This window comes from Polaromonas sp. P1_E12 (assembly GCF_056405975.1).
Genome location: NZ_JBFUBB010000008.1, coordinates 110138 through 199767, shown reverse-complemented (window position 1 = coordinate 199767; position 89630 = coordinate 110138). Strand labels below are relative to the sequence as shown.

Genomic DNA, 89630 nt, shown 5'->3' with positions numbered 1-89630 from the left:
ATGTTGGCGCAACCATCTTCAAGTGGGTGTGTGGCCCCGGATCGACGGGTACCGCAATGCCTACGAAATACCTCCCAGGTTCTTGCCGGGGCTAAAACCTGATTGCTGCGTAACGCAGCAATTCATGGGTTAACAAGCGGCGCGTCTTTGACGCGCCGCTTTTATTTGGGCAAAAGTTGTCCGATGGAGTCCGACAGTTGATTTCTGAAACTTCAGTGCGAGTCAGGCTATTTGCATGGTTGTCTGTGTTGGCATTCCTTGCGTATCTGTTGCCGAATCATTACTCTCCCTGGCTCTCTGCGCATCAGGAATCGGCGATGGCGGTGGCTTTTTTGCCTCTGGTTATGTGGGTGGCCTTTTACAGAACAGTGAATGTGCCAATACTGGCGGTGGCCGCTTGGGCCCTGGCAGTAGTTCCATTTTTTCAATTGGGTACGGGGCTGATTGTTTATCGCAGTGATGCCCTGATGGCGTTCCTCTACCTGTCTGGGTTCGGGCTGGTCGTTTTGACGGGTTTTCGCTACGCAAGGTCGAGCGATAAAGATTTAATCGACCTCACCCGCATTACGGCGTTGTGGGTCGCCATTCTGCTGGCTGGAATTGTTTCCATGGGAATTGCATTTCACCAGTGGCTGGACCTTCGGTTGCTGGGACTCTTTTTGATCGAACTCCCCCCGAATGCCCGTGTTTACGCGAATTTGGCGCAACCTAACCATTTCGCAACGCTCCTGCTCCTCAGCCTTACAGGGCTTCTGTTTCTATTCGAAGCCGGGAAAATTCGCCCATCTATAGGTCTGATAGCTGCTTTCCTGCTGGCATTTGGGCTTGTCATGACTGGCTCTCGCTCCGTGTTATTGGCGTGGTGCTGGTTTCTGCTTCTGTTCATAACGCTACGACGACGATGTCAATTGCGCGTCAAGTGGGAGGGCATTGCTGCGGTCGCTTCGTTTTACCTGGTTATCTCTTTGATGTGGTCTTCGATTAACGAATGGCTACTGCTAGGCGATGGAGTGACCAGTGCGGTGGATCGGCTTAACCCCGGCGTAAGAACCATTTACTGGGAGTCCATGCTGAAAGCAATTTCTCTGGCGCCATGGCAGGGGTATGGTTGGGGGCAGATACCTGCGGCGCAACAAGCTACCGCATTGGCCTATCCGCCAACACACACCTTTTTTGAGAGCTCTCACAATCTTTTTCTTGACTTGATATTGTGGAATGGACTACCTATAGGGCTCGCTGTTGTGCTGTTGCTCTCGGGCTGGTTTTTTTTGCAATATCGCAAAGTTCATGACGCCTTGTCTTGGTGTCTTTTGCTCGGTGTGGGTTTTGTGTTCAGTCACGCCATGGTTGAATTGCCCTTGAACTACGCTTACTTTCTGTTTCCTGTCGGCTTTTGGATGGGAGTTTTGAATGCTAACTCCGGTTGGGTCCTGCGTGATTGGCGCCCGTGGGCTGCCAAGCGGATAGTACGTCCGGCATTGATTTCTATCGTTATCGCGACGGCGGTCCTCTTTATTCTTGTTTTAAGGGAATATCCGGCATTTGAAGAGGACTGGCAAAACATGCGCTATGAGGAAGCGCGCATTGGGAACAATGTATCCCCGCCGGCACGGGCGCTATTGTTAAACCAACTGGAGGAATTACTCCGCTTTACGCGAACCCAGGCTAGCCCCGGTATGACAGCAGAGCAGTTGAACTGGATGCGAGAAGTATCAAGGCGATATGCATATTCCTCCGCATTGTTTCGCTATGCTACGGCTGCGGGTTTGAATGGAGATAAAGTGGAAGCAAAACGTGCGCTGCAACTTCTTTGCAGCCTGCATCCGGTTGCAACATGTTCTGAGGCAAGAATGTCGTGGACGGAGCTATCCAAAAGTAAATGGCCACAACTTTCGGATATCCAGTTTCCTGCGATGCCCCCGGAAAAATGAATTTACCATCAGCTGTACCAGTTAAAAAAACAACGAGATATGCCAGAGAAGCTGACCTATCCAGTGCAAGTGAACGCGTGCTATAGAGCTAAATCGCCTGTGATGGATTGCGACAGGTGATGGTGACAGGAAAAGGGAAGCTTCTTGCTGGCACATGGAAGGGGCTCGTTACCTTACTCATCACGTTGCCCTGGCTTAATCCAATCGCGGGAGGGCCCTCCCCCAATGTTGTTCCGTTGCTGATGAGTCTCGCCGCTGGTGCTGGCCTGATGTTTCTTCACTCCTTCTTGCCGAATATATATAAGGATAAGGCGACGAGCGAGGCTCCGTTTTGCGGGTACTGGACAGCCCCGGTTTCCCTGGCATGGCTTCTGGCGGGGACGATCAGCAGCATCTTTGCCTTGTTGCAATACTCCGGGCATGCCGATGCCCTCGCCCCCTGGGTGGCCAATGCCGGACTGGGTGAGGCCTTCGCAAACTTGCGCCAGCGCAATCAATTTGCCACCCTTAGCAATATTTCCCTGGCTGCCGTGATTTGGTGGGTGACGAAGGATACGGGGCCCCGTGGCCCCGCTGTGAAGGCCTACAGCTGGCGGTTACTTGCACTTGTCTCGGCTGCGGGAGTACTTGCGTTGGGAAATGCCGCTTCTTCCTCCCGCACGGGAATGGTTCAGCTATTTTTCGTAGCTGGATTGTGGTGGTACTGGGGGGCGATGCGACTACCCCGCGTTCGCCGGCTGCTATGGGTATCAGTGGCTGTGTACGTGTTGGGCATACTCTTCCTCCCATGGATGGCCGGGCTGGATCCCTTGTTGTACGGGGCGGCAGCCCGATTTCTGGCCGGCGATGAACTCTGCGTTAGCCGCTGGACGCTCTGGTCGAACGTGTTGAATCTGATTGCCCAAAAACCGTGGTTTGGCTGGGGATGGGGTGAACTGGATTACGCGCATTACATCACCCTTTACAACGGTCCCCGGTTCTGTCAAATACTCGACAACGCGCACAACTTACCTCTGCAACTGGCTGTTGAGCTAGGGCTTCCCGCGTCGCTATTCGTTTGCGGTGCCTTTGCGTATTGGACAATCCGCCGTGCACCATGGCGCGAAACTAATCCGACACGCCAGCTCGCATGGACCGTGCTTCTAGTGATTCTGCTCCACAGCATGCTCGAATATCCGCTATGGTATGGCCCATTTCAGATGGCTTTCTGTCTTTGCATCGCAATGCTCTGGAGGCGGGAGAATGCGGCCCCGATGGCGGCGAATCTGCCAAAACCTGTATTAGCCCGCCGTGTATCGGTCATAGGCATGCCTTTGCTGGGAGGTGCTCTGGCAATAGCCGTTGTCTATGCTGCGTGGGACTATCGCCGCGTCAGCCAGATCTATCTTCCCGTGGACGAACGATCTGCCGTCTATCGCAGCGACACGCTTGCCAAAATTGAGGGCTCGTGGCTATTCGCCGATCAAGTGCGCTTTGCCCAGATATCTCTCACGCCTCTGACTCCGGCAAACGCCCAATGGACATTTAATACCGCAAGCGCATTGCTGCATTATTCGCCGGAGCCACGAGTTATCGAAAAGCTCATTGAAAGTGCAGTGATGCTCGGCTCTGATGATGTAGCTGTCGAGCATCTGGCGCGTTACAAGGCCGCTTTCCCGACGGAATACGCACAATGGACGCGGCAAAACAGCAAATTTGTACCGGGGCAGGCGCCACCGACGGGAGCGGCGGCCGCCAGATGAGGACGGTACTACAAGGGCTCGTGGACGAAACTGCCTGATTTACCGCCGTGTTTCTCAAGCACATGCACGTCGGTGATGGTCATGCTTCGATCTACGGCCTTGCACATGTCATAGATCGTCAAGAGAGAAATTTGCACCGCAGTCAGTGCTTCCATTTCGACGCCCGTTGGACCAACGGTCTCTACTGTTGCGGAACAGGCGATGCAGGAGACTTTCTCATCCGGGGTGAATTTGATGGTTACCCGTGTCAGAGCCAAAGGATGACATAGCGGTATCAGGTCGCTGGTTCTTTTGGCCGCCATGATCCCGGCGACGCGAGCAATGCCCAGCACATCCCCTTTTTTTGCGCTACCGGCAAGGATGATGGACAGCGTCGCTGAATTCATTACTATACGGCCCTGCGCGATGGCCACACGGTGCGTGGCAGTTTTGCCGGATACATCCACCATATGGGCCTGGCCCTGAGCGTCAAAATGAGTGAGTGTTGGGTCGGACATCTTGCGGCAAGAACCTTTACATGTATCCATCATCATAAGACCATGTTCAAAAATCCAAAGTTTTGGAGGAGCCGGCTTAAGGCTTCCGGTATTCATCTAGGTGTTAGCCTGGCAATAGCCTTGTGCGCGGCTTTGCTGGTTTTTATCATTTGGTATCCCTATCCCTATCGCGAGATATCCGGGGGGCGCGAGCTCTTCCTGTTGGTCATTGTGGTGGATGTGATCATGGGCCCGCTGATGACCCTTGCCGTGTTCAACACCGCCAAGCCGCGTAAGGAGTTGTGTCTGGATTTGTGTGTGATCGGGCTGTTGCAGTTGGCCGCGCTTGCTTACGGTCTCTGGACGGTTGCAGTGGCCCGTCCTGTGCATCTGGTTTTTGAATTCGACCGTTTTCGGGTGGTTCATGCCATTGAAGTTGACCCGGGGCTTCTTTCTCTTGCGCCTGAAGGGCTGCGGCAACTGCCGTTGACCGGGCCGACACTGTTGTCAGTGCGGGAGTTCAAGGACGCCAAGGAAAGTTTCGACGCAACCATGGCGGCGCTGGACGGCGCGCCTCTGGGTGCTCGTCCCGATCTATGGCAAAACTATGAAATGGCCAAGCCCCAGATCCTGAGACAGGCCAAGCCTCTTGCAGAACTCAAAACCCGTTTTCCTGCGGACATTGTTGGTATCGATAACGCATTGGCATCAGCGTTGGCATCGGGTCGCAAGATTAGCGATATTGGCTATATTCCAATGATCGGGCGCAAGACTTTTTGGACTGTCCTCATCGATACCAAAACCGCAGAGGTAATTGCATTTGTACCCATTGACTCCTTCTAGGCGAACTGTGTCCGTGAAGCCGCGTCCGGCCCTGAACCGCCTTGCTCTGGCCTGCATTGTTTTCATGGCTTTGGGCGGTTCCTCGCTGGCTCAGGCGCCCGTCGGTACGACCGGAGGCTCAACGGGTTCATTGCCATCGCTGGGTGAAACTTCCGACCTCGCAGCGGCAGCAGAGCGCCGTATTGGAGACCGCATCGCCGTCAGCATCTACCGCGACCCTGACTACATTGATGATCCGGTGCTCGGCGATTACCTCCAGAGTATCTGGTTGCCGCTGGTAGCCGCCGCAAGGACCCGGGGCGAGCTCAATGCCGAACTTGAAGAGCGTTTTGCCTGGCAGGTTTTTCTGATCCGGGACCGCAGCATCAATGCCTTTGCATTGCCCGGGGGCTACTTTGGCGTACACCTGGGCCTGCTGGCCGCGGTGAGCAGTTCCGATGAGGTGGCCGCAGTGATGGGCCATGAACTCAGCCATGTGACCCAGCGGCACATTGCGCGCATGCTGACGCAACAGTCGCGCCAGACCCCCTGGATGATTGCCGCCATGATTCTTGGCGTGCTGGCTGCCGGGAAGAGCAGCAATGCCGGCAGCGCCGCCGTGGTCGGCGGGCAGGCGGTCGCGATGCAGAACCAGCTCAACTTTTCCAGGGACATGGAGCGGGAGGCCGACCGCGTGGGTTTCGGGGTCATGACCGATGCGGGTTTTGAAAGCCGCGGTGTTTCGGCCATGTTCGAAAAGCTGCAGCAGGCCTCGCGCCTGAACGACAACGGCTCCTTTCCCTATTTGAGATCCCATCCGTTGACGACCGAGCGAATTGCCGAAGCGCGGGCGCGCGTGCAACTGTCTTCAACGGACGCGGCAAAACCCTCGCGCGAAAAAGAAACCGAGGCCGGCAGAGCCCGCGTGTTACACGCCATGATGGCATCGCGGGCGCGTATCCTGGCAGCCCCGGGGGTTGATGTTCTGCGCTCCATGGTGGCGGAGGCCCAGCGCCAGACAGGCCCTGTTGCCGCACTGCAACCGCTTCCCACGGCCGACAATGTGCGTGATGCTGGAGTTGTGTATGGTGGCGCTTTTGCGGCGGCCCGGCTGCGCGATTTCACCACGGCGAAAAGCTTGCTGGAACGGTTGAAACCGCTTGCTGTGGGTGCGCCGCATGCCGCCAATGCGGTGGATCTGCTGGCCGTTGAAATTGACTTGATGGCCGGCTTGGTTCCCCCGACAGCGGCATCTGCCGACATTTCCAGGGCGACATCTCGCGCTGAGGTACTGCTGCAGTCCCAGTCGTTGATGGCCGCGAACCGTGCGCAGGACGTTTCGGGCCGGCTACAAAGCTGGGTGACGCTGCATCCCAAGGACGCGATGGCCTGGCAGCTGCTTGCGGTCGCGTACGGCAAGCAAAACAAGCAGGTTCAGGCGATTCGCGCTGATGCGGAAAGCCGCGCCGCCCAGCTGGACTACCCGGCGGCGCTGGACCGCTTCAAGGCGGCGCAGGGCTTGATGCGCAGCAACCCCGGCAACGCAGATTACGTGGAGGGTTCGATCATCGACACACGAACCCGTCAGACCGAACTACTTGTTAAAGAGCAGGCGCTCCAGGACAAAGTCGATCGCTAGCTGCAGCACCGAATAAATCAGTGAGCCTATCAGCGCTGCGGCAAAACCCGTGACGTTCAGACTGCTGATCAGGCTGGCCGCGGCCCAGAACATCAGCGCGTTGATGACAAACAGGAACAAGCCCAGCGTCACCAGCGTGACGGGCAGCGTCAGCAGAACCAGGATCGGGCGCACCACCATGTTGAGCGCACCGAGCACCGCCGCGGCAATCAGCGCGCCGGTGAAGCTGGTCACCACGACCCCGGGGTAGAGATAGGCAACGGCCAGCAAGGCCGCTGCGCTTAAAAGCCATTTGAGGATAAGTTTCATGGGCAAAGAATACCACCGGCCTGCCCGATTCGGCCCCCATCCCTCTGGCAAGCAGAAGCCGCGTGCCCGGGGTTGTACACGGTCTTTTGTGTCCGTGTGCAACCCGATTCAGCGGATCAAGCCGGGGAGGTGGCCCTCCCGACTTCAGCACGAAGTGAAAGCCGTCAGTCGCTTGCGACCAGCAGCCCGGCACCTGCCAGTGCCGTGGCATAACCCAGGATGCCGTGGCTTTCCTGGGCCTGCGTTGCCGTGACCGGTTGCATGTCCTGGCCGAATTTCGGCCGCCGGGCATCCAGCACGCGTGCAACGCCATACTGCTTGATGAGGCCCTCGGTCTGGGTGATCAGGGTGGCCTGCGCCAGCTGGGTCAACACGGTGTTGCCTTCTTTTTGAAGAAGAGGCGTCAACTGTGCGAACACCTTTTCGGCCCACTTGCCGCGCCAGCTTTCCCGCGCACTGTGTGTTACCCATTTGCTGACGCGGTGCGTCACGCGGGGTGCGCAGCCGACCACGATCCAGCGAGTAGGGCTGTGGGCCTCGCCGGCCGGCAGCATGGGTTGCAGCATCTGCAGGGCATATGCGGCATCGTCAATGTACACAATGATGTTGTCCATAAAGTTCTCCTTGAGTTGTCGTCGTTTTAGAAGCTTGCTGGCTGAAAGAGGGGCATACGCCCCCCACGGGTTGCTGGTTTCAATGTGGAATCAGGTCGGCATCCTGCGCGGACCGTGAGCGTCGTGTGGCCCACCACCCTGCGCCCAGCACGCCCGCCACCGCAAGGGCGTAGGTTGCCCACTGCGCTGCAAGGTGCAGGGTTTCAGCCGAAGGCATGGTGCCCGGGCCGCCGTAGATCGGGTCGAGCAGCTGCTCGCTCACAATCATCTTCGCGGCGGTAAAGGCCAGAACGGCGGCGCCGATATTGATGATCATGGGGAAACGCTCCACCAGCTTGAGCACCATGGTGCTGCCAAACACCACGATCGGGATGCTGACCAGCAGGCCGATGACCACCAGGTCAAACGAGCCGTGCGCAGCACCGGCCACGCCCAGCACGTTGTCGATGCCCATCAGGGCGTCGGCCACCACGATGGTTTTCATGGCGCCCCAGAAGGTGTGGGCAACCGGGCCGTCGTGCTCCTTGTCGCCCTGGTCGGCCAGCAGCTTGTAGGCAATCCACAGCAGCCCCAGGCCGCCCACCAGCATCAGGCCGGGAATTTTCAGCAGCCACACTACGCCAACCGTCATGGCAGAGCGGACCACAATGGCGCCGACCGTACCCCAGACGATGGCTTTTTTCTGCAGGTGGGATGGCAGGTTGCGCGCGGCCAGTGCGATCACGATGGCGTTGTCGCCGGCGAGCACCAGGTCAATGAGGATGATCGCCAGCAGGGCGGACCACCAGGGGGTAGTAAATAGTTCCACGTCACACTCCATGTCAAGTTTCGACTTGGAAATCCGCGCGACGGCGCACGACGGATTCCCGGCTTCGTGAAACCGGAACGGGTGTGATGGGTGGCTGGGGTCGGCGCCAATGGACGCCGCAGATACCTCGATCAAACCTGTTCAGGTTTCAATCGAAGGTCTGGCTCGACATGCAGTGTCGCTGCATGCCCAACAAGCCGGAAGTGTCAACTTCGTAATGACGACTTGTTGTTAGCGATTTTGCTGTGGTGTCTGTTTTCGTATATTGCAGCAAAACGAGGGAGTTACTCCCCTTCGTCTGGGTATTTGACAATAAAAAAAGATTTTTTGCAACCCGGTCTTTGCCGCGCAGCGGCGCGATGCGGGGACATGCCCCAATTTCCCCCATAGGCGGCTGGCCCGCCCGTCTGGCCGATAATGAACGGCCCGGCGCTGCCTCTTTGCTTCCTCGCCTTGCTTCGCCTCCTTGCGCTCGCTCCATCCGCTCAGCGGCAGCCCCTTAGACCCACCGTTCCATGCCCGGCATCCACATCACCGATATTGAAGCCGCCATCAATTACTGGCGTGACAAAAAACCTTCGCCCGACGGGGTGACGCTGGCGCCCGAGTTGCGTGCGCTCGCCGAGGTCTACGCGCTCCTGGTTTTTTACCATGAGGACGAGGCCGACGAAAAAAGCTTTCCGCCCAAGGCACTGGCGGCGTGGCGGACCTGGTATGACACAACCGCCGACACGCCCTGCATTGCCATTTGTTCAACCAGCCAGGGAGATGCCCTGTGCAAGGGTTGCGGCCGCACGTTTGACGAAGTACAGCACTGGCCCGAGATGACGCCCGCCGAGAAACGCGGTACCTGGCGGCGCATCACGCAGGAAGCAACTGCCTGGCGGTTTGGCCGCTACGCTGACCGCGCCCTTGAAAACAAGGACAAGGACGCACAGAAAGATGCCACCGCGGAGGCGCCGGCTGCCGCGCCAAAAAAATAAGCCTTTTTGGCTCCTGGCCCATACACGGCAAGCGCAAGCAGCTATGAATTTGATAGTGATCCCGCTACACTGACGGCATGCTCCGACTGACGCGCGCCCCTAATATCGCCATCGCCGCGCTGTGGGTCGACGTGTTGCAGCAGGCCGGTATTGCCGCCAGTGTGCAGCGCTATTTTTTGGGCAGCGTCGCCGGGGAGCTTCCACCCGACCAATGCCAGCCCGAAGTCTGGCTCACCCACCACGAAGAAGAACCCCGCGCGCGCGAGTTGCTCGACCACCTGCAAAATATGCCGCAGCGGCGCTGGCTGTGCGTCTGCGGTGAAGTCGTTGAAGGTGGCTTTGAGCAGTGCTGGAATTGTGGATTAGCCCCCACGGTGGGGTAAGCACCCCCACGCTCCCCCACTTCGTGTGGGTCGCTGCCCCCGGAGGGGGCCGCCCGCCTGTGGCCCGGCAAAGCCGAACAATGGGCGCACCCCTATCGGGCTCACTGCGTGTAGCCCTTTTCCCCTTGCAGGGGACGGCGCCTGCGGCCCGGCAAAGCCGGTTCCGCGGCCCCTGCTTGCTCGAAGAGTTCTGGGGGCACAACCAGAGGTGCCGCGGGACTGGCTTTGCCAGACCGCAGGCACCGCCCCCTTGCAAGGGGGGAACAGGCTACACGCAGTGAGCCTGGACGGGGGTTAGACCCTCTTGGCCAGTTCGGCAGCCATGCCGACATAGCTGCCGGGCGTCATCTTCAGCAGGCGTTCCTTCTCCGCTGCAGGAATTTCCAGCGAACGGATCAACGCGTGCAGGTCTTCGGCCTTCACGGTTTTGCCGCGCGTGACTTCCTTCAACTTCTCGTAAGCGCCCTGCACGCCGTAACGGCGCATCACCGTCTGGATCGGTTCGGCCAGCACTTCCCAGGAGGCGTTCAGGTCGTCGCCCAGCGCTTCGCGGTTGAGTTCGAGCTTGTTCAGCCCCACACCCATTGAGTTGTAGGCCAGCACGGCGTAGCCCAGCGCCACGCCCATGTTGCGCAGCACGGTCGAGTCGGTCAGGTCGCGCTGCCAGCGGGAAATCGGCAGCTTTTCGCTCAGGTGGCGCAGCAACGCGTTGGCCAGGCCCAGGTTGCCCTCGGCGTTTTCGAAGTCAATCGGGTTGACCTTGTGCGGCATGGTCGAGGAACCGATCTCGCCGTCTTTCAGGCGCTGCTTGAAGTAGCCCACGCTCACGTAGCCCCAGATGTCGCGGGCCAGGTCGATCAGGATGGTGTTGGTGCGGGCTACCGCGTCAAACAGCTCGGCCATGTAGTCGTGCGGCTCGATCTGGATGCTGTAGGGCTGGAAGGTCAGGCCCAGGCCCAGTGGTTCCGGCGTTTCGATCACGTTGCGGCTGAAGGCCTCCCAGTCGAAGTCGGGCCAGGCCGAGAGATGCGCGTTGTAGTTGCCCACCGCGCCGTTCATCTTGGCCATCAGCTTGATGCCGGCGATCTTGTCACGCGCATTGGCCAGGCGCACCACCACGTTGGCGATTTCCTTGCCGACCGTGGTCGGGCTGGCCGTCTGGCCGTGCGTGCGGCTCAGCATGGGTTCTTCGGCATAGATGTGGGCCATTTCGCGCAGCTGCGCAATGACCTTGTCCAGCGCCGGCAACACCACCAGGTCGCGGCTGCTTTTAAGCTGCAGCGCGTGGCTGGTGTTGTTGATGTCTTCGCTGGTGCAGGCAAAGTGCACAAATTCGCTGGCGCCCTGCAGCTCCGGCCGGGCTTCGAATTTCGACTTGATCCAGTACTCGACGGCTTTCACGTCATGGTTGGTGGTTTTTTCGATTTCCTTGATGGCCGACGCATCGGCCTCCGAGAAGTTTTTGACCAGACCCAGCAAATAAGTGCGGGCGCCCGGGCTCAGCGGCTTGAATTCGGCGAATTTGGCATCGGAAAGCGCGATGAACCACGCCACTTCGACCTGAACGCGGCGGTGCATATAGCCCTGTTCGGACATCAGGGGACGTAACTGGTTCAGTTTGTTCGCATAGCGGCCGTCCAGCGGGGACAGGGCGTTGATCGTGGAAAAGGGGGGGGAAGAGCTCATGGCCCAATTGTAGGCCGGGTGCCTGCCGCGCCAGCCGTGCCGGGAGCCGCTGCCGCGAGCCCGAAAAGATGTGCATATTTGCGAATCTTCTTGCCCGGCGCGTTACACCCCCGTCAGCCCGGCTGCCGGCTTACTCGATAGAATGCTCTTCCCCCGGACCACGATCTCACACCATCATGAAACTCATCGGATCCGCTACCAGCCCCTATGTGCGCAAAGTGCGCATAGTGATGGCCGAGAAAAAGCTCGACTACCAGTTTGTCCTGGAAGATGTCTGGGCAGCCAACACCACCATCCAGGCCTCCAACCCGCTCGGCAAGGTGCCCTGCCTGGTCATGGAAGGCGGCGAAGCCGTATTTGATTCCCGCGTGATCGTCGAATACCTCGACACCCTGTCACCTGTCGGCAAGCTCATCCCCAGCCAGGGCCGCGAGCGCGCTGAAGTCAAAACCTGGGAAGCCCTGGCCGACGGCCTGATCGACGCCGCCATCCTGGCGCGCCTCGAAGCCACCTGGGCCGGCCGCAGCGTCAAGCAACGCAGCGACGCCTGGATCGACCGCCAGATGGGCAAGATCGAAGCCACCCTCAAGGCCATGAGCACCGGCCTGGGCGACAAGTCGTTCTGCAGCGGCATTCACTTCAGCCTGTCCGACGTCGCGGTCGGCTGCGCGCTCGGCTACCTCGACCTGCGGTTTGCGCAAATCAACTGGCGTGAGATGTATCCGAACCTGACCAAGCTGCAGGACAAGCTGATGCAACGGCCCAGCTTTGCGGAAAGCATTCCGCCGGGCTGATGCGGTGCTGAATGGTGGAGGCGACAACATTTCTCGCTGACGCCAAATCACCAAATCGCATACAAACTCCAGACGCCGCCGGATATTGCTATGTATTTAATAGCTGCTTGCGCCCATCTTTATTGGGCTCTGGCTACTATTGGCGTTTGAAAGCAGTTCAAAAACAGGCTCAAGGCCTCTTTCAACGCCTCTTTGGGCGGTCCTTTTCAGGTGTTTTGAGGTCGAGACAGCCTGATTTCAGGCATCAAAATGGCTCCTGACCCAATCAGAACAAGCGCAAGCAGCTATCAAAATAATAGCTCTTGCGGGGGCTTCACGGGTTTCACGCTCATCACGGTGAAAGTCCACCAGGCCATCGGCGGTGAACTTCAGGCGGGCGCAACGCATGCGTTGGCCCTGGCCCGGCAAGGGGGCCGGAATATAAAAATGCTGCGAAGCGCCCCGGCGCGAACGAGGGAGGGAGGGAGGAGGAGGAGCGCCCCGGGATTGCAGCTGAACCTGGACGGCTCAGAAGGCTTCGCAACAATGAAACTGTTCTCTTGCCAGCGCTACCGGTGAAGGCAAATCGCGCTTGCAGAAGTATGAGAGCACAAGTGCGGGGTAGTTCCCGCAAATAAAAGATCCCTCAGGTAAATTTTTGTTAACGGGCCGCGGGCTTGATGGCCAGCTGTTTTTCGATTTCTTTGACCAGCGCGCCGCCGGCCGGGTCAGCCATGGAGTTGAAGCTGGTGACGCCGACACCATCGCGTGCAATGACGTATTTGTAAAAATTCCAGCGCGGTGTGGTGCCTGTTGTGGCCGCCAGCTTCTGGAACAGGGGGTTGGCGTCCTTCCCGGTCACGCTGGTCTTGGTGAACATGGGGAACTTCACGCCGAAGGTGTTTTCGCAGAAGTCCGCGATCTCCTTGTTGCTGCCCGTTTCCTGCGAAAAATCATTGGACGGAAAACCCAGCACCACCAGGCCCTGGTCCTTGTATTTGGCATAGAGCGCTTCAAGCCCCTGGTACTGCGGGGTAAAGCCGCAAAAGCTGGCGGTGTTGACCACGACCACCACTTTTCCACTGTATTGGCAAAGCGTCTGGGGCTTTTCATCCTGCAGCCGAAAAAACGTCTGCTGCAGCAGCGCGGGGCAGGTTGCCGGTGCGGAGCCGGCGGGCGCTACGGCAGGTGCCGGTGGCGCTGCCAGCGCGCCGCGGGAGGCCAGCAGCGCAGGGGCAGCCAGCATGATCAGCAAAAGGAACTGGGCCGCCTGACGAGGGGCGCAAAAAGAGGCAGTGGCAGTCATTGGCTAAACTCGCGGGCTGGTGATCGGGCCGATTCAGGTTTATTTGGCGCTGTCATACATGTTTCACAACATGCCCTGACGATACGCCCGTATCGCGGTGAATGGATTCAGCGGGAATTCAGCCCCGGACTATCCGGGGTCTGCATGGCTTTATTTGGCACAATGCAGTCCGAAAAAGAGCACTTGTGTGGTCCAACACGCCGGAATGGGGTCCGAATTACCCTGATTTGCCGGTAAATAGCGCATAAGTCGCCCGTTGTCACATTAGCCGCCTAAAATCGTTACAAGTACCCAGGATGCTCCCGCAGGACATCCGAGGCAGATATATCTGCATATCCCTTGCGAAGGAGTTCTCATGCTTTATCCCGAACTGTTCAAACAACTTGAATCCGTCCGCTGGGACATGGACAAGGACATTCCATGGGCAAGTTTTGACGCGTCCAAGCTGACCGACGAGCAGGCCCAGACCATCAAGATGAATGCCATCACGGAATGGTCTGCGCTGCCCGCCACGGAAATGTTCCTGCGCGACAACAAGGACGACAGCGATTTCTCGGCCTTCATGTCCATCTGGTTCTTTGAAGAGCAAAAACACTCGCTGGTGTTGATGGAATACCTCAAGCGCTTCCGCCCGGACCTCGCTCCCACGGAAAAAGAATTGCACGAAGTGCGTTTCGAGTTCGAACCCGCACCCGCGCTGGAAACGCTGATGCTGCATTTCTGCGGCGAGATCCGCCTGAACCACTGGTACCGCCGCGCCAGCGAATGGCATACCGAACCCGTCATCAAGCAGATCTATACCCAGCTGAGCCAGGACGAAGCCCGCCATGGTGGCGCTTACCTGCGCTACATGAAGCGCGCCATCAACAACTTCGGCAATGAAGCCAAGTCCGCCTTCACCAAGGTGGGCGTGCTGATGGCCAGCGCACGGCGTACCGCCCAGGCGCTGCACCCGACCAACCTGCATGTGAACAAAAGCCTTTTTCCGCGCGACACCATCCAGAGCCGCCTGCCCAACCCCGAGTGGCTGGAGCACTGGCTCGACACGCAGATCAAGTTTGACGCGGTGTGGGAGGGCAAGGTGGTCGAACGCATCCTGCACAACCTGAGCCTGCTGTTGAACCAGAGCTTCAAGACCGTGCAGGAACTGAACCGCTACCGCAAGGAAGTCGCCAAGGAACTGGCGGAGTCCATCGCCGCCAAGCCGGCACCTGCCGGCGCCTGATGCACGACGTCCGCTGGCCGGGTGCCTCGGGCGGCAGAAGCCGGGTGGTGGTCCAGGCCTTCCGTTAAAGTGGCGGGATGCCCAGCGAGCCCCCTACCCCCTCCTCTATCCACTTCCTGCAAAAAATAGTCCCCCGCGAAGAAGCGCGGCAGCGGCTTGCTTTAATGCCGCATCCCATTGTCTTTACCAATGGGGTGTTTGATGTCTTGCACCGCGGGCATGTCACCTACCTGGCCGACGCACGCGCGCTGGGCGCAAGCCTGGTGGTGGCGCTGAACACCGATGCCTCGGCGCGGCGGCTGGGCAAGGGCCCTGACCGGCCGCTCAACAACGAACACGACCGCGCCGCCATGATGGCTGCGCTGGAGTCGGTGAGCCTGGTCACCTGGTTTGACGAAGACACGCCGCTTGAACTGATCCGTGAGCTCCAGCCGGATCTGCTGGTGAAGGGCGGAGACTACGACATGGACAAACTGGCAGAGACCGCGGTGGTCAAGGCGTATGGCGGCAGCGCCCGGGCGATCCCGTTTGTGGATGGCTATTCGACGACGGCCCTGGTGAAAAAAATCCGCGCCACGCGCTGATCCGCTGATATCAGCCGGTATCTGGGAGAGCCCGGCCGGCTCTTCTTCGGAGGGTGATGATCGCCCTCAGGCGGACTTCGCCACCAGCACGGCGTTGGAGCCGCCAAAGGCAAACGAGTTGGACATCACCGCGCGCAGGCCGTTCGCATCGCGCGCTTCCAGCGGTATGTAGTCCAGGTCACAACGCGGATCGGGGTTCACCAGGAATGCTGTTGGCGGCAGCTGCCCCGCGCGCAGTGCCATCACACTCGCAATGAATTCCATGGCGCCCGCAGCGCCCATGGCGTGGCCGTGCACCCCTTTGCTGGAGCTGATGGGCAGGCGCCCGGCCAGGTCCTTGAAGGCCAGCTTGATGGCGCTGGTTTCGATGACATCACCGACATCGGTGGCGGTTCCGTGGGCATTGAGGTAACCGATGTCGGCGGCCTGCAGTCCCGCGTCTTTCAGCGCCAGCGTCATGGCGAGTGATTGCCCCTGGGCGTCGGGCTGCGTCAGGTGATGGGCGTCGGTGGTGGATGCGTAGCCGCAAAGTTCGGCCAGGATATTGGCGCCGCGCCGTTTGGCGCTTTCCCATTCTTCCAGGACCAGCATGGCGGCGCCTTCGGCCAGCACCAGACCGGAGCGGTCAACCGAAAATGGACGGCACGAGGTTTCGGCGCCTTCGGCATGGGGCTTGGCCAGCGTGTGCATGGCTTGCCAGGCCTTGATGGTGCCGCGGTTCAGCAATGCCTCGGAACCTCCGGCCAGCATGGCGTCGGCATAACCGTGGCGGATCTGCCGGAAAGCTTCGCCAATGGAGGTGGCCGACGATGCGCAGGCATTGGAAACTGTGCTGCTGGGGCCCTTCAACCCGAACTCCATGGACACATGGGCGGCAATGGCGTTGTGCATGGCCAGCACGACCGTCATGGGGCGCAGCCGCGCCACTTTTTGCTCCAGCAATGCCGTGTAAGCCACATCCGTCGATCCTGCGCCGCCGCTGCCTGTGCCCAGCGAGACGCCGAAACGCTCGGGTGCGAAGCCGCCCTCAGGGCCCCATCCAGCCTGCGCCATGGCTTCGCGGCCAGCCACCACTGCGAGCTGGCTGACCCGGTCCATGGTCAGAAGACGGGCGCGAGGGAAATGCTGGTCCGGGTCGAACTGGACGGCGCCGGCCAGCACGCTTTCGCTGCCGGTGGGAAAGCCAATGTCAATGCCCCGGATGCCGGAGCGGGCGGAAAGCAGGGACTCGAAGAATGCGGGAGTGCCGGTTCCAACGGCGGAAACAACGCCAAGACCCGTGATGGCTACGCGACGCATGGGCGGTCTGGCGGGCCCGGCAGGGCTCAGGCGGCAGGCTTGCCTGATGGCAGCAGGGGCTCAATCAGCTGGACCATTTCGGCGAGGGTGCGCGGCGGGCTGGCCTGGTCCGGAATCTGGATGCCAAACTGGTCTTCAATCTGGAACAGAAATTCGATGACGGCGAGGGAGTCAAGGCCCAGGCTCTCCAGCGTGGCATCCGGCAGCAGTTTTTCTTCGCTGATGCCAAATGTCTCGGCAAAAAGATTAATCAAATCAGAATTCATCACGAACCAGTAAATATGTAATGCGAACCGCCATTGTCCCACCATCGATATGACGGTCGGCCTCTTCGGGCCTGTAGGGGCATTTTACAAAAGCAGCCGCGTTGTTTTCGTACCTCAGGGCGTGTACATCTGCCTGACGGCGTCCGACAGGCTGAAGGTCCCCAACAATTCACCCAGATAACTAATGGGCGCAGGCGCGACAGCTGCCGCGCCAATTTCCGCCCGCAGGCGCGCATTGCTGAACACCGCATCTGCCGTAAGGAAAGGCAAATACGGCTGCAATGCTTCAAACATCCAGCGTTGGCGGGCAAACTTCGGCGTGGGCACGAAATCCCTGCCGCGCATCACCATCTTGCCGATGCCGGGCATGCTGGCTTTCAATTCTTCGGCCAGCGCTGCGAAGGTCATGGAGTCTTCGCCCGTGGACACGTGGTAGCAATCGTGCCGGAGCTCGTCCTTGAGCAGCATTTCGGCAAAGGCGCCCGCGATGAAATCCACCGGCGCGAAATCGAGTTTGCCCAGGGAATCCAGCGGCACATCACCGAGTTCGGCCATGACCGGGATGGACCACAACATGTTGCGGGCCAGTTTGGCGTCGTCAATCCCGCGCGACAGCACAATGCCCGGGCGCAAACTTACAAAAGGATGGCCTTTGCCGCGCAGCAGTGTTTCGGCATCGCGTTTGGAGCGGATGTAGTCGTTGGCATAGCCGGCAAACGGCATGTCTTCGGTAATGACGCCGCGCGGCTCGGTGGTCACTGCCGCCGTCCCGACAAAAAAACCGCGTTGTGAGGGCCGCAGGTCTTTCAGGATGCCGGAAAAATGCTCGGCGGCCCTGAGATTGATGGGATAAACCCCGGCACCGGGCTTGAACGAGGTACTGGCCGCCGAATGCAGGATGACATCGGCCGATTGGAGAACTGCCGCGCTGAGGCCAAAACCGGGCTCGACCACATCGCCGGCCTCGGCAGACACCATGTCGGCAAATTCGGGCTTCCAGAGGATGCTCTTTTTCAGGCGATCCAGCAGACGGTCACGGGCCTGGTTCGAATCGGCAGCGCGCACCACAGCAGTGCTGTAAACGCCGCGCGCAGCCAAAAGAAGCATTAATTCGCCGCCAATCAGGCCTGTTGCGCCCGAAAGCAGTACGCGTTTTGACATGTTAAGAAATGTAAAGCTGAACCTGCAAGTATAAGCGAGGGGTATTGGACGGTCAGCCCTAATTCACTCGGACGGACCTGTCCAAATCAGCAAAATTACACGTCTGATCCGCCTTTTACAAAGCGGTACGCGGCTGTATGTGCATTACTTTGCAGCTTATGGGGCGCCTGATTCAGCGGCGGGCTGGCCGTTTTCAGGCTTTTCACTGCCGTGGCCGCGCAATCTTGCCGCCATGCGCTTGATCAGCCGCTCCAGGTCGTCGATATAGGTAAACACGGCAGGCACCACCAGCAGGCTGAGCACGGTGGAGGTGATCAGGCCGCCGATCACCGCGATCGACATCGGTGAGCGAAAGCTGGAGTCGGCCGCGCCGAAGCCCAGGGCAATCGGCATCATGCCCGCCCCCATGGCCAGCGTGGTCATGATGATGGGCCGCGCCCGCTTGTGGCAGGCGTCCAGCAGGGCGTCCCAGCGCGACAGGTTGTGGTCGCGCCGCGCGACGATGGCGTATTCCACCAGCAGGATGGAATTCTTGGTCGCGATCCCCATCAGCATGATCAGCCCGATCAGCGAGGGCATGGAAAAACTCTTCTGCGCGATCAGCAGGCCGACAAAGGCGCCGCCCAGGGAAAGGGGTAGAGCGGCAAGAATGGTCACCGGGTGCAGGAAATCCTTGAACAGCAGCACCAGCACGATGTAAATGCAGAGCACGCCTGTCAGCATGGCCAGGCCGAAGCTGGCAAACAGCTCGCCCATGACCTCGGCATCGCCGACCTCCACCACCTTGACGCCGGCCGGCAGGTTCTTGACGGACGGCAGCAGTTTCACGGCTTCGGTGATGTCCCCCAGCGCCCGGCCCGACAGCTCGATCTCGAACTTGACATTTCGGGAACGGTCGTAGCGGTCAATCACGGCCGGGCCGGCTGTGATTTCCAGGCTCGCCACCTGACCCAGCATGACGGGCCCGACACCCGGCTTGACGCTTGGAACCGCGAGGCGCTCCAGCACGCTGAGGTCCTTGCGTGCTGCTTCGTCCAGCTTGACGACGATAGGCACCTGTCGCTGCGAAAGGTTGAGCTTGGGAAGCGACTCTTCGTAGTCGCCTACCGTGGCGATGCGCAGGGTTTCACCCATGGCTGAACTGGTGACACCCAGGTCTGCTGCCCGGGCGAAATCCGGCTTGATGGCAATCTCGGGGCGCACCAGGCTGGCGCTGGACGAGATATTGCCCAGGCCGGGAATGGTTCGCAGGTCTTTTTCAATCGCGAGCGCCGCAGTTTGCAGGGCATTGGAGTCTTCGGCGGTCAGCATGAGGATGTAGGCCTCTCCCGAGCCGCCCAGCCCCACCTTGCTGCGCACGCCCGGAAGGGTTTCCAGCGCTGTCCGCATCTTGCTTTCAATGCCCTGCTTGCGCGGCCGTTCGCTGCGCTCGTCCAGCAGCACCGTGAGCGTGGCTTTGCGGGTTTCTGCCGCCCCCTGCATGGCAAACGGGTCTGTACCAGCTGAGCCGCCACCGATGGTGGTGTACACGCTCTTGACGTGCTTTACCTTGCTGATCAGCAGGCGCGCATGTTCAGCCGAGGCCTTGGTCTGCGCCAGCGAAGCGCCCGGGGGAAGCTCGAGATAAACCTGGGTTTGCGAATTGTCATCGGGCGGGATGAAGCCGGTCGGCAGCAACGGGATCAGCATGACCGAACCGAAGAAAAAGACCGTAGCCGCCGCCATGGTCACTACCCGGTGTTTCATGCACCAGGCCGCTGCGCGCATATAGGTGTTCATCCACTTTGGGTCGGAATGGGCTCCTACCATGGGCTTGAGGATGTAGGCTGCCATCATGGGGGTCAGCACGCGTGCCACCACCAGTGAGGCAAACACCGCCAGCGAGGCCGTCCAGCCGAACTGCTTGAAGAATTTTCCCGCTACGCCGCTCATGAAGGCGGTGGGCAGGAACACGGCGATCAGCGTGAACGTGGTGGCCACCACGGCCAGGCCGATTTCGTCGGCCGCCTCCATGGCGGCTTCGTACGGCGACTTGCCCATGCGCAGGTGCCGCACGATGTTTTCGACCTCCACAATGGCATCGTCGACCAGGATACCGATCACCAGCGACAGCGCGAGCAGGGTGATGACGTTGATCGAAAAGCCGAGCAGGTGCATGCCGATGAAAGCCGGGATCACCGACAGCGGCAACGCAACGGCTGACACAAAGGTGGCGCGCCAGTCCCGCAGGAACAGCCACACCACCAGCACCGCCAGAATGCCGCCTTCGTACAGCAGGTGCATGGAGCCGTCATATTCCTCCTGCACTGGCGTGACGAAATTGAAGGCTTCGTGGACTTCCACTTCAGGGTACTGCTGCTTCAGTTCGGCCAGCGCCGCCTGCACGGCCGCGCCGACCGCCACTTCGCTTTCGCCCCGGCTGCGGGACACCTCAAAGCCAACGACAGGCTTGCCGTCGAGCAGCGCGGCGGCGCGCGGTTCGGCGGTCGTGTCGCTCACGGTGGCGACCTCGCTGAGGCGGATACGCCGTCCGTCGCTGAGCGCCAGCTCAAGCTGGGCCAGCTCCTGCGCGGACTTGACCGTCGCCAGCGTGCGCATGGGTTGTTCGCTGCCGCCCAGGTCGGCGCGCCCACCTGCGCTTTCGGTTTGCACCTGCCGCAACTGGCGGGAAATGTCGGAAGCTGTCGCGCCCAAGGCCTGCAGCTTGGAGGGATCCAGCGCGATGCGGACTTCGCGTGAGACGCCGCCCACGCGGTTCACCGCACCGACGCCGCGCACCGCCAGCAGCTTGCGCGAGATGTCGTTGTCGACAAACCACGACAGCGCCTCCTCGTCCATGCGCGGTGAGCGGATGGTGAAAGCCAGCACCGGCTGGCTGGCCAGGTCCATCTTGCTGACCACCGGATCGCGCACGTCGCCGGGCAATTCGCTGCGCACTTTCGACACGGCCGCGCGCACATCGTCCACGGCTTCCTGTACCGGCTTTTCAAGCCGGAATTCGGCGGTCACGGTCACGCCGCCGTCCTGCACCTTGGTGTAGATGTGCTTGAGGCCCTGCACGGTGGCAATGGAATTTTCAAGCTTGCGGGCCACTTCCGTCTCGAGCTGGGCGGGGGCGGCGCCCGGCAGCGATGCCGCAACCGTCACCGTCGGCAGGTCGATGTCGGGAAAGTTCTGCACCTTCATCGCCTTGAACGACAGCATGCCGGCGAATGTCAGCAGCACAAACAGCATGACGGCGGGTATCGGGTTCTTGATTGACCAGGAGGAGACGTTCATCGAGTCGCTCCTTATTTGATAGCTGCTTGCGCACGACTGGCGGGCGCTACGGCTGGATTTACCGTAATTCCAGGGGTGGCGTCGCTGACCCGGACCAGGTCGCCGTCATTGAGGAAGCCCGCCCCGCTGACGATCACCCTTGTATCGGCGGTGAGGCCGGAGGTAATTTCGACCCGGTCGCCCGCAAGCCGGCCGGTCTGCACCTTGAGCTGGCTGATGCGGTTGTCCGGGTTGAGGCGAAAGACGTAGTTGAACCCGTCGCGCACGACCAGCGCAGGTTGCGGGATGGTCAGCGCGGAGGTGCTGCCCAGATCGAATTCGCCGCGGGCAAACATGCCGGCCTTGGCCGGAGAGGCCATGCCTGCCGAAACCGGAAGGTCCACATAGACCAGTGCCGCGCGGGTCTGCGGGTCCACGCTCGGGGCGATCATGCGCACCCGGCCTTTGAGTTCGGCGCCGCTGGCCGCCACCACGCTGGCAACCGTGCCGGCCTTGATCCTGCCCAGCTCGGCCGAGGTGACTTCCGCGCGCCATTCGAGGCGGCCGCCCCGGATCAGGCGGAACAGCTCGGTGCCTGCCGGCACCACCGAGCCTACCGTTGCGGTGCGTGCGGAGATCACGCCGTTGTCGGGCGCCAGCACCTGCGTGTTTTTACCGCGTACCTGCTGCACCTCAAGGAGTGCCCTGGCTGCCTCGACACGTGCCTTGGCGGTTTGCTCGGCGGTGTTGTACTGGTTGATCTGCTGCTCGCTTAAAGCGCCCGAACTCGCCAGCGTGCGCGCACGCGCGGCGTTGTCCGCCGCATCGGCCGCGTTGGCCTGGGCCTCGATCAGGCTGGCTCTGGCTTGGGCCGTGTCCGCCTGCACGCTGTCGCCCGAGAACACCGCCAGCACTTGCCCGGCCTTGACCTGGTCGCCCACATTGGCCTGCACCTGCACCAGCCGCAAGCCGTTCGATTCGGAGCCGATCACGGCCTCCTGCCAGGCGGTGATATTGCCGTTGGCGCTGAGTTTCACCGGCAAGGTCACTTGAGACGGCAGCGCGGTGGCGACAGTCAGTGCCGGCTTTGCGGTGACTGCCTTGTCTTCTTTTGCGTTGGCCTTCAGAAGAAAAAAAGCTGCGGCCCCGGCAACGAGCACGGCACCGGCGATCACAGCGAGAGCGACGGGTTTTAGTTTGAAGTTTGGCATGGTGTTCAAAGGATCTGTCAATAGGTGTGGCAGGGTCGGCAAACCGCGCCTCAGGGGGCAGTGAGGGCAGCAGGGGTGAAAGGTGCCGGCACATCGGAGACCAGCGGCGGCACAGGGGGCTCGGCGGTGGTCCAGCCGCCGCCGAGCGCCCGGTACAGCGCAACCCAGGCGCTGCGCCGGTCACGTTGCAGCGTGACCAGGGCGCTTTGTGCGGCCAGCAGGGTGCGACGGGCGTCTTCAAGTTCGACCAGGCTCGCCAGCCCGCTCTTGTAACGGGCTTCGGTGCCGACGAATGACGCGCGGTAGCCTTGTGTGGCGACCAATGCATCCTGGCTGCGCTCGGCCGTGCTTTGCAGATTGACCAGCGCTTCCTCGACTTCCCGCACGGCCTTTCGCACGCTGCCGCGGTATTGGGCGGCGGCGTCCTCGTAGCGCGCCTTGGCGGCTTCTACGTTGGCCTCGCTGGCGCCGCCGTCAAAGATCGGGATGGTCAGCTGCAGTGGCCCGACGGTCCAGGTGTCAAAGCGTTGCGTGGTGCTGGCCGTGTATGACTTGTTGGCCGCAACCGAGCCGCTCAGGTTGAGCCTTGGAAAGCGCTGCGCGCGTGCACTGCCGACTTCCAGGTGGGCGGCGTCCACTTCGCGTGCCGCATTGAAGATATCGGGCCGCTGGGCCAGCACTTCCGCCGGCACGCTGATGACAGGCGCTACCGATTCCAGTGTCAGGTCGACCGGTGTGCTGGCCAGTTTTTGCCGCAGTGCGGGTTCATCGATGGCAGTCAGGGCCACCAGTGCCTTGACATCCAGGTCGCACAGTGCGCGCTGCTGGATGGCGTTGCTGTTGCCTTCGGCCGCGCTGGCCCTGGCCAATGCCGCGGTGGCGGGCGCCTGAAAACCTGCCTTGGTGCTGAGTTCCGCCAAACGCGCAGTTTCACCCCGGGATGTGGCATCGGAGCGCGCTACCTCGAGCAGCTTTTCGCAAGCGCGCAGGCTGTAGTACTGGGTGGCGACCTCGGCGGCGACCGATACGCGTGCCGAATGCCACAGCGCCTGGGAGCCTTCCAGCCGCTGCTGATCGGCATCCCGGCTCGCGGCGTACTGACCGAAGAGATCGATTTCCCAGGAGGTCTGCAAACCCGCCTGGGCGGTTGTGGAAATAGGTGGCGCTGCACGGTTCACGGGCGCCGAGCGTCCGCGGCTGACGCTGGCGGTGCCATCGAGTGTGGGCAGCATGGCCGCGCCCGAGGCCACGCGTGAAGCCCGCGCCTGTTCGATGTTGGAGCGTGCGGTGGAAACAGTCGGACTGACCGATTCCGCCGCCATGATCAGTTCCACCAGCAAGGGATCATTTTGCTGCTGCCACCATTGCGACAGCCCTTTCAGGCTGCCGCCGTGGGGCAATGCGGCTGTGGTGCCCGCCGCCGGCAAGGGTGTTTGCCAATGCGCGGGAATCGAGACAGAAGGTGGCGTGTGCGGATTGTCGGAAGCGCAGCCGCCCAGCAACAGCGCGCATGCGCCGAACAGCGGCGCCGCTGTCAGCAAGCGCAAGCGTTCGCGTCCGGAGTCAGTTTTTTTCATGGTGTGCTGTTTTCAATCGCGGCGTGGCGGCCACGGGGTAATCGGAAAGGTGATTTCGGCGTGCCATTTCGACGCCCACCATGGCTTCGGCATACGCCACCAGGCTGACAGCCCACTGCTCCAGGGCTTCAGGTGTTCCGAACAGCTGGGGCCGGATCGCTTCCACGACCTCGCGGCTGAGGAACATCTGAAGTGCCAGACCGGTGATGGAAAACGCCAGCCTGTGCACCTCGTCGTCGGCTTTTGTGACGTCTAAATGGCGGCACAGCACAATAACCAGCGCGGTATGCGCCGGCTTGATGCCCTGGTCGATTTCTTCGGCCCACAGGCCTGTGGGTTCCAGCATCTCGCGAAAGTGGAGCTTCATGCACAACTGCACCAGTTCACCCTGGCGCAAAGGTTCGAGGAAGCTCGAAAAAAAGCCTTCAAGGGACTGCCGCAAGGTGAAATGGGGCTGGTTGTACAGCGCAATGTCATCGCGCGCGCTGCCCAGCGGTTCGGTGAAAACGGCCCGGTACAAGCCGGCCTTGTCGCCAAAGTAATAGCTGATCGCCGCCACGTTGGCCCCCGCAGCATGGGCGATATCGCGAATCGAGGTTTTGGCAAATCCTTTTTCGGAAAACAGCCTGAGTGCCGCGAGCAACAGGTGCGCCCTGGCGTGCGCGCCGTCGGAGCGCTGTTTTCGGCTTTCGCCTTCAGGCTTGGCTGAGCGCGAAGGTGTTTGAGAGGGCAGGTCGGGTGTCATGTGCCCGGATTAGAGCACATTAATCAAACAGTCGATTGAATTAAATCAATTGTTTGATTTGAAGGTGGCGACCCACAGTTGCTGGATCGCGCCGCGCTCTGCCTCAAGCGCAGGCGGGTTGACCTGGGTGGGTTCTTCGTTGAGGCGTGCGCGGTGCTGCACACGCCGCAGTTCGCGGTAGGCGCTTGCCGCCCGCTGGCCGACGCCGGTCGGCAGCAGGCCGGCCGTTTCTGCGCGTTGCAGGAGCGAGATGTTGCCGACGTTGTCCCTCAGTTCCGGGTGCCGGGCTGATTGGGAAAGCACCAGGAACTGCACGGCGAACTCGGCGTCCACCATGCCGCCCGCACTGTGCTTGACGTCAAATTTTTCAGCCTTGAGCGGAGGCGGGCCTGAGACGGATCCGCCTGTGGGGCTTGGCGTTGCGTGGAGGCTTTTGACCGGATGGGCGTCGCGAACCTTTTCGCGCATGGCCACAATTTCGTTGCGCAGCGCAACGATGTCGCGCGGGGCGGTGATGACGGTCTGCCGGACTTCGTCAAACCGCTGGCGCAGCGACTCGTCACCCAACACGAAGCGCGCACGTGTCATGGCCTGGTGTTCCCAGGTCCAGGCGGTATTGCTGCCGCGCTGCTGCTGGTAGCGGGTATAGGCCTCAAAACTGGTGACCAGCAAGCCTGAATTGCCGTTGGGGCGCAAAGCGGTATCGATTTCAAACAGGTCGCCTTCGCCGGTCTTGATGGTCAACCAGTTGATCAGCTTGCGCACAAATGCCGCATAGACTTCGGGGGCCCGCTCGTCGTCGTCCTCATAGACGAACACGATGTCGAGATCGCTGCCGTAACCCAGTTCTTTGCCGCCCAGCTTGCCGTAGGCAATGATGGCGAACTGCGGTGTTTCACGGTGCCGGTTCTTCAGGCGCTGCCAGCACCAGTCGGTGGTGATGCTCAGCACCGCTTCGGCGAGAGCCGTCAGATCATCGGCCACCTGCTCGACGGTGAGTACATCTTCCAGGTCGCGCGCCAGGGTGCGGAACACTTCCGCATGGTGGGCGCGGCGCAGCAGGTTCAGGCAGGTTTCCTCGTCGTCCTCGCCGGTGCTCCTGAGTGCGGCCAGGCGCTGTTGCAGGTCACGCGCGAAGGCTGTGCCGTCAAAGCGTTCCCTGAGCAGCTCGTCGCTGGCCAGTTCATCAATGACGCCGGGGTGCTGCAGCAGGTAGCGTGCAGGCCATTTGGCGGCCCCCAGCAGGCGCAGCAGGCGCTCATGCACCGCAGGCCGTTCCAGCAGCAGCGCCAGGTAGCTCTCCCGCCTCAGGAGCGGCTCTATCCAGTCGATGATGCGCACCGCCGCTTCCTCGGTGACCGTGCCTTCCGCCAGCCAGGCGGCGGTGCGCTGCACCAGCCGCGCCAGGCGGGCGCGGGAATCTTCGCGCAAGGCCAGCACCCGCGGATGCTGGCGCCACAGCGCCAGGCGCGCGCGAAACTGTTCCGGCCATTGTTCCGACAATTGCTCCAGCAAGTCTTCGAGCTGCTGCGGCGCTGCCTTGGCCGTTTTTCCGCAGCCTTTGCAGTCGGGCTTGCCGCCCAGCAATTTGTCGAATTCCCCGGCCACCAGCTCCCGGTGGGTGTCCAGTTCGCTGAGGAAAAGGCAGCAATTGCTGTAGCCCAGCGTTTCTGCGATCCACGCCAGGTCGTCATCACGCGTGGGCAGGACATGGGTCTGCTGGTCATCGAGGTACTGGATGCGATGCTCCACGCGGCGAAGAAAATCATAGGCCCGTGCCAGCGCATCGGCGGTTTCCTGCAGCATCAGGCCCGCGCGCGCCACACGCTGCAAGGCGTCGACCGTGGGGCGGGTGCGCAGCTCGGGAAACTGCCCGCCGCGCACCACCTGGAGCAATTGCACGGTGAATTCAATTTCGCGAATGCCGCCGCGCGACATCTTCACGTCGTTGGCCCGCTCCGGGTGGCCGGCGCAGCGCTTGGCGGCATGCTCGCGGATTTGCCGGTGCAAGGTGCGCAGCGCATCGAAGACGTTGTAGTCAAGGTAGCGCCTGAAGACGAAGGGCAGCACGGAGCCGCGCAGGGCCTGCGCCGAGCCGTCCTGCACGCATTCAAGCGGCGCCACCACCCGGCTCTTGAGCCAGGCAAAGCGTTCCCATTCACGACCCTGTGCCTGGAAATACTCCTCAAGCGCGCTCAGCGAAATGGCCGCCGGCCCGGAGCTTCCGTTGGGCCGGAGCGCCAGGTCCACCCGAAACACAAAACCATGCTCCGTGGCATCACCAATCAGGCTGAAGACGGCCTTGACCTGGTGCGCGAAGTACTCGTGGTTGGATATCTGCCCGCGGCCATCGCTGCGCCCCCGGGTTTCGCCGTCGTGGTCGTAGACATAAATGAGGTCGATGTCGCTGGAAACGTTGAGTTCGCGCGCACCCAGCTTGCCCATGCCTACGACCCACATGCGGGCACGCTCCCCGTCGGGGCCTTGCGGTGCGCCATGCAGCCCGTCAAGTTCGGCGCCCGACTCGCGCATGGCGACATCCAGGGCCAGCTCGGCCAGCTCGGTCATGGCGCAGGTCACCACGGCAAGCGGGGCCTGGCTTTCGAGGGCACCGTCACAGTCGAGCACCACCAGCCTTTCCATGACCAGCTGGCGAAGCACCCGCAGCGCCGCGCCTGTCGCCATGCCCTGCGCCAGCAGCGCGTCCAGCGCGACCTGCATGGCGGCGCGCACGGGGGCGCCCGCAGGCAGGAGGAAAAGTTGATCGGCGTAGCGGCGGCGGATGCGCTGAACGAACCGTGAATAGTCCGACGCGGCCGGCCCGGCGGCGAGTAAGGTATCAGGGCAGGCGGTTTGGGCGACGGTCATCACACTACTTCACAAAACTTCATGGTTCACCGCCGGGCGAACACTGGCCCCGGCGGTCATAATTCTCATGTCAATGGAGCCAACGATCCCCAGCCTGCCTACCCCGCCGCCGCAACGACTGCGATGGCTTGCTCTTACCCTGCGCGTGTTGCTGTGGCTTGTTGCCACGGCCTGGGTGCTCTTTGGCCTGACCTGGTTCGTGCTGCATGGCTGGATTGTGCCGCGAATCGGGGAGTTTCGTCCGCGCCTGGAAATAGAGGCCAGCAAGGCTTTGGGGGTGCCTGTTCGCATTGGCGGAATCACCGCATATTCCCAGGGGATGATTCCGTCGTTCGAGTTGCGCGACGTGACCCTGCTCGACGCCCAAGGGCGCGAGGCCCTGCGGCTGCCGGTGATTCTCGGCGCCCTGTCTGCCTCTTCGATCTGGGGGTTGGGCTTTGAGCAGCTTTACATCGACAAGCCCGAGCTGGACATACGCCGAACCGCTGACGGGAAGATCTATGTCGGCGGCCTCGATGTTTCGCAGGACCGGGCGGCCGGCGAGAGCGCCGCTGCCGACTGGTTCTTCTCGCAGACCGAGTTTGTCATGCGAGGCGGCACCGTGCGCTGGACAGATGAAATGAATCCGGCCCCCCCCCTGGCGTTGACGCAGGTTGACTGGGTGATGCGCAATACGCGGCGGCGCCACCTCATGCGCCTGGATGCCACACCCCCTGCAGAATGGGGTGACCGCTTCACTGTCAGGGGCATATTCCGCCAATCGCTGCTATCAAGCAGCGCCGGTGATTTTGATGCCTGGACAGGCCAGCTATTTGCCGGGTTCGACCGGGTGGATGCGTCCCGCATCAGGCCGTACCTCAATCTGGACGCACTGGGCATTGAGCTGACCCGCGGGAATGGCGCGCTCCGCGCATGGGCAGATATTTCCCAGGGCCGGGTGACCGGCGGCACGGCCGATGTGGCACTGCAGGATGTAGATGCTCGCCTGGGTGCCAAGCTGCAGCCTTTGGCCTTTGATTTTGTCGCCGGGCGTGTGGGCGGCGGCCAGCGTACCAATGGGTTTGATTTCAATACCGAAGGCCTGCGCTTTCGCACCCGCGATGGCCTGCAGTGGCCGGGCGGCAATGTGGCGCTGGTGCATACGGGGGACGAGGCCGGCGTTGCGCAGCACACTGAACTCAAGGCAGACAAGCTCGATCTTGCAGCGCTCGCGCAGATTGCCAATCGCCTGCCGCTCGATGCTCCCGTCCATGGGCTGATCACTTCTTTTGCCCCGAAGGGACTGGTCGAAAGCGTAGAGGCCCGCTGGCAGGGACCGCTGGATGCCCCCACCACCTATGCCGCAAAGGGACGCGTTGCCGGGCTGAGTATTGCTGCCCTGCCCGCGCCGCCCAGTCCGGCGTCAGCGCATCCCAAGCCCGGCAGGCCGGGAATCAGCGGCGCCACCATTGACTTTGACCTGACGCAAGCGGGTGGACGGGCCGGCGTCAAGATACTCAACGGCTCGCTCGACCTGCCGGGGGTGTTTGAGGATTCGCTGGTGCCGTTTGACCAGCTTTCCGCCGAGACGCAATGGAAGTTTGCGGGCCGGAAAATCGAAGCGCAGCTGAACAACCTGCGATTTGCCAATGCCGACGCGCAGGGAGAAGCGCAAGCCGCATGGCATACCGACGACGTGGTTTCCAGCAAGCCGCATGCTGCAGATGCAGCAGACCCCAGATTCCCGGGTGTGCTGGATCTGCAGGGCGTTTTGAGCCGCGGTGATGGCGAGCGGGTACACCGTTATTTGCCGCTGGTATTGCCGGACCGGGTGCGCCACTATGTGCGTGACGCGGTCGTGCAAGGCCAGGTCAGCGACGTGAAGTTCAAGGTCAAGGGGCCGCTGGCGCAATTGCCTTTCACCAACCCGGCACAAGGGGACTTCCGGGTGACCGCCAAGGTGCGGAACGGGCACTATGCCTATGTGCCCAAATCCATACAGCCGGCCGGAGCCGCGGGGTGGCCGGCCTTGACTGAACTCAACGGCGAACTGGTGTTTAACCATGCGGCACTTGAGGTCAACGACGTCACCGGCAAGGTCAATGGCCTGCCGGGTTTGCAGCTGGTCAAGGGTAATGCGCGCATCCCTGACCTGACCCATGACACCACTGTCGAGGTGAACACACACCTCAAGGGGCCGCTTGCTGATGCGCTGGGGTTCGTCAACCAGTCCCCGGTTGCCGGCATGACGAACCATGTGCTGGCCAAGGCGGTTGCGGCCGGGCCGGGCGAATACCGGTTCCGGCTGGACTTGCCTATCCACACCATCGATAAATCCCGGGTGGACGGAACCGTCACGCTGCCCGGCAATGACGTGCAGTTTGGTGCGGATACTCCAGCGTTGACAAAACTCAAGGGTGTAGTGACCGTGAACGAGCGCGGCTTCACCGTGGCAGGTGCCCAGGCGCGGCTGCTCGGCGGTGACGTCCGTTTTGACGGTGGCACGCGGGTGCAGGCGCGATCATCCGGCAATGCTGAACAGGAAAGCCAGGTAGCGTTCAAAGCGCAAGGCGTCGTCACCGCGGAAGGGCTGCGCCAGGCCAGGGAGCTCGGCGCGCTTTCGCGCATGGCCCAAAATGCCACGGGCAGCGCGGCTTACACCGCCTCGTTGGGTTTTCGCCGTGGCGTGCCTGAGCTGGTTGTCGCCAGCAGCCTGCAAGGCATGGCGCTCAACCTCCCCGCGCCCCTGAGCAAGACCGCAGAAGCGGCATTACCACTGCGGTTTGAGAATTCGCTTTTGCCGGCGTCCATGGGGCCAGGGCAAAAACTGGAGGACCAGTTATCGGTAACCATTGGCCGTGTGGCGTCCATCATGTATGTGCGGGACGTCAGCGGCAGCGAACCTCGTGTGATACGGGGCGGAATCGGCGTCGGGCTTGAGCCCGGGGAGACGGTGCCTGTGCAGGAAGCCGGTGTGGCGGCCAATATCAACCTGGCCCACGTGGACCTCGATGCCTGGCAAAAAATACTGGCGGATTCTTCTTCCGGCAGCGCGCTCCAGACACCTCCGCCGGTGGCTGCCACTGCGGCGACCAATCGGGCGGCCGCGAACGCGTCCCTGACTTATCTGCCGACCTCCATGGCCATTCGCGCAAAGGAGCTGGTGGTTGAAGGGCGCAAGCTGAACAACGTGGTGGTGGGCGGCTCCCGTGAAGGCCTGACATGGCGTGCGAATATCGACGCCTCGGAGCTCAACGGATACGTCGAATTCCGGCAGCCTGGCGGCATAGGCGCGGGGCGGGTCTATGCGCGGCTTTCCCGTTTGAGTCTGGCCCCAGGTACGGCCAGTGACGTGGAAGCGATCCTGAACGAGCAGCCCGCCAGCATCCCTGCCCTGGACATCGTGGTGGAAGACCTGGAACTGCGCGGCAAAAAACTGGGGCGGGTCGAGATCGACGCCGTCAACCGCGGAGCGTCTGCCGCGGCCCGCGAGGGCGTGCGCGAATGGCGCCTGAACAAGTTCAATGTGATCCTTCCCGAGGCGGTGCTGACGGCAACGGGCAACTGGGTGGCGATCAATGCCCAGAGCGTTGCGGCAAATGCGCCGCGTGCCGCGCGCGCGGTTGCCGAGCGCCGCCGCACCGTGATGAATTTCAAGCTGGACATCGCCGACTCGGGTGAGCTGCTCAAGCGCTTTGGCATGGGTGAGGTCATTCGCCGCGGCAAGGGCAAACTGGAGGGGCAGGTCGCGTGGATGGGGTCACCTCTCAGCCTGGACTATCCCAGCATGAGCGGACAGTTCAATGTCAATGTGGAGTCGGGGCAGTTTGTCAAGGCTGACCCGGGCATCACAAAACTGCTGGGCGTGCTGAGCCTGCAGTCTTTGCCCAGGCGGCTGACCCTGGATTTCCGGGACGTTTTTTCCGAAGGCTTTGCCTTTGACTTTGTCCGCGGCGACATCAATATCAACCAGGGCGTTGCCTATACCAACAACCTGCAGATGAAGGGCGTGAATGCGGCCGTGCTGATGGAAGGCAGTGCCGATATTGCCAAGGAGACGCAGAACATCAAGGCGGTCGTGGTGCCGGAAATCAATGCCGGTACGGCTTCCCTGATTGCCACAGTCATCAATCCGGCCATCGGCCTGGGCAGCTTCCTTGCCCAGATGTTCCTGCGCAGGCCTTTGATGCAGGCGGCGACCCAGGAATTCCACATTGAAGGAACCTGGTCTGACCCGAAAATCATCAAGGTGGATCGCAAGGCACAGGCTGCAGCAGAGCCTGTTCAGGAGGTTCGGTAACCATGAAGATAGCTGCCATCCAGATGGTCTCAGGTGCGCGCGTGCAGGACAACCTTGCCGCAGCCCGCAGCCTGCTTGAGCAGGCTGCGGCGCAGGGCGCCGAACTGGCCGTGCTGCCGGAGTATTTCTGCATCATGGGCTTCAAGGACACCGACAAGCTGAAAGTCCAGGAGAGCGCCGGGACGGGCTTGATACAGGACTTCCTGGGCCGGTCGGCGCGTGAGCTCGGCTTGTGGATCGTGGGCGGCACGCTGCCCATGGCCACGTCTGATCCGGCGCGCGCGCGCAACTGTTCGCTGGCCTTTGCGCCGACGGGTCAATGCATCGCGCGGTACGACAAGATCCATCTTTTTCGCTTTGCGCAGGGAAAGGAAGACTATGACGAGACGCGTGTGCTGGAGCCCGGCGCGCAGCCCGTCCGGTTTGATCTGGCTTCCCGCGATGGCCATGTCTACGCTGTCGGCATGAGCATTTGTTATGACCTGCGTTTCCCGGAGCTTTACCGCGCGCTGAAGGCCGATGTGCTGCTGGTGCCCAGCGCGTTTACCTACACCACCGGGCAGGCGCATTGGGAAGTGCTGCTGCGTGCACGCGCCATTGAAAACCAGGCCTATGTCATTGCGGCGGCGCAGGGCGGCACGCATGAAAACGGCCGCCGTACCTGGGGCCAAAGCATGCTGGTGGATCCCTGGGGTGAGGTGATGGCTCAGCAGGCTGAAGGCGCAGGCGTTGTTCTGGGTGAAATCTCCAGCACTCGCACGGAAGGTGTGCGAAGCCGTTTGCCTGCATTGAACCATCGTTTCCTATGAGGCCGGCCGCGTGAGGCTTCCGTTTGCAAACGGCGTCAGCCGCGCCAGCAAGCGCTGGTCCCTGTGGGCGCTGCTGGTGGCGCTGCTGGTGGCGCTGCTGGGCATTCTGGTGTGGCTGGCGGGACGTTATGAGTCCAGCATGGTGCAAAGCCGGCTGGAGCATGACGCAGCGGAAGCCGTAACAGACATCCGCTCGGGGCTGACGCGCAATATCCAGACCTTGCAGGCGCTGCAGTCCAGCGACCGCACGCCGGAGCCGTGGCATTCATCCGCCGCCGAGCTGCTTCGCGAGCGCCGTGAAATCATGCGGCTTGAATGGCGCAACGAAGCGCTCGATGTGCTCGGGTTTGTTGAGACGCCCTATCGCACCTCGGTGTTCGAGCGGCTCGGGCGGGGCAGTTTGCAAACCGACGTGGGCCTGACCTGCACCACGGCCCGGCGCCTGAGCGGTGCGGCTTACTCCATCAGTTATTTCATGCCGCAGCGCGATGGCCTGGGCCTGGAAGTGCTCGACATGTGCCTGCCCGTCGTGGTGGCGGGGCGACTCACGGGGTATAGCGTGGTCACCTATTCGCTGCAGGACATTCTGGGGGAACTGGTTGGCCGCCAGCTCGCCCGGGGCATCGGCCTGTCTTTTACCGAAGCTGACGGCACGCGCCTGGCCCTGCAAGGCGTGCCTTCGCGCGGCAGCCGTATCTATATTGCGCAACAGCTGCTGGACCTGCCCGGCAATACGCTGGTGGTCAGGATGGAAAGCCGGCTGGGCACGCCGGCCCTTTTCCCCAATGTGCTCACCGCGCTGGTCACGGCCATGTCACTGGCGCTGCTTGCCGTGCTGTACCTCCTCGCCAGGGATATGCGCCGCAGGCTGAAAGTCGAGCATGACCTCGGCGAGGCCCTGGCTTTTCGCAAGGCCATGGAGGACTCCGTGCTGACCGGCCTGCGCGCGCGCGACCTGCAAGGGCGCATCACTTACGTGAACCCGGCGTTTTGCAAGATGGTTGGCGTGGACGCCAAGGACCTGCTCAACCAGAGCTTTCCCTCACCCTACTGGCCACCCGAACTGGCCGGCGTGTACCAGCAGCGCCAGGAAATCCGGCTGGCAGGTAACAGCCTGCCCAGGGAGGGCCACGAGTCGGTGTTCATGCGGCGCGATGGCACGCGGTTCCCGGTGCTGATCATGGAGGCCCCGCTGATCAATGCCGTGGGCAAGCACACCGGCTGGATGAGCGCGATTCTGGACGTCAGTGAACAGCGCCGGGTGGAAGAGCTTTCCCGTGCCAGCCAGGACCGCCTGCAGGCCACCGCACGGCTGGCGATGGTTGGCGAGATGGCCTCGCTGCTCAGCCACGAACTCAACCAGCCGCTGGCCGCCATTTCAAGCTACGCCACCGGCTCGCTCAACCTGCTGCAGGATGGCATGGACCATGACAAGCCGCTGGCAGCGAACGCCAGCTCAGCGGTGGCGCCGTTGTCGGAAGATTTGCAGCTGGCCATGCGCCGCATTGCGGAGCAGGCCGAACGCGCGGGAAAGGTCATCAAGAGCGTGCATGACTTCGTGAGGCGCCGCGATCAGGTGCGCGAAGCCGTGCAGCCTCGCGCCCTGCTGGACGCCATCATGCCGCTGGTGACCCTTCAGGCACGCAAGCTCGGCGTGCGCGTGGTGATCGAGGTCGACGAGACCTGCACGCCCGTGCTGTGTGACCGCACCATGGTTGAGCAAGTGCTTCTCAACCTCTCGCGCAACGGCATGCAGGCCATGCAGGCTGTGACCCATGAAGGCGGGGCGGCGGAGGCGGCTTCGCGGGAAAAAGTGCTGACGCTGCGTATCCGTCCGGCCGCATCGAACGCGCAGAGCCGCTGGGTGGAATTTTCGGTGACGGATTGCGGTGAAGGCATTCCCAGTGAAGTGGCCGAGCAGCTCTTCACGCCATTTTTCACCACCAAGGAAGAGGGCATGGGGCTGGGCCTGAGCCTGTGCCGCACGGTGATTGAGCAGCACGGCGGCTTCCTGGGGTTTGAGCCCGGCCAGCCGCGGGGTACGATTTTCAGTTTCACCTTGCCGGCGGCCCTGCCGCATGATGCAGGTGCGGATACAGCCTGAAGGACACAGCATGGAACCCATTCAAAATGCCACGGTATATATCGTCGACGACGATGCCAGCGTGCGCGACGCGCTGGCCTGGCTGCTGCGCTCGCGCCGCCTGTTGAGCGAAACCTTCGACAGTGCAGAGGCGTTCGATGCGCGCGTATCCCAGCAATTCGCGGTCAAGTCGCCTTCATGTGTGCTGCTGGATGTACGCATGGCGGGCCTGAGCGGTCTGGCCATGTTTGAGAAGCTGATTGCTTACGGCTTGCTGCCCACGCTGCCGGTGATCTTTTTGACGGGCCATGCGGACGTTCCAACGGCGGTCGACGCGGTCAAGCGCGGTGCTTTTGATTTTTGCGAAAAGCCCTTTTCAGACAACGCATTGGTAGACCGCATTGAACAGGCGCTGAACCATTCCGCCGGGGCCCTGGCGCAGCACAGCGAGTCGACGGGCCTGCAGGCCCGTCTCGACGGCCTGACAGACCGTGAGCGTGACGTGATGAAGCTGGTGGTGGGTGGGTTGCCCAACAAGCTGGTGGCGGACCAGCTTGACATCAGCGTGCGCACGGTGGAGGTCCACCGTGCCCGGGTTTTTGACAAAATGGGTGTCAAGTCGGCGGTGGAGCTGGCCAATCTGCTGCGTAACCTGTAATTGCAGCGCTGCGCCGGGCTTATTTTTTTTCGGGCTCTGCCGGGGTCTCTGAGTGGACCGATTCCTTCAATTCGCCATTTTTACGGCCCGAAAACATCGTCCACCACACAATGAACACCAGCAGCAGCAATGCCCCCAGGGCTTCGAGCAAAAGTAGGGCCATGACATTTCCTTGGATTTCAAAAGAGGCTTCGATGCCTGTGCTGCCGTCAATGCGTTCCATGCGGCTTGTCCCAATTATCGCCATTGCGGCGCTGCTTGCTTCCTGCGCAAGCCCGCCCCGGCCGCCTTCGACCGTCCCTGCGGGCGAGCCCACAGCCCCGGGTGTGCGCGCCGGCGATACCGGCCCATTGCCTGCGCCCATGGTGCAGGGGAAAAGCCGCTGGGTCGCGGTCCGCTGGGCCGAGTTGCCCGGCTTCGAGGAAGACGCGCTGTTTGAGGCCTGGAACGCCTGGCTCAAAAGCTGCGAGCGTCCCGGCCCAGGTTTTGCGCCGCTATGCGGCGATATCCGGCGCCTCAGCATTGCGTCTGCCGATGAGCAGCGCAACTGGATGGTCAGGCGGCTGCAGCCCTACCGGGTGGAGAGCCTGCAAGGCGTAACCGAGGGGCTGTTGACCAGTTACTACGAGCCTGTGCTCAGGGCCAGCCGGCAGCCCGTTGCGGGTTACGAGGTGCCGCTGTACCGTCCTCCCGCATCGCTGGGCAGCCGCAAACCGTGGTTCTCCCGGCAGGACATCGACACCCTTGCTGAAGCCAAAGCGGCGCTGCGCGGGCGCGAGATCGCCTGGCTGGCCGACCCGGTTGAGGCGATGTCGCTGCACATACAAGGCTCGGGCCGGCTGAACATCACCGAAGCCGACGGCTCGCAGCGTGTCGTGCGCGTGGCCTACGCAGGCACGAACGAGCAGCCGTTTCGCAGCGTGACCCAGTGGCTGCTGGAGCAGGGCGAAGGCCGCATGACGGCGCCCTGGGTGGAGTCCACCAAGGCATGGGTTGCGAAAAATCCGCAGCGCGCCCAGCAAATGCTCTGGAGCAACCCGCGCTACACTTTTTTCCAGGAGCAGCCGCTGAGCGAACTGGATACCGCCTTTGGACCCAAAGGTGCGCAGGGCGTGGCGCTGACACCGGGCCGTTCCATTGCAGTTGACCCGGGAAGCATTCCCTACGGCACGCCGGTGTGGCTGGCGTCCCGCGGCGGCGCGGCCAACCTGCAGAAGCTGGTGCTGGCGCAGGACACCGGCAGCGCCATTGTGGGTGCGGTCAGGGCCGATTACTTTGCCGGAACCGGCCCCGAAGCCGGCCTGCTGGCGGCACGTGTCAACCAGCCGCTGCGGCTCTGGGTGCTCTGGCCGAAGTGAGTGCTCAAAACGTTGGGCAAGCTGAAGGAGATTCCATGAAACAACTGTCGGCCCGAACCGGGATGGCCTTGGTGGGGGTGACCGGAGCGCTTGTGCTGGCAGCCTGCGCGGCGGGTGGCGGGCCTTCGCCTGCCGCGCAGTACCGCTGCGAACACGGCGCTGACTTCAAGGTGAAGTTTGTGGACGACACCGCCGTGCTGGATAGCGCCGGCGGCTCGGACCTGCTGTTTCGTGACGCAGGCGGCCAGGGTGCGCAGCAGACGGTGTACAGCAATCCGCGGATGCGCGCCGAGTTTGGCCTGGGCGCCAGCGGCCGCGAGGCGGTGCTGCGTTATCCGCTGCTGCCGCTGACGGCACACTGCGTGCGCGACTGATTCCCTGTAAAACCTCTTTGCGTTGTTGTGCGGACCTGCCGTGCCAAAACCGCTTCACCGCGATTTGTGGGCGGCTTCTTCTAGCGCACGGAGAGGCGGACTTCCACCCTCATACCGTCCCGACGGGTCGATTGCCGGCTGTCGGCGATGCCGCTGCTGCTGCCGGCGCTCGCATCGTCCGACTCGGCCACGGTGACCCATTCCCCGAGGCGAACGGTCAGCGAGGTGCTGGTGGACGATGAGGACAGGGGAGCCTGCGGCGACGAGCCTGTGCGGCTGGCCTGCCCCGCGGCCAGTTCCAGCTCCACGCTGTCGCCGCCGTACCAGGTGGGCCTGGCTGAAAAGCCGCTGTTAGCCTCGATGAACACGGTGCCGGCCTGGCGCGCCTGTACCAGCCGCAGCGGCTGGCTGTTGCCCAGGTTGATGTTGGCGTTGCGGCCATTGAGTACCAGCACGCGCTGCACCAGGTCGCGTGAATCGCTGCGCTGGCTGTCCTGGGCTGTGATCTGGGCATTGAGGCCCGAGCGGCCCGGTTGCAGCACAACACCGCCCTGCGCGCCCAAGGCACTCTGGGAGCGCAGGCTGCTACCGGCCTGCCGCACTTCGATCTGCAGGTTGCGCATGGGTAGCGCCTCCGGACTTGCTCCTGAATTGATAGCGGGTTGCGCTTGCAGGGCGGGTGCCAGGGCCATAAAAAGCATAAAGGCCAAAGAGGCGGGGCTGGAAGATGGTTTCATGCGGGGCTCCTTGAAGCGTTGTCTTGCAGGTGTTTCATGCGCTGGCTGTTGTGAACAGCGAGCGAATTTGGTGCTATTAAATCAATAGCTGATTGCGCCCGTCAGTAAAGGGTTGCAAGCACTATTTACTTGAATTTTAGACTGTAACCCGCGTCAGGTGCCCGAGCGGCAGTGCGCTGCTCGCCTTGACCTCACCCAGCGAAAAACTGGTGTGCAGGTCTTTCACATTGGGCAGGTTGATCAGGTTTTGCAGCGCAAACTTGCTGAAAGCCTCCAGGTCTTGCGCCACCACCTGCAGCTCGAAAGTGCCGGTGCCGCTGATGTAGTGGCAAGAGACGATCTCCGGCAGCTTCTTGATGGCCTCTTCCAGCTGGCGCGTTGCGTCGCCACTGTTGCGGTCAGCGTCCAGCCGCACAAAGGCCAGAACGCCCAGCCCGATCTTGTGGCGGTTGATCTCGGCACGGTAGCCGGTGATGAAGCCCGATTCTTCCAGCGCCCGCACCCGCCGCCAGCAGGGCGCGGCCGACAGGCCCACACGGGAGGCCAATTCCGTGTTCGTCAACCGGGCGTCGAGTTGCAACTCATTCAGGATCGCGATGTCAAACTTGTCTAATGTTTCCATGTTTGCCACTTTACAGCAATATCCTTTCTGGAAGTGCCATAAATCGGGCAAACAAAGCAAAGACATATCACGGCTGGCGGCATACACTTTGCATGCAACTAGAGGGCGCCCCCTATCCGGGGGTGACCCTTCTGCCGGCCTGCCCACAAGGCGGTACTAAAAAACAGTCCTGGAGACCCACGAACATGAACGCGCCCCTACCTGAACACATCCGCAAAGCGCTAGAGACCGTCACGCTTGACGATAAATATTCTTTAGGCCACGGCCGCGCTTTCATGAGCGGTGTCCAGGCGCTGGTCCGCCTGCCCATGCTGCAGCGCACGCGCGATGCGATCGAGGGGTTGAACACGGCGGGTTTTATCAGTGGCTACCGCGGCTCGCCGCTGGGCGGCTATGACCAGGCCCTGTGGGCCGCCAAAAAGCACCTGGCTGCACAAAACATCGTGTTCCAGCCCGGTGTCAATGAAGAGCTGGGTGCCACGGCCGTCTGGGGCACGCAGCAACTCGACCTGTATCCGCAAAGCAAAAAATTCGACGGCGTATTCGGCATCTGGTACGGCAAGGGCCCAGGCGTGGACCGCTGCTCCGACGTCTTCAAGCATGCCAACATGGCGGGCACGGCCAAACACGGCGGCGTGATCGCCATTGCCGGCGACGACCATGTCTCCAAAAGTTCCACCGCCGCCCACCAGAGCGACCACATCTTCAAGGCCTGCGGCCTGCCGGTGTTCTTTCCTTCCAATGTGCAGGACATCCTCGACATGGGGCTGCATGCGTTTGCCATGAGCCGCTTTTCCGGCGTCTGGTCGGGCATGAAAACCATCCAGGAAGTTGTCGAGTCGTCCAGCTCCATCCTGGTCGATCCGGACCGCGTGAAGATCATCATTCCCGAAGATTTCGAGATGCCGGCCGGCGGCCTGCACATCCGCTGGCCCGACGCGCCGCTGGAGCAGGAAGCGCGGCTGATGGACTACAAGTGGTACGCGGCGCTCGCGTACATTCGCGCCAACAAGCTGAACTACAACGTCATCGCCGGCCCCAAAGACCGGTTCGGCCTGATCGCCAGCGGCAAGGCCTTCAACGACACGCGTCAGGCCCTGGCCGACCTGGGCCTGGACGAAGAGACCTGCCACCAGCTCGGCATTCGCCTGCACAAGGTCAACGTTGTCTGGCCGCTGGAGGCCACCATCACGCGCGACTTCGCCGAAGGCCTGCAGGAAATCCTGGTGGTCGAGGAAAAACGCCAGGTCATCGAATACCAGATCAAGGAAGAGCTCTACAACTGGCGTGCCGATGTGCGCCCCAATGTGCTGGGCAAGTTCGATGAACCTGAAGGCGACCAGTCGGGCGGCGAATGGGGCCGTTCCAACCCGAGCGACAACTGGCTGCTGCGCGCCAAGGCCGACCTGACGCCGGCCATCATCGCCAAGGCGATTGCCAAGCGGTTGAAGAAACTGGGCGTGCCCGCAGACATCATCTCCCGCATGGACGAGCGCCTGGCCGTCATCGAAGGGCGCGAGCGCGCCCTGGCCGCCGGCAAAGCCGACACCGGCGAGCGCGCGCCCTGGTTTTGCAGCGGCTGCCCGCACAACACCAGCACGCGCGTGCCCGAAGGCTCGCGCGCCGTGGCCGGCATCGGCTGCCACTACATGGCAACCTGGATGGACCGCTCCACCTCCACCTTCACCCAGATGGGCGGCGAGGGCGTGACATGGGTGGGCCAGGCGGCTTTTACGACCGACGAACACATCTTTGCCAACCTGGGCGACGGCACCTACTTCCACAGCGGGCTGCTGGCGATCCGCCAGGCCATCGCCTCGGGTGTGAACATCACTTACAAGATCCTCTACAACGACGCGGTCGCCATGACGGGCGGCCAGCAGGTCGGCGAGCGGCCCGAAGGCCATTCGGTGCTGCAGATCATGCAAAGCCTGCGTGCCGAAGGCGTGGCCAAACTGGTCATCGTGACCGATGAGCCGCAGAAATACGACGGCGCGCCGCTGCTCGAAGGCGTGACGGTGCACCACCGCGACGAGCTGGACCGCATCCAGCGCGAGTTCCGCGAGATCAAGGGCACGACCGCGATCATTTACGACCAGACCTGCGCGACCGAAAAGCGCCGCCGCCGCAAACGCGGCACCCTGGTGGACCCTGAAAAGCGCGTGGTGATCAACGAGCTTGTCTGCGAAGGCTGCGGCGATTGCTCAGTGCAGTCCAACTGCCTGTCAGTGGAGCCGCTGGAAACCGAGTTCGGCCGCAAACGCCGCATCAACCAGAACACCTGCAACAAGGATTACTCCTGCGTGAAGGGCTTTTGCCCCAGCTTTGTCACTGTCGAAGGCGGGCAGCTGAAGAAGCCAAAAAAAGACAAGAAAGGCGCACCCAGCAGCCTGTTTGTGGTTCCCGAGCCCGTGTTGCCGGTGGCGGAAAACGCCTGGGGTATCGTGGTAGGCGGCGTGGGAGGCACCGGCGTCATCACCATCGGCCAATTGCTGGGCATGGCAGCCCACATTGAGGGCAAGGGTGTGGTCACGCAGGATGCGGGCGGCCTGGCGCAAAAAGGCGGCGCCACCTGGAGCCACATCCAGATCGCCAACCGGCCGGAAGCCATTTACACGACCAAGGTCGACACCGCCAAGGCCGACCTGGTGATTGGCTGCGACCCGATCGTGGCGGCCAGCAAGTACACGCTCACCGTCATGCAGCCGGGCCGCACCTACGTAGCCATGAACTCGCACGGTGCGCCGACGGCGGCCTTTGTGACCAACCCTGCCTGGCAGTTCCCTGGTGGCAATTGCGAGACGGCCGTGACTGCTGCAGTGGGCGCTGACTTGCTCGGTAGCTTCGATGCAGAGCAGGTGGCGGTGCAATTGGTCGGTGACTCGATCTATACCAACCCGCTCATGCTCGGCTTTGCCTGGCAAAAAGGCCGGGTGCCGCTGTCGCATGCTGCGTTGATGCGGGCCATTGAACTCAATGGCGTGCAAATCGACAACAACAAGGCAGCTTTTGAGTGGGGCCGGCGCTGCGCGCACGACCTGGCTGCTGTGCAGGCCTTGTTCAAGGCAGCCCAGGTGATCGAGTTCGTCAAACGGCCCGCACTGGCCGACATGCTGGCCAAGCGGATTGACTTCCTGACGGCCTACCAGAATGCGGCTTATGCGCAGACCTACCAGGCCTTCGTCGAGAAGGTGCGCGCCGCGGAAGCGCCGCTGGGCAAGACGCTGCTGACCGAGGCGGTGGCTCGCTACCTCTTCAAATTAATGGCTTACAAAGACGAGTATGAAGTGGCGCGCCTGCACACCGACACTGGTTTCCTGAACAAAGTCAACGGCATGTTTGAAGGCGACTTCAAGCTCAATTACCACCTGGCGCCGCCCATGATTGCGTCCAAAAACGACAAGGGCGAGCTGCAGAAGAAGCAGTTCGGCCCCTGGATGCTGGGCGCATTCAAGGTGTTGGCTCGCCTGAAAGGTCTGCGCGGCACGCCGCTGGATGTCTTTGGCCGCACGGAGGAGCGGCGCACCGAGCGGGCCCTGATTGAGGAATACAAGGCGAGCCTGCAGGACGTGATGGCAGGCCTGACGGCCGAAAACCACGCCACGGCGCTGGAAATTGCCCGGATTCCGGAAATGATCAAGGGTTATGGCCATGTCAAGGCACGCCACCTGGCCGCAGCGCGGCCCCAGTGGGCCGCGTTGATGGAGTCCTTTCGTACCCCCGGATCTACCGTTCAGCGGGAAGCGGCTTAAAGCCTGGACCGGCGCCGGCCTCGCCGCCGGTCCGGTGTTTCCTTCATGGGACGGCTTTGCTGCGGAGCTTGCAGCGGCCCTTTGCGCGCAACCCGGCTTGAAAAGCCCCTGGCGCGCGCCAGTTACCCCCTTCTGCGGATGCCCCGCCGCATACAATCGTGAACTCTGTGCGCTGTCCGTGCCGGATGGCGCGCGCCAGTGTGTCTTTTAAATCGTTGTGGAGTTAGCCGTGTTCATTTCTTCTGCCTTTGCCCAAACCGCTCCCGCTGCTGCCGCCGGCGGCGACATGATGTCCTCGCTGACGGGCATGCTGCCTCTGGTGCTGATGTTCGTAGTCCTGTACTTCGTCATGATCCGCCCGCAGATGAAAAAGCAGAAAGAGCATCGCGCCATGATTGAGGCGCTGGCCAAGGGCGATGAAGTCGCCACCGCTGGCGGCCTGCTGGGCAAGGTGACCAAGCTGGGCGACGTGTACCTGACCCTCGAACTGGCGCCAGGCGTCGAAGTCCAGCTGCAGCGCAGCGCGATCATTCAGGTGCTGCCCAAAGGCGCTATCACCCCAGCCAAATAAGGCTTTCGCCGGCCGCACCGGCCGGCAGGCCTGACTTTGTTCATCCGTCCATCAGGAACAGCCCTCTCATGAATCGTTATCCGGCCTGGAAGTACGCCATCATTGTGATCGCGCTCATCGTCGCAGCCCTGTACACGCTGCCCAACTTTTTCGGCGAAGCGCCTGCGGTCCAGGTTTCCAGCGCCAAGTCCACCGTCAAGATCGACAGTACGACGATGGCGAAAGTGGAGCAAATATTGAAGGAAGCCGGCGTTACGGCGGATGTCATCGCCCTGGACGGCAATTCCGTCAAGGCGCGGTTTGGCGATACCGACACGCAACTCAAGGCCAAGGACGCGATTCAGAAAGCGCTGGCCCCTGATGCGGGGGACTCCGGTTATGTGGTGGCGCTTAACCTGTTGTCCCGATCGCCTGCATGGCTGACATCGTTGCATGCAAACCCCATGTATCTGGGGCTGGATTTGCGTGGAGGCGTGCACTTCATGCTGCAGGTAGACATGCAGGCCGCGCTGGCCAAGCGTGCCGAGTCCCTGGCCGGAGATGTCCGGATGTCGTTGCGCGAAAAAAATATCCGGCACGGTGGCATCGCCCGCAACGGCCAGGCTATTGACATCAAGGTGCGTGACTCGGCCACGCTGGCATCTGCAAAAGGCCTGATTCAGGACCAGTTTCCAGACCTGCAGACGGTGGAGGTGCCGGAAGGAACCGAGTACAAACTGACGGCCACGATCAAGCCCGAGGCTGCGCGCCGCATCCAGGACCAGGCCCTCAAGCAGAACATGGTGACGCTGCACAACCGGATCAACGAGCTTGGGGTGGCTGAGCCGGTGATCCAGCAACAGGGCGCAGACCGTATCGTGGTACAGCTGCCGGGCGTGCAGGACACGGCAAAGGCCAAGGATATTCTGGGGCGCACGGCGACCCTGGAAATGCGTCTGGTGGATGACAGCGCTGAGGCCCGTGCAGCCATGACCGGGGGAGGCATGGTTCCCTTCGGCTCGGAAAAATTCCCTGATATCAGCGGCAATCCGGTGATTGTGAAGAAGCAGGTCCTTGTCACCGGCGAGAGCCTGACGGATGCCCAGGCCGGCTTCGATTCGCAAAAGCAGGAACCCAATGTATCCCTGACGCTGGATGCCAAGGGTGGACGGGTGATGCGCGAAACAAGCCGCGAGAACATGGACAAGCCGATGGCCATCCTGCTGTTCGAAAAGGGCAAAGGGCAGGCTATTTCGGTGGCAACCATTCGCGGGGAATTGGGTACACGGTTCAGCATCTCGGGTGCCATGAATATCAACGCAGCCAACGATCTCGCCCTGTTGCTGCGTGCGGGCTCGCTGGCCGCTCCCATGGAAATCATTGAAGAGCGCACCATTGGCCCGACGCTGGGCGCCGATAACATTGCCAAGGGCTTTCACAGCGTGTCGTGGGGCTTTGTCGTGATCGTGGCGTTTATGGCGATCTACTACATGCTTTTTGGCCTGTTTTCCGGCCTGGCGCTTGCCGTCAACCTGCTGTTGCTGGTCGCGGTGCTGTCCATGCTGCAGGCTACCCTGACCTTGCCTGGCATGGCGGCGATGGCGCTTGCGCTGGGCATGGCCATCGACTCCAATGTGCTGATCAATGAGCGTGTGCGCGAAGAATTGCGAAACGGTGCCTCCGCGCAAGCGGCGATTCATGCAGGCTATGAGCGGGCCTGGGCAACCATTCTGGATTCCAACACCTCGACATTGATTGTGGGTCTTGCGTTGCTGGCTTTTGGGTCCGGCCCGGTCCGCGGCTTCGCCGTGGTGCATTGCATCGGTATCCTGACCAGCATGTTCTCGGCGGTGTTTTTCTCGCGCGGCCTGGTCAACCTCTGGTATGGCCGCCAGAAGAAGCTCAAGACGGTTTCCATTGGCACTGTGTGGCGGCCCACCACTTCGGGTGCGGTGGCGAAGTAAGCCCACGCCCGGCCCTTTTCCTGAATTTCCCAAGGACTCCAGATGGAATTTTTCAAAATCCAGCGTGACATTCCGTTTATGCGGCACGCCCTGATCTTCAATGCCATCAGCTTTGCCACGTTCGCCCTGGCCGTATTCTTCCTGTTTTCGCGCGGCTTGCACCTGTCCGTCGAATTCACCGGCGGCACCCTGATGGAGGTGAACTACACCCAGGCTGCCGATGTCGGAAAAATCCGCGATACGGTGGCGGGGTTGGGCTTCGCCGATGTGCAGGTCCAGAACTTCGGCACCTCACGTGACGTGATGATTCGCTTGCCGGCACAAAAGGGCGTAAGCACTGCGCAGCAAAGCGACAAGGTGCTTGCGGCCCTGAAGGCTGCCAGCCCGGATGTGACGCTGCGGCGCACCGAATTCGTCGGCCCACAGGTGGGCGAGGAGCTTGCCCACGACGGGCTGAAGGCGCTCGCCATGGTGGTTTTCGGCATCATGGTCTATCTGGCTTTCCGCTTTGAATGGAAATATGCCGTGGCGGCCATCATCGCCAATTTGCACGACGTCGTGATCATTTTGGGGTTCTTCGCTTTCTTCCAGTGGGAGTTTTCACTGGCTGTGCTGGCTGCTGTGCTGGCGGTGCTGGGCTACTCCGTCAATGAGTCGGTAGTGATCTTTGACCGGATCCGCGAGAACTTTCGACGCTATCGCAAGATGAATACCACCGAGATCATCGACAACGCGATCACGTCCACCATCAGCCGTACCATCATTACCCACGGTTCCACCCAGATCATGGTGCTGTCCATGCTTCTCTTTGGCGGGCCGACCCTGTTTTACTTTGCCCTGGCGTTGACCATCGGCATCCTGTTCGGGATCTATTCGTCGGTGTTTGTTGCCGCTGCAATCGCCATGTGGCTTGGCATTCGGCGTGAGGACCTGATGAAAGGGCCGGCCAAAAAAGACGAGGATCCCAACGACCCCAACGCCGGGGCCACGGTGTAAGCTATGACTTAATCATCCTAGGGCGGCTGTGGCTCCAAGTAACAAAAATAGCAGGGTTCTGGTCGAGCAGGCACGTGCGCTGTTTGCGGAGCGTGCTGTACGCGTACTGCCTGCACTGGCGAAAACCATTCAAGACAGGCTCACTGCCGCAGTTGATCAGCCCGGCGGTGTCCGGGAAATGCAGGACCGGCGTGATGCCTGGATGGCTTTCCAGAAAAGTGGTGCCACCTGGGTTCGTGGCACAACCGCCGCATGGACCACTGCCCAGACGATTCCTGCGCCAAACTCGCCCTCGAGGTTTGCCGACAGCGGCAAATTTGAATTGATGGGTAACGACGTGATGGAGGACAAAATCCTTGCTTCGCGGCTCGCGCTTCGGTTGCTGGACTTCGCAAGCTGGGAGTTGAACGACCTCCGGTTGCGCATCCAAAACCTGGAGGCCGTCACGGAATTGCACAAGCAGGACATTCTTCGCCCCGAGGTGCTTGCCCAGCACATGGTTGAGCAATGGAGTCTTGCATCGCTGCCACGGGATGTCTGGCTCGTTGTCCAGGATGTCATCCAGAAGGACATGGGCACACACCTGCTGGAGACTTACCATGCCACCAACGAGTTTTTGGTGCAGCAGGGGGTGATGGCGGAAATCGACTTACGGCCGCTGGTCAAACGCACTCCCTCCGCTGCGGATGCCGGAGCGTCTGCCAGGAAAGCCTCCACTTCCGAGAAGGAACGCGGCAAATTCGGCGGCGAAACCGGCTCCAGGACCGGCGGGTCTGAAGGCGGTGGCGCACGTGGTTTTGGCGGAGGCCAGGGCGATGGGCCTGATAGCCGGGTTCAGGGTGTGGGTGGCGGGCGATCTTCAGCTTCTGCCGGCCGTCAGGGTGCAGCTTCTCCAGGTGCGGCGTCCGAAGGAGCAGGGTCGCAGCCAGGCGTATCCAGGCAAGGCGGCGCAGTCTACGATGAAACCCGCATGCAAACGGCGACGACGCCGCTCGCCAGGGCACGCATGAGGGCCCAGGGTGTGATGGGGCACCTCAAGCGTTTGCTGTCGAACCAGGTCGCAGGCTTCGACGATACCCACCCCACACAGGCGTCGCCTCAGCTCGCGCAGGCCATGGTGAGTGTGCAGAAGCAGGAAGAAACCGGTGCAGAGCGTACCTTGCTCGCAGATGCGCAAGGGCAGATCTATGGCCAGGTGCATGTCGACAATGCTGCTACTGCCTTGCGGGAACGAACCAATACGCTCAAGCAGGCGGCGTCCACCTCATCCGAGAAGGCGACGATTGAAATCGTCGCCCTGATGTTCCAGAGCATTCTTGCCGAAGACCGCATTCCGCCTGTGATCCGGGTCTGGTTTGCCCGTTTGCAGATGCCGGTATTGCGTGTGGCGATTTCCGAGCCAGAGTTCTTTGAGTCGCTGCAGCATCCTGCACGCCGGTTGATCGACCGCATGGGCTCCTGCGTATTGGGCTTTGACGTCACGGTGGCCGGCGGCGCCATGGAATCTGAAGTCAAGCGCATTGTGCAAGTGATAGAGCAGTATCCCGAAACAGGGCGCCGGGTGTTTCAGCTGGTTTATGACGAGTTCGAAAAGTTTTTATCCAAATTCCTTTCCGAGCATGGCAGCGCCGCCCGTGTTGTGAGCGTCGCGCAACAGGTCGAACAAAAAGAGACCATGACGATCCAGTACACCATTGAGATGCGGAACATGCTCAATGACATGCCGGTTCGAGACGAGATCCGCGAATTCCTCTTCAAGGTATGGGCCGAAGTACTGGCCATCGCCGCGATGAAGAACGGGCCGCAGCACGAGGAAACCATCACGCTCAAGCGGGCTGCCGCTGATCTGGTGTGGGCCGCGAGTGCCAAACCGAACCGCAATGATCGCGCCCGTGTGATTGCAGACCTGCCGAAATTGCTGCAGCTGCTGCGCCTGGGCATGTCCATGCTGGGCTTGGGTGTGTCTGACCAGGACGGGCACCTGAAGACCATCAGCGATACGCTGGCCGATGCATTCATGTCCAAAACCGACACCATTTCCCAGGAGCGGGTGGAGATCATGGCCAAACGGCTGATGAACCTGGAAGACTATCTTTCCGATGAGGACGTCGGCGACCTGCCGCTAGATACTGACAGCCTGGTCACCATGATCGGGATCGATGCTACCGACATTGAAGTGATCGCCGATGGTGGCAGCCAGCCCACGGAAGCCATGCGCGCATGGGCCCGGGAGCTCCAGGTAGGTACATGGTTCAGCCTGGACCACAACGGCAAGATCAGTCATGTGCAGTTTGCCTGGTGCAGTGATCGCAAGCAGTTGCACCTGTTTGCTTCTGCCGATGGCCGGAACTTCCTGATCCAGGCTCGTCGGCTCGCGGCCTACCTGCAGTCGGGTTTGCTGGTGCCTACGGAAGAGGAAGCGCTCACGGTACGTGCCACGCGCGACGCGCTTGCCAAGCTGGATGCAAATCCCGAGCGGTTGCTCGGCTAAGGGCCTCGTTGTCCGGCGTGCCCGGGCAACCGGTTCAAAAATGTCGTTTTTGTGCCGCAGTGCTATTCAGTGAGCAAGGCGACCTTCCGCGTCGTCGCACAATTCGTCCAGAACCAGCGCATCGGGTTCTTCGCCGAAGCTCCAATAGACCATCAATACGATGATTTTCAGGTCATCCAGCGTGACGGGGTCGCCCGGTGCCGCCATGGCACGGTCAATCACAATCTCGCGCATGTGCGGAGGCAATACGCCGGACGACTCAAGGAAGCTCACAAATCCCAGGCTCTGTGCGCCGAGTTGTGTTTGCTCGGCAACCGAATAAACGCGAAGGCTGTCGGGGGATTGGGGCTGAATGACCGGATGCGCACCGGGCTCGGTGAGCTCTGACGGGGCACTGGCCGGCAGACTGATTTGCGTGCCTTGGGCGGCGATATTCAAGCCGTCGAGCCAGACGAGGGCCGCCTGGATTTCTTCCGCCTCAAAACCCGCTGCTGTCAGTTTGCGGCCGAGCCGCTGAAGTTCGGGGCAAGCGTCACCTTGCCAGTAATTTTCGTAGACGTACACGAGTACTTCGAACATGCGTCCAATATAACGCAGTTGGCGGCAGCATTGTCAAGCCGGTGAAAAGAGTGCGGTGTTTATGCGTCAGCGCGTCGCTGGAACAGGCCGCCGGGAAGCCTGAACACCTGTCCGTCGAGTTCCAGCTCAAGTAGCTGTGCCTGCAGCATGGCTGTTTCGATCCCGGTTCGCGCCTGTAGTGTGTCCAGGCTCACCACGTCGAATCCCAGTGCGGCGATCAGGGCGGTAGATGAGGGGGACTCGACCAGGAGACCGGTTTCTTTCTCTGTTGACGTATATGCCGCTGCACCCGGCGCCACACCCCGCGCAGGGAGATTTAATTCCTCCAATATGTCCTGCGCAGTTTCCACCAGCTTGGCTCCCTGCTTGATCAGTGCGTGGCAGCCGCGTGACTGGGGCGAATGGATGGAGCCGGGTATGGCAAACACCTCTTTGCCCTGTTCGGCCGCCAGCCGCGCGGTGATCAGCGAGCCGGATTGCAGAGCCGCCTCGATGACCAGAGTGCCCAGCGACAGGCCGGAAATGATGCGGTTGCGTCTCGGGAAGTTCGCGGTCAGCGGTGGCGTGCCGAGCGGGAATTCGCTGATGATCATGCCTTGCTGCGCAATACGGTGCGCCAGCTCGAGATGTTTTTTGGGATAGACACGGTCTAGTCCGGTACCCACCACGGCAATGGTATCTCCGCCGGCTTGCATGGCGCCGTCGTGCGCCGCACCGTCGATACCCAAGGCCAGGCCTGACACAACGCAGAGTTTGGCACCGGCCAGGGCCTTGGCGAATTGGCGCGCATTAGCTTCGCCCTGCGGCGTCGGGTTGCGGCTGCCTACGATGGCTATATGGGCCACGGGGGATGGCGATAACGCCTGCGGCTGGGGTGCATGCTTGCCGAGCATGTAGAGCATCAGCGGGGGATCGGCGATGTCGAGCAAGGCCGCGGGGTAGGCCGCGTCTCCAATCGCGACCACCCGCCGGTGCTCGCCGGCCTGCAACCAGTCCAGCGTCATTTGCAGCTGGGCTGCCAGATTTGGAGGCTCTGCCCTGAGTGCGCGGGCCAATTTCTCCGAACCCAACTGTTCCAGCGCGGCTGAACTCTGGTCAAAAATCGCCTGCACTGATCCAAAAGCGGCTAGCAGCTTGCGGGAATTCTCATTTCCTACGCCCGTTGAGAGGGTCAGGCGCAACCAGGCCTGGAGCTCATGTTTTTCCACGTGATAGCCAGAGCTGAAAGGAAGAAAGGGTCAACGACTTCGAGAACTTGCCCCGAATGTAGGTGGGCTCGGATTACCGACGCCGGTGCGTTGCTTGTCCGCCGGTTAATTGGGGTTGGCGAAACGGTCCCCTACCTTCACGCCGTCAGTCACCTGAAGGACGAGAGCATAGGAAACGGCATCAAAAGTGCGAAACACCATCAACAGGCCATTTCGTTCGTTGGGCAACTTGATCTGCGTGCGGTTACTGTCGGTTTTGTCTTTCAGTCGTTCCCCGTCCTTGAGAATGGCCATGACATGGCCACGTTCCAGGCCATCCCTGGCGCCACGATTGATGACCACGACCTGGTTCTCCGCAGCATTGGTCACGGCACTTCCATAGATAGACACAATCTGTCCGGCAACGGCAGAAGAAGGCGCGTGCGGTATGTAATTCAGCAACTCGCGTGGCGGTTCAACCAACAGCCGGTCACCCACACGCATCTCTTCTTTGGTAGCAACGATGTCGATCGTCGCCGGCACGATTTCGGATTGCAGCTTGCCGTCTTTACCGGCTATTTCCGCAACCGATTCGCCGCGTGCTATTTCCGCCTTGCCGACGTATTGCGCCTCGTAGCCCAGAATCGCCTGGGTCGTCGGATCTTTCAGCGGCGTTGCGTTGCGAAACACCCGGTAATTGACCGGTTCGCCTTTTTCAATGCTCAGGGGTTTGCCGGTGGTGCTGCCGGTGCCGTATTGGCTACGCGCATAGGCGCGATCTCCGCGGCTAAGCAGAACGCGGCCTTCCTGGGCCGCCACAATGCGGGGCGCATTGGAAAGCATGGCCTCGTCGACGATCAAGGCCTCATTCAGGAAGGGCTCGATCAGGTTGGGCGCGATCGTGGGAATGGAGGTGTCTGCCAGGGTTTCAAAGCGGGTGCGCGGAGAAACTCGTACGGTGTCTGTCGGCGGGCCATCGGTTTGGGCCTGGCGGGTTCGCAAAACGGCACGCCCATCGGATTTCTCCAGATAGAGCTGTTGCCCCGGGTAAATGCGGTGAGGGTTGCGGATGTCCTGGAGGTTCATGCCCCATAGCTCGGGCCAGCGCCAGGCGTTTTTCAGAAATAAACCGGAAATTGCCCACAAGGTGTCGCCGCGCTTCACGGTGTAGGTATCGGGCGCATTGGGAGCCAGATCGCCCAGGGGAACGCCTGTCTGGGCCACTTGGGCTGCCGTGGCTTTTTGGTCGGCCGTGATGGGGAAGTTCTGAGCATGCAAGCCGACCGAAATGCCCAAAAGAGCTGCAGCGGCTATTGAAATTTGACTGAAACGACCAGAAATTGTTTGCATCTTGTAGGCCTTCGGCGCTTTTATGGGGCTAGGACGGCGTTTTCGGGGTGCAACCCCGCGAAAAAAACCGTGTTTATATCTTGATAAATCACTAACGATTTTGTACCTAAGCCCTTGATTAAGCAACGAATACACGATTCTGGGAATATCAGGATGCCGAAAAACAGAGAAAAGTGGCGAAAATAGCGACATCTCACCCATTGCCCAGCCTTCCTCCATGAGCCAGTTAACCATTCTTCGTTACCCCGACCCCCGCCTCCACACCGTTGCCAAGCCTGTGGCGGCCGTTGATGCGCGCCTGCGCAAGCTGGTCGACGACATGCTCGAAACCATGCACGAAGCGGCGGGCATCGGCCTGGCGGCAACCCAGGTGGATGTGCATGAGCGCCTGGTCGTGATTGATGTCAGCGAAGACCGGACCCAGCCCCTGGTGCTGATCAATCCCGAGATTGTCTGGGCCAGCGAAGAAACACGCGTGGGCGACGAAGGCTGCCTGTCGGTGCCTGGTATTTATGACGGCGTGGAACGCTCTACCGCCATCAAGGTACAGGCGCTGGATCTAGACGGGAAGCTGCAGGTGCACGCAGCCGAAGGCATGCTGGCGGTTTGCATCCAGCATGAAATGGATCATCTGATGGGCAAGGTGTTTGTGGAGTACCTGTCCCCGCTGAAACGCAACCGCATCAAAACCAAGATGATCAAGCAGAAAAAGGACGAGGAGCGCGACTCGCCCCGTTAACCTGTCCGTACGTACGGACGTCGGCCGTCAGTACCGCGTGCCGGAACCACGGGATTTCCCTAGGAGTCTTTAGAATCGGACTCCATGCGTGTCATTTTTGCCGGTACCCCTGAGTTCGCCCGTGTGGCCCTTGAAAAGCTGCATGCAGCCGGTTTTGAGATTCCCCTCGTACTGAGCCAGCCTGACCGCCCCGCAGGCCGCGGCATGAAACTGCAGGCTTCGCCCGTCAAGCAATGGGCCGAAACCTCACACACGCCCATCGCCCAACCCAGAAGCTTGCGGCTGGACGGCAAATTCCCTGACGATGCCGCCGCGGCGCGCGAAGCCATCACCGCAGCACGCGCGGACGTCATGGTGGTGGCGGCCTACGGACTCATTCTTCCGCTGTGGGTTCTGGATGTACCGCGGTTGGGCTGCCTCAATATCCACGCGTCGCTGTTGCCGAGATGGCGCGGTGCCGCGCCGATTCACCGGGCCATCGAAGCCGGTGATCCGGAAACCGGCGTCACCATCATGCAAATGGATGCCGGGCTGGACACGGGCGACATGCTCCTGACGGAAAAGCTGCGCATCGCACCCGGCGACACCACGGCTTCGCTGCACGACAGGCTGGCCAATCTGGGCGGGCGGCTCATCGTGGAGGCCCTCGAGATCGCTGCGTGCGGAGGCCTGCAGGCGGTCTCTCAGCCCGCAGAGGGCATCACTTACGCACACAAAATTGAAAAACATGAAGCATTGCTGGATTGGTCGCAAAGCGCTGCCGTACTCGAGCGGCGCATCCGGGCGTTCAACCCGTTTCCCGGCGCGGCCGGTGTTGTAGACGGGCAAACCCTCAAGTTCTGGCGTGCCGAAGTTCTGGCGGATGTGCGCCGGCCGGGTGGGGCCGAGGCCGGTGAAGTCCTTGCCGCAGGGCCACAAGGTGTGGACATTTGTGCCGCCGATGGCGTTCTGCGCATGAGCCGGCTTCAAAAAGCCGGCGGCAAGGCGCTGGATGCATCCGAATTTTTGCGGGGATTTGAGATCCGTCCCGGCATGGTCTTCATTCAACCGGATATCGCCAGACAGGGGTGAAAAAAATGACGGGACAGAAAAGGGTGGGGTTTTTGTGAAGACATTCTTCAAGCATCCGGACTTCCGGCTCGGGGTGAGTGAGCTCGCCACCGTCGCGCCGGGTATCGCCGCCTGGGGCCTGATGACAGGCGTGGCGATGGTCAAGTCGGGCATGAGTCTTATCGAGGTGCTGCTGATGGCGGTGCTGGTTTTTGCCGGCAGTTCCCAACTGGCAGCCTTGCCACTTATCGTGGCTGGCGCACCCATGTGGGTGATTCTGGCCACCTCGTTTTGCGTCAACCTGCGCTTCATGGTCTTCAGCGCCCACCTGCGCCCCTATGTGATGCACCAGAGCTTGTGGCGCCGCATGGCTTTTGGCTACGGCATGGCCGACCTGAACTATGTGCTTTTTACCAAACGCTTCCCGCACCCGGCCGCCGATGCTGCCGGCATTGAAGCCCAGGACGCCTACTGGGTAGGCAGCTGCGGCATGAGCTGGGTCAGCTGGGTGGGCGCCACGCTGGTGGGAATCGCGCTGGCCAATTCCATTCCGCTGTCCTGGGGCCTGGGCTTTGCCGGCATCCTGGCGCTGCTGGGCATCATGTGGTCGCTGGCCACCACCCGACTGCGCGCGGTGTCTGCAGCCATCGCGGGTGCCGCCGCTGTCGCCACCTTCGCCTTGCCGCTCAAGTTCAATATCCTGGTGGGCATTGCCGTGGCCGTCATCGTCTGCCTGGTGCTGGAAAAATCAGCGCCGGCCAAGCCTGCGGTATCCACTCCCGGAACCGGAGACGCAGCATGAACCAGACGGATCTCTGGACGGTGGTGACCATCATCGGCATGACGCTGATGACCGTCCTCACGCGCTCCTTCTTTTTTCTCTCCAGCAAGCCCTGGACGCTGCCCGGCTGGGCGCAGCGCGGCCTGCATTACGCGCCCATTGCTGCGCTGGCCGCAGTGATCGTGCCGGAAATGGTGATGACGCAGGGCCACTTCATCGCAACCTGGAAAGACGCGCGGCTCTTTGCAGTAGTCGCCGGCACCGCCTGGTATTACTGGCGTCACGGCGTGCTGGGCACCATCCTGGCCGGCATGGCGGTGTATTTGCCGTTGCATATGGGGTTGAATTGGTAGCCCCCACGGTCGCTCACTTCGTGTAGCTCCCGAGGCCTTGCAGGCCGCGGCTCGCGAGACGCTGCGCCTCTGTCGCCCGTCCAAGCCTGCGCAGGCAGGCTTGGAGCCGCGGGCTCCAGCCCCTCGGGGGCCGCCCGCCCTTCGGCCCGGCAAAGCCGGTTCCGGGGCTCATGCTGGCCTGGTACGGCTCGCTTCGCATCGCGGTTGATGGTGGGCGCTATCAAATCAGTAGCTGCTTGCGCACGTTTTGCATGGGCGGGAGGCATCATTTGATGCTTCAATTTACGCTTTTCCGGCTTTGTCTGACGGGCCCAGGCACATACAGGCACCTACAATTTAGGGCTTTGGGCGCTGTGGCCCAAAGCATTTTTTATTTTGCGAGACATCCATGAACTTCATCCGTTTCTCCGACCTGTGTGCCAGCGGCAAAGTTGCCGGCAAGCGCGTGTTCATCCGTGCCGACCTCAACGTGCCGCAGGATGACAGCGGCAACATCACCGAAGACACGCGCATCCGCGCCTCGATTCCCTGCATCCAGATGGCGCTGGATGCCGGCGCCGCCGTGATGGTGACTTCCCATCTCGGTCGGCCGGTGGAGGGTGAATTCAAGCCTTCGGATTCGCTGGCGCCTGTGGCCAAACGGTTGGGCGAGCTGATGAAACGCGATGTTCCGCTGGCGTCGGGTTGGGTGGACGGTGTGGATGTCAAACCCGGCCAGCTGGTAATGCTGGAGAACTGCCGGCTGAACAAGGGCGAGAAGAAAAACAGCGAAGAGCTGGCGCGCAAGATGGCTGCGCTCTGCGATATTTTTGTGCACGATGCGTTCGGCACGGCGCACCGCGCTGAAGCCTCCACCTATGGCATTGCGCAGTACGCGCCCGTCGCCAGCGCCGGCCCGCTGCTGGCCGCCGAGATGGACGCCATCTCCAAAGCCCTTTCCAGCCCGCGCAGGCCGCTGGTTGCCATCGTGGCCGGCAGCAAGGTCTCGACCAAGCTCACCATCCTCAAGTCGCTCGCCGCCAATGTTGACCAGCTCATCGTGGGCGGCGGTATTGCCAACACCTTCATGCTGGCCGCCGGTTTGAAAATCGGCAAAAGCCTGGCCGAAGCCGATCTTCTGGCCGAAGCCAAAGCAGTGATCGACGCCATGAAGGCGCGTGGCGCCGAGGTGCCCATCCCGACCGATGTCGTCACCGCCAAAACCTTTGCCGCTGACGCGCCGGCTACCGTCAAGGCGGCCACTGACGTCGCCGATGACGACCTGATTCTTGATATCGGCCCGCAAACCACCGCGAGACTTGCGGCGCAGCTCAAGGCGGCCGGCACCATCGTGTGGAACGGCCCGGTCGGCGTGTTTGAGTTTGACGCGTTCGCCAAAGGCACCGAAGGCATTGCGCGCGCCGTTGCGGACAGCAGCGGGTTCTCTATCGCCGGAGGCGGGGACACGCTGGCCGCCATTGCCAAATACGGCATTGAAAAGCAGGTCGACTACATCTCGACCGGCGGCGGCGCTTTTCTGGAAGTGCTGGAAGGCAAGACGCTTCCGGCCTTTGAAATCCTGCAAAAGCGCGCGGGCCATTGAGGCGCTACTTGCAAAATACGGCAAACCGCGGTTTGCAGGTTCAGGGCGCGACACGTTGCATGCAGCGGGCCACCCTCCGGCTTCTGGCCAATACCCCGGCTGCGGCGATGGCTTGGTAACCGCTACGTAACTCATTCGTGTAAAAATAAGAAACTAAATTACAGGAGACAGACATGAAGATGCAGCGCCGCGGCACCAAAATCGTTGCCACCCTTGGCCCCGCCTCCAGCGATCCGGCCTTGCTGGAGCAGATGATTCGCGCTGGCGTCAACTGCGTGCGGCTGAATTTCAGCCACGGCACGGCGCAAGACCACATCGACCGTGCCAGGCTGGTGCGGGAGGCCGCCACCCGCGCCGGGCGCGAGGTCGCCATCATGGCCGACCTGCAGGGCCCGAAAATCCGTGTCGGTAAATTTGCCGAGGGCAAGGTGCAGCTTGAGCAAGGCATGAAGTTCGTGCTCGACGCGTCCCGCACCGAGCTGGGTGACATCAATGGCGTGGGCCTGGACTACAAGGAACTGCCGCGCGACGTCAAGGCCGGCGACACCCTGCTGCTCAACGACGGCCTGATCGTCATGACCGTGGACAAAGTAAAGGGCGAGCAGGTCCATGCGACGGTCAAGATTGGCGGCGTGTTGTCCAACAACAAGGGCATCAACAAGCAGGGCGGCGGCCTGACGGCGCCGGCGCTGACGGCCAAAGACATGGAAGACATTCGCACTGCGATGAGTTTCCAGGCCGACTATGTCGCAGTGAGCTTTCCGCAGAACGCCAGTGACATGGAAATGGCGCGCCAGCTGTGCAATGTGGCCGGCGCCGAGCACCGCCACAAGCCGGGGTTGATCGCCAAGATCGAGCGTGCCGAAGCGATCCCGAACCTGGAAGCCATCTGCAGGGCCAGCGACGGCATCATGGTCGCGCGCGGCGACCTGGCCATCGAGGTCGGCAATGCCGCTGTGCCGGCGCTGCAAAAACGCATGATCCGCATGGCCCGTGAGCTGGACAAGGTGGTCATCACCGCGACCCACATGATGGAATCCATGATCACCAACCCGGTGCCCACGCGCGCCGAGGTCAGCGACGTGGCCAACGCGGTGCTCGACGGCACCGACGCCGTCATGACCTCGGCCGAGACCGCCGCCGGCCGTTATCCGCTGGAGACCATTGTCGAGATGGCCAATATCTGCGCCGAAGCCGAAAAAGCCGAGGACGTGAAACTGGATGCCGACTTCACCGGCATGACCTTTGACCGCATTGACCAGTCCATCGCCATGGGCGCCCTGTTCACGGCCCACCACCTGGGTTGCAAGGCCATTGTGGCGCTGACCGACTCGGGCTCTACGGCGCTGTGGATGAGCCGCCACCGTATCCATATCCCCATCTACGCACTGACGCCCAAACTGGCGACCCAGCGCAAGATGGCGCTGTACCGCAATGTCAGGCCGCTGCTGATGGACCAGAGTGTCGAGCGCGACACTGCGCTCGGCGATGCCGAGGCTCACCTGAAAAAACGCGGCATCGTCGAAAGCGGTGACATTTATGCCATCACCTGCGGCGAACCCATGGGCGCGCCAGGCGGCACCAATATGCTGAAGATCTGCAGGGTAGCTTGAGCCCCCACGCTTTTCACTTCGTGTAATGCGCTGCCCCCCGAGGGGGCCGCCCGCCCTACGGCCCGGCAAAGCCGAAAAATTGGCACACCCCTATCGGGCTCACTGCGTGTAGCCCTTTTCCCCTTGCAGGGGACCGCGCCTGCGGCCCGGCAAAGCCGGTTCCGCGGCCCATGCTGGCATGAAGAATCAGTAGCGTAACCAGCGGGGGTTTTCACCAGTGGGGGCCAAGGGTCCGGCTTCGCCGGCCCAAGGCGCCGCCCCCTCGAGGGGGGAACAGGCTACACGCAGTGAGCCCGGACGGGGGTGGACGATGCTTACACGCAGTTACGGCATGCATTCAGACACAAGTTCGGTTATCCCACCCTATTCGGGTAAACGTTAGAATCAAGGCTTCGGTTACTTCGTGGTTACGGGCGTTTCCAGGCGGCTTTTACGCCGCACGGCCCTCGCGAGGAACCCGCCTTTTGGCAGTGTTTTTCTAACTTCTGGGGATATCACACATGGCACTCGTTTCTATGCGCGAGCTGCTGGACCATGCGGCAGTCAACGGCTACGGCATTCCGGCTTTTAACGTCAACAACCTTGAGCAGGTGCAAGCCGTGATGGAAGCGGCCAAAGAGACCGGCGCGCCCGTCATCCTGCAGGCCAGCGCAGGCGCCCGCAAATACGCCGGTGAACCCTTCATCAAACACCTGATCGAGGCGGCCATCGAGATGTATCCCAACATCCCGCTGGTCATGCATCAGGACCACGGCCAGAACCCTGCCGTTTGCCAGGGCGCCATCGACCTTGGTTTTTCGTCCGTGATGATGGACGGCTCGCTCGAAGCCGACGGCAAGACCATCGCCAGCTATGAATACAACGTCGAGGTGACGAAGAAGGTCTCGCAGCTGGCCCACAAATACGGAGTTACCGTCGAAGGTGAGCTCGGCTGCCTGGGTTCGCTGGAGACCATGAAGGGCGACAAGGAAGACGGCCACGGCACCGACGCCACCATGACGCGCGAGCAGCTGTTGACCGACCCCGAGCAGGCCGCCGACTTCGTCAAGCGCACGCAAATTGACGCGCTGGCGATTGCCATCGGCACCAGCCACGGCGCCTATAAATTCACCCGCAAGCCCACCGGCGACATCCTGGCGATTGACCGCATCAAGGAAATCCACAAGCGCATCCCGAGCACCCACCTGGTGATGCACGGCTCGTCCTCGGTGCCGCAGGAAATGCTGGCTGTCATTCGCCAGTACGGCGGCCAGATGAAGGAAACCTACGGCGTGCCCGTCGAGGAAATCCAGGAAGCCATCAAGCACGGCGTGCGCAAGATCAACATCGATACCGACATCCGCCTGGCCATGACCGGCGCGGTGCGCAAGTTCCTGGCTGAAAACCCCGAGAAATTCGACGCCCGCGAATGGCTCAAGCCCGCCCGTGAAGCCGCCAAGGCTCTGTGCAAGCAGCGCTACATCGAATTTGGCTGTGAAGGCCAGGGCGCCAAGATCAAGGGTGACGCCCTGCAGGTCGTGGCCGCCAAGTACGCCAAGGGCGAGCTCGCCCAGGTCGTGCATTAAAAAGCACCGAAAATTCCCGCCGCCCGCCCGCGCGGATTGGCGATAATTCAAAGCCCGTGGACTCTTTCGAGTCGCGCGGGCTTTTTACTTTGACTCCCTCTGCCACCCTGTCATCCTGCCTCCCACCATGACCCAAGCACTCCATACCTCCGCCCTGACCTCCCTGCCCCTGCTGGCGCGCGGCAAAGTGCGCGACAACTACGCTGTGGGCAAGAACAGGCTGCTGATGGTGGCCAGCGACCGGCTGAGTGCATTCGATGTCATCCTGGGTGAGCCAATCCCCGGCAAGGGCGCGCTGCTCACGCAGATGGCGCTGTTCTGGTTTGGCAAGCTCGGCCACATTTGCCCCAACCACCTGACCGGCGAGACACCCGAAAGCGTGGTCACCCCGGCCGAGGTGCCGCAGGTCGTCAACCGCTCCATGCTGGTCAAGCGCCTCAAGCCCATCCCGGTCGAGGCCGTGGTGCGCGGTTACCTGGCCGGCAGCGGCTGGAAAGAATACCAGGAGAGCCAGGCCGTCTGCGGCGTACCGCTACCCGCGGGCCTGAAGAACGCAGGCAAACTGCCGGAGCCCATCTTCACACCGGCCGCCAAAGCCGAAGCCGGCGAGCACGACGAAAACATCAGCTACGAGCAGGTGGTGAAAGTAGTTGGCGCCGACATGGCCGCGCAGATCAAAAAGATCAGCATCGAGATCTATAGCACCGCCGCCGCCTTCGCCTTGACCAAGGGCATCATCATTGCCGACACCAAATTCGAATTCGGCCTTGATGAGAATGGCGTGCTTACGCTGATGGACGAGGTGCTGACGCCCGACTCCTCACGCTATTGGCCGATCGAAGGCTATGAAGCGGCGTATGCCGCCGGCCAGAACCCGCCCAGTTACGACAAGCAGTTTGTGCGCGACTGGCTTGAAAGCGTGCGCATCAACGGCAAGCCCTGGGACAAAACCCCGCCTGCGCCGCACCTGCCGGCCGATGTGGTTGCCAAGACTGCTGCCAAGTACCAGGAAGCCTTGGCCCGCCTGACGGCCTGAGGCACGGCAGCAGTCGCCGGCGCCCTCCATGGAGTTCCTGCTCGAGTTGCTGTTCGAATTTTTCGGTGAACTGTTTTTGCAGCTCTTCGGTGAGTTTTTTGGCGGTGTTTTCAAGGCGGCCTGGTACAAGCTGCACGGACGCGACCATGAGCTCACTCCCGTGCAGGAAGCTGCCTGGTCTGTGGCTACAGGTGTTGGCGCCGGCCTCCTCACCGTGCTGGTGGTGCCTCATCTGGCGATTCGCCTGCACTGGCTGCAAATTCTCAATCTGCTGCTTGCCCCTTTGCTGGCGGGGCTGCTGGTCGAAAGGGCTCGTGCGTGGCGCGAATCGCGCCGTGAATTCAGCGTTGAGGTGGCAGGCTATGCCGCGCTGTTCGGGTTTGCTTTTGCCTTGACGCGCTGGCTGTTTGGCCAATAAGCCCTAGCTCAAGACGACGCTGCTGAGGCGCCGACGATACGTCGCCACGGTCGCATCTTCCGGCGGGATTTGCCCATCAGCCACCTTGGGCTTGGGCGCTTCCATGACGTCGAGCACGGCGATGTAGGTCTTGCGTGCCAGGTCTTCGTTCCAGGCCTTGTCGCGCATCAGGATTTCCAGCAACTCGTCCAGCGCCTCAGTCCAGCGCTGCTGCGCCATGAGCCAGCGGGCTTTGTCAAAACGTGCTTCGAAATCGCGTTTGTTGGCCGTAATCCTTGCATCAAAACCGGCTGCAGCGCCCACTCCATGAGCGCCGGTAGCTACAAAATCCATAGCATCCATCCAGCGCTTGAGCGAGTCAAAACGCCGTACCACCGTGGTTTGCGCAATCACCGGTGCAAACGCCACCTTGGCGTCGTCTTCGCGGCCCAGCTGCAGCAGCAGCTTCACATAGTCAAAGCGGGCGTTGTCGTCGGCCGGGTTGGCGGCGACGGCATGCTGGAGTTTTTCCAGCACGGCAGTGGGGTCCGTGTTTTCTTCTTCGAGCGCGAGTTCCTGTTCTTCGGGCTGCTCTTCAGCCGGCGGCAAATGCTTGTCGAGGAATTCCTTGACCTTGCCTTCGGGCAGGGCGCCGGCAAAACCGTCCACCGGCTGGCCGTTCATCATTAATATGCAGGTGGGGATGCTCCGGATGCCGAAAGCGGCACCCAGTTGCTGCTCCTGGTCGGAGTCGATCTTGACCAGCTTGAAGCGCCCGGCATATTCCACTTCCACTTTTTCAAGGATGGGCCCGAGCGACTTGCAGGGGCCGCACCAGGGCGCCCAGAAGTCGATCAGCACAGGCGTGGTCATGGATGCGGCAACGACTTCCGCTTCAAAGTTGGCAATGGTGACGTCGATCATGGTCTGGCAGAGTTGGGGTATCGGGGCCGGTTTTCAACCGGGTCGGCGCAGCTGGACGCCTGAGAGGCAAGAGCGTAGCACGCACGGCACGGCCCTTGCGGTGGCCTGCCCTTAAAATCATGGGGTTAGAACCTGCAACCCCGGCCTTGAAGGTCCCCGCATGACAACAAGCAACAATTCGGCAAAACCCCTGGTGGGTGTGGTGATGGGCTCCAGCAGCGACTGGGAGACCATGCAGCACGCCGTGCAGATCCTGACGCAATTCGGCATTGCGCACGAAGCCCGGGTGGTGTCGGCCCACCGCATGCCCGACGAGCTGTTTGCCTATGCCGAAGGTGCCGGCGGTCGCGGCTTGCAGGCCATCATTGCCGGCGCCGGCGGCGCAGCGCACCTGCCCGGCATGCTGGCCGCCAAAACCACTGTGCCGGTGCTGGGCGTTCCCGTGGCCAGCAAGCATTTGCAGGGCGTGGACTCGCTGCACAGCATCGTGCAGATGCCCAAGGGCATTCCGGTCGCCACCTTTGCCATCGGCAACGCCGGCGCAGCCAATGCAGCCCTGTTCGCGGTGGCCATGCTGGCCCTGCACAACCCGGCGCTGGCCACCCAATTGCAGGCTTTCCGTGCAGAGCAAACCGCTGCCGCGCACGCCATGACGCTGCCGCCCGCATGACCGCCTCCACCTCTTCCCGGGCCGCCTCCAGCCTGCCGGAGTTGCCTATTTTTCCCGGCACGGCCTCGGCCTCCGGCCAGCCCGCTACCCTCGGCGTGATGGGCGGCGGCCAGCTGGGCCGCATGTTTGTGCATGCCGCGCAGCGCCTGGGTTATTTCACGGCGGTGCTGGACCCCGATCCGCAAAGCCCCGCGGGCCTGGTGAGCCATCACCACATCCAGGCCGGCTACAGCGATGAAAAAGGGCTGACCCAACTGGCCGCACTGTGCGCCGCCGTCACCACCGAATTTGAAAACGTGCCCGCCGGCGCGCTGCAGGCGCTGGCCGCCAGCCGCCCCGTGGCACCCGGCGCTGCCGCCGTGGCCATCGCGCAAAACCGCATCGAGGAAAAATCCCACTTCACCGCCAGCGCCGCCGAATCCGGCGTGCTGGCCGGCGTTACCTGCGCACCCTACGCCGTGATTGAAACAGCCGGGCAGCTGAAGGCGGTGCCCGCCGGTTTGCTGCCCGGCATCCTCAAGACCGCGCGCATGGGCTACGACGGCAAGGGCCAGGTCCGCGTCAAGAATGCGGACGAACTGGCCACCGCCTGGGCCGGCCTGAAGCAGGTGCCCTGTGTGCTCGAAAAAATGCTGCCACTCAAGGCCGAGTGCTCGGTCATCGTGGCGCGCGGCTGGGACGGCAGCGTCGTGAGTTTTGCGCCCCAGCTGAATGTGCATGTCGACGGCATTCTCGCGGTGACGCAGGCTTATGAAGGAAATATGCCTTCAGCGCTTGCTGGTCGTGCGCAAGCAGCTACTAAAACCATAGCAAAACACATTGACTATGTCGGCGTGCTCTGCGTCGAGTTTTTCCTGGTGGACGACGGCAGCGCCGATGGCGCGCTCATCGTCAATGAAATGGCGCCACGCCCGCACAACAGCGGCCACTACACGATGGACGCCTGTGACGTGTCGCAGTTCGACCTGCAGGTGCATGCCATGGCCGGCCTGCCGCTGCCGCAGCCGCGCCAGCATTCACCGGCCATCATGCTCAACCTGCTGGGAGATGTGTGGTTTGACACCCATGGAAAGATGCGCACACCCGACTGGCAGGCCGTGCTGGCACTGCCCGGCACGCACCTGCATCTCTACGGCAAAACCGAAGCCCGCATCGGCCGCAAGATGGGCCATCTCAACATCACGGGCCCCGACGTCGCTTCAGTCAAGGCCACGGCACGCCAGGTTGCATCCATCCTGGGCCTGCCCGGCCTGGACGCCCTCTGATGATTCTTCCCGGTACGGACCCTGAAGCCATTCTTGAAGCCGCACGCCGCATCCGGGCCGGTGGGCTGGTGGGCTTCCCGACGGAGACGGTGTACGGCCTGGGCGCCGACGCTTCCAGCGATCAAGCCGTCGCCGGAATTTTTGAAGCCAAGGGCCGTCCGTCCGACCATCCGCTCATCGTGCACGTGGCCGATGCGGCGCACGTAGACGCTTACGCCAGCAGCGTGCCGCCGTTTGCCGCGCGCCTGATGAAAGCCTTCTGGCCCGGGCCGCTCACCGTGATCCTGCCGCGCAAGGAAGGCGTGGCGGCGGCCGCGGCCGGCGGCCAGGATTCGATCGGCCTGCGCTGCCCCTCACACCCTGTCGCGCTGGCTTTTTTGAAAGCATGTGACACGGGTGTTGCCGGCCCCAGCGCCAACCGTTTCGGCCGCGTCAGCCCCACCACTGCGCAGCATGTGCAGCAGGAGTTTGGCGACAGCCTGCTGGTGCTCGACGGCGGGCCCTGCGATGTCGGCATCGAATCCAGCATCGTCGACTGCACGCGCGGGCGGCCTGTGTTGCTGCGCCCGGGCATCCTCACGCGCGCGCAACTCGAAGCCGCGTGCGGCGAGGCCGTGCTGGGGAAAGACGAATTCGAGCAAGAGGCTCCGGGCGATGCGCCGCGCGCTTCCGGCACGCTCGAAGCGCACTACGCGCCCGACGCCAAGGTGCGCCTGATGGACGCAGGCCCCATACAAACCGCACTCGATTTGCTGGGCGCCGAGGCCGCCCACATCGCCGTTTACGCGCGCAGCATCGCGCGCATCAAGTCAGAAAAAGTGTTGTACCGCCGCATGCCCGACGACGCGCTGGCCACCGCGCAGCAGCTCTTTGCCGTGCTGCGCGACTTTGATGCCAAAGGCGTCAAGCTGATCTGGATTGAAAACCCGCCGGCGGCCGCCGAGTGGGATGGCGTGCGCGACCGGCTGCAACGGGCTGCCGCGAGCTGAAGCGTCAAGAATCGGCTGCCATGTTGGATGGAACCATCGCTTGTCTCCTCATCGGTGCCGCCGTCGGGTTGTGGATGATGTGGCGCGAGCGCAGGAGCGACCGGCGGAACACTGGCGGGTGTTGCTACCAATGCGGAAGAGCGCTTGGCTTTGACTTCAAGACCGTCACGCGAAGGTACGAAGGAGGGTCAACCAAGCGCGTTGACTTCTGCGCGAAGTGTGCACGCCACCGGCTTGTCTGGGGCTGGCTCGTCCTTGGGCTCGTGATCATTTTTGTTGGGCTAATGTGGTATCACTTGCATCACTCGGGCTGATGCATACCGGCGCATCACATCGAATTTGTCCCCATGTACCTGGGACATCAGGAAAGAGGTAACCCATGCTCTCCATCCTCCTCACCATCTGGTTCCTCCACGTCGCGGCCATGATGAGCCCCGGCGCCAATGTGCTGCTGGTCTCGCAACTCGCTGCCAGCGATAGGGCGCGTAGCGCGGTGTTCGCGGCGCTGGGTGTGACGGCCGGGGCTGCCATCTGGGCGCTGTGCGCGGTGCTGGGCGTCAACGCCATCTTCCAAATTTTTCCGGGGCTGCGCCTGGTGCTGCAGGTGGCCGGTGGCCTGTATCTGCTCTATGTGGCGAGCCGGCTCTGGCGCTCGGGCGGCCTTGCACTGGGCGATGGCGGCCCGGCGGTGTCATCGGCAGCGGCGTTTCGCCTGGGGTTTCTCACCAATATCACCAACCCCAAGTCGGCGCTCTTTTTCGGCAGCGTGTTTGCCGCCTCGTTTCCGGCCGCTCCCAGCCCGGCATTGCAGGCCGCGGCCGTGGCCATGATCGTGGTCAACGCGCTGTGCTGGCACACGCTGCTGGCCTATTTGTTTTCGCGCGAGCGGGTGCGGTTTGCGTATGCCCGTACGCGGGGCACGGCGGACCGCATCGCCTCGGTGGCTGTCGGCGCATTGGGCCTGGGGCTGCTGGCGGCATCATTGCGCGAAGCGCGCTCCTAGAGCCGGTTCTCAGGGCAGCGCGAATTGCCCGTCAGGCTCCGTGACGGGCCAGGCAGGCAGTTGCCCAAATTTCGGGCATTGTGGCGCAATGCCGCGCCAAGTGGTGTTTTCGTCCACAAGTCCCGCCGCCATCAACAGCCTTGTCCACAGGCGGCAGGGATAACTTGCAGGCACATTGATGAAGCATCCGTGCCTGCCGCGCTGGGCGTCTGTGGTACCGGGCTATTCAGTCGCCGCGCCCGTATACCAGCTTCATCACCAGAATGGCCAGCGCCAGGCCCAGCGTGACCGCGTTCGCCAGCACGATGGGCCAGGCGCCCGCCAGCACACCGTAGGCCAGCCACAGTGCCACGCCAACCGTAAAGGCGCTGTACATCGCCAGTGAAATGCCGCTGACATCGCGGCTGCGAAAGGTCAACCAGGCCTGCGGCGCAAAGCTCGCCGTGGTCAGCACGGCCGCCAGAAAGCCCACGATGTCTGTTGCGTTCATCGCTTGCCCTCCTTGACGGCCCATTCCAGCATCGCATCCAGTGCCGGGCGCGCAGCGGGCGCGTTCGCGTGGTTGATCAGCCCCACCACGATGTAGCGTGCGCCGCTGTCGCCATTGGCATAACCGGCAACCGCGGTCACGTCGCGCAGCGAGCCGGTCTTGACGAAAGCCAGCCCGGCCACCGGCCTGGCGCGTTCGCGCATGGTGGCGTCGGTGCCGGCCACCGGCAGCGAATCGGCGAGATCGGCGGCAAAAGGGCTTTTGGCGGCATGCTGCAGCAGGGCCGACAGGCTGGCAGCACTGATGCGCTCCTCGCGGCTCAGGCCCGAGCCGTTGTCCATCAGCGGGGGTGTGCTGCCGGGCAGGCTTTTGCGCCACCAGGCGGTGAGCGCTGCGCGGGCGGATTCAAGCGTGCCGGCTTTGGGCTGGCCCAGGCCGGCCCAAAGCCCGAGTGTCAAAAAGAGGTGTTGGGCCATGATGTTGTTGGAGTATTTGTTGACGTCGCGCACCATTTCCAGCAACGGCGGCGACTGGTATTCAAACCGCACCGCGGCCTTTTCGCCCGAGAGGGTACCGGTCCTGCGCAGCATGGCCAGCTCTGCCGGCGTGGCGTCGCGCACCGTTCCCGTCAGCAGGCCACCCAGTTGCCGCCACGACCCTTCGATGGCGCGCGCCGCAAAACTCGCGGGGTCGGCATAGGCGCTGGGCCACACTTTTTCGCCGCAGGCCGAAGAATAGGTACCCAGGAATTCGATGTTGACGGGGTTTTCAACGCTGGCACGCAGCTCGCTGCGCCAGTCGCCGCAGCGCGCCACACGCACGATCGGTACCGTCGCGCCCACCTGCACACCCGCCAGCGGCGGCTCATAGCGCACCAGCGCACGGCCATTTGGAAGGTCCGGCGTGAATGTCATCACAATGGTTTTGAAATTGATCAGCAACGCATCGGGCCGGGCGTTGTAGGGCCGCAGCGGCTCGCCGTCAAATTCGCCCGGATCGGTGGGCGGCACGCTGAAGGCGCTGCGGTCCAGCACGATGTCGCCGCGGATCGCCCGCGCCCCTCCGGCCTGCACCTCGGCCAGCAAGGCCTGCAGGCGTTCAACGACCAGCTTGGGGTCGCCGCCGCCCTGCACCACCATGTTGCCGTTGAGCAGGCCGCCCGAGGCGCTGCCGTCCAGTATCACCTTCGTCTTCCAGGTGAAGTCGCGGCCCAACGCGTCGAGCGCCGAGTACGTGGTCACCAGTTTCATGACGGAGGCAGGGTTCATTGGCACATCGGCGCGCCAGCTCAGGCGCGGCACCGGTTTGCCGCTGCCGGCTTCCACCACCAGCATGGACACCGCATCGCGCGGCACCCTGGCGCGCGACAGGGCTTTTTCAATCGGGGCCGGCAGGCGTGCGGTTTGTGCCAGGCCGGGGCTTGCGGCCAGGGCTGCCATGGCCGCCAGGGCAGCCAGCGCAACAGTGTGTGTCGTGCGCGGGCGCAGCAAGTCGTGGGTCATGCGGGGATTATCGCGGTTGAGCGTTCTGCAAGGCGCTGCCGGTGGGCGCCGGGGTGGCCGGCCATTGGCGCGGATAATCAGGGCTTACCCATCGGCCCCAGCCTCCGGGTACTCGCAGATTGCTATGAATTTAATAGCTGCTTGCGCCTGATATATAAGGGCTTGAGCCCGATTTAATGCCTGAACTTGTGAAATTCCTCGCTTTTGACACCAGCACCGACCGCATGTCCGTGGCGCTGACCGACGGTGCGCACGTCTGGCAGCACAACGGCCCAGGCGGCGCGCAGGCTTCCACCACGCTGATCCCCGCCATCCTGGCGTTGCTGGCCGAGGCTGGCCTGGCGCTGGGCGAGCTGGATGCCATCGCCTTCGGGCGCGGCCCCGGCTCCTTTACCGGCCTGCGCACCGCCTGCGCGGTGGCGCAAGGCCTGGCCCTGGGCGCCAACCAGGGTGCCGGTATTCCCGTGCTGCCTGTCGACACGCTGATGGCTGTGGTCGAAGAAGCGCGCTTTCAGCAGCAGGGTGATGGCGAAGCGTCCCTGCGCGTCACCGCGCTGCTGGATGCGCGCATGGACGAAATGTATGTGCAGGGTTTTGAGTTCAGCGGCGGGCACTGCCGGGCGCTCGGCGAATGCGTGCTGGTCCGGCCTGAAAACCTGGTGCCGGACACTGCGGCCGGTTTGTTCGCGGGCAATGTTTTTGCGGTGTACGCCGGGCGTTTGCCGGGCAGCCTTGCGGCATTTGCGCAGGCCGAGGCCTTGCCCACAGCCACCGCCATGCTGCGCCTGGCGCCGCAACTGGCTGCTGCCGGGCAATACGTCAGCGCCGACCTCGCCCTGCCACTCTACGTTCGCGATAAAGTAGCGCTGACCACCGAAGAGCGCGACCAGGTCAGGGCCGCCAAGCTGGCCGCCGCTCCACCCCTTTCATGAACGCCATCCTCAAGCCCCTCGAAGCCCAGTTCGAAGCCATGACACCTGCATGGCTGGATGAGGTGGTGCGCGTGGAAAAAACCGCGTATGGCCACCCCTGGACGCACGGCAATTTCAACGATTCGCTCAATGCCGGCTACCAGGCACAACTGCTCACCGCCGGCAATGCGCCCGACGCCGTGCTACTGGGCTATTTCGTGGCCATGAAGGGCGTTGACGAAGTGCACCTGCTCAACATCACCGTGGCCCCCGAACACCAGCGCCAGGGCTGGGCCCGCATCATGCTGGATGCGCTGGCCCTCTGGTCGCGCGGGCAGGGCGCGCAGTGGCTGTGGCTGGAAGTGCGCGTGAGCAATGTGCGGGCCAAGGCCATCTACGAACGATACGGCTTTCGCCATGTTGGCACGCGCCGCAACTACTACCCGGACGGCGCTTCCACGCGCGAAGATGCGGTCGTCATGAGCCTGGCGCTATGAGCCTGGACCTCGACAAACGCCAGCGCGCCATGCTGCGCGAAATGGGTGTGCGCGTGTGGCTGCCGGTTGCCGCTGCGCCTGTTGAAACTGCCACTGCTACTGATTTGGTAGCTGCTGGCGCACGGTCAGTAACGCCTGCAAGTGAATTTGATCAAAAAGTCAGTGCGCCTTCCACGTCCGCTGCACCGCGAGAGGCTGCGCCGCTCGTGCGGCCTGTGCAGGCGCCGGTTCGCCCGCAGGTCGAAGTGCGCGAAACCGCTGTACCCGGCACAACGGCTGCGTGGCGGATGGGCGACGCGCAAGCCCTGTACGCTGACGCCGCCCATGCCGAAGGCGCGCGCTGGCTGGTGCTGGCCGAAACGCCGGCGGCTGCGCTGCAGCGGCAGTCTTTCAACCCCTTTGAAGGCGATGCCGGCAAGCTGCTCGACAACATGCTGCGCGCTACGCGCCTGCACAAGGCCGGCATGGTGCTGCTGGCCCCGCTGGTCCGGCAGGCGGCATCCGGTGCGGGCGCCGGCCTGCCTGAAGCGCTGCCCGCCCTGGTGGCCAGCGCGCAACCCGATGTCGTGCTCGTCATGGGCCGCCTGGCCGCGCAGGCGGTGTTGCAATCGACAGAGCCTTTCGGCAAACAGCGCGGCCAATTGCACAGCCTGCATGGAGCCCGCATGGTCGTGACCTACGACGCCACCTATTTACTGCGCAACCCGGCCGACAAGGGCAAGGCCTGGGACGACCTGTGCCTGGCCATGAGCTTGGTCGTTACTCCCGGCGTCGCCTGATTTTCCTTCAGGCCTTTTCAGGTACTGTGCGGCTGGGCGCCAGCACTGAAGCAATCGCCACCACCATCAGCACCACGGCAGCCCAGTCTTGCCAGTGCAGCACTTCGCCCAGGCCCAGAGCGCCTGAAAACACCCCGAGGACGGGAATCATCATCACGCTCAGCGTGGAAGCCACCGGCGGCAGCGCGCGCGCCAGCGTGAACCACGCCGCATGCGCGAAACCGAAGATCAGCACCGCGTTGTAAAGAATCGCGCCCCAGGTCGTGGGCGAAGGTGCCTTCCACTGCGGCATCTCAAACACGACACCCAACATGGTCAGCATCACGGCAGTCATCACCGTCATCCAGAACGACAACGTCAGCGTCGCGGCCGGTATCGTGGTCTTGCGCAGCAGCTGCGTGCCCAGCGCCCACACCGCGGCCGCCACCAGCGCGCACAGCACACCCAGGGGGCTGCCCGACAGGTTGGTCATTTCATTCCATAGCAGCAGCGCCACGCCCAGTGCAGCAGCTGCCACACCCAGCCAGTTGCGGGGCTTGAGCTTCGCGCCAAAAAACCACGCGCCCAGCAGCGCCGAAAAAATCGGCATGGTGTAGCCCAGAATCGCCGCGCGCCCGCTGCTGAGGTTTTTCACGGCGAGGATGATCAGTGCATGCCAGACAAACATGTTGGCCGCAGCCAGCCAGAAGAGCTCACGCCACTTGCCCCGCGGCACCCCAAACGGCACCTTCAGCACCACCATGGCAATGCCCAGCACCGGAATGCCCAGCCAGATCGACATCGCCCGGAACGTCAAGGGTGGAAAGTCCGCAATCCCCAGTTTCATCACCGGCCAGTTCAGGCCCCAGACGAGGGTGAGCAGAACCAGCAGGATGAGTTGGCGTTGCGAGAGTTGCATGGAGTTATTGTGCCCCCACGCTTTTCACTTCGTGTAATGCGCTGCCCCCCGAGGGGGCCGCCCGCCTGCGGTCTGGCGAAGCCAGTCCCGCGGCTCATGCTGGGTTGAAGAATTCTTTGGGCACTACCACAGAGGGTATTTCGCCAGCGGGGGCCGCGGGTCCGGCTTCGCCGGCTCCAGGCGCCGCCCCTTGAGGGGGAACAGGCTACACGCTACGCGCAGTGAGCTGGGTCTGGCATGGCTGCGCAACACGGGTTGAACACTACGCCGCTTCTGGCTCAGCGGCAGACCCTGTTCGTGCGGGCACCCCGTCGTCTTCTGGAATGGCGTAGCGTGGTGCCAATGCTGCAAGCGACCTCAATACCGGGACGGGGACCCAGCGAAATAGCGGCGTGAGCCAGGGATAGGGCACTCTGGATTTCAGAATGGCGCCGTAATCACACGAGGCTTCGTGGGGGAAGTAGTTCTCACGCACGGCCACAAGCTCACAAAAGCCCTTGCCGTGGTAGTAGCGCAGCTGTGGATCAACCGGCAAACCGGCCCGCGTAGCCTGTGCATAGGCCTCTACCGATGCGCCTGGTTTGCGCTGCAAATGACGCCTGAGCCCGGGCATGGGAGAGCCCAGAAACACTTCGCGATTGCCGCATTTCACCGCATACAGATAGTTAAAGGCGATCAGCTGCAAGGCCGCGCCGGCATCCACGCTGGTCAGGCTGATGCCGAACAGGCAGCGGGAGGCGTGCTTGTTCGTTGGCACCTTGCCGTCCAGAGCGGCACTCTTTTGCCAGTCGCCCGGGTTGACCCACTCTGCCTCCGTGGTGGGCTTGCAAAAGAGCGACGCCAGCAATTCACCCGTTTCTGCGCAAAATGCACCCCCGCTCAAATCGGGATGCGCGGCAATGCGTGATCGAAAGTCTTCTGCGGTGGCTTGCTGCTCTTGCGTCCATTGCTTGCGCTCCAGATCCAGCAAGGCTGGAATATCGCCAATACGCAAATTGCGGGTGATGTAGCTGCGCTTTTTGATGGTCGGTTTGGTTGTCATGGGTAACGGTATGCGTGGGTGTTAAAGGAGTTGACTGCCCGGAACGTCGGGGACTGGTGGCGGGTGTGCGGTACCCGAATGGCAGGCGCAATTGCGAGTGCCCAAGGGCTGGAAGTCATGCATCAGCTGCACAGCACCTGTGGTGAGCCACAGCCGGGTGACCCGGGCCTTGTTGCCGAAAAATCCGCTCAGAAAAATGCTGGCTTGCAAATTCACCACCTCATGCCACCAGCCATGAGGCACGTAGATGGCATCACCCGGATACAGATCGACGGCAAACAGTGCGTCTGTTGGCACATCGCTTTGTGCCAGGTCGCGCATGCCCACCGATGCCAGCTTGGCCCAGCGGTCATACTTAGTTGACAACGCACCCAGGTGTTCCACGGTGCCGGGGCGTGCCAGGTAAAAGCGTTTGACTCCGCGCGTGAGCACCGCCAGGTTGTCCAGCAAGTCGTAATGCAAACCCGTGTGTGCACCTTGCGGGCCAATCCATGCGCTGCTGGAGACGATGTTGCCTGGCGGGAATAATGCGTCTTGCTGCACGTCCTGGCGCAATGAGGGTATCTCCTTGAGCAGATCAAACTCTTTGAGGTAGCCGATATGCGAGCCTTCTTCCTGCGCGGCTGTCTGCAACTCCAGCTGTGCCACATAGCGGTCAAGTGTGGACGTCACAAACCGGGTACTGGACCTCTCCCGATTCCCCACTACCAAGGTCACAGGCCTGGCCCCGCCCAGATGGGCAAGGTGCTGAAACGTCCAACGCTCCAGCGCGGCCCAGTTGCGCCCCATGCCCCGCAAAACAACAGGGCCATGACCTATCCACTCATGCCCCCGGGGGGACACCATCTCTGGCACAGCCCCGAGCCTGGAGCGAGGTATTCCTAGCGGGCATTCGCCTTGGGTAATCCACAAATTCACAACGACCTTCAGCACTTGCAATGCGGTGATCGTAAAAATCCACTGTGAAATCCTGATGACGCTAGCGCTTGTTTTTTTGTTGCATCGTGTAAAACGCCGGACAGGTAGCCGCTGGAGACAATCGCGCGTTTGGCATACAGGGGGTTTTCCATCGGGGCCCGGTGCAAGCTGCGGAGATGGTGGGAGCTTAAAATGGGACATGACTTTTCTCGACATGCTGGGCGCCGCAGAACGCCAGAACCGCTCCATGCTCTGCGTCGGCCTGGACCCTGAACCTACGAAATTCCCCGGCAAGCTCAAGGGCGATGCCAACAAGATCTACGATTTCTGCGCGGCGATTGTTGACGCCACCGCCGACCTGGTGATTTCCTTCAAGCCGCAAATCGCCTACTTCGCCGCGCACCGCGCCGAAGGCCAGCTTGAACGCCTGATGGAACACATGCGCCGCGTGGCGCCGCAAGTGCCCATCATCCTGGACGCCAAGCGCGGCGATATCGGCAGCACGGCGGAGCAATATGCCAAGGAAGCCTTTGAGCGCTACGGTGCCGACGCGGTGACGCTCTCGCCCTTCATGGGGTTTGATTCGGTCGCACCATATTTGAAGTACGAAGGCAAGGGCGCATTTTTGCTGTGCCGCACCTCCAACCCCGGCGGCGACGATCTGCAGAACCAGCGCTTCGCCTCGATTGAAGGCCAGCCGCTGTTGTACGAGCATGTGGCGCGTCTGGCGCAAGGTCCCTGGAACCTCAATGGCCAGTTGGGCCTGGTGGTGGGGGCGACTTATCCGGCCGAGATCGAGCGTGTGCGTTCGGTGGCGCCGACCTTGCCGCTGCTGATTCCGGGTGTGGGGGCGCAGGGTGGCGATGCCGTCGCGACCGTCAAAGCGGGCTGGCGGGCCGGCGCGCCAATCATCGTGAACTCGTCGCGTGCGATTATCTATGCCTCTTCGGCGGATGATTTTGCGGAGGCTGCGCGGCGCGAGGCGGTGAAGACTCGGGATATGTTGGAAGCGGCTCGGGGTGAGGCTCTGAAGCTGTAGTCTTTCTTGTTCCAGCGCTTTTTGCTGAGGGTTGCTGGCCGGGGGTTGCCCGGCATGCAACTCACTTTTCTTTGCTTCGCCAAAGAAAAGTAAGCAAAAGAAAGGCGACCCTGGTTCCTGCGTCCCTTCGCCGCGCTACGGGCAACCTGCGGTGCTCGGTCCAGCCGGGGTCAAAAACAACTCGCTTCGCTCAAACAAGTTTTTGCCCTGATCCGTCTGGCCCTGCGCTCCTCGGCGCATCCACAAGGGCCAATCGGGAGCGGGGACAAAAATACAAAATCAACACAAATACCAACAAGGACTCGCCACGGCGAGTCCTTGTTTCTTCAGGTATTCGGATTCCTGTCTTCGGCTGTTGGTATTCCTTCTCCCCATCCCTTCTGTATGCGCCGAGGAGCGCAGGTTCAGGCGGATCAGGGATCGCGATTGTCTGAGCGAAGCGAGTTCGAGCGAGACCCCGCCTGAACCGAGCACCGCAGGTTGCCCGTAGCGAAGCGGAGGGTCGCAGACAGCAGGGTCGCCTTTTCTTTTGCTTACTTTTCTTTTGGCGAAGCAAAAGAAAAGTGAGTAGCCGCCGGGCTACCCCCGGCCAGCAACCCTCAGCAAAGACCGCAAACACCGAAACAACAACAACCAAAAAAGAAAATAGCTATTAATTTAGGAGCTGCCTGCGCCCGTCCCTATTGGGCGTAAGGCCAATAAGACGATTAATTGGCAACCGTGAACCGGCGCCGAACATGCCGCGCGTTTTCAATCTCGTCCACGATGGCCACAGCCAGGTCAGGCACCGAAATACCGGCCGGCTTGTCACCCTGGCCAGGCAGCAGGTCGTCCGCACCCAGCCGGTATTTGCCGGTGCGCTCACCGGGTGCCAGGCCAATGGGAGGCGAGACAAAGCTCCAGTCCAGTGAGGTTTCGAGCTTGAGCTGGTTCAGCGCCTCGCGTGCGGCGAGCGCGCCCTGCTTGTATTGCGCGGGAAACTCCGGCGTGTCCACGAGTTGCAGGCCGGGCGCCACATACAGGCTGCCGGCGCCACCCACCACGAGCAGGCGTTTGACGCCCGCCTGCTTGACGCCATTCACGATGGCTTTGCTGGCCTCAAGGTGCAGGTCGTGGATTTTCGGCTCGCTCCAGCCGGGGTTGTAGGCGCTGATGACGGCATCGTGGCCCGCCACGGCTTTGGCCACCTGGCCGGCATTCAGTGCGTCGGCGGCGACCACGGTCAGGCCGGTTTGCGGGTTGACCTTGCCAGGGTTGCGGGCCAGTACGGTGACCTTGTGGCCGCGGCTCAGCAGTTCGGAAAGAATGGGTGCGCCGATAAAACCTGTGGCGCCGATCAGTGCGATGTTCATAAAAACTCCTATGGGTAAAAGAGTCTCTAGTTTCATTACTTCACAACGGCCTGAATAGACGGCAAAATTCGCTAACACTGTGAAGTAGAGCTAACTAATGAGCGATAAATCCATGGACCAGCTCAAGCGCATGGCCATTTTTGCCGAGGTGGTTGCCAAAGGGTCCCTGACCGCGGCTGCTCGGCAGCTGGGCATGACGCCTTCGGCCGTGAGCCAGCATTTGCGGCAGCTTGAGCAGTCGCTCGGCCTGGCCCTGCTGCACCGGTCCACGCGGCGCCTGACGCTGACAGAAGCGGGGGAGCGCTACCACGCCGGTTGTGCCGCCATGGTGGCGGCTGCGCGCTCGGCGGAACAGGCGCTGGTGCGGCTGCGCGACGAACCCGAAGGCGAGCTGCGCCTGGCCGCGCCGGCCGGCTTTGGCAGCCTGCTGGCAGCGGCGCTGGCGCCGCTGCGCGGCTACCCCCGGCTCACGCTGCGTCTGCTGCTGGACGACAAGCTGGTGGACCTGATCGGCGAACGCGTGGATATCGCGGTGCGCGTGGGGGAGTTGGCCGACTCCAGCCTGGTGGCACGCAAGCTGGGCGATATGACGCGCCAGCTCTGCGCCTCGCCGGCCTACCTGGCCGAACGCGGCTGGCCCGCCACGCCGCAGGATTTGCTGCGCCACGACTGGCTGGCCAGCAAACCCAACAGCAGCAACAGCGCGGACATGCTGGAGCTGCTGGGCCCGTCCGGCGAACGCGAAACCCTGAGGCTGGAAGGCCGGGTGCAGGCCTCGCAGGTCACGGCGCTGCATGCGCTGGCCATAGCCGGCTGGGGCATCAGCATGGGTGTGAGCGAGGACGACCGCAAAGCGATGGCCGAAGGCCGCTTGCTGCCGATACTGCCGGGCTGGCGCATGGCGGATGTTCCGGTCTACGCCGTCACGCCGCGGCGCGGCGAGCAGCCGGCCAAGGTGCGGTACACGCTGGAGTTGCTGGCGGCCTGGTTCGTAGGTGTCAGGCCTGTTACGGACGCGGCCTGAGCACCAGCCCGCCCAGCATCACACAAGCCAGTGCGGCCGTCAGGTCAAGGCGCATCAGGCGTTGCTTCGCATCCGGTAGCGTTGTGCGGCGGGCTCAGGTCAGTTGCATGGAGCGCGCGGCATCCAGGTGCGCCTTCACACGCTGGGCCAGTGCGACGTCGCCGGGGGTCTCCGGCCGCCATTCCTGGGCGGGCAAGGCCTTGCCGTCCAGGTCCACCGCGACAAACACCACCAGGCATTCGGTGATGACCTGCATCTGCCCGACTTTCATGTCGCCGGCGCGCACTTCCACCGAGATGTTCAGGCTGGTCGTGCCGGTGTAGGCCAGGCGGGCTTCGACTTCGACCAGGTCGCCGATCATGATGGGACGCTGAAAACGTATGCTGCCCACCGACACGGTGACGCAATAGCGCTTGGCCCAGCTGGTGGCGCAGGCGTAGCCGGCTTCGTCAATCCATTTCATGACGGTGCCGCCGTGCACTTTGCCGCCGAAGTTGACGGTACTGGGTTCGGCCAGGAAGCGGAGGGTGATGGAGGACATGGGGGCTGCCGGTGTGTTGTGGGTTGTTCAGGCGTGCTGCCAGGCGACGGCGGCGACACGCATCATATTGTCGCCCATCACGCCCTCTACCTCAGTTGCGCTCAGGCCCACCCGGCGCAGCGCTTCGGGCAGCAGTTGCCAGGTTTCAACCGGCGTGTAAGTCATGCGCTGCACGGCGCGGTCGTAGCCGGCCGACCTGGGCCACCAGTAGGTGGGGTCATAGTCGCCCGGCGGGTTGTCATTGAGCTCATCCTGCCGGAAGCTGATGTCCAGGCCGATGCCCGCATGCTGCGCGCCGACCAGGCCCGCCACATGGGCCACATGCCGCGCCATATCGTCAGCCGTAGGAGTGCGCGTACCCAGGAATGCAGAGACGCCCGAGACGCACACCACCCCGCCGGTTGCGGCGCAGGCGCGTATTTGCTCGTCGGTGATGTTGCGCCCGTGCTCGACCAGCGCCAGCGGGTTGGCGTGGCTGAAGATCACCGGCTTGGCCGAGGCGGCCATGATGTCGAGGCTGCAGCGGCGGCCGGTATGGGAGCAGTCCATCAAGAGGCCCGCCTCATTCACGGCCTGCACCATGCGCACACCCAGCGGCATGAGGCCGCGTGCTTCGTCGTGGCAGCCGTCGGCCACGCTGTTGTTGCGGTTGTAGGCGAAATGGATTTGCCGCACGCCGAGTTCGCGGTACAGGGTCACCATCTCGGGCCGCTCCTGCAAGGGCATCGCACCTTCCAGGTCAAAGCCGATGGCAAGCTGGCTCGCCGCCGCGGCTTCGCGGATCTCGTCCACGCTGGATACCAGCCGGTAGCGCCCGGGGTTCGCGGCGATCTTCGCGCGGAAGGCCGCAATGACCGCCATGATTTGCGCCACCGGGTTCATGTCCATGCCGACATTGACGGATACATAGTTCACGCCCGCGGCGCGCAACGCGTCCATCGGCGAAAAATCGGCTGCCGGGTGCAATGGCAGGCAGGCGTGGGCTTCCCAGTGGATCATGGCGTGGCGTGTGGTGTTGAAGAGAAATTAAAGCATGCGGCGCTGCGGCGCGCCAGACCTGCCTGGTAACGATTTACGCCGTAGCGGACACGTCGTCCGCTGCGCGGCGTTTGAACCCGGTGGAAGCCTCCATCAGGCTCAGCGTATAGGCATTCGTGACTTTGTGTGCCGCCAGGTCGGCCGCAGGCAGCATCTCCACCGTCTGGCCGCGCTGCATCACCATGAGCCGCTCGCACAGGTGGGTGACGACGGCCAGGTCGTGGCTCACCATGATGAAGGTCAGGCCGCGCCGGCGGCGCAGTTCCTCGAGCAGGTTGAGCACCTCGGCCTGCACTGAGGCGTCCAGTGCCGAAGTGGGCTCGTCCAGCAACAGGATTTGCGGCTCGAGGATCAAAGCGCGCGCAATTGCGATGCGCTGGCGCTGCCCACCCGAGAGTTGGTGCGGGTAACGGAAGCGAAAACCCGTGCCCAGGCCGACTTCTTCCAGCGCACGTTCGATGCGCGCTTCCGCATCGCTGATGCCGTGGATGGCCAGCGGCTCGGCGAGGATGCGGTCTACGGTGTGGCGCGGGTGCAGCGAGCCGTACGGGTCCTGGAACACCATCTGCACCTGCCGCCTGAAGGCCTTGCTGCCGGGCGCGCTGTCCTGGCCCAGCAACCTGACCGTGCCGGCCGTGCGCGGCGCGAGCCCGCAGATGGCGCGTAGCACGGTGGATTTGCCGGAACCCGATTCGCCGACGATGCCGAAGCTTTCGCCGGGGTTCACGATGAAGGAGGTATCGGCGACGGCGACAAAGCTGTCGTACACCACGCGCAGGCTGCTGACTTCCAGGCCCAGCGATGCGGATGAAGCCACTGGGTTCACAGCGCCCACTCCGGTTGCCTGTCCAGCGTCGCCAGCGGATGCGTGGACGCGCCCAGCTGCGGCAGACAAGCCATCAGGCCGCGTGTGTACGGGTGCTGCGCATTCGCCAGGCCGCCGGCGGCCAGCTCTTCCACCACCCGGCCGGCATACATCACCAGGATGCGGTCGCAAAAGGTGGACACCAGCCGCAGGTCGTGCGAGACCAAAATCAAGCCCATGCCGCGCTCGGCCACCAGCGTGTCGAGGATGGACAGCACCTGTAGCTGCACCGTCACGTCCAGCGCCGAGGTCGGCTCGTCGGCGATCAGCAGGTCCGGGTCGGCAATCAGCATCATCGCGATCATCGCGCGCTGACCCATGCCGCCCGACACCTCATGCGGATACAACTTGTAGACGCGCGCCGGGTCGTCGATGCGCACGGATTCGAGCGCGGCCAGTGCGCGCTTTTTGGCTTCGGCCGACGAGACGCGGGTGTGGGCCTGCAGCGTTTCCACGATCTGTGCGCCTATCGTCATGACGGGGTTCAGCGAAAACTTCGGGTCCTGCAGCACCATGGCAACACGGCCGCCGCGCAGCGCACGGCGTTGGGCGGGCGGGCAGTTGAGCAAGTCCACACCGGAAAATTCGAGACGCTTGGCGCTGATGCGGCCTTCGGGTGCGGTCAGGCCCATGATGGCGCGGCCGGTTTGTGATTTGCCCGAACCCGACTCGCCCACGATGCCCAGGCGCTCACGGCCCAGCGTGAAGGACACGCCGCGCACCGCCTCCGTCATGCCGCCGTCACGGCGCGGAAAGCTGACGCGCAGGTCGTCAACCACCAGCAGGGGAGCGTTGGCGCCCGTCATTTGGCGGCCTTCGGGTCCAGCGCATCGCGCAGGCCGTCACCCAGCAGGTTGAAGGCCAGGCTCACGACAAAAATCGCCGCACCGGGCGCGGCCGCCACCCACCACTGGTCCAGCACATAGAGGCGGCCGTTGGCGATCATCGCGCCCCACTCCGGCATGGGCGGCTGCGCGCCCAGGCCCAGAAAACCCAGCCCGGCGGCGGTCAGGATGATGCCGGCCATGTCCAGCGTGACGCGCACGATCACCGACGACACGCACAACGGCATGATGTGGCTGAGCACGATGCGCCAGGGGGAGGCGCCCAGCAATTGCACGGCCGCGATGTAGTCGGTCTGCCGTATTGTCAGTGTCTCGGCCCGCGCCATGCGCGCATAGGGCGGCCAGGAGGTGATGGCGATGGCAATCACCGCGTTCTGGATGCCGGGCCCCAGCGCCGCGACAAACGCCAGCGCCAGGATAAGGCGCGGAAACGCCAGAAAAATATCAGTGATGCGCATCAGCACTGCGTCGATCCAGCCGCCGGCATAACCGGCCACAGTGCCGACGATGAGGCCGAGCGGCGCGGCCAGCACCGCCACCAGAATCACCACCATCAGCGTGATGCGCGAGCCGATGATGATGCGTGAGAGGATGTCCCGCCCCTGGTCGTCGGTGCCGAACCAGTGTGCCCACGAGGGCGGCAGCAGCCGTGTGGTGCGCAGGTCGCCGGTGTAGGCCGAATACGGCGCGAGCAGGTCGGCAAAAATCGCCACGAGGACCAGACCCAGCACGATGAAGAGGCCCAGCATCGCCAGCCGGTTGCGCGAAAAATCGTGGCAGCCGTGGTACATGCGGCCCATGAAAGCCTGGCGGCGCGAGGCAGGGCGGTCGGTGTTCAGCCAGTCGCGCAAAGATGCAACCTTTGAAGTCATCGGATTCGCGTCCTTGGGTCCAGCAATTTGTACAAGACATCTGACAATAAATTCAAACCGACAAAGATCGACCCCACCACAATCGTGCCGCCCAACACCGCGTTCATGTCGGCGTTCTGCAGCGAGTTGGTGATGTACAGGCCCAGCCCCGGCCAGGCAAAGACGGTTTCGGTCAGTACCGAGCCCTCGAGCAGACCCGCGTACGACAGCGCGATCACCGTGACCAGCGGCACCATGGCGTTGCGCAGCGCATGGCGCCAGATAATGCGCGACTCCGACAGGCCCTTGGCGCGCGCAGCAATCACGTATTCCTGGGCGAGTTCGTTGAGCATGAAGGAACGCGTCATGCGGCTGATATAGGCCAGCGCGAAATAGCCGAGCAGCGAAGCCGGCAGGATGAGGTGCGAAAACACATTGCGAAAAGCCTCCCACTCGCCGGTCATGGCCGTGTCGAGCAGCAACAACCCGGTGATGGGCTTGAGTGTGTATTCATAACTCACGTCAATGCGGCCCGGCCCGGAGACCCAGCCCAGCCGCGCATAAAACACCACCAGCGCCATCAGCCCCAGCCAGAAGATGGGCACCGAATAGCCCACCAGGCCGATCACGCGCACCACCTGGTCCACCAGCTTGCCGCGCCGCACTGCGGCCCAGACGCCCAGCGGCACGCCCAGGCCCGCGCCTATCAGGATGCCCAGGCTCGCCAGCTCCAGCGTGGCCGGAAAGGCGCGCTTGATGTCCGTCATCACCGGGTTGGCTGTCAGCACCGAGACGCCGAAGTCGCCCTTGAGCACCTTGCCGATGTAGATGTAGAACTGCTCATACAGCGGCTTGTCCAGCCCCAGCTCCTGGCGCGCCCGCTCGATCACATGCGCCGGCGCGCGGTCGCCCACGATGGCCAGCACCGGGTCGATCGGGATCACGCGGCCGATAAAAAACGTGACCGCGAGCAGGCCCAGGTAGGTGAGCAAAATCACCACCAGGAAGTTGCCAAAGCTTTTGGCGTGCGGCGTCAAGCGCTGGCCTGCCGTGCGTGTGGCTACCGCGCTGAGCGGTGCCACGCCGGCAGCCGTGGGGTCGGGGATGGCCAAAGTCGTGGAGCTATCAGCGCTTGGAGGCGTTGAACATGTAGTTGGTGTCGAAGGTGGGGCCCAGCTTCAGGCCGTCCACGTTGGTGCGATAAGCCGCCACCTCGGTCTGCTGGTAGAGCATGACAAAGGGGCTGGTCTTGCGGAACTCGGCCTGCAGGTCCTCGTACATCTTCTTGCGCTTGCCGGCGTCGCGCTCGAGCACGGCGGCATCCGACTGCTTGGTCAGCTCGGGGATCGCCCAGGCGTTGCGCCAGGCCAGCGGCTTGGCCTTGGCATCGTCGGCGTTGTCGGGGTTGCGCGTGAAGGTGTCGGCGTTCGAATGCGGGTCCCAGTAGTCGGCGCCCCACTGGCCGATGTACATGTCGTGGGTGCGGGCACGGTACTTGGTCAATGTTTGCTTGCCGTCACCGGGAATGATCTCGACGTCAATGCCGGCCTGCTTGGCTGTTTGCTGGAAGGCCTCGGTGATGCCTTGCACCGGCTGGATGGTGCGCATGTCGATGGTGACCTTGAAGCCGTTGGCCAGGCCCGCTTTGGCCAGCAGCGCCTTGGCCTTGGCCACGTCGAGCTTGTACGGCTTGACGGTGCTGGCGCCCAGCAGGCCCTGCGGCAAGAAGTTCTGGTTGATCACGCCGATGTTCTTGACCAGCGTGTCGCCGATCGCGTCGTAGTCGACCAGGTATTTCAGGGCCTCGCGCACCTCGGGCTTGGCCAGGTTGGCGTTCTTCTGGTTCAGGCTGATGTAGTAGACCGTGCCTTTGGGCGTGGAGGTCATCTTCACGTCCTTGTTGGCCGAGAGCGCCGCGATGTCCTGCGGGCTCAGGTTGCGGGCGATGTCGATGTCGCCTTTTTCCAGCAGCAGGCGCTGCGTGGCCGATTCCTTCACGTGGCGGTAGATCACGCGGGCCAGTTTGGGCTTGGCGCCGTAGTAGTTGTCGTTGCGTTCCAGCGCCACGATTTCATTGGCACGCCATTCGCGCAGCTTGAGCGGGCCGGAGCCGGCGTAATTGGTTTTCAGCCAGGCGTAACCCCAGTCACCGTTGACCTCTTTCGATTGCACCAGCTTCATGTCGACAATGCCGGCCACGTTGGCCGTCAGGCAGTTGAAGACAAAGGTGGGTGCATAAGCCTTGTCGGTTTCCAGGGTCACCACGGTCGGGCTGGTGGCCTTGATCTTGTCCTTGACGTTGGTCTTGGAGAAACCGAACTGGGTCAGGATGAAAGCGGGGGACTTGTCGAGCATCACGGCGCGCTGCAGCGAATACGCCACTTCTTCAGCCGTGAGCGGATTGCCGGAGGCGAACTTGATCCCGGGCTTGAGCTCGAAGGTATAGGTCTTGCCGTCGGCCGAGACGGTCCAGGATTTGGCCACGTCGCCCACCAGTTTGGACGGGTCGTTCACATCCAGGCGCAGCAGGCGGTCATAGGTGTTGCCCATGATTTCGCCGGCGGACAGCTCAAAGGCCTCGGCCGGGTCCATGGTGATGATGTCATCGAAACCGAAGGCCAGCACCAGGGTGTCTTTGGGCGTGGCGGCCAGCACGGCGCCGGCGCTGCAGGCCAGCATGGCGGCTGCGGCAGTGGCGCAAAGAACGCGGCGGCTGAGGTGGGGAAGCATGTGGTTCAAGATGATTTCCTTCGGTTGGACAGTCAAACAAACATTGCGCCTGACCGCTTGTGGCGGCCGCGCCCGGGGGTCTCAGGGGTGAGCAGGAATCATGCCCATACCGCTGGTGGTTGCCGCCGGTAACTTGTACATACAAGTCAGGGACCTGTTCACGGTCCAGGGCGACTGATGCATTCTGCGCCGCCGACCGCGCGCGTCAAGACCCGGGTTTTCCGCGATTGCTGACTTCATGAAAACCGGCGGTCCGGCGGCGGACCGCCTGGCCGTCGCCTATGTAGCCAACACCGTTGCCCCAAAAAAGTGTCCAGAAGCCGCCTTCCAGGGTGAAGCGTTACGACCTGCTGCTCGGCGGAATATCCTGGTGGACAACCGGCTGGACTCTGCGGGTTTTACCGGTGTTTGTTGTTGCTATTAAAAGCATAGCTGCTGGCGCCCATCCATATTGGGCTTAAGGCCGAAACCTCCCCTGAAAACAGCCTGAACCGGGTCTGGTTTCAGTTTGGGGGGAAGTCCCTTCTTCTGGCGTGCGTTCGGGGGGGGGGGGGCGTGGGCCTTGTTTTTTCGGGTCAAAAGTGGCTAGAGGCCAATTAAATCGGGCGCGACAAGCTATGAAATTGATAGCGATTATTCAATGCGCCCGAATCCGGCAAAGGACACATGCCGTCAGATCACCGGCCTTTACCCCGCCCCGTGACATTTCTTGTACTTCTTCCCGCTACCGCAATAACAAACGTCGTTGCGCCCGGGCGTGGCCTCCACCCGCACCATCTCGACTTTGGGGCCCATGGTCTTCCACAGCTCACGCAGGTCATACACCGCCCAGATGGCCTCGCCAAACGCGTTGAGCCTGGCAATGCTGGTGCTGGGTGTGCCGTCTTCGCTGAGGGGTGACACCTCGGGCGGGGCGTTGTCGTCTTCGGTCATGGCGACCACGGCCTGCAGGGCGCCATCGAGCCACCTGGCGGCGTCTTTGTCACGCGGCGCCATCCACTCGTCGGGCCAGCTTTCGACGGCAAACATGAAACCCAGCGCCCAGACCTGCGCGAATGCGGGCAGGTCTTCGCCCTTGAAGGCGGCACGTTCGTCGGGCGGCATGTCGGCCACGGCGCCGCGTATGTCCATGACCTCGGGGTGGTAGCAGTTGTCGTCTTCGAGCGAGTCCACTTCGGCGTCCAGCGCCGTTTCGACTTCCTGCCAGCGCTGGTTCCAGAGCATGAGGAAGCGCTCACGCTGCGCCTCGCTGGCGAACGAGCCGCCTTCCGGATCCGGTGCCTCGCCCTCAGCGGGGACGGCGAGCAGCACGGGCAGGTATTCGGCTGCCTCGATGGGCCGGCGCGAGCAGATCACGGCGGCCATGAAGCCTTCGCAGAATTCCCACTGCGGTGTTTCGTCGTAACGGATGCGCAGGTCGTCGAGGATGGCATCGAGCTCGTCGAACGCCTCGACTTCCAGGAAAACCGGCTCCGGCGAGGGCTTAGAGGGGATGACGGATTTGGGGGTTGGCTTCATGAAAAAAACAGTTCTGAGCGTCACGTGAGGCTCTTATGATGCAAAGTGTATCTGGCGCGTCGCGGCTGCATGCCTGTGTTTTGTGCCCTTTTGTGACCCCTCCCACGGAAGCCCCGTCATGTTTCTTCAGCGCCTGGATGCCTGGTTCCCCGTCCGTTACACCTTTATGGCCCTGTGCGGGCTTGCTGCGCTGCTGGGGCTGCTCGGCCTGATGGTTTTTGGCGTCGGGAAGCTGGCCCTGGTATCCCTGGTGGCCGGCGTGGTGCTGGTGTGCGTGGGCGTGCGCGACTTGCGGCAAACGCGCCATGCCGTGCTGCGCAACTACCCGGTCATCGGCCACATGCGTTTCCTGTTTGAGTACATCCGGCCCGAAATGCGCCAGTACTTCATCGAAAGCGACAGCGAGGCCACGCCATTTTCACGCGCCCAGCGCTCGCTGGTGTACCAGCGCGCCAAGGGCGAACCCGATAACCGGCCGTTCGGTACGCAGCTCGACGTGGGCGCGCAGGGTTATGAATGGGTCAACCATTCGATGTCGCCGACCAAACTGCCAACCCACGACTTCCGCGTCTGGATAGGCGGCACGCCCGATCACCCGTCGCCCTCGGTGGAGCCCTGCACGCAGCCTTACCACGCCAGCGTGTTCAACATCTCGGCGCTGAGCTTCGGATCGCTCTCGGCCAATGCCATCATGGCGCTGAACAAGGGCGCCAAACTCGGCGGCTTCGCGCACGACACGGGCGAGGGCTCGATCTCGCAGCACCACCGGTTGCATGGCGGTGACCTGATCTGGGAGATCGGCTCGGGCTATTTTGGTTGCCGCAACGAGGACGGCACGTTCAGCGAAGAGCGCTTCGCCGCCAACGCATGCGACCCGCAGGTCAAGCTGATCGAGCTCAAGATGAGCCAGGGCGCCAAGCCCGGCCACGGCGGCATCCTGCCCGGCCCCAAGGTCACCGAGGAAATCTCGGCGGCGCGCGGTGTACCGCAGGGCAAGGACTGCATTTCGCCCTCCAGCCACAGCGCATTTTCCACGCCGGTCGAGATGATGCATTTCATCGCCAAACTGCGAAAGCTGTCGGGCGGCAAGCCGACGGGCTTCAAGTTCTGCATCGGACACCCGTGGGAATGGTTTGCGATTGTGAAAGCCATGCTGGAGACCGGCATCACGCCGGATTTCATCGTGGTGGACGGCGCCGAGGGCGGCACGGGCGCTGCGCCCGTCGAGTTCACCGACCACGTGGGCGCACCGCTGCAAGAGGGCCTGCTGCTGGTGCACAACACGCTGATCGGCGTGAACCTGCGCAGCCGCGTGTCCATCGGTGCCGCCGGCAAGGTGGTGAGCGCTTTTGACATGGTGCGGCTGATGGCGCTGGGCGCCGACTGGTGCAATGCCGGGCGCGGCTTCATGATGGCGCTGGGCTGCATCCAGGCGCAAAGCTGCCACACCGGCAAATGCCCGACGGGCGTCACCACACAAGACCCGGTGCGCCAGCAGGCACTGGTGGTGCCCGACAAGGCCGAACGCGTGCGCAACTTTCACCGCAGCACGCTGCATGCGCTGCAAGAACTGGTGCAGGCCGCGGGCCTGTGCCACCCGCGCGAAGTCAACGCGCATCACATCGTGCGGCGCCTGACCGATACCGAGGTGCGGCTGCTGAGCAACCTCATCATGCAAGTCGAGCCCGGTGCGCTGCTGGGCTCGCTGGAAAAGCAGAACACGGTCTTCAGCTACTACTGGCCACTGGCCAGCGCGCACAGTTTTCGCGCCAACGGCGCCGCGATGCAGGCACCCGCCGGACCCGATGGCGCCGCGACTTCAGGCACCCGCGTCGCAGTGGCCTGAATACGCCTGGCCACGGCCAAGCGACCAGTCGATCGGCGAATTTTCCGTCAGCGCGATCATGATGTCGTCCGGCGAAAAGCCGGCGGCGACCGCCTTAGCGACCACGCGGGCGTAGAGCTCACGCTTGCGCGCGTCGTTGCGGCCACCCAGAAAAGTGATTTCCACAATGCAGGCGCCGGCCGAGCGGCTCACGTCCGGAAACGTCGGATCCAGGATCATCGCGTCGGGCTGGAAACGCGAAACCAGTTGAAACCGGTCACCGGGCGGCACACCGCATGTCTCAACCAACCCCTGGTGAACAGCATCAGCAAGGGCCATGATGAACTCCTGCGAAAGGTGCGCGGGCACCGAAATACGGGCGAGTGGCATGGTCAGGACTCCTTGAAAATGTGGAAATCCGACTTTATAGAGACCAAAAATTAGATAAATATGCACATTGGTCAGTCATTGCGACTGAAAACGACATAATGAGGGATGCAGTACACCGATGACATCGCCATCTTTGTTCGCACGGTGGATTTAGGGGCATTTGCTGCGGCCGGCAAAGAGGCGGGGCTCACCGCTTCGGCGGTCGCGCGTATCGTGTCGCGGCTCGAAAGCCGGCTTGGCGCCAAGCTATTGCATCGTTCAACACGGCGGCTTGTACTCACGCAGGAAGGCGAAACCTATCTCCACCATGCCCGCGCGATCATTGCCCGGGTTGAAGAAGCACAGGCCCAGATCGGGGCGGTCAAGGGCCGCCCGCAGGGCTTGATTCGCATCAATACCGGTACCGCTTTTGCGAAACACAAGCTGGTGCGCCTGCTGCCGGAGTTTCAGGCCCTATACCCGGATATTTCTGTCGCACTAACCGTCGGTGATCAGCGCATAGACCCCCTGCTCGACCAGACCGATGTCACCATCCGGGTAGGCCCCTTGCAGGATTCCGGACTTGTGCTGCTGCAGCTGGGAACTGTTCATCGCGTCATGGTCGCCAGCCCAGGCTACCTGGCCAGGCACGGAGTTCCGCAGCATCCCCGTGAGCTTCTCGCGCACAACTGCCTGCAATTAAGTGGATTCACGCGTCTGGCGGAATGGCCGGTGCTGGAGGACGGCAAGCGTGTCATGCTGCCGGTCAAAGGTTCCATCACATGCGACAGCGCCGACCTGCTGCTTGACCTGGCCCTGGCCGGCGTTGGCATTGTCCGCCTCGGTGATTTCCTGGGGGAACAGGCGCTCGCTGACGGACGGCTGGTGCCGCTACTGACGACGCTCCACGACAGCGACCCGACGCCCCTGTCAGCCCTGGTTCTTCCCGGCCGGCAGAACATTCCTCGCGTACGCGCCTTCCTCACCTTCCTGAAGGCTGCTTGCCGTCAGACATCGAGCGCTGCACCCTGACGCCGAGGTTGCCGAGCCGTTTGGTCATGGAGAGAACATGCCGGTCCTTGCTGAGCAGCAAGGCCTTGCCGGCCACCGCCAGGTCGATGAACTTCTGGTCGTCGGGGTCGCTGCAAGTGACACCGGCCTTGGCTGCCACATCCGTCAGGCGAGCATGCCGGTCAAAGGCAGCGAGCACGTCACCGGCGCTTAATTCGTAAAACGCCAGGCGGGGAATGATTTGCGGATAAGCCAGCACGCGCTCAAGTTCGTCGCGCATGGCCTGCGTGGCCAGCCAGTCGAGCTCGCCGGCCTCCAGCGCTTTTTTCAGTGGCTGCGCTACCGCATCGTTGAAAACAAACACGTCGAGGACGATGTTGGTGTCCAGCACGACAGGCTGGCGCACTGAGGCCGTCACGCCGCCGGCTCGTTCGGTGGGGTGGGGGTGGCTGCGCCGGGCTTGCCGCGTGCGGAGCCCGCCACCATGTCAAAGCGGAACAGGCGGCATTCGATGGGGCCGTTCCACATCGGCACGCGCCGCGATTCTTTCAGGCGCATCTTGCCCGGCAGTTTGAGGTCGGGCGTGAGCACGTGAGCGGTCCAGCCGGCGTAGTTTTTCTTCCAGTGCGCGGCCAGTTGCGGAAAAAACTCCGTCGCTTCTTCGCCCCAGGCGTTTTGTGCCTGTTCGCGGCCGGGATTGGCCGAGCGGTCGCGCGATGTCTCGAAGGCGGGTTCTTCACGTGTGTCACCCCGATCACCGCTGTCCCGGTTCAGCGGCTGGCCGAATTCGTCAATGGGTTGGTTGCGGTGGTCCTGCTGCACGCGTCCTTCGGCATGTCCTTGCTGGCGGCGCTGGTCGCGTCCCTGCAGGCCGGTGATGCCGGCCACGCCTGCCACATCGATCCGTTCGCCGTAAGGCGGGTTCACCAGCATCACGCCCGAAGGCGCAGGTGGCATACGCTGCAGCGCGTCGCCGCCGCGGAATTCCACCGCATTGGCCACACCGGCACGTTCGGCATTGCGCTCGGCAAAGTCAACCATGCGGAAAGACACGTCGCTGCCGAACACCTTGGCCGTGGGCTCGGTGATGGCGGCTTCCGCCTGGTCGAGGAGGCCGTCCCACACGTGGCCCTGAAAGGGCAGGTATTTCTGAAAGGCAAAACGGCGGTTGATGCCGGGTGCGATGTTGCACGCGATCTGCGCGGCTTCAATCGCGATGGTGCCCGAGCCGCAGCAGGGGTCATAGAGCGGCACGCCTTCTTTACAGAGCTGATCCCATCCGCTGGCGGCAATCATGGCGGCGGCCAGGGTTTCCTTCAGCGGGGCATCACCCTTGTCTTCGCGCCAACCGCGCTTGAAGAGCGGCTCACCCGAGGTGTCGATGTAGACCGTGACGGTGTCCGTCGTCAGGTGCACGTAGACGCGCACGTCGGGCCAGCGCGTGTCGACGCTGGGGCGCACGTCGTCGAACTTGGCGCGAAAGCGGTCGGCGATCGCGTCTTTGATCTTCAGCGCCGCGAAGTTCAGGCTTTGCAGCGGGCTGTGCTGGGCGGTGATCTCGACCTTGAAGGTCTGCTTGGGCGTGAACCAGATTTCCCAGGCCACGTTGGCAGCAGCGTTGTAGAGGTCTTGCTCACTGCGGTACTGGTTGTGCTGCAGCTCGATCAGTACACGCTGCGCCAGCCGGCTGTGCAGGTTGAGCTGCAACGCGTCGCGCCACGACGCCTGCAGCTGCACGCCGGCGCGCCAGGCTTTGCCGTCGATCCCGGTGACACGCTTGACCTCGGTGGCCAGCAGGGTTTCGACGCCTGCGGCGCACGGTAAAAACAATTGGAGTTGATTCATGACTGACTTTGAGGGACGGGCAGCGCGGCCTGATTGGGCGGCTAGAGTGATTTGCGCAGGTTGGCGGGCGCTATGCGCAGGGCTTCGCGGTACTTGGCCACGGTGCGGCGTGCGCATTCAATGCCCTGCTCCTTGAGCATTTCGGAAATCTGGTTGTCGCTGAGCGGTTTCTTGAGGCTTTCGGACGAGACAAATTGTTTGATGAGCGCGCGTACCGCCGTGCTGGAAGCATTGCCGCCGGTTTCGGTGCCGAGCGCGGAGCCGAAGAAATACTTGAGCTCAAAGGTGCCGAAAGGGGTGCCCATGTACTTGGCCGTG

The 89630-nt window shown here is 62.4% G+C and carries 79 protein-coding genes (1 of these 79 cut by a window edge); 40 read left to right on the top strand and 39 right to left on the bottom strand.

Features of this window, described 5'->3' with window-relative positions; genetic code table 11:
- Window positions 1-197 precede the first annotated feature (197 nt).
- Window positions 198-1931 (top strand): PglL family O-oligosaccharyltransferase, encoded by a 1734-nt coding sequence (locus AC1D13_RS21230; protein WP_457282447.1) that lies wholly within the window; start codon window positions 198-200, stop codon window positions 1929-1931.
- Window positions 1932-2050: 119 nt separating this feature from the next.
- Window positions 2051-3673, top strand: coding sequence for a PglL family O-oligosaccharyltransferase (locus AC1D13_RS21225; protein ID WP_457282462.1), 1623 nt, complete (start codon window positions 2051-2053; stop codon window positions 3671-3673).
- A gap of 8 nt (window positions 3674-3681) precedes the next feature.
- Here AC1D13_RS21225 and moaC read toward each other — a convergent pair whose 3' ends face one another.
- Window positions 3682-4206, bottom strand: coding sequence for a cyclic pyranopterin monophosphate synthase MoaC (moaC, locus tag AC1D13_RS21220; RefSeq protein WP_477666966.1), 525 nt, complete (start codon window positions 4204-4206; stop codon window positions 3682-3684).
- Window positions 4207-4212: 6 nt separating this feature from the next.
- Between moaC and tfpZ the strand changes: the two genes are divergently transcribed.
- Complete coding sequence (gene tfpZ / locus AC1D13_RS21215) at window positions 4213-4992, top strand: TfpX/TfpZ family type IV pilin accessory protein (protein WP_457282445.1); 780 nt, start codon at window positions 4213-4215, stop codon at window positions 4990-4992.
- Between the two features lie 13 nt (window positions 4993-5005).
- On the top strand, window positions 5006-6610 hold the full coding sequence (locus AC1D13_RS21210) for a M48 family metalloprotease (protein ID WP_477666965.1): 1605 nt from the start codon (window positions 5006-5008) through the stop codon (window positions 6608-6610).
- Here the strand turns inward: AC1D13_RS21210 and AC1D13_RS21205 are convergent.
- From AC1D13_RS21205 to AC1D13_RS21195, 3 genes are all read right to left on the bottom strand, one after another.
- Window positions 6566-6919, bottom strand: a complete 354-nt coding sequence (locus AC1D13_RS21205; protein ID WP_457282444.1) for a phage holin family protein — start codon at window positions 6917-6919, stop codon at window positions 6566-6568. The genes AC1D13_RS21210 and AC1D13_RS21205 overlap by 45 nt on opposite strands.
- 164 nt (window positions 6920-7083) lie before the next feature.
- Complete coding sequence (locus tag AC1D13_RS21200; RefSeq protein ID WP_457282443.1) at window positions 7084-7533, bottom strand: hypothetical protein; 450 nt, start codon at window positions 7531-7533, stop codon at window positions 7084-7086.
- A 79-nt stretch (window positions 7534-7612) separates the two neighbouring features.
- Window positions 7613-8341 carry a TerC family protein gene (locus tag AC1D13_RS21195; protein WP_477690235.1) on the bottom strand — a complete coding sequence of 243 codons (729 nt, stop codon included), beginning with the start codon at window positions 8339-8341 and terminating at the stop codon, window positions 7613-7615.
- A gap of 515 nt (window positions 8342-8856) precedes the next feature.
- Here AC1D13_RS21195 and AC1D13_RS21190 point away from each other — a divergent pair.
- Together AC1D13_RS21190 and AC1D13_RS21185 are read left to right on the top strand one after the other, a co-directional pair.
- Entirely contained in the window at window positions 8857-9324 is a 468-nt protein-coding gene (locus AC1D13_RS21190) for a DUF3717 domain-containing protein (protein ID WP_477690234.1), read from the top strand.
- A 77-nt stretch (window positions 9325-9401) separates the two neighbouring features.
- Entirely contained in the window at window positions 9402-9707 is a 306-nt protein-coding gene (locus AC1D13_RS21185; protein ID WP_457282440.1) for a DUF2007 domain-containing protein, read from the top strand.
- Window positions 9708-10001: 294 nt separating this feature from the next.
- Here the strand turns inward: AC1D13_RS21185 and purB are convergent, their stop codons facing one another.
- A complete protein-coding gene (gene purB, locus AC1D13_RS21180; protein ID WP_457282439.1) occupies window positions 10002-11393 on the bottom strand; it encodes an adenylosuccinate lyase in 1392 nt (463 codons plus the stop codon).
- Window positions 11394-11569: 176 nt separating this feature from the next.
- Here purB and AC1D13_RS21175 point away from each other — a divergent pair, with 176 nt between their 5' ends.
- Window positions 11570-12187 carry a glutathione S-transferase family protein gene (locus AC1D13_RS21175; protein ID WP_457282438.1) on the top strand — a complete coding sequence of 206 codons (618 nt, stop codon included), beginning with the start codon at window positions 11570-11572 and terminating at the stop codon, window positions 12185-12187.
- A gap of 640 nt (window positions 12188-12827) precedes the next feature.
- On the opposite strand, the gene AC1D13_RS21170 is transcribed toward AC1D13_RS21175, so the two are convergent.
- A complete protein-coding gene (locus tag AC1D13_RS21170) occupies window positions 12828-13412 on the bottom strand; it encodes a glutathione peroxidase (protein WP_477666977.1) in 585 nt (194 codons plus the stop codon).
- A 415-nt stretch (window positions 13413-13827) separates the two neighbouring features.
- Between AC1D13_RS21170 and AC1D13_RS21165 the strand changes: the two genes are divergently transcribed.
- Together AC1D13_RS21165 and rfaE2 are read left to right on the top strand one after the other, a co-directional pair.
- Window positions 13828-14697: a ferritin family protein gene (locus AC1D13_RS21165; protein WP_457282437.1), complete on the top strand. Its 870-nt coding sequence runs from the start codon at window positions 13828-13830 to the stop codon at window positions 14695-14697.
- Window positions 14698-14774: 77 nt separating this feature from the next.
- A complete protein-coding gene (rfaE2, locus tag AC1D13_RS21160) occupies window positions 14775-15281 on the top strand; it encodes a D-glycero-beta-D-manno-heptose 1-phosphate adenylyltransferase (RefSeq protein WP_477690233.1) in 507 nt (168 codons plus the stop codon).
- A gap of 66 nt (window positions 15282-15347) precedes the next feature.
- Here rfaE2 and AC1D13_RS21155 read toward each other — a convergent pair whose 3' ends face one another.
- From AC1D13_RS21155 to glnE, 8 genes are all read right to left on the bottom strand, one after another.
- A complete protein-coding gene (locus AC1D13_RS21155; protein ID WP_477690232.1) occupies window positions 15348-16580 on the bottom strand; it encodes a beta-ketoacyl-[acyl-carrier-protein] synthase family protein in 1233 nt (410 codons plus the stop codon).
- 26 nt (window positions 16581-16606) lie between these two features.
- Window positions 16607-16846, bottom strand: coding sequence for an acyl carrier protein (locus AC1D13_RS21150; protein ID WP_457282434.1), 240 nt, complete (start codon window positions 16844-16846; stop codon window positions 16607-16609).
- Between the two features lie 114 nt (window positions 16847-16960).
- Window positions 16961-18007 carry an SDR family oxidoreductase gene (locus AC1D13_RS21145; RefSeq protein ID WP_457282433.1) on the bottom strand — a complete coding sequence of 349 codons (1047 nt, stop codon included), beginning with the start codon at window positions 18005-18007 and terminating at the stop codon, window positions 16961-16963.
- Between the two features lie 156 nt (window positions 18008-18163).
- Window positions 18164-21286: an efflux RND transporter permease subunit gene (locus tag AC1D13_RS21140; protein WP_457282432.1), complete on the bottom strand. Its 3123-nt coding sequence runs from the start codon at window positions 21284-21286 to the stop codon at window positions 18164-18166.
- Between the two features lie 11 nt (window positions 21287-21297).
- Window positions 21298-22476: an efflux RND transporter periplasmic adaptor subunit gene (locus AC1D13_RS21135; RefSeq protein WP_457282431.1), complete on the bottom strand. Its 1179-nt coding sequence runs from the start codon at window positions 22474-22476 to the stop codon at window positions 21298-21300.
- A gap of 50 nt (window positions 22477-22526) precedes the next feature.
- Window positions 22527-24053 carry an efflux transporter outer membrane subunit gene (locus AC1D13_RS21130; RefSeq protein WP_457282430.1) on the bottom strand — a complete coding sequence of 509 codons (1527 nt, stop codon included), beginning with the start codon at window positions 24051-24053 and terminating at the stop codon, window positions 22527-22529.
- Window positions 24040-24798 (bottom strand): CerR family C-terminal domain-containing protein, encoded by a 759-nt coding sequence (locus tag AC1D13_RS21125; protein WP_477666961.1) that lies wholly within the window; start codon window positions 24796-24798, stop codon window positions 24040-24042. The genes AC1D13_RS21130 and AC1D13_RS21125 overlap by 14 nt, the downstream gene beginning before the upstream one ends.
- A gap of 45 nt (window positions 24799-24843) precedes the next feature.
- Window positions 24844-27666 (bottom strand): bifunctional [glutamate--ammonia ligase]-adenylyl-L-tyrosine phosphorylase/[glutamate--ammonia-ligase] adenylyltransferase, encoded by a 2823-nt coding sequence (glnE, locus tag AC1D13_RS21120; protein ID WP_477690231.1) that lies wholly within the window; start codon window positions 27664-27666, stop codon window positions 24844-24846.
- A 73-nt stretch (window positions 27667-27739) separates the two neighbouring features.
- Here glnE and AC1D13_RS21115 point away from each other — a divergent pair, with 73 nt between their 5' ends.
- The 4 genes from AC1D13_RS21115 to AC1D13_RS21100 are packed head-to-tail and all read left to right on the top strand — an operon-like array spanning window position 27740 to window position 35495.
- Window positions 27740-31945, top strand: a complete 4206-nt coding sequence (locus tag AC1D13_RS21115) for a YhdP family protein (protein ID WP_477666976.1) — start codon at window positions 27740-27742, stop codon at window positions 31943-31945.
- Between the two features lie 2 nt (window positions 31946-31947).
- Entirely contained in the window at window positions 31948-32754 is an 807-nt protein-coding gene (locus tag AC1D13_RS21110) for a carbon-nitrogen hydrolase family protein (RefSeq protein WP_477690230.1), read from the top strand.
- Between the two features lie 10 nt (window positions 32755-32764).
- Entirely contained in the window at window positions 32765-34858 is a 2094-nt protein-coding gene (locus AC1D13_RS21105) for a two-component system sensor histidine kinase NtrB (RefSeq protein ID WP_477666958.1), read from the top strand.
- Between the two features lie 10 nt (window positions 34859-34868).
- Window positions 34869-35495 carry a response regulator transcription factor gene (locus tag AC1D13_RS21100; protein WP_457282424.1) on the top strand — a complete coding sequence of 209 codons (627 nt, stop codon included), beginning with the start codon at window positions 34869-34871 and terminating at the stop codon, window positions 35493-35495.
- 19 nt (window positions 35496-35514) lie between these two features.
- Here AC1D13_RS21100 and AC1D13_RS21095 read toward each other — a convergent pair whose 3' ends face one another.
- A complete protein-coding gene (locus tag AC1D13_RS21095) occupies window positions 35515-35718 on the bottom strand; it encodes a hypothetical protein (protein ID WP_477690229.1) in 204 nt (67 codons plus the stop codon).
- On the opposite strand from AC1D13_RS21095, the gene mltA reads away from it, so the two are divergent.
- Both mltA and AC1D13_RS21085 read left to right on the top strand, forming a co-directional pair.
- Window positions 35708-36853 carry a murein transglycosylase A gene (mltA, locus tag AC1D13_RS21090; protein WP_477690228.1) on the top strand — a complete coding sequence of 382 codons (1146 nt, stop codon included), beginning with the start codon at window positions 35708-35710 and terminating at the stop codon, window positions 36851-36853. The genes AC1D13_RS21095 and mltA overlap by 11 nt on opposite strands.
- 35 nt (window positions 36854-36888) lie before the next feature.
- Window positions 36889-37227, top strand: a complete 339-nt coding sequence (locus AC1D13_RS21085) for a hypothetical protein (RefSeq protein WP_457282421.1) — start codon at window positions 36889-36891, stop codon at window positions 37225-37227.
- Window positions 37228-37307: 80 nt separating this feature from the next.
- On the opposite strand, the gene AC1D13_RS21080 is transcribed toward AC1D13_RS21085, so the two are convergent.
- Both AC1D13_RS21080 and AC1D13_RS21075 read right to left on the bottom strand, forming a co-directional pair.
- Window positions 37308-37964: a hypothetical protein gene (locus AC1D13_RS21080; protein ID WP_477666955.1), complete on the bottom strand. Its 657-nt coding sequence runs from the start codon at window positions 37962-37964 to the stop codon at window positions 37308-37310.
- A gap of 136 nt (window positions 37965-38100) precedes the next feature.
- On the bottom strand, window positions 38101-38586 hold the full coding sequence (locus AC1D13_RS21075; RefSeq protein ID WP_457282419.1) for an Lrp/AsnC family transcriptional regulator: 486 nt from the start codon (window positions 38584-38586) through the stop codon (window positions 38101-38103).
- A gap of 185 nt (window positions 38587-38771) precedes the next feature.
- Here AC1D13_RS21075 and AC1D13_RS21070 point away from each other — a divergent pair, with 185 nt between their 5' ends.
- From AC1D13_RS21070 to AC1D13_RS21050, 5 genes are all read left to right on the top strand, one after another.
- Window positions 38772-42338 carry an indolepyruvate ferredoxin oxidoreductase family protein gene (locus tag AC1D13_RS21070; protein ID WP_477690227.1) on the top strand — a complete coding sequence of 1189 codons (3567 nt, stop codon included), beginning with the start codon at window positions 38772-38774 and terminating at the stop codon, window positions 42336-42338.
- A 229-nt stretch (window positions 42339-42567) separates the two neighbouring features.
- Window positions 42568-42909 carry a preprotein translocase subunit YajC gene (gene yajC, locus AC1D13_RS21065; protein WP_457282417.1) on the top strand — a complete coding sequence of 114 codons (342 nt, stop codon included), beginning with the start codon at window positions 42568-42570 and terminating at the stop codon, window positions 42907-42909.
- Between the two features lie 68 nt (window positions 42910-42977).
- Window positions 42978-44852, top strand: a complete 1875-nt coding sequence (secD, locus tag AC1D13_RS21060) for a protein translocase subunit SecD (RefSeq protein WP_477666953.1) — start codon at window positions 42978-42980, stop codon at window positions 44850-44852.
- Between the two features lie 42 nt (window positions 44853-44894).
- Complete coding sequence (secF, locus tag AC1D13_RS21055; protein ID WP_477666952.1) at window positions 44895-45848, top strand: protein translocase subunit SecF; 954 nt, start codon at window positions 44895-44897, stop codon at window positions 45846-45848.
- A gap of 28 nt (window positions 45849-45876) precedes the next feature.
- Window positions 45877-48339: a DUF1631 family protein gene (locus tag AC1D13_RS21050; RefSeq protein ID WP_477666951.1), complete on the top strand. Its 2463-nt coding sequence runs from the start codon at window positions 45877-45879 to the stop codon at window positions 48337-48339.
- A gap of 66 nt (window positions 48340-48405) precedes the next feature.
- On the opposite strand, the gene AC1D13_RS21045 is transcribed toward AC1D13_RS21050, so the two are convergent.
- From AC1D13_RS21045 to AC1D13_RS21035, 3 genes are all read right to left on the bottom strand, one after another.
- On the bottom strand, window positions 48406-48918 hold the full coding sequence (locus AC1D13_RS21045) for a Smg family protein (RefSeq protein ID WP_457282413.1): 513 nt from the start codon (window positions 48916-48918) through the stop codon (window positions 48406-48408).
- Between the two features lie 59 nt (window positions 48919-48977).
- Entirely contained in the window at window positions 48978-50126 is a 1149-nt protein-coding gene (gene dprA / locus AC1D13_RS21040) for a DNA-processing protein DprA (protein ID WP_457282412.1), read from the bottom strand.
- Between the two features lie 105 nt (window positions 50127-50231).
- Window positions 50232-51455 (bottom strand): LysM peptidoglycan-binding domain-containing protein, encoded by a 1224-nt coding sequence (locus AC1D13_RS21035; protein WP_457282459.1) that lies wholly within the window; start codon window positions 51453-51455, stop codon window positions 50232-50234.
- 217 nt (window positions 51456-51672) lie between these two features.
- Here AC1D13_RS21035 and def point away from each other — a divergent pair, with 217 nt between their 5' ends.
- From def to AC1D13_RS20990, 9 genes are all read left to right on the top strand, one after another.
- Window positions 51673-52194 (top strand): peptide deformylase, encoded by a 522-nt coding sequence (gene def / locus AC1D13_RS21030; RefSeq protein ID WP_477666950.1) that lies wholly within the window; start codon window positions 51673-51675, stop codon window positions 52192-52194.
- An 84-nt stretch (window positions 52195-52278) separates the two neighbouring features.
- On the top strand, window positions 52279-53265 hold the full coding sequence (gene fmt / locus AC1D13_RS21025; protein WP_477666949.1) for a methionyl-tRNA formyltransferase: 987 nt from the start codon (window positions 52279-52281) through the stop codon (window positions 53263-53265).
- A gap of 34 nt (window positions 53266-53299) precedes the next feature.
- Entirely contained in the window at window positions 53300-54046 is a 747-nt protein-coding gene (locus AC1D13_RS21020; RefSeq protein ID WP_457282409.1) for an AzlC family ABC transporter permease, read from the top strand.
- Window positions 54043-54378, top strand: coding sequence for an AzlD domain-containing protein (locus AC1D13_RS21015; protein ID WP_457282408.1), 336 nt, complete (start codon window positions 54043-54045; stop codon window positions 54376-54378). The genes AC1D13_RS21020 and AC1D13_RS21015 overlap by 4 nt, the downstream gene beginning before the upstream one ends.
- Before the next feature lie 388 nt (window positions 54379-54766).
- Window positions 54767-55960: a phosphoglycerate kinase gene (locus AC1D13_RS21010; RefSeq protein WP_457282407.1), complete on the top strand. Its 1194-nt coding sequence runs from the start codon at window positions 54767-54769 to the stop codon at window positions 55958-55960.
- Between the two features lie 179 nt (window positions 55961-56139).
- Window positions 56140-57573, top strand: coding sequence for a pyruvate kinase (gene pyk, locus AC1D13_RS21005; protein ID WP_457282458.1), 1434 nt, complete (start codon window positions 56140-56142; stop codon window positions 57571-57573).
- 500 nt (window positions 57574-58073) lie between these two features.
- The gene (gene fba / locus AC1D13_RS21000) at window positions 58074-59138 is read left to right on the top strand and encodes a class II fructose-bisphosphate aldolase (protein ID WP_477666946.1); all 1065 of its coding nucleotides are present in this window, start codon (window positions 58074-58076) and stop codon (window positions 59136-59138) included.
- A 127-nt stretch (window positions 59139-59265) separates the two neighbouring features.
- Window positions 59266-60174, top strand: a complete 909-nt coding sequence (locus AC1D13_RS20995) for a phosphoribosylaminoimidazolesuccinocarboxamide synthase (RefSeq protein ID WP_457282405.1) — start codon at window positions 59266-59268, stop codon at window positions 60172-60174.
- 28 nt (window positions 60175-60202) lie between these two features.
- The gene (locus AC1D13_RS20990; RefSeq protein ID WP_457282404.1) at window positions 60203-60592 is read left to right on the top strand and encodes a hypothetical protein; all 390 of its coding nucleotides are present in this window, start codon (window positions 60203-60205) and stop codon (window positions 60590-60592) included.
- Between the two features lie 3 nt (window positions 60593-60595).
- On the opposite strand, the gene trxA is transcribed toward AC1D13_RS20990, so the two are convergent.
- Window positions 60596-61495: a thioredoxin gene (gene trxA / locus AC1D13_RS20985; RefSeq protein ID WP_457282403.1), complete on the bottom strand. Its 900-nt coding sequence runs from the start codon at window positions 61493-61495 to the stop codon at window positions 60596-60598.
- Window positions 61496-61655: 160 nt separating this feature from the next.
- Here trxA and purE point away from each other — a divergent pair, with 160 nt between their 5' ends.
- From purE to AC1D13_RS20965, 4 genes are all read left to right on the top strand, one after another.
- Window positions 61656-62165, top strand: a complete 510-nt coding sequence (purE, locus tag AC1D13_RS20980; RefSeq protein WP_477690226.1) for a 5-(carboxyamino)imidazole ribonucleotide mutase — start codon at window positions 61656-61658, stop codon at window positions 62163-62165.
- A complete protein-coding gene (locus AC1D13_RS20975; RefSeq protein WP_477690225.1) occupies window positions 62162-63430 on the top strand; it encodes a 5-(carboxyamino)imidazole ribonucleotide synthase in 1269 nt (422 codons plus the stop codon). Before purE ends, AC1D13_RS20975 begins: the two co-directional genes overlap by 4 nt.
- Window positions 63430-64419, top strand: coding sequence for an L-threonylcarbamoyladenylate synthase (locus AC1D13_RS20970; RefSeq protein ID WP_477690224.1), 990 nt, complete (start codon window positions 63430-63432; stop codon window positions 64417-64419). The genes AC1D13_RS20975 and AC1D13_RS20970 overlap by 1 nt, the downstream gene beginning before the upstream one ends.
- Before the next feature lie 379 nt (window positions 64420-64798).
- Window positions 64799-65422: a LysE family translocator gene (locus AC1D13_RS20965; protein ID WP_477666943.1), complete on the top strand. Its 624-nt coding sequence runs from the start codon at window positions 64799-64801 to the stop codon at window positions 65420-65422.
- A 226-nt stretch (window positions 65423-65648) separates the two neighbouring features.
- Here the strand turns inward: AC1D13_RS20965 and AC1D13_RS20960 are convergent, their stop codons facing one another.
- Window positions 65649-65912, bottom strand: a complete 264-nt coding sequence (locus AC1D13_RS20960; protein ID WP_457282398.1) for a SemiSWEET transporter — start codon at window positions 65910-65912, stop codon at window positions 65649-65651.
- Entirely contained in the window at window positions 65909-67414 is a 1506-nt protein-coding gene (gene dacB, locus AC1D13_RS20955; protein ID WP_477666942.1) for a D-alanyl-D-alanine carboxypeptidase/D-alanyl-D-alanine endopeptidase, read from the bottom strand. The genes AC1D13_RS20960 and dacB overlap by 4 nt, the downstream gene beginning before the upstream one ends.
- A gap of 176 nt (window positions 67415-67590) precedes the next feature.
- Here dacB and tsaB point away from each other — a divergent pair, with 176 nt between their 5' ends.
- Genes tsaB through AC1D13_RS20940 form a run of 3 tightly spaced genes read left to right on the top strand, consistent with a single transcriptional unit; the run spans window position 67591 to window position 69601 of the window.
- Window positions 67591-68346, top strand: a complete 756-nt coding sequence (tsaB, locus tag AC1D13_RS20950; RefSeq protein ID WP_477666941.1) for a tRNA (adenosine(37)-N6)-threonylcarbamoyltransferase complex dimerization subunit type 1 TsaB — start codon at window positions 67591-67593, stop codon at window positions 68344-68346.
- Window positions 68343-68822: a ribosomal protein S18-alanine N-acetyltransferase gene (rimI, locus tag AC1D13_RS20945; protein WP_457282395.1), complete on the top strand. Its 480-nt coding sequence runs from the start codon at window positions 68343-68345 to the stop codon at window positions 68820-68822. Before tsaB ends, rimI begins: the two co-directional genes overlap by 4 nt.
- Complete coding sequence (locus AC1D13_RS20940) at window positions 68819-69601, top strand: uracil-DNA glycosylase family protein (protein ID WP_477690223.1); 783 nt, start codon at window positions 68819-68821, stop codon at window positions 69599-69601. The genes rimI and AC1D13_RS20940 overlap by 4 nt, the downstream gene beginning before the upstream one ends.
- A gap of 7 nt (window positions 69602-69608) precedes the next feature.
- Here the strand turns inward: AC1D13_RS20940 and AC1D13_RS20935 are convergent, their stop codons facing one another.
- From AC1D13_RS20935 to AC1D13_RS20925, 3 genes are all read right to left on the bottom strand, one after another.
- Complete coding sequence (locus tag AC1D13_RS20935) at window positions 69609-70499, bottom strand: DMT family transporter (RefSeq protein WP_477666939.1); 891 nt, start codon at window positions 70497-70499, stop codon at window positions 69609-69611.
- Between the two features lie 262 nt (window positions 70500-70761).
- Entirely contained in the window at window positions 70762-71541 is a 780-nt protein-coding gene (locus tag AC1D13_RS20930; RefSeq protein ID WP_477690222.1) for a hypothetical protein, read from the bottom strand.
- A 21-nt stretch (window positions 71542-71562) separates the two neighbouring features.
- Entirely contained in the window at window positions 71563-72387 is an 825-nt protein-coding gene (locus tag AC1D13_RS20925) for a cupin-like domain-containing protein (RefSeq protein ID WP_457282457.1), read from the bottom strand.
- A gap of 271 nt (window positions 72388-72658) precedes the next feature.
- Between AC1D13_RS20925 and pyrF the strand changes: the two genes are divergently transcribed.
- The gene (gene pyrF / locus AC1D13_RS20920; RefSeq protein ID WP_477666937.1) at window positions 72659-73498 is read left to right on the top strand and encodes an orotidine-5'-phosphate decarboxylase; all 840 of its coding nucleotides are present in this window, start codon (window positions 72659-72661) and stop codon (window positions 73496-73498) included.
- Between the two features lie 707 nt (window positions 73499-74205).
- Here the strand turns inward: pyrF and AC1D13_RS20915 are convergent.
- Window positions 74206-74850, bottom strand: a complete 645-nt coding sequence (locus AC1D13_RS20915; RefSeq protein WP_477666936.1) for an NAD(P)-dependent oxidoreductase — start codon at window positions 74848-74850, stop codon at window positions 74206-74208.
- A gap of 97 nt (window positions 74851-74947) precedes the next feature.
- Between AC1D13_RS20915 and AC1D13_RS20910 the strand changes: the two genes are divergently transcribed.
- The gene (locus AC1D13_RS20910) at window positions 74948-75874 is read left to right on the top strand and encodes a LysR family transcriptional regulator (RefSeq protein WP_477666935.1); all 927 of its coding nucleotides are present in this window, start codon (window positions 74948-74950) and stop codon (window positions 75872-75874) included.
- A gap of 94 nt (window positions 75875-75968) precedes the next feature.
- Here the strand turns inward: AC1D13_RS20910 and AC1D13_RS20905 are convergent, their stop codons facing one another.
- The 8 genes from AC1D13_RS20905 to AC1D13_RS20870 form a co-directional block, all read right to left on the bottom strand.
- A complete protein-coding gene (locus AC1D13_RS20905) occupies window positions 75969-76415 on the bottom strand; it encodes an acyl-CoA thioesterase (RefSeq protein WP_457282388.1) in 447 nt (148 codons plus the stop codon).
- A gap of 27 nt (window positions 76416-76442) precedes the next feature.
- Window positions 76443-77414: a dipeptidase gene (locus AC1D13_RS20900; RefSeq protein ID WP_477666934.1), complete on the bottom strand. Its 972-nt coding sequence runs from the start codon at window positions 77412-77414 to the stop codon at window positions 76443-76445.
- 73 nt (window positions 77415-77487) lie between these two features.
- Window positions 77488-78252 carry an ABC transporter ATP-binding protein gene (locus AC1D13_RS20895; protein ID WP_457282456.1) on the bottom strand — a complete coding sequence of 255 codons (765 nt, stop codon included), beginning with the start codon at window positions 78250-78252 and terminating at the stop codon, window positions 77488-77490.
- Window positions 78253-78275: 23 nt separating this feature from the next.
- Window positions 78276-79124 (bottom strand): ABC transporter ATP-binding protein, encoded by an 849-nt coding sequence (locus AC1D13_RS20890; RefSeq protein ID WP_477666933.1) that lies wholly within the window; start codon window positions 79122-79124, stop codon window positions 78276-78278.
- Window positions 79121-80035, bottom strand: a complete 915-nt coding sequence (gene nikC / locus AC1D13_RS20885; RefSeq protein ID WP_477666932.1) for a nickel transporter permease — start codon at window positions 80033-80035, stop codon at window positions 79121-79123. Before nikC ends, AC1D13_RS20890 begins: the two co-directional genes overlap by 4 nt.
- A complete protein-coding gene (locus tag AC1D13_RS20880) occupies window positions 80032-81126 on the bottom strand; it encodes an ABC transporter permease (RefSeq protein WP_477690221.1) in 1095 nt (364 codons plus the stop codon). Before AC1D13_RS20880 ends, nikC begins: the two co-directional genes overlap by 4 nt.
- Before the next feature lie 13 nt (window positions 81127-81139).
- Entirely contained in the window at window positions 81140-82744 is a 1605-nt protein-coding gene (locus AC1D13_RS20875) for an ABC transporter substrate-binding protein (RefSeq protein ID WP_477666975.1), read from the bottom strand.
- A 687-nt stretch (window positions 82745-83431) separates the two neighbouring features.
- On the bottom strand, window positions 83432-84262 hold the full coding sequence (locus AC1D13_RS20870; protein ID WP_477690220.1) for a UPF0149 family protein: 831 nt from the start codon (window positions 84260-84262) through the stop codon (window positions 83432-83434).
- Window positions 84263-84380: 118 nt separating this feature from the next.
- On the opposite strand from AC1D13_RS20870, the gene AC1D13_RS20865 reads away from it, so the two are divergent.
- On the top strand, window positions 84381-86108 hold the full coding sequence (locus AC1D13_RS20865) for an FMN-binding glutamate synthase family protein (RefSeq protein ID WP_477690219.1): 1728 nt from the start codon (window positions 84381-84383) through the stop codon (window positions 86106-86108).
- On the opposite strand, the gene AC1D13_RS20860 is transcribed toward AC1D13_RS20865, so the two are convergent.
- Window positions 86082-86477: a tautomerase family protein gene (locus tag AC1D13_RS20860; RefSeq protein WP_457282381.1), complete on the bottom strand. Its 396-nt coding sequence runs from the start codon at window positions 86475-86477 to the stop codon at window positions 86082-86084. The two genes, AC1D13_RS20865 and AC1D13_RS20860, sit on opposite strands and share 27 nt — an antisense overlap.
- 105 nt (window positions 86478-86582) lie before the next feature.
- Between AC1D13_RS20860 and AC1D13_RS20855 the strand changes: the two genes are divergently transcribed.
- Complete coding sequence (locus AC1D13_RS20855) at window positions 86583-87488, top strand: LysR family transcriptional regulator (protein ID WP_477690218.1); 906 nt, start codon at window positions 86583-86585, stop codon at window positions 87486-87488.
- Here the strand turns inward: AC1D13_RS20855 and AC1D13_RS20850 are convergent.
- The 3 genes in view from AC1D13_RS20850 to AC1D13_RS20840 are tightly spaced (at most 41 nt apart) and all read right to left on the bottom strand, a layout consistent with a single transcriptional unit that may run on beyond the window.
- Window positions 87439-87885 carry a putative toxin-antitoxin system toxin component, PIN family gene (locus tag AC1D13_RS20850; RefSeq protein ID WP_477690217.1) on the bottom strand — a complete coding sequence of 149 codons (447 nt, stop codon included), beginning with the start codon at window positions 87883-87885 and terminating at the stop codon, window positions 87439-87441. The genes AC1D13_RS20855 and AC1D13_RS20850 overlap by 50 nt on opposite strands.
- Window positions 87882-89312 (bottom strand): THUMP domain-containing class I SAM-dependent RNA methyltransferase, encoded by a 1431-nt coding sequence (locus tag AC1D13_RS20845; protein ID WP_477690216.1) that lies wholly within the window; start codon window positions 89310-89312, stop codon window positions 87882-87884. Before AC1D13_RS20845 ends, AC1D13_RS20850 begins: the two co-directional genes overlap by 4 nt.
- A gap of 41 nt (window positions 89313-89353) precedes the next feature.
- A protein-coding gene (locus AC1D13_RS20840) for an RNA polymerase factor sigma-54 (RefSeq protein ID WP_457282377.1) crosses the window boundary here: on the bottom strand, window positions 89354-89630 show its end. 1259 nt of this gene lie beyond the right edge of the window; 277 of the gene's 1536 nt are visible here — the last part of the coding sequence; the start codon falls outside the window, past its right edge; the stop codon is at window positions 89354-89356.

Coding starts and splice junctions, on each gene's coding strand:
- AC1D13_RS21225 (WP_457282462.1), top strand. CDS start 2,051: ATGGTGACAGGAAAAGGGAAGCTTCTTGCTGGCACATGGAAGGGGCTC.
- moaC (WP_477666966.1), bottom strand. CDS start 4,206: ATGATGATGGATACATGTAAAGGTTCTTGCCGCAAGATGTCCGACCCA.
- tfpZ (WP_457282445.1), top strand. CDS start 4,213: ATGTTCAAAAATCCAAAGTTTTGGAGGAGCCGGCTTAAGGCTTCCGGT.
- AC1D13_RS21205 (WP_457282444.1), bottom strand. CDS start 6,919: ATGAAACTTATCCTCAAATGGCTTTTAAGCGCAGCGGCCTTGCTGGCC.
- AC1D13_RS21200 (WP_457282443.1), bottom strand. CDS start 7,533: ATGGACAACATCATTGTGTACATTGACGATGCCGCATATGCCCTGCAG.
- AC1D13_RS21190 (WP_477690234.1), top strand. CDS start 8,857: ATGCCCGGCATCCACATCACCGATATTGAAGCCGCCATCAATTACTGG.
- AC1D13_RS21185 (WP_457282440.1), top strand. CDS start 9,402: ATGCTCCGACTGACGCGCGCCCCTAATATCGCCATCGCCGCGCTGTGG.
- purB (WP_457282439.1), bottom strand. CDS start 11,393: ATGAGCTCTTCCCCCCCCTTTTCCACGATCAACGCCCTGTCCCCGCTG.
- AC1D13_RS21175 (WP_457282438.1), top strand. CDS start 11,570: ATGAAACTCATCGGATCCGCTACCAGCCCCTATGTGCGCAAAGTGCGC.
- AC1D13_RS21170 (WP_477666977.1), bottom strand. CDS start 13,412: ATGCTGGCTGCCCCTGCGCTGCTGGCCTCCCGCGGCGCGCTGGCAGCG.
- AC1D13_RS21165 (WP_457282437.1), top strand. CDS start 13,828: ATGCTTTATCCCGAACTGTTCAAACAACTTGAATCCGTCCGCTGGGAC.
- rfaE2 (WP_477690233.1), top strand. CDS start 14,775: ATGCCCAGCGAGCCCCCTACCCCCTCCTCTATCCACTTCCTGCAAAAA.
- AC1D13_RS21155 (WP_477690232.1), bottom strand. CDS start 16,580: ATGCGTCGCGTAGCCATCACGGGTCTTGGCGTTGTTTCCGCCGTTGGA.
- AC1D13_RS21150 (WP_457282434.1), bottom strand. CDS start 16,846: ATGAATTCTGATTTGATTAATCTTTTTGCCGAGACATTTGGCATCAGC.
- AC1D13_RS21145 (WP_457282433.1), bottom strand. CDS start 18,007: ATGTCAAAACGCGTACTGCTTTCGGGCGCAACAGGCCTGATTGGCGGC.
- AC1D13_RS21140 (WP_457282432.1), bottom strand. CDS start 21,286: ATGAACGTCTCCTCCTGGTCAATCAAGAACCCGATACCCGCCGTCATG.
- AC1D13_RS21135 (WP_457282431.1), bottom strand. CDS start 22,476: ATGCCAAACTTCAAACTAAAACCCGTCGCTCTCGCTGTGATCGCCGGT.
- AC1D13_RS21130 (WP_457282430.1), bottom strand. CDS start 24,053: ATGAAAAAAACTGACTCCGGACGCGAACGCTTGCGCTTGCTGACAGCG.
- AC1D13_RS21125 (WP_477666961.1), bottom strand. CDS start 24,798: ATGACACCCGACCTGCCCTCTCAAACACCTTCGCGCTCAGCCAAGCCT.
- glnE (WP_477690231.1), bottom strand. CDS start 27,666: ATGACCGTCGCCCAAACCGCCTGCCCTGATACCTTACTCGCCGCCGGG.
- AC1D13_RS21115 (WP_477666976.1), top strand. CDS start 27,740: ATGGAGCCAACGATCCCCAGCCTGCCTACCCCGCCGCCGCAACGACTG.
- AC1D13_RS21110 (WP_477690230.1), top strand. CDS start 31,948: ATGAAGATAGCTGCCATCCAGATGGTCTCAGGTGCGCGCGTGCAGGAC.
- AC1D13_RS21100 (WP_457282424.1), top strand. CDS start 34,869: ATGGAACCCATTCAAAATGCCACGGTATATATCGTCGACGACGATGCC.
- mltA (WP_477690228.1), top strand. CDS start 35,708: ATGCGTTCCATGCGGCTTGTCCCAATTATCGCCATTGCGGCGCTGCTT.
- AC1D13_RS21095 (WP_477690229.1), bottom strand. CDS start 35,718: ATGGAACGCATTGACGGCAGCACAGGCATCGAAGCCTCTTTTGAAATC.
- AC1D13_RS21085 (WP_457282421.1), top strand. CDS start 36,889: ATGAAACAACTGTCGGCCCGAACCGGGATGGCCTTGGTGGGGGTGACC.
- AC1D13_RS21080 (WP_477666955.1), bottom strand. CDS start 37,964: ATGAAACCATCTTCCAGCCCCGCCTCTTTGGCCTTTATGCTTTTTATG.
- AC1D13_RS21075 (WP_457282419.1), bottom strand. CDS start 38,586: ATGGAAACATTAGACAAGTTTGACATCGCGATCCTGAATGAGTTGCAA.
- AC1D13_RS21070 (WP_477690227.1), top strand. CDS start 38,772: ATGAACGCGCCCCTACCTGAACACATCCGCAAAGCGCTAGAGACCGTC.
- secD (WP_477666953.1), top strand. CDS start 42,978: ATGAATCGTTATCCGGCCTGGAAGTACGCCATCATTGTGATCGCGCTC.
- secF (WP_477666952.1), top strand. CDS start 44,895: ATGGAATTTTTCAAAATCCAGCGTGACATTCCGTTTATGCGGCACGCC.
- AC1D13_RS21045 (WP_457282413.1), bottom strand. CDS start 48,918: ATGTTCGAAGTACTCGTGTACGTCTACGAAAATTACTGGCAAGGTGAC.
- AC1D13_RS21035 (WP_457282459.1), bottom strand. CDS start 51,455: ATGCAAACAATTTCTGGTCGTTTCAGTCAAATTTCAATAGCCGCTGCA.
- def (WP_477666950.1), top strand. CDS start 51,673: ATGAGCCAGTTAACCATTCTTCGTTACCCCGACCCCCGCCTCCACACC.
- fmt (WP_477666949.1), top strand. CDS start 52,279: ATGCGTGTCATTTTTGCCGGTACCCCTGAGTTCGCCCGTGTGGCCCTT.
- AC1D13_RS21015 (WP_457282408.1), top strand. CDS start 54,043: ATGAACCAGACGGATCTCTGGACGGTGGTGACCATCATCGGCATGACG.
- AC1D13_RS21010 (WP_457282407.1), top strand. CDS start 54,767: ATGAACTTCATCCGTTTCTCCGACCTGTGTGCCAGCGGCAAAGTTGCC.
- pyk (WP_457282458.1), top strand. CDS start 56,140: ATGCAGCGCCGCGGCACCAAAATCGTTGCCACCCTTGGCCCCGCCTCC.
- fba (WP_477666946.1), top strand. CDS start 58,074: ATGGCACTCGTTTCTATGCGCGAGCTGCTGGACCATGCGGCAGTCAAC.
- AC1D13_RS20995 (WP_457282405.1), top strand. CDS start 59,266: ATGACCCAAGCACTCCATACCTCCGCCCTGACCTCCCTGCCCCTGCTG.
- AC1D13_RS20990 (WP_457282404.1), top strand. CDS start 60,203: ATGGAGTTCCTGCTCGAGTTGCTGTTCGAATTTTTCGGTGAACTGTTT.
- trxA (WP_457282403.1), bottom strand. CDS start 61,495: ATGATCGACGTCACCATTGCCAACTTTGAAGCGGAAGTCGTTGCCGCA.
- purE (WP_477690226.1), top strand. CDS start 61,656: ATGACAACAAGCAACAATTCGGCAAAACCCCTGGTGGGTGTGGTGATG.
- AC1D13_RS20975 (WP_477690225.1), top strand. CDS start 62,162: ATGACCGCCTCCACCTCTTCCCGGGCCGCCTCCAGCCTGCCGGAGTTG.
- AC1D13_RS20970 (WP_477690224.1), top strand. CDS start 63,430: ATGATTCTTCCCGGTACGGACCCTGAAGCCATTCTTGAAGCCGCACGC.
- AC1D13_RS20965 (WP_477666943.1), top strand. CDS start 64,799: ATGCTCTCCATCCTCCTCACCATCTGGTTCCTCCACGTCGCGGCCATG.
- AC1D13_RS20960 (WP_457282398.1), bottom strand. CDS start 65,912: ATGAACGCAACAGACATCGTGGGCTTTCTGGCGGCCGTGCTGACCACG.
- dacB (WP_477666942.1), bottom strand. CDS start 67,414: ATGACCCACGACTTGCTGCGCCCGCGCACGACACACACTGTTGCGCTG.
- tsaB (WP_477666941.1), top strand. CDS start 67,591: ATGCCTGAACTTGTGAAATTCCTCGCTTTTGACACCAGCACCGACCGC.
- rimI (WP_457282395.1), top strand. CDS start 68,343: ATGAACGCCATCCTCAAGCCCCTCGAAGCCCAGTTCGAAGCCATGACA.
- AC1D13_RS20940 (WP_477690223.1), top strand. CDS start 68,819: ATGAGCCTGGACCTCGACAAACGCCAGCGCGCCATGCTGCGCGAAATG.
- AC1D13_RS20935 (WP_477666939.1), bottom strand. CDS start 70,499: ATGCAACTCTCGCAACGCCAACTCATCCTGCTGGTTCTGCTCACCCTC.
- AC1D13_RS20930 (WP_477690222.1), bottom strand. CDS start 71,541: ATGACAACCAAACCGACCATCAAAAAGCGCAGCTACATCACCCGCAAT.
- AC1D13_RS20925 (WP_457282457.1), bottom strand. CDS start 72,387: ATGGTGTCCCCCCGGGGGCATGAGTGGATAGGTCATGGCCCTGTTGTT.
- pyrF (WP_477666937.1), top strand. CDS start 72,659: ATGACTTTTCTCGACATGCTGGGCGCCGCAGAACGCCAGAACCGCTCC.
- AC1D13_RS20915 (WP_477666936.1), bottom strand. CDS start 74,850: ATGAACATCGCACTGATCGGCGCCACAGGTTTTATCGGCGCACCCATT.
- AC1D13_RS20910 (WP_477666935.1), top strand. CDS start 74,948: ATGAGCGATAAATCCATGGACCAGCTCAAGCGCATGGCCATTTTTGCC.
- AC1D13_RS20905 (WP_457282388.1), bottom strand. CDS start 76,415: ATGTCCTCCATCACCCTCCGCTTCCTGGCCGAACCCAGTACCGTCAAC.
- AC1D13_RS20900 (WP_477666934.1), bottom strand. CDS start 77,414: ATGATCCACTGGGAAGCCCACGCCTGCCTGCCATTGCACCCGGCAGCC.
- AC1D13_RS20890 (WP_477666933.1), bottom strand. CDS start 79,124: ATGACGGGCGCCAACGCTCCCCTGCTGGTGGTTGACGACCTGCGCGTC.
- nikC (WP_477666932.1), bottom strand. CDS start 80,035: ATGACTTCAAAGGTTGCATCTTTGCGCGACTGGCTGAACACCGACCGC.
- AC1D13_RS20875 (WP_477666975.1), bottom strand. CDS start 82,744: ATGCTTCCCCACCTCAGCCGCCGCGTTCTTTGCGCCACTGCCGCAGCC.
- AC1D13_RS20870 (WP_477690220.1), bottom strand. CDS start 84,262: ATGAAGCCAACCCCCAAATCCGTCATCCCCTCTAAGCCCTCGCCGGAG.
- AC1D13_RS20865 (WP_477690219.1), top strand. CDS start 84,381: ATGTTTCTTCAGCGCCTGGATGCCTGGTTCCCCGTCCGTTACACCTTT.
- AC1D13_RS20860 (WP_457282381.1), bottom strand. CDS start 86,477: ATGCCACTCGCCCGTATTTCGGTGCCCGCGCACCTTTCGCAGGAGTTC.
- AC1D13_RS20855 (WP_477690218.1), top strand. CDS start 86,583: ATGCAGTACACCGATGACATCGCCATCTTTGTTCGCACGGTGGATTTA.
- AC1D13_RS20845 (WP_477690216.1), bottom strand. CDS start 89,312: ATGAATCAACTCCAATTGTTTTTACCGTGCGCCGCAGGCGTCGAAACC.